Below are 115,343 nucleotides of genomic sequence, written 5' to 3'. Positions count from 1 at the left end.
TTCAATCGATGGTCAAGATAAAACTTCAAATGCAACAATTACTGATACAGAAATTAAATTAAATCTTACAACTGCTAATGAATTAACTGAAGGTGAGCATACAATAACTGTGTCTGCAAAGGATAAATTAAATAATCCTTCTACCTTTACATGGAAATTCACAGTTACAGAAAGATTTACTGGTGGAAATCATTACCGTGGAACGACACATAACCATACGAATATTTCACATGATGCAGCAGGTACTCCTGAAGAAGCATTAAAAGCTGCTGAAAAGTATCATTATGATTTCTTTGCATTCTCGGATCACTCTCACGATATCGATGCAAATCTTGTTAATAAAGATACTGTTGATCATAAAGGTTTTAAAGAGAGAACAGGTGGTACTGATTGGCAGTTAACAAAGGATTTAGCAAAACAGTATACAAAAGATGGTAAATTCGTTGTATTCCCTGCGTTTGAAATGACATCAACTACATGGGGTCACTCAAATGTATTCGGAACTGAAAATTTCATTGATCGTGTTGTAGATGGTGGCGCTTATCAAAATTTACAAAAGTATTATGGATGGGTATTAACATATGACAATATCGTTGCTCAATTTAACCATCCAAAAATGTCTGCAAATGCATTTGATAACTTCATCCCTTATAACAAAAATTTAGACAAGCTATTTACAATGCTTGAAGTAGGGAATGGATCAGGAAAATACTCTTATGCGAATGCAGAAGATAGCTACTATGGTGCGCTTGATATCGGCTGGCATGTTGCACCAACTTATGGTGAAGATAACCATGATGCAACATGGGGTCAAACGAAAAAACGTACTGTAATCGTAGCAAAAGATTTAAGTCAAGATGCTCTACTTGATGCAATGAAAAACAGACGTGTTTATATGTCAGAGGATCCAAACTTTTCGTTAGATGTATCTGCAAGTGGCTTTTATATGGGATCAACAGTGGATACTGATACGTTAGATTTTAATATTTCAGGTAAAGATCCAGTTTTAGAACAGGCTAGTGATCCTGATTATAGCTATATTAAAACTGCTTCTAACGATGCAATCGCTAAAGTAGAATTAATTACAAATCATGGAACAGTGGTAGACAAATATGTTCCAACAAACGATTCAACTTCATTTAATTGGAAGCCAAGCTTTACTGTAGTTGGAGGACAACAATGGTTCGTTGTTAAAGTTACACAAAAGGATGGCGATCAAATTTACTCTTCACCAATTTGGTCACAACAAAAAGACTTAGCAGTAAAAGTTAGTGATGTTACGACAAAAGATGGGGCGATTATTGGTGGACTTGCAGCTAATTTAACAGCGGGAATAAGTAACCAAGGATCTTTAGATGTTAAACAAGTAACTGCTCATTTCTATTATGATAGTATAGATGCTAATCATTTTATTGCAGATGCTTCAATCGATTCGCTTCCATCAAATTCATCAGCAAGTGCTAGTGTAACATGGACTGATCCAGTTCCAGGGACACATAAAATCATTGTTGTTTTATCAGCAGCTGATGGACATGATCTTGGTAATAACAAATACGAGCAATCATTTACAATTAAAGCACCATTAAACAAAGTTGTTATGATTGATGGCTCTCACAATAATGAGAACTCGAAACAAGACTCTGGCACATATAAAGATAACTTTAAATTATTTACAACGTTAATGAAGCAACAAGGCTATACTGTAGCAGAAAATTCTTCACCACTTACAGAACAAGTATTAAAGAATGTTAGTGTATTAGTAATTACACATCCAGCTACAGCATATTCTGCTAGTGAAATTTCTGATATTAATAATTTCGTGAAAAATGGCGGTTCATTATTGACGACAGAAAAGAGTAACTTTGGTGCTACAAATCAAAACATAAATAGCATTTTATCTGGTGTAGGATCAAGTATTCTAGTAAACAATGACGGTGTCTTTGATGAAACAACTGAAGGTAACTTCTGGGGTACACCATTGACAGCTAATTATGCTGTTAGATTACACCCAACACCAAATCAAAAAACGACATTAACAGATTTTGTTCCAACGATTGAGTATTATAGTGGATCAAGTCTAGCTAAAAATGATGGTTCGGGCAATAAAGTACCATTAACGGACAGTGATACTGTTACAGTTCTAGCTCAAGGTAATGAGTCTACATTCCAAGATACATCTACCATCAAATCAGATACTGTAAAATATAATGTTCAGACTTCTAATGGAAAAAATGGTCCTGCATTAGATCAAGTTACTGGTGGATCTAGTATTCCGATTATTGCTTCTGAACAAGTTGGTAATGGTCGAGTATTCGTTTCAGGTATGAATATCTTTAATGATAAACAAATGGATCAAACATATAATCCAAAAGGAAATGACCCGTTTGCAGTAAACGTTGTAAACTGGTTAGCTCATCTTGATACGAAAGTAAAGTCAATTGGTGATGCTCGTAAGCTTACAGAAGGAACGAACGCAGTTGTTGAAGGAACTGTAACAGCAATTTCATTCTTTGACGCTGCTTACATTCAAGATGATACTGGTGGAATTATGGCCTTTAATGATGTGCCAGCAGGAAGTTTACAAGTCGGCGATAAGGTACGCATATATGGTCATATAAAAATATTTGAAAATAACTTCGAATTAGAGTTTGGGAGTTTTACAGAAAGCGTTGTAAAGTTAGGCAAAGGAACTCCAGTCGAAGCAAAAGTTGTCAATACAAAGGATTCAAATAATGAAGAGAATCAAGGTCAATTAGTTAAAGTAACTGGTAAAGTCGTTTCTAAGTATGACGATAATTCCTATGTGATTGATGATGGTTCAGGATCAACATTAGTATTCACAGATGGATACGTTGTAAACCAAAGCGGACCTGTACCAAACCTAAATATTGGGGATACGTTAGAAGCAACTGGTCTAGCAGGTAAATTCTCAGAAGGAAATCGTATTCGAGTAAGAGATACGAAAGAATTAGTTGGAACTCATGCTGCTGCGCCAAAAGCTCCAGTAGTGAATGCTATTTCTGATCAAGATGAGAAAATTATCGGTACAACTGAAGCGGGAACAAAAGTAATTGCAAAAGTAAAAGGTAATGAAATTGCTAATGCAATAGCGGACAATACTGGTAACTTTGAAATGAAGATTACAAAACAAGTAGCTGGTACGAAAATTGTAGTAACAGCACTTGACTCAGCAAACAATGAAAGCGACGGAGTAGAAGTAATTGTAAGTGATCAGACTGCGCCAAAAGCTCCAGTAGTGAATGCTATTTCTGATCAAGATGAGAAAATTACTGGTACAACTGAAGCGGGAGCAAAAGTAATTGCAAAAGTAAAAGGTAATGAAATTGCTAATGCAANAATGAAGATTACAAAACAAGTAGCTGGTACGAAAATTGTAGTAACAGCACTTGACTCAGCAAACAATGAAAGCGACGGAGTAGAAGTAATTGTAAGTGATCAGACTGCGCCAAACGCACCTGTTGTAAATGCTATTTCTGATCAAGATGAGAAAATTACTGGTACAACTGAAGCGGGAGCAAAAGTAATTGCAAAAGTAAAAGGTAATGAAATTGCTAATGCAATAGCGGACAATACTGGTAACTTTGAAATGAAGATTACAAAACAAGTAGCTGGTACGAAAATTGTAGTAACAGCACTTGACTCAGCAAACAATGAAAGCGACGGAGTAGAAGTAATCGTAAGTGATAAAACGGCGCCAGATGCACCAGTTGTAAATGAGGTACACGATAATAGTACGTATGTAACAGGAAAAGCAGAGCCAGGATCAACAATCACAGTTTCAAAAGGGATTGTCATTCTAGGTCAAGCAGTAACAAATCAAGATGGTAACTTCAGCGTTTTATTATCTTCAAAACAAAGCGCAGGAACAAAATTATCTGTTGTTTCAACAGACAAAGCAGGTAACAATAGTTCAATAACTGAAGCAATTGTAGTAGATAAAACTACACCGATTGCCCCTGTTGTAAATGAAGTACACGATAATAGTACTTATGTAACAGGAAAAGCAGAGCCAGGAACAACAATCACAGTTTCAAAAGGGATTGTCATTCTAGGTCAAGCAGTAACAAATGAAGATGGTGACTTCACTGTTCTATTATCTTCAAAACAAAGTGCAGGAACAATATTATCAGTTTTTTCAACAGACAAGGCCGGTAATAATAGTTCAATAACTGAAGTAATTGTAGTAGATAAAACTGCACCGAATGCGCCTGTTGTAAATGCGGTACAAGATAATAGTACTTATGTAACAGGAAAAGCAGAGCCAGGATCAACAATCACAGTTTCAAAAGGGATTGACATACTAGGTCAAGCAGTAACAAATCAAGATGGTAATTTCAGCGTTTTATTATCTTCAAAACAAAGTGCAGGAACAAAATTATCTGTTGTTTCAACGGACAAAGCAGGTAATAAGAGTTCAGTGACGGACGTAATTGTAGTAGATAAAACAGCTCCTATCAAACCAGTTGTTAATGTTGTAAAGGATTCTGATACACATGTAACTGGAACAGCAGAAGCAGGTTCGACGATTATCGTTTCTGTAGGAAATAAAACTCTTGGTTCAGTAAAGACATATAGTAATGGAAGTTTTGACGCTGTAATTGCAAAACAATCAGCTGGAACAGTATTAACAATTGTTTCTACTGATTCGGCAGGAAATACTAGTGCAACAGCTCAAGTAACAGTAATTGATAAAACTCCTCCAATGAAACCAGTTGTCAATGCAGTAAAAGATTCAGATACGAGAGTAACTGGAACAGCTGAAGCAGGATCAACGATTAAGGTTTCAGTAGGAAAAACAATTGTTGGCCAAGGTGTTGTGGACAAACAAGGAAAATTCAGCATTCAATTAAATTCAAAGCAAAAGGCAGGAACAGTATTAACGGTTGTATCGATTGATAAAGCAGGAAATACTAGTACGACAGCTCAAGTAACCGTAATCGATAAAACACCTCCAACGAAACCAGTTGTCAATACAGTAAAAGATTCAGATACGAGAGTAACTGGTAAAGGTGAAGTTGGGTCCACAATTAAGGTTTCAGTAGGAAAAACAATTGTTGGGCAAGGTACTGTAGATAAACAAGGGAAATTCAGTATCCTATTAAAAACAAAGCAAAAGGCAGGAACAGTATTAACGGTTGTATCGATTGATAAAGCTGGAAATACTAGTGCAACAGTTCAAGTAAAAGTAATCGATAAAACACCTCCAAAAGCACCAACTGTTAAAGCTGTAACAAATAAAACAAAAGTTATTACAGGAACAGCTGAAGCAGGTTCTAAGATAGTAGTTAAGAATGGTTCTACTAAAATTGGGGAAGCAACTGCTAATAGTAGTGGTAAATTTACGATTAAACTTAAATCTTATTTAAAGACTGGAACGACTTTAAAAATTACTTCTACGGATAAGAGTGGAAATGTAAGTAATGCGACTACAATTAAAGTAAAGAAGGGTTGATCAAATCGATAAACCACCCCTTAAAAGGGATATTACATTTTCAAGGTAACATTCATTAGATAAAGGATTGGGGCTGTCTCATAAGTCGGGTTAACTGACATAAGGGGCGGCCTCCTTTTAATTTCTTGGACGTCTCAGTAGGTGGAGGGTATCCCGGCTACGATTTTCAATAGGAATTGAAAAAGTTGGCCATTTTTTTGATAATTAGCAGGTTTTTATTCGATTTAGTAAGAATTAACACAAATTTACTAGTTTTCTATTCGAAGATTTCTACTAATTTATAATGTTTAGGTTAAAATACCTTAACTGGTACGGGTAATATTTAATTTTAATTGCTATTCTGTGGAATTTAATTGCGATTCTCAAATTTTAATTGCAGTTTTGCCAATTTTAATTGCGATTTTCAGAATTTATTTGCAGGCCCTGTTTATTAGCACAAATAGACTCCTTAATTGTTATCCCCCAACTATCATCCGAACTTGCACAAATAAATAATCTACAAGGCTACTCAAGACAAACTCACCAAACGGTTTTATCACAAGAAAATGGAACATATTCCACAAAAAACTAAGTTGTTAATAGAATTTCGAAAACTTATATGATAATATTAAACTATGAATCACGCAAGCGTGATTAATACATGATAAGGAGTGTTAATAGCATATGGCAATTTCTTTACAAAAAGGTCAAAAAGTCGACCTTACAAAAGGAAGAGCGGGACTTTCCTCTTTAATTGTAGGTTTAGGTTGGGATCCAGTGAAAAAAAGTGGCGGTTTTTTCGGATTTGGTAAACAAGAAAATATTGACTGTGACGCTTCTGTTTTAATGTTAGATGAAAATGACAGGTTAAGAAGTGCAAGTGATGTAATCTATTTTGGAAACAAAAAAAGCTTATGTGGTAGCGTAGTACACTCAGGAGATAATCTAACTGGTGATGGAAACGGTGATGATGAGCAAGTATTTGTTAACTTAAATAAGGTGCCATCTTATGTACATAAACTTGTATTTGTTGTGAATATCTATGCTTGTGTTCAACGTAAGCAAGATTTCGGTATGATTAAAAACGCATTTATTCGTGTAGTAGACAAGTCAGCAAACTCTGAGTTAGTACACTACAACATTACTGATAATTATTCAGGTTTAACTGCGTTGTTCCCTGGTGAGATTTATCGCCATAATGGAGAGTGGAAGTTCTCTGCAGTAGGAGAGGGAACAAAGGATATAGCAATCGATAAAATTGTTCAACGTTTTCAATAAATAATAATCAAATAAAAAAGGAGTGTATTTAAAATGACAGTAAATTTATTAAAAGGACAAAAGGTTGATTTAACAAAAACAAATCCTGGTTTAACGAACATTGTTGTTGGATTAGGTTGGGACACTAATAAGTACTCTGGTGGAAATGACTTTGACTTAGATTCATCAGTATTTTTATTAAATGGTGCAAGTAAATGTGCATCTGAAAAAGACTTTGTATTTTATAACAATACTGTAGGTGGAAATGGGTCAGTTGAACACAATGGAGATAATAGAACTGGCGCTGGTGATGGTGACGATGAGCAAGTATCAGTTAATCTAGCAAACGTTCCTGCTTCAGTTGAAAAGATTGCATTTGCGATTACGATTCATGAAGCTGATGTACGTAACCAAAACTTCGGACAAGTAAGCAACTCTTATGTTCGAATTTTAAATGAAACGAATGGGGAAGAGTTAATCCGTTATGATTTAGGTGAAGATTTCTCAATTGAAACTTCAGTAGTTGTAGGTGAATTATATCGCCACAATGGCGAATGGAAATTTAATGCGATTGGTAGTGGATACCAAGGCGGTTTAATTTCATTAGTTAGAGATTACGGATTAGACGCTTAATTTTACCTAACAAAAAAGTAGGTTAATAGTTAAAGGGGGAAAGTGTTTATATTTCCCCTTTATTATCATTTAGTACATCTTTAGAAAGATAGTGAGGAATAAGTTTCTAAAGATGTCCTAGATGGTAATTAAGTTTAAAATGTTTTCCTAATGTAATGTTGCATTATTTGGAAGTTCGGGGTGGGATTTTGAATAAACAAAGTAATACGATAAATTTAAATGATCCAAGTTTACTTAGTTCGCGTCAAGCGTGTCATGAATGGGGGATCAATGACTCAACATTACGGAAACGAATAAATGATTTTCCAGAAGGTACGATACGTAAATTTGGTTCCTCTTGGGTAGTAACTCGTGAAGGTATGTTAGCAGTATTCGGACAACCAAAAATGAAATAATGACATCGGAAAGGAGTATCTATATGTCTGTGATCAACCCAAAAGCAATGGATATTAATCAACATGAGTGGTTGAGTATCTTGAAACAACCTTTGAAATTAAGACAATCTTATCAAGTAGAAGGTGAAACCATACAGTTTAATCAAATTGCATGGCGAATTTTAGGAACAAACATTGATGAAGACGAGTATTTTGAAAACTTATATGAACTAGTACATGACGAGTCTTTAAATGTCATTCTATTAAGCGATGATTTAAACAAGACAATTTCGAATGATATGTTGCAAGCAGTTCAAAGAATAGTAACAATAAACACTGCTGAAAATGGATTGTCAGTGAACAGACTAATTGCATTCCTTGAAGGTGAGCGATTAATTCCGAAACACGAAAATCAGAACATACATAGACATATTCGAGAGCAAATTAAATCTGTATTATCTATCTTTAAAGATTCACATAAAAATGGATTCCTTGATCCTAATTTTAGAAGGATAATAGTTGATCTCGTGAAATGGTTACATAACCATGTAAATAAATGGATTGAGAGTTTTCCTAATAGTTCTCCACTGATCTTATGGTATGGTGACACAACGTTAAGTGAATGTTATTTCCTTTACTTACTAATCCTTTTAGGTTTTGATGTTGCTATATTTCATCCTGAGGGCAAAGATTCATTATCTCATTTATTGGGTACCAAGAGCGACGGAATTAAAATATTACCATCAACGACATCTTTAGTACCTTTTCCAATAGAAAAGCCAGTTAGAAAGAGTACAGTTGCCCATAGAGCAACAAAGGAAATTGAGAAATTATTACATACTGAGGATTCATTATTATATAAACCATGGCAATTTAGAAATTATGCTCCTCGATCAATTACGTTAAAAACAACCTTTGATGAACTATTCATTTTACATAAAGAAAGAGCAATGTTACGTCCTAATTTTCAAGTAAAGGACAATAGTGTTGAAATACCAGTTTTCTTTATGAAGATTTTAGGCGTGACAAAAAATCACCGTGAATACTGGGAAAAGATTGGCCAACTAACTGAAAGCAATTTAACACTTAAAATAGATAAATTTCCATTTACCCAATTAGTTAAAGGAAACCAACAATATCATTATCAAAATGCTTTAGGGCGTGACGGGCTACTTGATCCTGATAAGATGATGGCTAGTAACTGGTGGAGATATAAGGAACTTCCAAGCGGATTACAGTTTGGTCTAGCTTCTGCTATATCCAGATATGTTGACCGAGCTAATATTAAGTCGCTACCAAATGAAACAATGGATCAGACACAACTATTTTTATTTAGCCAATCAATGAATATACCAAATGAAATATTAAGATTACTACAACAGTTTGATTATACACAGCAAGTTCCAAAATTAATTATTTATAATACAGAAAGAGATGGTGAACTAAATAGAAACGACGCAGCACTACTTCTTTTATTAAATGAGTTTGGAGTGGATCTAGTTTTACTTAATCCGACGGGTCAGAATGATATCGAATTATTCGTAGATGACAAATTATTCGATTCTCATTGGCTAGATGAAGTTACTTTTGATACTGAATTTCAAGTGTTGCGAGCATCAGGACAGTCACTAATTAAAAATCTATTTAGAAAAATAGTTAAATAAAGGGGAACTTAAAATGTCTATAAATACACTTACTAGTTTAGAAAAGCAAGATGAAATTTTACAAGCGAATGCAAATGATATGAAATTACAATTAAGAAATGAACCTGAAGTACACCGTTTAGCAAGTTCAATAGACCATAAAAATCAAATAGCTTTATTGGAGTATGGGAAAGAGCCAGCAACTGAAATTTCAACCTTCTCAGGTAAAATATTAAATACAATTAAAGCTTCTAGTATGGAAGAATCTAGCGTTCTATTGAAACAATTAGGGAAAATTATGGACCGCTTTGATGCGAAAGATTTTGCAGAAGAAAAAGGGCTTTTTTCAAAAATTTTTAATCGCGGTCAAAAGTTAATTGATAAATTATTTGATAAATATCAATCAATGGGTACTGAAATTGATAAAGTCTATGTAGAAATTACAAAGTATGAACACGAAATGAAAACATCTACAAATACATTAGAACAACTATACGAGCAAAATGTAACATATTATATGGAGTTAGAAAAATATATTGTAGCTGCAGAAATGAAAGCAGAAGAGTTAAAAACACAGCTGCCTGCTTTAACTGAAAGAGCTGGATCAGGTAATCAACTTGCTATGATGGAGTTAGATTCCTTAAAGAATGCAATCGAGTTACTTGAACAACGAACTTACGATTTAGAAATGGCAAAACAAGTTGCTTATCAATCAGCTCCGCAAATTCGCTTATTACAACGTGGTAATACTAAACTAATTGGTAAAATTAACTCAGCATTTGTAACAACAATTCCAATTTTTAAAACTGCATTAATTAATGCAATAGCAGCTAAGAGACAAAACTTAGTAGCGCAATCAATGAATGAATTAGATAAGAGAACAAACGAATTATTATTACGTAATGCCAATACAATTTCACAGCAAAGTGTTGATATTGCTAGATTATCAGGTTCTCCTAGCATTAAGATTGAAACGATGGAAGAAACTTGGAATATCATCATGAAGGGTATGCAAGAAACAAAAGCGATTGAAGAAGAAAATAAAATTCAACGTGAACAAGGTAAATTGCGTTTAGAACAGCTGCAAGAAAACTACATTAAGCTTAAACAAGGAAAGTAAAGATATTAAGGGGTATTCGATCGTTTTGAAAAGTCAGTGGCCGACAAGCTACTGACTTTTTTTGTATTGGGTTTTTACTGAACGCTTCTTAATTATTTACTTAACACTGAATTAAATAGTGTTTCTTCTTTAGATAATCGGGGAGCCTTTTTAGTAAAATTTGATTCTTTTATGTTGAAAAATGTTATTATAATATAATGAGATGGAATGAAAAGTTAAAGCAAAATACATAGGCGTTGTAAATAAATGGAAGATTAGAATGGTGGCACTTAACTAAATGATTAAAGTTGACAAGTGGATAATTCTGAAAGTTCTGTAACAATGACGAAAATATATTGACAATAAAAGTCTCTTTAGTATAATTAATGATTGAAAATGATTATCAACTTCAATGTTAATTAAGGAGAGAACGAAATGATTAGCAATATCAAAATGCCCAAATTACTTGGGATTTTTATGTCTTTATTTTTATTGATTGGTCTAGTTGGCTGTTCATCAGATTCAAGTAAAAAGTCAGATAAAAAGTCTTCAAATGAATCCGCTGTCACAGTTGATACTAAATTCGGAAAAGTGGAGATCAAAGGGCATCCAAAACGTGTTGTTGCTCTAGGTTGGGGAGATGCAGAGACGGCACTAAGTCTTGGAGTTGAACCAATTGGTGCGAGTGACTGGCTTGCTTTTGGTGGTGACGGTGTAGGACCTTGGTTAAAAGGTGCATATAAAAAATCACCAACTATTCTTGGAACAATGGAACTTGATTATGAGAAAATTGCTTCTCTTAAACCAGATTTAATTCTTGATGTAAAATCTTCAGGTGATGAAGAACGATATAAACGCCTTTCAGAGATCGCACCAACGGTTGGAGTTCCTAAGGGTGGAGATAATTATTTAACGAATACTACAGATCAGGTGCGAATGATTGCACAAGCACTTGGTAAAGTTGATAAAGGTGAACAATTACTTAAGGATGTAGATGTGGCATTTGATAAAGCGGCTAAGGCAAATCCTGAATTTGCAGGTAAAACGGTTGCAGTTGGTGCTTATGATTCTTCAGGGTTTGGTGCATACGTAAAAGGTGATTCTCGTGTTGATTTTGTAACGCGACTTGGATTCAAAAACAAGGAAGAGATTGAAAAATTAGCTAAGGGTAACTACTTTATTAAAGTTGCTGACGAAAAGTTAGATCTATTAAATGCTGATCTTACGATTGTTTTACCTATTTTTGTTGATCCAAAAGAGATAGCAAATAATAAACTTTATCAGAAGATTCCTTCTGTAGCTGACGGAAGATCAATTATTCTTGATACAAATTCATCAAACGCATTCTCAACAGGAACGGTTCCTGCATTATTATGGGCAATTGATAATTTACCACCACAGTTTAAAAAAGCATTAGAAGGCGGGGAGTAATACAGTGACAACGATGAAGCAACCAAAAAACAAAACGACTCAAGTAGTTGGGAATAATGCAAAGACAATTACTTCAATGAGGTTGCAACGATTTTTGGGCTTCATCGTAGCACTATTACTTTTAGTAGGCGTAGTGTTCATGAGTTTAATGATCGGTGCTAAATCAATTCCTTTTGGGGTAGTATGGGATGCGTTGTTTTCACCAAACAATAGCTATGACCACACGATCATTCAAAATACAAGGATACCACGAACAGTTATTGCACTAATTGTTGGTCCCGCATTTGGACTAGCTGGAGCATTAATCCAGGTACTGACTAGGAATCCTCTAGCAGACCCTGGAATTCTTGGTGTAAATGCTGGGGCAGCCTTCGCAGTTGCGATAGGGGTTGGTGTATTTTCTGTTACATCGATGTCTGCCTATATGTGGTTTGCACTTGCTGGTGCATTAATAGCGACAATTGCTGTGTATGTTATAAGTGGAGGAGCTGGTAAAAAGGCTCCTACACCTGTACAAATTACACTTGCTGGAGTAGCACTTGGTGCCACTTTGAGTGGGATTACTACATCATTAACATTAATAAATAGTAAGGCATTTGCACGAATGTTAAACTGGAGTGTTGGGACATTAGCTAGGAGAAGTCTTGATGACCTTTGGCTTGTTCTACCCATTTTAATCGTTGGTGCATTATTAGCTTTTGTCATTACTCCTGCATTAAACGCGATTGCCTTCGGAGATGATCGTGCCTCCTCTTTAGGAGTAAATGTTGGTGTAACTCGAGCAATAGGTTTGATTGCAATCACGCTATTAGCTGGCGGGGCTACTGCGATAGCTGGACCAATTGGTTTTATAGGTTTAATGGTCCCGCATTGTGTACGATGGTTTGTCGGTCCAGACCAATTCTGGATTTTTCTATACTCAATAGTGGTAGCACCGATCATACTCATCCTTTCAGATATTATTGGTAGAGTTGTATTGTTACCTTCAGAAGTTCCAGTAGGAATCATAACAGGACTAGTTGGAGCACCGATTCTACTGATTCTTGTTCGTAGACGTAAAGCGAGTGGATTATAAAATGAAAATGATTTGTGGCATAGGTTTGAATGTAAGAAGGAGTGAATATTATGCGCCCCATTAATTATGGTAGGCACTATCTACAACTGAAATGGCCTGTAAAGGCGCGAATTGATGTGAGGAGCATGATTGTTACGGCAATCCTTCTTATAGCCACGATTGCAATTGCAATGTTTGCATTAATGGTAGGTACACTGAAATTGAGTGTTCACGAAGTTTTTTCTGCTTTAATTGGCCAAGCGACAGGGATGACGAGAACTGTCGTAGTCGAATGGCGTTTACCACGGGTGGTGGCTGCGATTGTTTTTGGAGCAGGTTTAGCAATAAGTGGCATGATTTTTCAATCAATTACTCGGAACCCATTAGGGTCTCCTGATATCATTGGTTTTACCTCAGGCTCTTATACTGGAGCACTTATAGTGCTACTTGTCGCTAAGTCGACTTCCTATATTAGTATAGCCGGTGGGGCTTTGATTGGCGGATTCACAACGGCTCTCCTTATTTATTTGCTTGCTTTTCGAAAAGGAACGCAGAACTTTCGCCTAATTATCGTCGGCATAGCAGTTTCGGCGATTTTAGGAAGCATCAATTCGATGCTGCTTATTAAAAGTGATGCAGAGGTTGGGTTAACTGCAGCGGCTTGGGGAGTTGGATCATTGAATGGAATAGATTGGAAACAAGTAGTCCCTCCAGCAATTGCTGTCATTATTCTCATTATATGTGCTGGGATTATGAACAGACCATTGCGCGAAATGGAGTTCGGCATGGATGCTGCAAAATCTCATGGTGTTCCAATTGAACGATCCCAAATCTTACTGATTCTTATTGCAGTTGCATTGACGGCTGCTCCAACAGCGGTAGTAGGGCCAGTTAGTTTTGTAGCGCTTGTTGCACCACAAATAGCTAAACGTATCACCAAATCAGAAGAGAGTATTTTACCAGCAGCGATGATGGGAGCGTTTCTTTTACTAGGAGCGGATGTTCTTGCGCAAAGAGTAATTCCAGGAACAATTTTTCCGGTAGGTGTAGTAACTTTATCATTAGGTGGAATATACTTAGTTTGGCTATTATTTCGTCAAGCACGATCAGCAGCTTAAACGAAATAAAAATGTACAAGGTTTAGTAGGAACATTCTCGCAAAAGGGGTTTCATGTATTACGATATTCTGATTGAAAGAAGTTGAAAATGAATTATGAAGTTAACAGCGTCAGAAATTCAAAGCCAAAAGACGATTCAAACAGAGTCTAGGCTTTGGACAGAAAACATTACAATCAAATACGATAATCGGGTAATATCCAGAAACCTTTCAGTACAAATTCCAGACGGATCATTTACAGTAATTGTTGGTCCAAATGGATGTGGGAAATCAACCTTACTCCGAACACTTTCAAATTTGTTAAAGCCATCTGAAGGGCAAATTTTACTAGATGGAAAAGCGATTACATCTTATAAGTCAAAGGAAGTAGCTCGTAAACTAGGTTTGTTACCACAATCTTCAACTGCTCCAGACGGTATAACGGTAGCGAATTTGGTCGCACATGGCCGATACCCATATCAGAGTCTTATAAGACAATGGACTGATGAAGATGAAGCAGCAGTGATGTCTGCGATGGAGCTTACAAATACGAGTGATTTGTCACATCGATACGTTGATGAGCTTTCTGGTGGACAAAGACAAAGAGTTTGGGTCGCGATGGTACTTGCCCAACAAACACCAATGCTCCTTCTTGATGAACCAACAACTTACCTTGATATTGCTCATCAAATTGAGTTGTTAGAGTTATTTAAAGATCTTAATCAACAAGGGAATACATTAGTTGCTGTTTTACATGATTTGAATCATGCTGCGAGATATGCAGATAATATTATCGCTATGAAAGATGGCCAAGTTATTGCACAAGGAGATCCTCGGGAGATTATCACTGCAAAACTAGTCGAAGAAGTCTTCGGTTTAAAGTGCATAATAATAGAAGATCCAATAGCTAATACACCACTAGTCGTTCCTTTAGGTAAGGATAGTTAACTTGTGACTTTGGGTTAATATCACTAATAAAAAAATAAGTGAAAATAAATACATTACACTTATTTTTTTATTAGTGATTTTTTGTATAGCTAATTTTTCTAGCTAACTTATTTACAGTCATTCGTTCATCTATTTTTATAACATGATTATTATTAAAAAATTTTAATTTGAACTAATTGTATTTGTTTGAAATAATCAATAGTGGGATCAAAAAGTATTTATTACAATTATTCTAGTAAATGACAAAGCGGAGAATTCATATGAATAAAGAAATGGAAGTAGTCGATCATCTTGAGGAACTGCGTAAAAGAATAATCATTACAGCAGTTACTTTTATTGTTCTATTTATAATTGGACTCGTTTATGTTGAACCAATTTATAAATTCTTAACAAGGGATTTAACATATAAACTAGTCGTACTAAGTCCTGGGGACATATTATGGGTATATTTTTCGATATCTGCAGTTTTTGCGGCCGTTTTTACGATCCCGGTTGCAACTTGGCAAACTTGGTTATTTGTTAAACCGGGTTTACATCCTTCTGAACAAAAAGGGATAGGATTTTATATACCCGCGTTATTTTTTCTGTTTGTTTTTGGATTAGTTATTGGTTATTATTTTGTTTTTCCTAATATCCTTAGATTCCTAACTATAATGGGACAAGGTATGCTTGAACAAAACTACACAGTTGATAAGTATTTCTCTTTTCTATTTAATCTAGTCGTTCCATTTGCTGCATTTTTTGATATGCCAGTCGTAATTATGTTTTTAACAAAGATCGGCATTGTAAAGCCTAGTTACTTACAGAAAGTGAGAAAATATGCATATTTTATCTTAGTAATCGTGGCGTGTTGTATTTCACCACCAGACTTTATTTCACATATTTCAGTCTCGATTCCATTAATTTTATTATATGAACTAAGTATATTAACATCTAAATCGGTATATAGAAAAAAAGAGGTAAATGAGTAAAAGCTCATTTACCTCTTTTTGTTTAATAGCTTTTGTATAAGGTTCATTAAAAAGTCTTAACACTCATAATCTTTTTATTAGTAAATTTTTAAACTTTGAACAAGTTGACTAATCATAAATTCTACATAGGTTATAAAAAGCTAGGCAAATAACTTTTGTCGGAAAAAGATGAAGTAAGGAGCATAAACTATGCATTATTCAATTTGGATCACTGTTTTATTTCTTGCCTTTTCATCTAGTATTGATAATTTTGGAGTAGGAATAACATATGGAATTCGAGGTATAAAGGTTGGTTTATTAGCGAATTTAATTATTTCAATCATAGCGTTTATTTTTAGTGAAGCAGGTATTGTTGCAGGAAAATATTTATCAAAAGTGTTCCCAGGAACACTGTCTAATGTAATCGGTGCATTTTTTTTACTGGTGATTGGACTTAGAATTGTTCTACTTACTTTTCCGAGAAAAGATAAAAAGACTATAGTAAATGAAGATGACGAACCAGTTTCAAATATCGTTACAAATTATTTAAGTTCACCGGAAAAAGCCGATGTTGACCATTCAGGAGACATAAGTAGTTTTGAAGCAATCATACTCGGGACTGCTGTTTCAATGAATGCACTTACGAATGGCTTAGGTGTTGGTTTAATCGGACTTTCACCATTTGCAATATCTATAGCTGCTAGTATTTTTAGCTTTTTGGCCATTTGGTTAGGAGTTCTTTTAGGAAAAAAAGTTGCCAATGTAAAAATTGGTGGATGGTCACTTGGACAGTTTAGTTCCATTATTAGTGGAATAATATTAGTGTTGATTGCGATACACAATTTAATATAAAAATAAAATTCGAAAAGAGCTGATGACAAAATTTCAACATCAGCTCTTTTCTTTAATATGTTATTAAGCGATTGTAGATTGGGCGAAATCATCCTCATTTTGTACATCTTTCTTTGAAAAAGAAAGATATCCAACTAGGATAATGATGATAATCGATAATACTAGGCTTACTGGCCCACCACCGAATCCAAGTCCACCGTGCTTTTGAGATACAGAACTCCAGTCAGAAAATGACGCTCCAACAGGTCTAGTCATAATGTAAGCAAACCAAAATGAGAAAATTTCATTTAGCTTGAAGAATTTTCTACCAATTACTGGTATTGCTAATAACACTGCGAACAGTAGACCTGATGTAAAATAACCTAAATGCATTGTTGATGCCGTCATATCGCCAGCAGCAGTTCCTAAAGCGAAAGTTCCCATAACAACCGACCAATATAAAATCTCACGGCGTCGTGTGTATATACTGTGGATCGAAAGAGTTTTCTCCATCTTATACCAAATCATAAAAATAATTGCCAACGAGACGGCAAAAAACACGGTTGATATTACGTATGGAACGCCAAGACCAACGTGTACCACGTCTGCAGCTACTGTACCAAATACACTAATCATTACAACAACTAACCAATAAATACTAGGTACATATTTACGGACTTTAAATTGTAAGTACAAAGACAGAATTAGGACGATTAAAGCTACTGCAACACCTATTACTGGCGTTAAAGTTTTTACGATATAATCGGAAAAAACTTCGCCCATACCAGTCGTTACTAATTTAGTAAGCCAGAAAAAGATTGTTACTTCTGGGACTTTTTTAAATATATTTTGTATTGGTGCACTTGTTGTCTTATTTGTTTGCTTTTGTTCAATCATTTCCATTTCATAATCCTCCTTACTGGATTTAAATAAAATGTAAACAAGTTTTATGAAAATAGAATGAAAAACGGGTAGGAATTATGAAAAATCCAGGATTTAGAAATTTTGGTTGTATATCCTTTCGCATTCAATTAGAATCAATTAAAAGAAAATGGGTGATAAAATGATTAAGTATCCAGTTTTTAAAAGTGGTGCAACGATCGGAGTGACCGCACCATCATCTGGCTTAAAAGAGCAGTTCCACGAATTGTTGAAGCAGTCGATTCACCGCATGGAAGAAGACGGATTTAAAGTGGAATGTGGAGATGTTGTTTGGACACAGGACAAAGCAAAATCAGCGAATGCTAACAAACGTGCAAATGAATTAAATGTAATGATGGATGATGAGAAAATAGATTTAATTTTTCCGCCGTGGGGTGGAGAGCTTGCAATCGAGATTCTTGATCAATTAACATTTGAAAGCTATAAAGATAAATGGATTTTAGGATATTCTGATACGAGTATTATTTTATTAGCATTTACTTTAATAACAGGCATTGCTAGTGCACACGGTACGAATTTAATCGATTTAAGAGGAGAATACTCCGACGAGACAACGGCTATGTGGCAGAAGGTATTAGCAACTAAATCCGGTGGCTCCATCACTCAAACTTCATCAGAATTGTTCCAAGTAAAATGGCAGCATGAAAATCCAACTCCATATGTATTTCATTTATCCGAAAAAACAAATTGGAAAACTACTTCGAAAAAAGATGAGAAAATTCAAGGAAGATTGCTTGGTGGGTGTATTGATGTGATTAGACATCTTGTCGGAACACCTTATGGTGATGTGCGTTTATTTAGAGGTAAATATATTGGAGAAGAACCAATTATCTGGTATTTTGAGAATTGTGAAATGAATACAACAGATTTAAGAAGATCCTTAGTGCAGATGAAATTAGCCGGATGGTTTGAAAATTGCTCAGGGATATTATTTGGACGTAGTGCGTCAAATCAAACTGTCGATAACTATACAATAGAAGATGTATATAATGAGTTAAATGAAGAATTAGCAATCCCGATTATTTATGATATTGATTGCGGGCATGTACCACCTCAAATTACTTTAATTAACGGAGCATTTGCAGAAGTAGAAGTAAGTGGTGGAAAAGGTAAGATTGTTCAGTCTTTTATTTAATTCAAAACATGAAGCGTTTTTTTTTTATAAAAAGAACGCTTATTTTTTAATTAAAAAAAAGAAAACAAGAGCCATTATTGTAACAATCACCGTGAAAATACCAATCAATACTTTTGTGTAAAGAATATATCCATCAGAAAGTTCGGGTTCTTCTTTATACATCCACCGTCTACCCCATAATATACTTTCCCTTGTATCAAAAAAGGACCATAACAAAATAGCGTATACAGGAATTAATAAAATAAAGCATACAAACTTACCTACCATAGTTTCGCCTCCTTTTTAGATAAATTTTAATATTTTAGAACACATTTTCATTTGTTTACTGAAAAGTTTGAATATTAATGTTATAATGGCATTCCGTGTCTCAAAAAAGTGTTTATTAAGAGAGGATGGATATTATGGAAATTTTATTAATTCGTCATGGTCAATCTGAGGCAGATCTATTAAATGTACATGAAGGTAGAGCAGATTTTTCTTTAACTGATTTAGGGATTAAACAAGTTCAAAAAATGGCTGAAAGAGTAAAAAATGAATTTGCACCAGAATTAATCTGGTCGAGCACTCTAAAAAGAGCGATAGAAACTGCAACAATACTTTCAGAAAATACAGGATGCGAAATAAAATTTGAAGACGATTTAATGGAACATAATAATGGTGTTCTAGCAGGAGTATCATTTGAAGAAGCAAAAAAGATCCCTATGCCTGAGCATCCTCATGAAAGAGTAGAAAATGGGGAGTCTGCAATCGAATTTCGAATGAGAATGGAAATGATTTTTTCGAGAATTTTAGCAAGTTCAACTAATTTTAATCGAATTGCAATTGTAGCTCACGGTGGTGTTATACATAATTTAATCCATTCATTTTTAAAAATGCCGATTCATACAGACTTTGGATTTTTTACTGGAGATACAGGTATTCACTTATTAGAGATTAATGAAAGAGGTAGATTGATCCGTTTTCTAAATGATACGAATCATATTAAGGATCTAGTAGAGGTGGCAAAATGAAAAAGGTTAATGTAGTTTATACGCTTATTTATGATGATTTAAATAAAAGTGTTTTAATGGTACAAAATGAAAATGAAGTTTGGACCTTACCTGGCGGTGCTGTCGAAGAAAATGAAACGCTAAAACAAGCAGCAGTACGAGAGGCGTATGAGGAAACTGGATTAGAAGTGGAAGTAGGAAATATAGTCGCAATTAACGAAGCTTTTTTTCCTGAAAGAGGGCATCATGCAATTTTAATTACATTTAGTGCAAAAATAATAGGTGGAAATCTAGTCATTTCACAAGAAGAGGAAATCCTACAAATTAAATGGATGGATCTCCAAACGGCAAATCAATTAATGCCCTATCATAAGTCGGGAATCGAAAAATTATTAGAATCATCTGTTCCTTATACATTTCAAGGGTAAGTATGTTAGTTAATTTTTATAGAGATTATGGGGATTACTAAGTGCTTTAGTCTCTTAAAATCGTACTCGTCTCCTAAACCCCCGCATTTAATCCTGCCCTTTTTTGTCTTGTATAAGTGCTTAAAAGACTATAACATAGTAATATTATGGCATAATATAAGAAAGTCAAATTATTAAATAGAATCAGGAGCAATAAAATGATTATCAATAATGAACAAGAATTAGAAGCTTTAAGAAAGATCGGTCGTATCGTTGCGTTAGCGAGAGAGGAAATGAAAGCAAGAGCTGTTGTTGGAATGACAACTAAAGAATTAGATGAAATCGGTAGACAAGTTTTAGAGGAGCATGGTGCAACTTCAGCCCCACAAAAAGAGTATGATTTTCCTGGCACAACTTGTATTAGTGTTAATGAAGAAGTAGCCCATGGAATTCCAGGAGACAGAGTACTTCAAGATGGTGATTTAGTTAATGTCGACGTGTCAGCAGCATTAGATGGATACTACGCAGACACTGGAATCTCTTTCGTAGTTGGGAAAGGTGATTTATTAAAAGAGAAGCTTTGTAAAGTTGCAGAAGATGCATTTTGGGCTGCAATGAAAAAAACAAAAGCAGGTTCAAAACAAAACCAAATTGGAAGAGCAGTATATAATGAAGCAAGTAAAAATGGTTTAAATGTCATTGAAAATCTAACAGGCCACGGAATTGGAAAAAGCCTTCACGAAAGCCCACAACATATTTTAAGTTATTTCGATCCAATGGATAAAGCCTTATTAAAGGACGGTCTTGTATTAGCAGTTGAGCCGTTTATCTCTGCAAATGCAGACCACATTATCGAGTCAGGAGATGGCTGGACTTTTGTGACGCCAGATAAGAGTTTAGTTGCCCAATGTGAACATACAATTGTTGTAACAAAAGGTGAACCAATTATTTTAACTCAGATTTAAGAAATAAGAAAAGCGAAGAATTTAAGTTCTTCGCTTTTATTTTTTGGGTTACATTTACTTAGAATAATTTAACTCCCAAGTAAATCCGTTCTTATCTTTTACTACAGCAAATCTAGCATTCCAAAATGTGTCTTGAAGCTCCATATGAATTTCTCCGTCTTTTGATAACTTTTCATAAATCGACTTAATTTCACCTTCAGAACTCATGTCTAGTGTTGTCCAAACATTGTCACCTTTTGTTAATTGTCTAAATGCATCTGCAAAATAAATTACACAGTTTTCATTGATATGTAATTCTGCATGTATATATTTTCCTTCGTGCCCTTTAAACATTTCCATACCATCGCCGGTTTGTGTGTTTTTAATTTCCCCACCAAAGATTTGTTTGTAGTACTCCAGTTCTTCTTTACAGTTTTCAACGTAAATATGAGGTAAAATTTTTTTCATTTTTTTCTCCTCTTTCTTTAGGTCTAATGAATATTTATATATGAATTGCGAACAATAACTCACAGTTTTAAGTATAACCAAATAGAATAAGTATTGTGCTAAAAGTTAAAATATTTTATAATTTAAATAAATTTAAGTTCGAAAGGGAGGTGTAGAAAAGATGTTACGTTTTCAAATGGTTTGCGCACAAATGATAGAATTCTTATATTATTGTCGTGCAAAATTTGCGTTTTTAGCTGTTAACGGGATACGTCTGTCCATTTTTAACAATTTAACAACTCAAATAAAACGAAAACGTACTCTTTCCTACGACTTTAATTGATAAAATAATCGTGTGATTACACACTTCTATTTAAAATCATTATTTAAGCCATGGATGGGTTCATTAGTCTATGGCTTTTTTCTATGGATTGGTACGGAAAATAGAAGGAGAATTTATCATGATTGCATGTAGTATAGAAAAAATTTCAAAAATGTTTGGTGGAAATTCACTTTTTACAGAATTATCATTTCAAATACATCAAGGTAGCCGTGTAGGTTTAGTTGGAGCAAATGGAAGCGGTAAAACTAGTATTTTTAAACTTTTAACGGGCATAGAAGCACCTGACACTGGTTCAATTCATTTTAAAAAAGGATTAAAAACAGGTTACTTAGCTCAAATTCCTGTTTTTCCAGATGAGATGACTAGCAGGGATGTATTATTAACGGTTTTTGAAGAATTACGAAAAATAGAAAATGAAATGAAGCAATTAGAAATAAAAATGTCTAATACGGTAGATGAACGTACTTTAGAACAATTGCTAGTAAGTTATGGAACATTACAAGAGAAGTTTAGTAATAACGGTGGTTACGAGATGGAGGCTTCACTTGCGAAAATTGCTAATGGTTTAGGGATTACCGATTTACTTACTAAACAATTTGCTTCTTTAAGTGGTGGAGAAAAAACAAAAATTGGATTAGGAATCGTGCTTTTACAACAATCTGATTTACTATTACTTGATGAACCAACAAATCACCTAGATTTATCTGCTATTGAGTGGTTAGGTTCATACTTAAAGGAGTACGAAGGAACGATTATTGTCATCTCGCATGATCGTTATTTTTTAGATGAAGTTGTCAATCATATTTTAGAATTAGAAGATGGAGAAATTAACGTCTACCATACGAATTATTCACAATATGTTATTCAAAAAGAAGAAAGATTACTAAAAGAATTCCAGGCTTATGAGGAGCAGCAAAAGAAAATACAAAAAATGAAAGAAACGATTAAACGTTTAAGAGAATGGGCTAATCAAGCAAACCCACCGAATGCAGGTTTGCATAGAAGAGCTAGAAGTATGGAAAAAGCGCTAGAACGAATTGAGAGATTAAAACGCCCGATATTACAAAAAAAGAAAATGGCATTTCAATTAGAGGACTCTGGTCGCAGTGGAAAAGATGTAATTGTTGCCGAGAATCTTTCAAAATCCTTTGCAGACAAAGTTTTATTTAATCAGCTTAACTTTTCATTATATTATGGCGAAAGAGCAGTAATTGTAGGAGATAACGGGACGGGTAAATCAACTTTGTTGAAGATGATTTTAGGACAGTCATCAATCGAGGAAGGAAAAATTAAACTGGGCAGTAACATAAAGATCGGTTATTTGTCACAACATTACGAACCTGTTCATTCGGATCACACAGTACTTCAGGAATTTAGAGAGGAAGTACATGTTACAGAAGGTGAAGCACGTAATATATTGGCTGGCTTTTTATTTTACGGCTATATGGTCTATCGTAAAGTAAGTCAACTTAGTGGTGGAGAGAGAATGAGATTAAGATTAGCTCAACTTATGTATCAAGATATTAATTTATTGATCGTAGATGAGCCTACTAACCATTTAGATATTGAATCTAGAGAAGTACTAGAAGACGCTCTTGAAAAATTTAAAGGAACGATTCTTTCTGTCTCGCATGACCGTTATTTCATTAACAAGCTATTTTCAAAAATTTATTGGCTAGACAATGGAGAGCTTTTCGAATTTATTGATGAATACCAAATTGCGAAAGAAAAAATGACAATCAATCGAAATAATCGAGAAAAAGAAAAAGTAATCAAAACAAATTCGTATTCTAAACCGATAAAAATAAAAACAAAAATGCGAACGATCGAAGACATTGAAAATGAAATCTATTCTTTGGAAGAAGCAATCAGTGAAATCAATAAACAAATGTTACATGAAAATGATCTAAACATTTTACAGAATTATCATCGAGAACTTGAAGAATTAGAAATGAAATGTACCGCTTTATATAAAGAACTTGAAGAATGTATTGAATATTAAATTAAAGTATCTAATATAGGATTTATAGAAACTTATAGGCAAAAACATCAATTAAATAAATAAGTTAGTTAAATGTCTTAGTACTTGCTCGTGCCATCATCAGAATTAATATACTATAGGGATATGATTCTATTTAGGTGGTGAGTGCATGATATTTGATGAACTTTATAGCCGAGATCCTGGACCGGGTTATTCTCAACCAGGCCAAGGCCAAGGCCAAGGACAGGGACCGGGATACGGACCAGGTCAAGGGCACGGTCAAATGCCAGGACACGGTCAAATGCCAGGACACGGTCAAATGCCAGGACACGGTCAAGTGCCAGGACATGGTCAAGTGCCAGGACATGGTCAAATGCCAGGATATGGGCCAGGTCAAGGACACGGCCATGTGCCAGGATATGGACCAGGATATGGACACGGCCATGTGCCAGGATATGGACCAGGGCATGGGCACGGACCAGGATATGGGCCGGGACATGGGTTTCCTGGACCAGGAGGTTATTGGTCTGGAGGGTATTATATCCTTGGTGGTAGAAGATGGTACTTTGTGCCAGGAGTAGGATGGGTTGTTGTATATTAAAAAACAATAAAGCTGATTAATCTTTTTAATCAGCTCTTACATAAAATAGTAGTTCCAAAAACATCTATTCCTCAAATGGGTTATTTCGCCTATTTTATTGATATCCAAAGTTTACTTTTAGGATTATAAGAAGAGAATCCTAACGCTTAATTAAGCTATAAATAAAAATACCAGTATCCACCTAATCGGATAACTGGTATTTTTATTAATTTCTCTAGAAAGTATAAATTGGAAGCGCAGAAGAAAACTCGACGTTAGTTGCCAATTTTAGGAATTAAGTAAAAGTGCAACTACGCCTCTGTCTTCACCTAAGGCTCGCCAATCGGCTAGTTTTCTTTATTTTCAACTCCAAATACAATTCCGCCTTGCTTTCTTGCAGTTTCAGTTACTGTTAAAACTAGCTTGCTAAGCTCTTTTAAGTTTTCATATTCTGTTTGATTTGATTCTTTTATTATGCTAGTAATATTTTGGATTTCATATAGCATATCATTCGGGACTTGGCTAACTTCCAAAGACTCACGGTGCTTTGATTTATGGTTAATCAAAGTAATTTTTGAAATTGGAGATGGCTTATCAATAACTAAAGTTCCGATTTCACCAGTAATTTCACTTTCAATATATGATTGAGAGACTTTAGAGCATTGGATGCTACAGGTGAAGTTTTCATAATTTAACACTAATGTACCACTACCATCAATACCGGTACGCAATTTAACAGGAGTATAATTTACTGAGGCTGGTTTTCCAAATAAACCAATTACTACGTAAATTGGATAAACACCTAAATCTACTAATGCCCCACCAGAAAATTCTGGAGAGAAAACATTTGGATTCTCACCTCTAAGGAATGCATCATATTTAGAAGAATATTGTAGATAATGCAGATTAGCACTTCTAATTTGGCCGACTTTTTCTAGACCTTTTTTTAAAGCTGTAAAGTTAGGTGAGTGGAAGTTACGAATAGCTTCAAATAAATAAACTCCATTTTCTTCTGCAACTTTAAAGGCATGATCTAACTCATTAATTGTTGAGAAAATTGGTTTTTCACAAATGACATGTTTATTATTTTTTAATAATAAAATGGTTTGTTCATAGTGTAATGAGTTCGGGGATGCTATGTATACTACGTCGATATCAGGGCTTGTCGCTAACTCTTCAATATTCGTAAAATACTTAGGAGCGTTGTGCTTTGTAGCAAATGCCCTTGCAGTTTCTTCATTTCTAGAATAAATCGCTGTTAAATTAAGCAATTTACTATCCTTTGAAGCTTCGATAAAACTTTCTGTAATCCAGCTTGTTCCAATAGTACCTAAATTCATTTTTTCAACTCCTAAAAAAATTAGTTAACTTTATCTTTACAATCCTAATCGAAAGATATGTTAAAATAAAGTAAAATACATCGAAGGAAGTGACATTTTATGAAGAAAATTTGTGTTTATGCTGGTTCAAATCTTGGGAATAGAGAGTCATTTAGTCTTCAAGCAAAAAAACTAGGTGCCTTATTTGCTAGTAATAATATAGATTTAATTTATGGTGGATCAAGACTAGGAATTATGGCAGAAATTGCAAATGAATTGTTAAAACAAGGTGGAAATGTCATTGGCATTATGCCTGGTGGATTATTTCGTGGAGAGGTTGCCCATAAAGGGCTAACGCAATTCATTGAGACAGAATCAATGCATGAGCGAAAAGCTTTAATGAACGAGATGTCCGATGGGTTTATTGCACTGCCGGGCGGAATTGGTACTTTCGATGAATTATTTGAGATTATTTGTTGGGCACAAATTGGAATCCACAATAAGCCAATTGGTTTATTAAATGTTGATAACTTCTTTAGCCCTGTGTTAGATTTGCTTAAACATGCTGTAAAAGAAGGATTTATGAACGAAAATACACTTTCATTATTTGTTATTGCAGAAAATGCAGACGACCTACTAAAACTAATGCATAACTATGAACCACCTGTAATGCAAAATAAATGGAAGCAACTAGAAGGTAAATAATTGTTTTTGGTACTACCCACAAATTTGTGGGTTTTTTTATTGTGAAATTTAATTAAATTTTTGCAGAATTAGAGAGATTCCTAGATCTATTGCTTCACACAATAGATTAACAAAGTTCATAAGTTATCAACAATGTTCGATATAAGTTTGTACTTTTTAGTCTGAATTCACTAGTTATCAACAGACAAAGTCGATCTTAATTTGACTCTAATGTCTTTATGAATTAAAAATCATTACTTTATAAACATTGTTAACAACTTTATCAACAAATTTCACATTCTGTCCGCATTCTATCCACAACCAACATTTTGCATAAAAAAAAGGGCTACTTATGAGAGCATCCCTTTATTCATCAATTTTCTTGTTTTCTTCTATTTTTAAACCATTTTGCTGGGCTCAGTTTTTTACGATAGTTCGTCATAACATCTTTCCCTACAAATACTCCACCAATCCAAAACATTCCTTCTCCAAGAATAACTAATAGAGCGATCAGACCGGCTTTTAAGCTCCCAGAAACAGGTAAAAAAGGTAAAGCAAAGATTAATAAATATGGGATAAATGAGCCAAATACTAAGTAATATGGTATTCTTTTCATGATGTTCTCCTTTCAATTCCTTCCATGAGAATAGCATTAATTATTGAGAAAAGGAAGGGGAAAACTTTATAGTTAGTAAGTTATTATTGCAGAAATAGGAGGCCTCAAGATGAATCGAGATATTGTTCTTGAGCTAAAAAGTGTAAATAAGACGATTAGCAATCAAAAGATTATTAAAGATATTAGTTTCGAGTTATATAAAGGGGAAGTTTTAGGTTTACTTGGGCCAAATGGTTCAGGAAAAACGACGACAATGCGAATGATTGTTGGACTTATGAGTATCACGAGTGGTGAGATTTATATCCAAGGCAATTCGATTAAGGAAAACTTTAAAGAATCAATCAAACATATCGGAGCAATGATTGAAACTCCTGCATTTTATCCTTTTTATAGTGGGTATAAAAATTTAATGTATTTTGCTCGAATGTTAGAAGGTGTCTCGAAGGAGAGAGTTCTTGAGGTTATTGATTTACTTGGACTTTCGCATGCTATACATAAAAAGTTTTCAACGTATTCATTAGGGATGAAGCAAAGATTAGGAATTGCCCAAGCGTTATTACATAATCCTTCAATTTTAATTTTAGATGAGCCAACTAATGGATTGGACCCGGCTGGAGTAAGAGAAATCCGTGATTATTTAAAACGGATTGCTGAGGTCGAACAAACAGCAATCCTACTATCTAGTCATCTATTATCTGAAATAGAATTGATTTGTGATCGCTCAATCATTATTCAAAATGGTCAATTTGTTGAATCAATTGAGCTGAATGATAAAAGTGGTGAGAAGTTTTTTATAGAAATAGTGGTAAAAAGCACGAAAGTTTTTGAAAATAGTTTTACAAATCGAGATAACAAGTACAAATTTGACATTATTAATGATCAATCAATTATTTTTGAAATTGATGAGGAAGATATTCCTTCATTAATGAAAGAGTTGGTACTGGCAGGAATAGAGATTTATTATGTAACGCGCAAAAAAGAAAGGTTAGAAGATCTGTTCATTCAATTGACAGGAGGAAATGTCATTGAGTAATTTTATACGATTAATAGAGAACGAATTACGTAAAATATTCGTTCAAAAATCATTTATCATCACGCTAATTTTACTATTTATCCCAATTATTGTCCTTGGAAGATGGGATTATGTAGAAAAGGAAAGCGGAGCAGCAAAAGCTGAAAACTGGAGAACAGAATTAAAAATAGAAAATAAAAAGATAGAAGAAGTATTAGCAGGGCAAAACTCTTCCGACTTGCCCGCATTTGCAAAAGAGCAAAAAGAGACATATGAGATCAATAAGTATCGTCTTGCACATAATTTTTCACCAATTCAACAACACACTGTGTTGGACTTTATGAAAAAAGGTGCAGTCGTAACGAACATTATTGGAATCCTTCTGATTTATTTTGCAAGTAATATGATGTCAAAAGAACATCAGTGGAAAACAATAAATTTCTTGCTCGTTAAACCATCAACAAGACGAATGATTTATTATGCAAAATTTATCAGTTTGGTAATATTATATTTCATCTTTTCTTTTGCAATCATTATTTACTCATTCATTATAGGTAGCGCGTTAAACGGTTTAAATTTTAGTGCACAACCAGTATTACAATATGTAAACAATCATGTAGTAGAGCAAGGTATTTTACCAAGTTTACTAAACGATTATTTAATTAATCTACTACCATACTTGTTCTTTGTTGCTGTTGCTTATTTCTTATCAACAGTTTTAAGGACAAGTAGTATTTCTTTATTAATAAGTATAATCCTATTAGCAACTTCCGATGGGATAGGAACATTATTAAGAGAGAAAAGTTGGTCTAAGTTCTTACCATTTATGCACACTGATTTAACAGTTTATACAAAGGGGATCAATATAGAAAACGGCATGAGAATTGAATTTTCTATAGCAGTATTGATCATTTATATTTTAATATTTCTTGTCACTGCTGGCGAAATCTTTAAGAAGAGGGACGTTGCTGGACAATAGAAAAAAGGATAAGGTAAAGCGCCTTATCCTTTTACTCTATTCTATCTCTCCTTCAGCATTGATCCGTATGGAATGGTATTAGTACTAGATGTTTTGTAAATTGAGCAAACGTTGAATTGTGCAGATTTGTTATACTCCCATTTAAGACATGCGTTTTGGTTGTATTCTACTGAGGAATCAGTTGTGAAAAAAATAACAGCTAGACTGAAAATGGTAAATCCACCAATTAAGCCACGTTTAATTTCATCGCAATTTTCTTTAAGCCATAGAATCGTTTTGCGCATATACTCCTCCAAGAGTTTAAAATAAATATAAGTAATTCATTCTATGAACAAAAAGGGTAAGATAATACAAAACTAGGGATAAGTTTGACTAGAAGAATATTCCAAAAAGTAAAGATGCCTTTTAGGTGTTCAAATATAAAACGATCAATAGAGAAAACGGACATTAAATGAACATTTATTAATGATGAAATTTTCATTTTTTGGATGATCTAGCTATTAATGGTTTTAAATTTTATTATGTATGATCAATTTTATGATTCAAATAACACCAGTAATGGTTTTTTCAGAAGTAAAAAATATTATGAGCTAATTTTTATTGATTAGTTTATTAATTAATTCGATATCAATTGACCTACAAACTAATCAATAAACAACTGTTAGGATATTCTAAGTAAAGGCTATTTGATTAGGATTTATTGCAGAATTCTTTTTGATGAATAAGTTGATTGGAACGAAAGGGGTGCTCGACTCCTATGGGATAAGCGGGAAGGCTGAGACCCCGCATCCTGTAGTGGAAATCAACATCGCTCTACTCCTTTACGAAAATTGGTAAGTTAATTGACAAGGTTGTTTTTCAACAGCGTGAAGGCATCTTTCCCTAAGTAAAGATGCCTTTTTTTATAACTATTCTGCCGATTATTCTATTTTAGTCCTCTTGTTTCAGTAATCCATATAAGAAGATATTCATAATTTCATCTACTACTTCTTTTTGTTGGATATATTGTGAGGTTGTTTGGTCCATATTTAAAAAAGCTTGGCTCAAGACTTGGATATAGATTAATAATGTTTGGTTTTGAACCTCATTTCGAACTAAACCTAATGAACGTCCTTCATCGATTAGCGAGATCAGCATTTTGAATGATTTGTTCATTGTAAAATCTAAAACTAATTCTTGAAGTTCTGAGTCTTTTTTCATTAATGCTGTAAACATTTCAAGATTAATTATATCCAGAGCGTTTTTCTTACGAATAAATAATTCCTTAATTTTTTCATTAAAAGGAATATCACTTGAAATCATTTGTTTTGTTTCTTCGTATTGATGATCCATTAATCGAATAATTGTAGCTTTTAGTAGGGCTTCTTTACTACCATAATAATTGTAAATTGATACTTGTGATACATTCGCTAACTTTGCAATATCTGCTATTTTTATATCATTTAAAGGTAATGACAATAATTTAGTTGTACTTTTTTCAATGCTCTCCATTTTCTGCAGAGTTCGTTTTTTATATCCGTCCAATATTGATACCTCCGTCATTATCTATATAATAGTATATCATGTTTTGAAATATTTTATTAAAATTATTTCAAAACATATTCTCTTTTTTATGATTGAGGTATATACTAGTTTTGTAATAATCACAAATAAATATTTCAAAACAAAGCGGGAGGTTCATTTATGTACGCGATTGAAATTAATAATTTAACGAAGACCTATGGCAATTCTAGAGGAATTACAGATATAAGTTTCAATATAGAAGAGGGAGAAATATTCGGATTCATTGGTCCAAATGGTGCAGGTAAATCAACTACAATTCGAACATTACTTTCGCTAATTTATCCTACGACTGGTAGTGCTAAAATATTTGGAAAGGACTGTGTACAGTTTGCTCCAGAAATAAAAAAAGAAATCGGTTATTTGCCATCTGAAGTTTTTTATTATGACAATATGAAAGTAATGGATTTGTTAAAATACTCAGCTAGTTTTTATAAAAAAGATTGCACGAAAAGAATAAAAGAATTAGCTGAAGTTATGGACCTCGATTTAACGAAGAAGATTGATGATTTATCTTTAGGTAATAAAAAGAAGGTAGGGATTGTCCAAGGATTACTTCATGAACCGAAGTTAATTATATTGGATGAACCGACAAGTGGTCTTGATCCTTTAATGCAGCAAAGATTTTTTGACTTATTAGAGGAGGAAAATAAAAAAGGAGCAACGATTTTATTTTCATCACACATTTTAAGTGAAGTTCAACGTTTATGTGATCGAGTTGCAATTATTAAAGAAGGTAAGATTGTTACAGTAGAAAAAATAAGCACGTTACAAGAAAACAATTACAAACGATTTAAAATAGATATTCAAAACGAAGTAGATCCAAATTTCTTCAATATGCCAGGGGTAAATAATATTGAAATCAAAGGTAAAACGATTAGCTTTATTTTTAAAGGCAATATAAATAAAGTTTTGAAAAAAATAGCGGAAATCGAAATTGAAAATTTATGGATTGAAGAGCCTGACCTGGAGGAAATTTTCTTACATTATTATGAAAAGGAGGCCTAATAAGCAATGAATATTTTTTTACACGAATTAAAAGCTTATCGGAAATCCACCTTCATTTGGACGGCTTCTTTAATAGCAATCGTCGTTTTTTTCTTATCTTTATTCCCAGCTATTGCAAAGGACTATGCAGAGTTTTCAAAAGTGCTAGAGGGTTATCCGGCAGGAGTAAGAAAAGCACTGGGACTTGAGATTGAAAGCTTTGGTAACATATTAGGATTTTACTCGTATGTATTTATCTATATTTCTCTTTGTGGAGCGATTCAAGCGATGACTTTAGGTACTTCAATTATTTCAAAAGAAGTACGTGAAAAAACAGCCGATTTTCTTCTAACAAAACCAGTTACTAGAACAAAAGTTATGACTTCAAAGATTTTTGCAGGTATTGTTTCATTAGCGATTACAAATGTATTCTTTCTAGTAGCAACTATTATAATGGCTGAGTACGTAAAAACAGCGGATTATAGTAGTAAGTCAATTATATTACTATCTGTTTCGTTGTTTATTACGCAGATACTCTTTTTTGGAATTGGCATTTTAATTTCAGTTGTATTTCCAAAAATCAAAGCAGTGCTATCAATTTCACTTGCGATTGTTTTCGGATTTTTTGTAGTTGGAATGGTAGTGGCTACAGATGAAAGCAATGCCAAACGTTTTCTATCACCTTTTAAATATTTTGAACCGAAATATATAATTGCACATTCGAAATTTGAATCACCATTTTTAACTTTGTCGATCGGAATTATTATTGTTTCAATGATTGCAAGCTATGTGATTTATAAGAAGAGGGATGTTCATGCAGTATAAGTTAAAGGAAAGGGAGGGTGGAAATGAACATATTTTTTAGAGAAATGAAGACATATCGTAAATCGATTATTTTTTGGTGTATCGGAATTGTTTTTTTAGTAGGTAGTGGAATGGCGAAATATAAAGCAACAGCTTCGAATGGTCAAATTACTGAACTCTTCAATCAAATGCCGAAATCCCTTCAAGCGATCATGGGCTCAGGAGCGCTAGATTTATCAAAGGCAAGCGGATATTTTGGCATCTTAGTTTTATATTTATATTTAATGGCAACGATTCACGCGGCAATGCTAGGCGCTAATATAATTGCTAAAGAAGAGCGAGATAAAACAGCTGAGTTTTTATTTGTAAAACCTATTTCTAGAATTAAGATCATAACTTCTAAATTAATGAGTGCTCTAGTAAACATTCTTATTTTTAACGGTATTACATGGATATCAAGTGTACTAATAGTAGGAAAGTATAGTAAAGGTGAGAATGTAAATGGTGATATAGCAGTGGTAATGGTCGGGATGTTTATTTTACAGCTATTATTTTTAGTAATTGGTTCGGCTGTAGCTGCAGTTTGTAAAAATTCCAAAAAGGCTGCCTCTTATGCAACTGGTATTCTATTAATCACATTTATTTTATCAATTGCAATTGATTTGAATAATCGGATTGAAGGGTTAAAATATCTTACACCTTTTAAGTACTTTGAGGCGAAAGATATTATGTATGGTCGAGGATTTGATGGGATTTATACAACTATTTCAATCGGATTAATTGTAATATTAACTATTGTCACATATGTTTCGTTTAAGAAACGGGACCTACATTTGTAAGGAAAAGCAATTAAATCGAAGAATAAATTGTGTCAAAATCTAAGATAGGGATATTTTGGATTTGTTGGCACTTTTTTTATTTAATATTATATTCAGAAAATATTGACATATATTATTAATCGCAATACCTTTAATATAGTAGGTTATTTCTTGCAAGGGGGTAAAACAAGGGGATGTTTCAACCAACAAAAGAATTTGCAGAATTTCTAGATCAAAAAGATTCATTATCAAATTATCGTAGTGAGTTCTACTTACAACCCAATACAATCTATTTAGATGGAAATTCTCTAGGGCTTCTTTCAAAAAGAGCAGAACAAAGTTTACTAGATTTATTAGATTCATGGAAGACACTTGCAATTGATGGATGGATGCAGGGCGATCATCCATGGTATTATTTTGCAGAAAAATTGGGAGCATTAAGTGCACCATTAGTTGGGGCAAACGAGAATGAAGTGATTGTAACTGGTTCAACAACTACAAATCTTCATCAATTAATTGCCTCTTTCTATCATCCAACAGGTCAGAAAACGAAAATATTAGCAGATGAATTAAACTTCCCGTCTGATATTTATGCAATTCAAAGTCAATTAAGATTAAAGGGCTTTGATCCAGAAACTCATTTAATTCAAGTTAAAAGCCGTGATTGTCGAACAATTAGAGAAGAAGATATTATTGAAGCAATGACTGATGAAATTGCCTTAATTATTCTTCCGACTGTTTTATACCGAAGCGGTCAATTATTAGATATAGAAAGATTAACAAAAGCTGCACATGAGCGAGGAATAGTAATCGGCTTTGATGGATGCCATTCTGTTGGTGCAATCCCTCATCAGTTCCATGAATGGGACGTCGATTTTGCTTATTGGTGTAATTATAAATATTTAAATAGTGGACCAGGTGGAGTGGGAAGCCTATTTGTTCACGAAAAACATTTTGGGACTATGCCTGGACTAGCTGGTTGGTTCGGTTCAAATAAAGAAAAGCAGTTCGATATGAAGCATGAATTTGTTCCGTCTGATACAGTTGGTGCTTATCAAATTGGTACCCCGCATATTTTAAGCATGGCACCGCTTGTTGGCTCACTTGAAATGTATAAAGAAGCTACAATTGAAAAAATTCGAGAAAAGTCTTTACACAGTACAGCTTACCTAATGAGCTTAATCAATGAAGAATTAAGTGACTTTGGTTTTACAATTGGTAATCCACTTGATGATTCAGATCGTGGTGGACATGTTTGTCTTGAACACGATGATGCTGCAAGGATTTGTAAAGCATTAAAGTTAAATGGGATTGTTCCAGACTTTAGAGCACCAAACGTAATCAGATTAGCACCAATCGCATTTTATACTTCTTATGTGGATGTATGGAATAGTGTACAAATCTTAAAGAAAATCATGGTTGAGAAACAATATGAACAGTTTAAGAATGAACGAGAAATCATCGCTTAGGAGTTGTATGCCAATGACTTTAATTGATATATCAAGAAGACTTGAAGATGGTATGCCTGTATGGCCAGGTGATACAAATTTTTCATTCCAATTGAGTTGGACAAAAGAAGAAAGTGGCTCTGTTAATGTTGGGAGGTTAACTTTCAGTACTCACACAGGAACGCATATTGATGCACCATTTCATTTTGATGAAAATGGTAAGAGAGTCATAGATTTAGATCCTAATTTATATGTAGGGATTGCAAAAGTAATCGAGTTGATTGAAGTAGATAGCATTAAAAAGTCGGATTTAGAATCTTTTCATTTCGATGGTGTAGAACGTTTATTAATTAAAACAAATTCATGGAAAAATGATAGCGTTTTCCCAGAGAGAATTCCACATATTGAAAAGGATGCAGCAGAGTTTTTACATGAAAAAGGCGTTAAATTAGTTGGAGTAGATGTACCTTCAGTAGACCCACTTGATAGTAAGGAACTAGAAGCACATCATGCTCTTCATCATGCGGGTATTCATATTCTTGAATCGATTGATTTAAGAAATGTAACTCCTGGTGAGTATGAGCTTATTGCATTACCGCTACCATTAACAGACGCAGATGGTAGTCCAGTACGAGCAGTTTTACGTAAATTAGTTTAGGGGGATTTAGAAATGACACAAGAGCAAAAAAAACTGACAGATTACGAAAAGTATATTCGAACAGAAGAATTATTAAGTTTACAAAAACCTGACGAAGAATTATTTTGTCCGGATGAATTAACGTTTCAAACGGTTCACCAAATTGCTGAGTTACATTTTAAATTAATCATCCAATCTATTCATTTTGCAGATAAACACATGCGTGCAAAAGAGGTTACGAAAGCAACACATCACTTACAACGCATTAATAATCACCTAGTACATTTACCAGCAGTATTTGATATGGTAAAACTAGTAAGTCCAAGTGACTATCATATTATTCGTTTAGCTTTAGGAAGAGGTAGCGGTCAAGATTCTCCTGGATTTAATGAAATCTTAAAATTAGGTCCAACACTTTGGCAGCCTTTTAAAGATTTATTAGATGAAAATTTACTTACACCTGTTCAATTACATCAAGATGCAGCTAAAAACTTTGAGTTATTCCAATTAATGCAAGAATTAACTTGCTTCGATGAAAGATTCCAATCATTCCGCAGACAGCATATTCAACTTGTTCGACGCATGATTGGTATGAATACAAAGAGCTTAAAAGGAGTACCAGCAGAAGCATTAGAACGTGCTGTACGATTTGAATTTTATCCTGAATTATGGCAAACGGTTTGTGACTTAACAGATTTAACGGGATCAAGCTATAATCCAAAGCCACTTTAATAATAGAGGGATGATAAAAACAGATTCGATTATTCGGATCTGTTTTTTTTTACTTAAAATGGAAAAATTGCATTATGGGTATGATAAGCCCATATGATTTTTTAGTAGAGCGGGGTGAGTTCATGGAGAAAAATCTTCAAAAGCAATTAGACTTTGCTGCTTTTTTAAGTGTTATTTCCTACTTAGTTCTTGCGACTGTAAAAGTACTTGTTAGTTTTTATACAGATTCTAGTGCTCTTTTAGCTGATGGACTTAATAATGTAACTGATATTGGTGCGACTTTGGCTGTATTTATCGGAATAAGAATCGCACGAAAACCGAGAGATTTAGACCATCCTTATGGACATTCAAGAGCAGAGCAAATAGCTACTTTAATTGCGTCTTTTATTATGATGTCAGTTGGTTTACAGGTTATTATTGAAAATATACGATCACTTTTCGTAGGAGAATATGAAACTCCGAATAGACTAGCAGCTGTAGTGGCATTTGCTTCTGGAATTTTTATGTTTGGCATTTACTTTTATAATAATAAAGTTGCTAAGAGAACGAAGAGTAAAGGGCTTGAGGCATCAGCGAAAGATAATTTTTCCGATGCATTAGTTAGCTTCGGAACGACGATTGGTGTTTTAGGTGCTTCGATTGGTTTTCCTATTATCGATCCAATCGCAGCCATTTTAGTAGGTGTCATTATTTGCAAAACGGCATGGGAGATCTTTTATGACGCAACCCTCCTATTAACGGATGGATTCGATCCAGAAGAAATGAATCTTTTTACAGAAACAGTTGATAAAGTACCAGGTGTACATAAAGTTGTAGATCTAAGAGCAAGAATGTACGGAAATACAACAATCGCAGATGTAGTCATAGAAGTAGACGGTGGAATAGATGTGAGTAAAAGTCACGGCATCACAGACCAAATCGAAATGATATTAAGCGAACAACATGGAATTCAATATACACACATTCATGTTGAGCCATTAAGGTCAGGTAGAGCAGGAAAGGATTAAGGTATATAAAACAGGAAAAGGGGATCGGAAAAGAATTTAAACTTTTTCGATCCCCGTTTTATTTAATTCATATCTTGCTTAATAAATACAATGAATGAGATTAGTAAAGCTAATACTCCCCATATGGATAAATTCATTAAAGAGAAGTGCATGTTCAGTCCCTCAATGGAAGGGAGTTGACCGGCCAAGTAGTCAGTTAGGCCAAGGTTTACACTAAAGAAGTATTTTGCCCCTGACCATGATGTAGCTAGTCCACTTAGGACGCTTCCTGTTATTAAAGCGGCTAGCATAATGCCCATTGCAGCGGGTGTAGTTCGAACTAATACCGATACCATAAATGAAAGAGTTCCAATAATAATACAGACAAACCAAGCAAGTCCAAATGCCATTATGATGTATTGCCATTGGGGAATCAGTTGAACGGAATCAGTTAATAGCTGGTTATTTTTGATGACAAATCCTGTTAACACAGGTACTGACCAGCCTTTAAAGCTGAAAACAAATCCTGAAACGACATATGCTAATACACCGTATAGAACGAGAAGAAAAGAGATTAATAAACAAATTGATATGTATTTACTAAGTAAAACCTTCCATCTTTTGATGGGGCGGGTTAGTAGTATTTTTATCGTACCGTCGCTTCGCTCACCAGAAATAATATCGATTGTGATGACCATGACCAATAATGGTAGAAGTAGCCACCCAATACTTTGTTCAATTAATTTTCGTATAAATGTAGGAGCACCAGGCGTAGTAGGATTTATATCGTTATCCAAATAATATTGCTCTTGATCAATTTGAACCTTTAACCAACTTTTCCATTCTTCAGGTATTCCTGATGAGTTTAATCTATTTTGTTGGTCGACTATTTTTTGTTGAAGTGCTACTTTCCAATTATCAGTACCAAGTCTTTTAACTGTTTCTTCAGTTTGCTGTAGTTGAGCATAAACAAAAATAGGGATTAGCACTGCTAAAATGAAAAAGATAACAAGTATTCTTCGTTTCCTTACCATTTTTTCAATTTCGTTAAAGACGAGTCTAATTAGTTCAGCCACGAACTTCGCCTCCAGTCATTTCCATGAATAAATCTTCCAATGTTTCAGACATTGTTTTAACGCCATTCACTTGTATATTTTCTGCTACGAAATGTTGAATGACCTCATTAATTTTGAGAGGCGACATTCGGCATAGGATAAGTTCATCCTTTACTACGATATCTTGAATCGTAGAATCCTTTTTTAATAAATCTAGCGCTTTTTGTAATGGAGAAACTCTCCATTCAACTCTTTCAGCCGCTTCCTTTACTAATTCTTTAACTGTTGAAACTCTAACCATTTTGCCTTTATTTATAATTCCTACTCGATCACAAATCATTTCGATTTCACTTAATAAATGACTTGAAATAAATACACTTATATTTTGCTCTTTTACAAGCATATGAATAAATTCACGTAATTCACGAATACCGGCAGGATCTAATCCATTAGTTGGTTCATCCAAAATAAGAAGTTTTGGGCCTCCAAGTAATGCTTGAGCAATCCCCAATCTTTGTTTCATTCCGAGTGAATATGTTTTTACCTTTTCATGAATCCGCTCAGTTAACTTTACTAAATTTACAACTTCGCTTATTTTTTTATCATCTTTAATTCCTAACATTCTCGCAAATTGATTTAGATTTTCCCATCCGGTTAAATATCCGTATAATTCTGGATTCTCTACAATACATCCAATTTGTCGCATCGCTTCTTTGAAATGCGTTTTAACTGGATAACCAGCGATTTCAATCGTTCCTTTTGTTGGTTTGATTAATCCGACTAGCATTCGAATCGTTGTTGTTTTTCCAGCTCCATTTGGACCTAGAAAGCCAAACACTTCACCTTCATACACTTCAAATGAAATTTTATCGACTAGTACTTTTCCTTTAATGCTTTTTGTAACACCATCTAATTTAAGAACTTTATTCATTCGACTCACCTCGAAGCTGACTTCCTATTTTACTAGTTAAGCGATTTGCCATTTCAATATAACCGTCTTTGTTTGGATGAAAATGGTCAGTGTACAAATATTTCTTTTCTTCATTAAAAAATAAATCGAATGTAGGAATGACGTATGCATTATTAGTTTGAAGTACCGCTAATTCGAGTAGATTATCCCATCTCGATACAAAGCTTGACGATGCATCTAAACCTTGAACATTATGAAATGGATTATAATAACCAAATGCATAAATAGATGCTGTAGGATTTTTTTGACGTATTAGTTTAAAAATTGATTGTAGATTATTTTTGAACGTTTTTTCATCTGGACGATATGTCTTTAAAAATTGTTCGTTTAATTGATTAGCGCCAGGAAATAAATCATTACTTCCAATGGAAAGAACGATTATGTCCGCAGAGCCAATCGTTTCTTGGATATTTTTTTTCTTTATATCGTTAAGTAAATCTGATGTTTTTGCGCCACTAACAGCTAAATTCGTGATTGTTGTTGGTTGTTTATACTCTTTTTGAAGAATGGTTTTTATTCTTCCTACATAACCTGTTCCCTCATCATCACCAACACCACGCGTAAGTGAGTCTCCTAATGCAACAATCTTCAGTTTATTGTTTTTGTGAACACTGTCATTTTGATTATTTTTCTGTGTATTATTATTCACAATTAGTTTGCTTTTTTGAGGATTTAAAACAGTATAAGCACCTTTCACGAAGCCATATGATAATATAAGGAAACATAGTAATGAAATGAACATGATCAACCGAACAAAATTATTGTATTTCAAATTTTACACCACCAAAAAAGGAAAAATTTTCATTATAAAATCATTATTACCATAATAAAATTAGATTTGCACGAAAAAACCTGTCCTCCAAAAAAAGAGGACAGGTAAATTAGGTTTACGAAACGCGTTTTAATTCTTTTACTTCTAATTTTCGTTCATTATTTAAGAAGTAATATGCCATTCCGACACCAACTGAACCACCAATAATGTTTCCAATTGTAACTGGAATTAAATTATGCAATACATCACCAAACGTAAAGGCTACATCATGCGGCATAATATAGGATAATGTAAAGACTGCGATATTTGCGATACTGTGTTCATAACCAGAGAAGAAGAACGCAAATACTAATAAAAAAATCAGTAACATTTTTGCTAAATCATCTTTAAATCTAGTTGGTAAAAAACAAGCAAGACAGACAAGCCAGTTACATAAAACACCTTTAAAAAATAAGTGGAAAAATGAAGCGTGAATTTTATGGTCGACTACACCAGTTAGAAAATGATCGGCAGGAAAATCTTTTGCTAAACCTGTTAAAAAGTAAATAATTGCAAAAATAAATGCTCCAAGAATATTGCCTGAATAACATGCGATCCAGTTTTTTACTAAATCTAGTTTTGAAGTTTTTTTAGCTAAAGTTGAAAACGTAAAGTACATCGTATTACTAGTAAATAACTCTCCACCACCATAGATAATCATAACTAATGCTGTAGCGAAAACGAATGGATAAGCTATAGATGTAAATGGTGAACTTTGTAATCTAAATAATTCTGCTAATTTTAAACAAACAATGAGAATAAAGCTTATATAAATAGAAGCTAAAGCAGCGCGTGTTAAATATTTAACTAAGCTTTGGTCTAGTATTTTCTTTTTTTTAAGAGCTAAGTCAATACAATATTGGATACTATCTCGTTCCAAATGGTTTCACTCCCTATGCGTTCTTTGATTAACACATTCATAGTATACAAACAAAATACGATTACGAGTTTGTGAAATTATGAACAAATTATGAAATTGAATAAGTTAGATACTATTTATTAATTTTACTTTACATTTTTTAATAATCATCTTACTACTGGTTGAAGATATAATATAATTTCATAGTAAACAGGTTTAGGTAAAAAAAGGAAAGATTCAAATTAGATTTTGAAAACTTAATAATAAAATGGAGAGGTGATTTCAATTGGAAAATGAGTTTGAAGCAAAATTTGATGCGTTACTAAAAAAATATACGGAATTGTTATTAGGAGATTGGTCAGAGGAAAAACAAGCAAAAGTGGAAAAGTGGGTTATGTATACATACATATCAAAATCAATGCCGGCATTAGTAAAACATTGGAATGATACATATCCTCAAGCTAAAGAAGAAGTTGTTAATTTAATAAAAGAGATTAAAACGTTAAATGACCAGCATAGAGAAGCTATGGCTAACAAAAATAAGCAATAATCTTTATCCATAATTTTCAAAGATGACGACATATATAAATTATGATAATATAATATTAAGTAAGGGCATACATTTTTCAATAAACAAAATTCGACAAATTATTAAATAATTGTTTTAACAAATTTCAATAGATGATACATTAGTACTATATAGAGAGAAAAGTAAAGTTTAATTTCGGGGGTAGAGTAATGGAACAAGTTATGAAGAATGCTTTTTTATTTATGTCTAAAAATAAGTTTTTAACTAAAATGGCTAAAAAATATGGCCTAAGATTTGGTGCAGGACGTTTTGTTGCAGGCGAAACAATCGATTTAGCTACAAAAGTTATTCAGGACTTAAATAAAAAGAATTTAAAAGTAACAATTGATTATCTTGGGGAATTCGTTGACACGGTTGAAGAAGCAAATGAAATGGCTGATCACTGTATCGAAGCAATTGAAGCGATTGGAAAAGAAAATTTAAATTCACAATGTTCTCTAAAAATGACTTCTATGGGTCTTGATATTTCTGACGAGTTAGTTTTATCAAACATGCGTCGTATTTTAGAGGCAGCTAAAAAGAATGGTGTATTCGTTACAATTGATATGGAAGATTTCACTCGTTGTGAAAAAACAATCCGTATCTTTAAGCAATTAAGATCTGAGTACGATAATATCGGAACAGTTATCCAAGCTTATTTATACAGAACTGAAAACGATATTACAGATTTAAACAGCTTAAAACCAAATTTACGTTTAGTAAAAGGTGCTTATAAAGAGCCTGCTGAAGTAGCATTCCCAGAGAAAAAAGATGTGGATGAAAACTTCAAAAAAATCATTAAAATGCACTTATTAAACGGTAACTTTACTGCAATCGCATCACATGATGAAGCAATGATTGAGTACACAAAACAATTAGTAAAAGAACATAATATTCCAAACGATCAATTTGAGTTCCAAATGTTATACGGAATTCGTACAGAGCGTCAATTAGAGCTTGTTAAAGAAGGCTATAATATGCGAGTTTATGTTCCTTATGGTACTGACTGGTACGGATACTTTATGCGTCGTCTTGCAGAACGTCCTGCTAACGTGGCGTTCGTATTAAAAGGTATGTTCAGTAAATAATTCTAAAATTAAAGGCTAACTAAAAAGGATTGAGTGAGGATCCTTTTTAGTCAGCCTTTTTCTCTTTATACAGGATTTTTTTGTGATAAGTAAGTTATTAGTAAAACAACATTATTCATATAATTGTTTAAATCAGCAAGATCCTAGCTTTATTATTAAGTTTGAGCGAAAAAAGCTTACTGACCCATATTTTTTTTACCGTACTGCTGATTGTTACTTTGTCTACCTTTTTCTTCTCTTTGATCTCCATGACTTGCATTACCCTGAACACTTGCTGCACTAACTCCACCCTTTGATGGATTTCTTTCACGTTTCATATCTTATCACCTCCATTTCTTAGACTAACCTATTTAAATAAACTTATTAGTAAAAAATGGAGTGTGATAAAAAAAGCAGAGGTAGGAATTTAGATCATAAATAAAATTTATTAATTTGAACTTTTTGTTTATTGCGAAAAATAAGAATTTATCATATAGTGGAAGAAGAGGGCTCATTGATAATGGATTGTTTTATCCAGAAAGTGAATGAGTATTCATTCAAGATATGAGGAGGAGAAATGCATATGATCCAAAAAATTAAAAAAGCCGCTGTACTCGGCTCTGGTGTGATGGGATCTGGTATCGCTGCACACTTGGCAAACATAGGTATTCCAACATTATTACTTGATATTGTCCCAAGAGAACTATCTGAGGAAGATGCTGCAAAAGGTCTTTCTACTGACTCCAAAGAATTTCGTAATCGATTTAGTCAAACGGCTATTCAGAAATTATTGAAACAAAAGCCAGCTCCTCTTGCATCTAAGAAAAACTTAACGTTAATTCAAGCAGGTAACTTTGAAGATGATATGAGTCGTTTAAGCGAAGTTGACTGGATTATTGAAGTAGTTGTTGAAAATTTAGCAATCAAAAAACAAGTATTAGCTAGTGTTGATGCATACCGCAAACCAGGCTCAATCGTGAGCTCAAATACATCAGGTATTTCAATTGAAGCAATGTCTGAAGACTGTTCAGATGACTTCAAGAAACATTTCTTAGGCACTCACTTTTTTAACCCACCACGTTATTTAAAATTATTAGAAGTTATTCCTACTAAACATACATCTGAAGAAGTACTTACATTTATGAAAAGTTTTGGAGAAGACGTTTTAGGTAAAGGCGTTGTATTAGCAAAAGATACTCCAAACTTTATTGGAAACCGTATCGGAACATATGGATTACTTGTAACTGTACAAGAAATGCTAAAAGGCGGATACAGTGTTGGAGAAGTTGATTCAATTACTGGTCCAATGATTGGGCGCCCTTCTAGTGCTACATTCCGTACATTGGACGTAGTTGGATTAGATACATTTATCCATGTTGCAAACAATGTTTATGAGCTAGTAGAAGGTGAAGAGAAAGAAGTATTTAAAGTTCCAGAATTTATGAAGGAAATGGCTAATCGTAATTGGCTTGGAAGTAAGTCTGGGCAAGGATTCTTCTTAAAGCAAGGTAAAGAAATCTTAGAATTAGATCCAAGCACATTTGAATATGGAGAAAGAAAAAGCTTGAAAACAGCTTCAACTGAAAGCATCAAACAAGTTAAAGGCTTAGCGAATAAGTTGAAAGCGCTTGTATACGCTGATGATCGTGCAGGTAACTTCTTATGGAGCATTATTAGTCCGGTATTAGTTTATTCGGCTGAATTGTCTGGTGAAATTTCTGATAACATCGTCGGAATTGACCAAGCAATGAAGTGGGGATTTGGCTGGGATTTAGGACCATTTGAAATTTGGGATGCAATTGGTGTATCTAAATCGGTCGTACGAATGGAAAGTGAAGGCTTAACTGTACCGAATTGGGTTAAGAATATGATCGATCGTGGTAATGAAACATTTTATAAGCAAGACAATGGAGTTACAAGCTTTTATCATAATGGTCAATTTGAAGAGTTAGTAAGAAATGATAAAGAAGTAAAATTAAGTATTTTAAAAGAACAAGGTCGAATGATTAAACAAAATTCAGGTGCGAGTTTAATTGACCTTGGAGATGGAGTTGCATGTTTAGAATTCCATACAAAGAGCAATGCAATTGGTATGGATATTACGCAAATGATTAATTTCGCAGTTGATGAAGTTTCAAAAAATTTTAAAGGTTTAGTTATTGGTAACCAAGCTAAAAACTTCTGTGTTGGTGCCAATTTAGCAATGATTTTAATGGAAGCACAAGATGATAACTATTTTGAAATTGAAATGGTAGTTAAAGGATTCCAACAAGCAATGATGAAAATTAAGTACTCAGATAAACCGGTAGTTGTAGCTCCTTATGGTATGACACTAGGTGGCGGTGCTGAAATTTGTTTACCAGCTGCTAGTGTAGTTGCCTCTTCTGAAACTTATATGGGCTTAGTAGAAGTTGGAGTAGGCTTAATCCCAGGTGGGGGCGGTAGTAAAGAGCTTTACATTAAACAATTAAAACAGTTCCCAGAAGGTGTAGAGTTTGATCTACAAGGTCTTGCAAATCGAGTATTTGAAACAGTCGCAATGGCAAAAGTATCGACTTCTGCACAAGAAGCATTTGAAAATGGTTTCTTAAATCATGAAGATCGCAAAGTATTTAATGCAGATCATTTAATTTATGAAGCAAAACAACGAGTACTTGAGTTATATGAAGCAGGTTATAGCGCTCCAATTCGTGAAAAAGTACCAGTAGTTGGTGAGTCTGGTTATGCAACTTTATTAGCTGGTGCAAACTCAATGTACTATTCTGGCTATATTAGTGAACATGATTTAACAATTGCTAAGAAATTAGCTTATGTAATTGCAGGTGGAAAAGTACCATTCGGAACGTTAGTAGACGAAGAGTATTTATTAAATATTGAACGTGAAGCATTTTTAAGTTTAATTTCTGAAATGAAATCTCAAGCACGTATGCAACACATGCTTGTAAAAGGAAAACCGTTACGTAATTAATCTAAAGATGGAGGGAAGAACATGAGAGAAGCTGTTATTGTAGCGGGTGCGAGAACACCTGTAGGTAAAGCGAAAAAAGGATCACTAGCAACAGTTCGTCCAGATGATTTAGGGGCATTAGTTGTAAAAGAAACATTAAAGCGTGCAGGAAATTACGATGGTCCAATCGATGATATTATTTTTGGTTGCTCATCCCCGGAAGCTGAGCAAGGATTCAACATGGCGCGCAATATTGGGGCACTAGCTGGATTACCGCATTCAGTTCCAGGAATTACAGTGAACCGCTATTGTTCTTCAGGTTTACAAAGTATTGCTTATGCAAGTGAACGAATTATGTTAGGTCATTCTGAAGCGATTATTGCGGGCGGAGCAGAATCAATGAGTTTACTACCAATGGGAGGGCATGTTGCTCGTTTAAATAGTAGATTAGTAGAAAATGCACCTGAGTATTATATGGGTATGGGGCATACTGCTGAACAAGTTGCCAATCGTTATGGTATTTCAAGAGAAGATCAAGATGCTTTTGCGGTACGTAGTCATAGACGCGCAGCAGCAGCTATTAAAGAAGGGCGTTTTGTAGACGAAATCGTTCCAGTAGATGTAACGCTACGTTCAGTTAACGCAAACAATAAATTAGAAGAAAAGAATTTTACTTTCTCTCAAGATGAGGGTGTTCGTGAAGGTACATCTTCTGAAGTATTAGCTAAATTAAGACCAGCATTTAATGTAAGAGGTTCAGTAACGGCTGGAAACTCTTCACAAACAAGTGATGGGGCTGCAGCAGTCTTAGTAATGGATCGCGAAAAAGCGGAAGCTGAAGGACTAAGTCCATTATTAAAATTCCGTTCTTTTGCAGTCGCTGGAGTAGCTCCTGAGGTTATGGGAATTGGACCAGTTGAAGCAATTCCAAAAGCTCTTAAATTAGCGGGATTAAGCTTATCTGACATTGGAATATTTGAATTAAATGAAGCATTTGCTTCCCAATCAATTCAAATTATTCGTCACTTAGGTCTTGATGAAGAACGTGTAAATGTAAACGGTGGGGCGATTGCATTAGGGCATCCACTTGGCTGTACTGGTACTAAACTAACTTTATCTTTATTACATGAGATGAAGCGACGTGGAGAGCAGTTCGGGATTGTAACGATGTGCGTTGGTGGCGGAATGGGTGCTGCCGGAGTATTTGAATTAGTTTAATAGATGTACGAAAAATAGATTGTTAGAATCATATCTTCAAACTAGTAAATAGAAAATAGGAGGAATTATTGATGGAAAAAACAATCGGTAACTTACTAAAAGGCGGAAGCTTTTTAACAACAGAAGTGACTTTTGATAAAGTTTTTACACCAGAGGATTTTACAGATGAGCATAAATTAATTGCAAAAACAACTGAAGATTTTGTAGTGAATGAAGTTTTACCTGAATTAGAATATTTAGAGCAACACGAATTTGATCGCACTGTAAGATTATTAAAACAAGCTGGTGAGCTAGGATTATTAGCAGCAGATGTGCCAGAAGAGTATGGTGGAATCGCACTAGATAAAATTAGCTCAGCATTAATTACAGAAAAAATTTCTCGTGGTGGTGGATTCTCACTTTCTCAAGGAGCCCACGTAGGGATTGGTACACTTCCAATCGTATTGTTTGGAAATCATGATCAAAAGCAACGTTACTTACCAGGTTTAGCATCAGGTGAGAAATTTGCAGCTTATGCATTAACTGAGCCAGGTTCAGGATCAGATGCATTAGGAGCAAAAACGGTTGCTAAATTAAATGCTGAAGGAACTCACTACGTTTTAAACGGTGAAAAACAATGGATTACAAACTCTGCGTTTGCAGATGTATTTGTTGTTTATGCAAAAATTGATGGAGAGCACTTCTCAGCATTTATCGTTGAGAGAGATTATGAAGGTGTATCGACTGGTCCAGAAGAAAAGAAAATGGGTATTAAATCATCTTCAACTCGTACACTGATTTTAGAAGATGTGAAAGTTCCTGTAGAAAACCTTTTAGGTGAAATTGGAAAAGGTCATGTTATTGCATTTAATATTTTAAATATTGGTCGTTATAAATTAGCTGTAGGTACAGTTGGTGGATCAAAACGTGCTTTAGAATTATCTGCAACGTATGCTAACCAACGCCAACAATTCAAAACACCAATTGCTAAATTTAGTTTAATTCAAGAAAAATTAGCTAGTATGGCTACAAAAGTTTATGCAAGTGAAAGTTCAGCATATCGTACTGTAGGACTTTTCGAAGATCGCTTTAGTCAATTAACTGAAGAGCAAGCAAAAGATCCAAAAGCAGTAGCTGCAGCTGTAGCAGAATATGCGATTGAATGTTCTTTAAATAAATTCTTCTGTTCTGAAGTGTTAGACTATGTTGCTGATGAAGGAGTGCAAATCCACGGTGGATATGGCTTCATGGCTGAATATGAAATTGAGCGTATTTACCGTGATTCTCGTATTAACCGAATTTTTGAAGGAACAAACGAAATTAATCGTTTAATTGTACCAAGTACTTACCTTCGAAAAGCAATGAGCGGAGAGCTTCCATTACTTCAACAAGCACAACAAATACAAGAAGAGTTAATGATGTTAATGCCTGAAGAAGTGGGAGATGCTCCTTTAGAGCAAGAGAAATATTTAGTTCGTAATGCGAAGAAAATTGCGATCATGATTGCTGGTTTAGCAGTTCAAAAATTTGGTAAAGCATTAAGCAATGAACAAGAGATTCTAGTAAATATTGCAGATATCGTAAGCAATATTTACGCAATGGAATCGACAGTTCTGCGTACTGAAAAGGCAATTAACAAAGTAGGATTAGAAAAATCAAACCAAAAATTACTTTATACTCAAGTATTCTGTCAAGAAGCATTTAATGAAATCGAAGCTCATGCTAAGGAAACACTTGTTGCTGTTGAGTCTGGTGATACACTAAGAATGATGACTTCAGCACTTCGTAAGTTTACACGTCATACGCCAATTAATGTAATTGCGAAGAAACGTGAAATTGCTGCTAATGTATTAGAAGAAGAGCGTTATACGGTTTAATTTTAAAAAAAACTGCCAATCTGTTGATGGGCAGTTTTTTTTATTTAACAATTTGGGATTCGTTTTTTTAAAGACGCTGTAGCACCCTTACTCCAATCGTTTGCATTAAAGAATAAATCGTTCTAGATTCTTAAATAGATAAGGATAATTTTGCCATGACTTGTGCCATACTAGTATAAGTTGAGTAAAATTTAAGAGGTTCATCGAATGATATAGTAAATTACTTTGATATATTAAAAATATTTAAGGTTTTTGTTTAAATCGGTCGAAAAACACGAATGTTCTACTGGTTTAGTATGATGAATATTGCTATAATATTTTTGGAACTAACTTATTACAGAATTTTCGAACGGAACTATTTTAACTCGCATATTCCCTGTGATAAAATAGAATTTGGGAGGAGTTGCTAAAATGAGTATCATTTTTTATACATATCCAAAATGTGGAACTTGTCGAAAAGCCGCTTCTTGGCTTAAAGAACATAATATTCCGGTTGAAGCAATTGATATTACATTAAATCCACCTTCAAAGGAATTACTTGCTGATCTTTATAAAGCAAGTGGAATTTCTATAAATAAATTATTTAATACAAGTGGTGTTAAATATCGTGAGCTTGGATTGAAGGATGTTATTCCAACGAAAACTGAGGACGAGCTATTAGAACTACTAAGTTCGGATGGTAAATTAATTAAAAGACCTCTGCTTTTTAATGGAGATAAAGCGACAGTTGGTTTTAATGAAGAGGTATTTGAAAAGGCTTGGTTATAAAATAACTATATAATTTAAGGTAATTAATCTGAGGAGGATTTCACAATGTCAATTCCAAATGAACTACGTTATTCAGAAGAACATGAGTGGGTAAAAGTTGAAGGTAATAAATACTATATCGGTATTACTCATTTCGCTCAATCAGAGCTTGGAGATATCGTATTTGTTGAGCTACCAGAAGTAGGCGATGAACTTACTATAAATGAGCCATTCGGTAGCGTTGAGTCTGTAAAAACAGTATCTGAACTATATGCTCCAATCAGTGGTAAAGTAATTGAAGTAAACTCTGATCTAGATGAAAATCCTGAATTCGTAAACGAATCTCCATACGAAAAAGCATGGATGGTAGTTGTTGAAGCAACAAATGCTTCTCAACTTGAAGAGTTAATGACTGCTGGTCAATACGAAGAAATGATCAATCAAGATTAATTATCTAAAATTAAGCGTCCAATTTGGGCGCTTTTTTATTATTATCAAACAGAAGACTCCTTCCTCAATTACGGGAAGGGTGAGATAACACCAGTAATAGGTGGGAGATGAATGTCGCTTATGTGTGCGTGAGTCTAAAGGCTTTGCTTTCATAAGTGAAATTAGAAAGCAATAATCATGATCAAATGTGCCTTTCCACAAATTTGAAAAAAGCTATGGTAAGAAATGTTTCGGTCAAGAATTTTTTGCTTACTAACTACTGGTGGTTCTCCGATCAATATAGTTAAGAAATAGATTAAAAATCAAGGGATGAAGTGAGGTGAAAACAATGCTAGTCAATAAAGCATATAAATTTCGTATCTATCCAACCAAAAAACAGGAAACTCTAATCGCTAAAACTATTGGATGTAGTCGTTTTGTATTCAATCACTTTTTAGGACAATGGAACAACACATACAAAGAAACTGGCAAAGGATTAACATACAATTCTTGTTCTGCTGAATTAACAAAGTTGAAAAAAGAATTAGTATGGCTCAAAGAAGTTGACAGTATTGCTCTTCAATCCTCACTGAAAAACCTTGCAGATTCGTATTCACGATTCCTCAAAAAGCAGAATAACACACCACGCTTTAAATCTGAAAAGAATCGAGTTCAATCCTATACAACAAAAGAAACAAGCGGAAATATTGCTGTTGTCGGAAACAAAATGAAACTTCCTAAACTTGGTCTTGTTCGCTTTGCTAAAAGTCGCGAAGTACATGGTCGTGTTTTGAATGCAACCGTTAGACGAACTCCAAGTGGTAAATACTTTGTATCCATTCTTGTAGAAGTAGACGTACTACCACTGGTGAAAGCTGAATCATCGATTGGTATCGACTTAGGCATTACTGATTTTGCCATTTTGTCTGACGGAAGAAAAATTGACAACAATAAATTTACTGCCAAAATGGAAAAGAAACTAAAACGTGAACAGCGAAAACTTTCAAGACGTGCGTTACATGCTAAAAAGAATGGGGTTAATCTTCTTTATGCAAAAAACTATCAGAAACAAAAAAGAAAAGTCGCTAGATTACACGAAAGAGTAATGAATCAACGTGATGATTTCCTTAACAAGTTGAGTACAGAAATAATCAAAAACCACGATCTAATCTGTATCGAAAACTTGAATACGAAAGGAATGTTACGTAATCGCAAATTAGCCAAATCGATTTCTGATGTATCATGGTCTGCATTTGTATCTAAATTAGAATACAAAGCTACATGGTATGGTAAAACAATCATGAAAGTAAGTAGATGGTTTCCATCCAGCCAAATATGTTCTGATTGTGGGCACCAAGATTGCAAGAAATCTCTTGCATTCAGGGAATGGACTTGTCCTATTTGCCATCAACATCACGATCGAGATTTAAATGCCAGTAAAAATATACTAGCTGAAGGCTTACGAACATTGGCTTTGGCCTAAATAATCATAAAACCGTAGGAATCTAAGGAGATAGCTTGGTAAATATGAGAAACCTCTGCTGGCAAAGAAATAACACTAGCAAGTATGCTCAGTTCCCAAGAATCTTCCACTTCAAACAACCCGTAAGGTGGTTAAGTGGTGAGTAGTTCAATTTACGTGTATAATTAATGTAATAAAGCTTAACTTATTTACATAAAACATAATTTAAAGGGACATTTTCATTTAGGGGAAAAAAAGGAAACAACTAAGGGGAAATCGAATATACTATATACAAAAGATTTTTAGTCAAAAGTTTTTGAGTCCTATACATTAGGTGATGCCCAGTGAATATTGAAGATCAAAGAAAAGTTATCATTGTCGAAGGTACTACTGATAAGAGGAAAATACAGACAATCATAAAGGAGCCTGTAGATATTATCTGTACGAATGGTACAGTTGGTACTTCAAAGCTAGATGAGCTTGCTGAAATGTTAGATTTAAGAGAAATTTATGTGTTAGTAGATGCAGATGAGGCTGGTGAAAAGCTTAGAAGATTGTTAAAAAGAGAATTTCCACAGGCAGAGCATCTGTACATTGATAGAAGTTATCGAGAAGTGGCAACAGCTCCGAGTCAACATTTAGCTAGTGTATTATTAGGGGCAGATATTTTAGTATTTACAGATTATTTACGTACAAATTAAAGAGGAATAAAGAATATGCAGCAATGGACAAAGAATGAAATAATGCAAAGAATTCAATCAAAAGAGACTACAGTTATTTATATTTATACCGCAATGTGTGGTACATGCCAAGTAGCTTCTAAAATGCTAGAAGTTGTAAATGAGATTCTGCCAAATTTACCTATCAGTAAGGTAAATATTAATGAAATAGTGGAAGAAGCTCAAAACTGGAAGGTTGAAAGTGTACCTTGTTTACTTATTTTTGAAAATGGGGAAATGAAACAAAAAATTTACGCTTTTCAATCTGTACCTTATTTACATGAATTGTTAAAAAAATATAATTTATATATTAAACGATGAGTTGATCATCAAGTTTTTAGGATTTTGACATTACATTAAAGAGAGTGCATTCGAAATGCACTCTTTTTATTTGTCTTTTTAAGTGATCATACGAGAGCTATTTCATTTTCTAAATCCCTTATAAATGTCCCTAACCTTTGACATATTTCTCGGGAAATGAGTTGAATGTTGTAGAAATAAAATTAAAATATAGATTTTTATCAAGGTAAATGTCGAGCGAAATATAAAGAATACACCTCTTATCTATGAGAAAATAAGATTAAAGAAATCGGGAGAGGTGTTTATTATGGATATCAAGGAGTGGATAGGACAAGCAAGAAACTTATTTATAAAAAAGGAATATTTACAAATCATTTTGCCAATCGAAGAAAGGATTGTAGAATTAAACTGCCTAAATGAAAAAGTATTTATAAAGTTAAGTAAAAAGGCTCCGTTTATCGAGGTAATTGATCGTTCGATTCCGCAACTTAGAGTTAATTTTTCAAAAGATGGATGGGAATATCTAAATTCAGGTTCGCAAAGGTTAGGACTTTTATTAAAACTGAATGATGCTTCTTTTGAAGGGAACTATCGATTATTACTACTAATGGAAACGATTTTTCAATATACAAGTGTAGAAAACGAAAAAAAACTTTTAGAAAATTGTTGACAACTACTGTCTAAGTTTGTAGAATTGGACTTACGTTAAAGAAATTACGTTAAACAACTTAATAGATCGTAAGTTAACTCTTATCGAGAGAGGTGGAGGGACTGTGCCCTGTGAAACCCAGCAACCGTCAATGATTGTCATTGAAATGGTGCTAATTCCTGCAAAGCATATGCTTTGAGAGATGAGAGAAAGGAATACTTTTTGTATGTTAAACCTTTCTACTCATGTGAGTTGAAAGGTTTTTTTGTTTTATGCGACTAAAAAAGTACTTACTTACAAAAAATTGAAAGATAAGTTGTTAGAATGTTTTGAAAGGAGATCAAGTGTATGATTCAAATAAATAATGTAAGTAAAACATACAAAGGTAAAAAGGGCACAGTTACCGCAGTACAAAATGTTTCTTTAAATATTGAAACAGGTGAAATTTTTGGCATGATCGGATATAGCGGCGCAGGGAAAAGTACGTTATTACGTATGCTAAATGGACTTGAGTCCCCTACATCAGGTGAAGTGATTATTAATGGCCAATCGATCTCTAAATGCTCATCTAGTCAGTTAAGAAAAGCAAGACAAAAAATAGGAATGATTTTTCAGCATTTTAATTTATTGTGGTCAAGAACTGTATTAGAAAATATACTTTTCCCACTTGAAATTGCTAAAGTTTCAAAAAAGGAAAGCATTAATCGTGCGAAAGAATTAATTAAACTTGTAGGACTTGAAGGTAGAGAAAATGCTTATCCTTCTGAACTAAGTGGAGGTCAAAAGCAACGTGTCGGAATTGCAAGAGCACTTGCTAATAACCCAGATGTTCTTTTATGTGATGAAGCGACTTCTGCATTAGATCCTGAAACAACAGATTCAATATTGGCTTTACTGACAAATATTAATAAACAGCTTGGTATTACAATCATTCTGATTACCCATGAAATGCATGTTATTCAAAAGATTTGTCAACGAGTAGCAGTAATGGAAAACGGAAATGTAGTAGAAGAAGGCCATGTTGTTGATGTATTTACTCGTCCTAAACAAGCAATTACAAAGAAATTTGTGACGCAAATCAAAGGCAATGATGAAGGTGAAGTAATTTCTCAAGGTGATGGGAAGGATAATACTTACAAGCTAACCTTTAAAAATGGTCAAGCAGATCAGCCGCATATTTCTGAGGTAGTTAAGCACTTTGATATTGAGATTAACATTTTACAAGGAAAAATTGTTCAAACTGCTGAAGGCTCTTATGGGACAATGAAGATTCAACTTGTTGGTGACATAAAAAACATCAAAGAAGCAATCGCTTATTTAGAAGCAAAACAAGTTGAAGTGGAGGTAGCATAAGATGACACAACTTTTTCCGAATGTTGATTGGGATGCAATGCTTGTAGCTTCTCAAGAAACATTATTCATGACAGTAATAGCTGCGCTTGCAACGTTCATTTTTGGACTAATAATAGGTTTATTCTTATTTTTAACTAGTAAAGACCAGTTACTTGAAAATAAATTTTTTAATACAATCCTAGCAGCGTTTGTAAATATTTTTCGTTCAATACCGTTTATCATTTTAATCATTTTATTAATTCCATTTACGATCTTTATACTTGGCTCAATGCTTGGAGCAAAAGCAGCATTACCTGCATTAATTATTGGTGCTGCACCATTCTATGCAAGGATGGTCGAAATCGGATTACGTGAAATTGATAAAGGTGTAATCGAAGCTGCAAGAGCAATGGGAGCTAGTACCTTTACAATCATCGTAAAAGTATTAATACCAGAAGCTTTACCAGCAATTATTTCAGGTTTAACAGTTACTACAATCGCAATTGTTGGTTATACAGCAATGGCTGGTGTAGTCGGTGGAGGTGGACTTGGTAACCTAGCATTTATGGAAGGATACCAACGTTCTAATAACCAAGTAACTCTTGTTGCGACAGTCATTATTTTATTAATTGTATTTATTCTTCAGTTTATTGGAGATTTAGTAACAACGAAAATAGATAAAAGAGCTTAATCATATAAGGGAGGAACTGACAGTGAAATTTAAAAAAATCGCAAGTTTATTAGGAGCAGGTGTTTTAGCATTATCTTTAGCAGCATGTAATAAAGGTGGAGAAGATAAAAATAAAGAATTAGTGGTAGGTGCATCAAATGTACCTCACGCAGTTATTTTAGAACAAGCTAAACCAATCCTTAAAAAAGAAGGAATTAACTTAAAAATTGTTAAATTCCAAGATTATGTATTACCAAATAAAGCACTAGCTTCAAAAGAATTAGATGCAAACTATTTCCAACACATTCCATATTTAGAGTCTCAAATGAAAGAAAATGGTTATAAATTTGAAAACGCTGGTGGAATCCACATCGAGCCAATTGGAGTTTACTCTAAAAAATATAAGAGCTTAGATGAACTTCCAAATGGAGCTAAAATTATCATGAGTAGCTCAGTAGCTGACCATGGTCGTATGTTAAGCTTATTACAACACGAAGGATTAATTAAACTTAAAGCTGGAATTGATCCAACTACTGCTCAAATTAAAGACATTGTTGAGAATCCAAAACACTTAAAATTCCAAGCTGACGTAGACGCTGGTATGCTTCCAAAAGTATATCAAAACAATGAAGGCGATGCAGTTTTAATTAACACAAACTACGCAATTGATGCTGGATTAAACCCAATGAAGGATGCTATTGCTTTAGAAGGTAAAGACTCTCCATATGTAAACATTATCGCAGTTCGTAAAGGTGATAAAGATAAAAAAGAAATTAAAGAGCTTGTAAAAGTATTACACTCAAAAGAAATTCAAGATTTCATCATTAAAAAATATAAAGGTGCTGTAGTACCTGTAAGTCAATAATAAACAGAGAGGGTATCCCAAGTGAATTTTTATGGGAACCCTCTTTTTTCTATAGGGAATAAAGCTTTGAAAAACTATTAACTGCAAATAAATTCTGAAAATCGCTAATAAAATAAATAAAAAAGGGAATGGACATAAGTCAGTTAAACTAACTTATGTCCATCCCTTTTCTATATTTAGCTCTTCACAAGAATTTGATTTACAGGTGAGATTGGTGGTCGTTCAGCCATAACCTCAATAATATTTTTAGCTGCTATTTCTGACATAGCATCACGAGTTTCATATGTTGCATTACCGATATGAGGTGTTAATACAACATTTGTAAGTGATTTTAGCTCTTCTGTTATTTTTGGTTCGAATTCAAATACATCTAGAGCCGCACCCGCAATTACGCCATCCTTTAATGCGTCTACTAATTCCTGTTCGTTCGCTAAAGGACCTCTAGCTGCATTGATAAAAAATGCAGTATCTTTCATCTTATAAAACTCTTCTTTTCCAAATAAATGGTGTAGATCGGGCTTGTAAGGAGAATGAAGGGTAATATAGTCAGAAGTCTTTAAAAGTTCATCCATTGATACGTAAGTGGCATTTAATTCTTGTTCAAGTTCATTACTTAATCTTCTTGGTTGGTGATAAATAATATTCATATTAAAAGCCCTAGCTCGTTTAGCTACAGCTTGTCCGATATTACCGAAACCAAAAATACCTAAAGTTTTTCCTGATACTTCGGTTCCTCTAAAGAATAATGGAGCCCACCCTTCAAAACCTATTGTGCGGCAAAGTTCGTCCCCTTCGACTATTCTTCTGGATACAGCTAGGAGGATTCCAAAAGTTAACTCAGCAGTTGCGTCTGTAGAAACAAGTGGAGTGTTTGTAATATGAATGCCTTTACTAGTTGCATAATCTACATCGATATTATTAAATCCTGCTCCGTAATTAGCAATAATTTTTACATTTTTAGCAGCATCAATTACTCTTTTGGTGATTGGAGTGGATAGTAAACTTAAAATTGCATCTATCCCACCAACTAGTTCACACAATTCATCTTCTGTAATTAATTGCTCATTTTCATAAACAATGACATGATGATCTTTTAATAATTGCTCGGCTTTTTCTGGGATTTTTCCCGCTACTAAGATATGTGCCAAATTAGAAACCTTCTTTCAACAGTTTAATAATTGAATGTTATCGTTTTTATTATAAATGAAGTTTCAAGTTTTTGTTTAATTTAGTATTTGGTAGTTTAAAGAATTTATTTATTTTTAATGTCTGTCAGCAATGAAAAAAGTAGACACAAGTCTGCTTCACGTTGTTGAGAAAAAATCTTGTCAATTAATTATCATATTTTCGTAAAAGGAGTAGAGTGATATTGATTTCCACTAAGGGATGCTCGCTTTCCATGGGGCGAGATTCTTTAGCCTCCTCGGCGCGCCGCCTGCGGGGTCTCAGCCTTCCCGCATATCCCATAGGAGTCGAGCACCCCTTTCGTTCCAATCAACTTGTTTATCTCAAAGAAGTCTACAATAAAAACCTAATCAAATAGCCTTTACTTAGCATAAACTAACAGTTATTTATTAATCAGTTTATAGGTCAATTAATATCGAACATTTTACTAAACTATTATTTGAAATTGTTTTTCTAAAAATTAGCTCAAAATATTTTTAATTTCTCAAGAATAATTAATACTATAGTTTGTTGATATTTTAAAACAGCTAAACATATTAACATTAAAATAAATATTAGATAACAAAAAAATAGTAATAAGATTCACTTAATATCCGTTTGACTATTTTATATTTCAACACAATGAAAAAAAAGCAGACATTAGTCTGCTTTTGTCATTGATATCTATGATTTAAACTTGCAGAAGGGGGTGTATGATTTACTGAATAAAACTTATTTAAAGATTGATCTACATATACCCAGCCCTTCCAGCCTAAGTGAATTGTATCTTTTAGGAAAAACTCATCGTATTCATGTGAAGAAAAATCAGCCACTTGGAATCCAGAATCTTCAATTTGTTTTTTTACTTTTTTGTAATAAACTTCTCGACCTTCTTTAGGGAAACCAGCGTAATCATACCATGGTCCATTTACTGGAACGGAGATAAACAACGCTTTTGTGTGCTCTTTTTTTAATAATGCTAATACCATTTGAAGGTCATCATATTCTGGCGATACACCATAGTTACTATCGTGTTTATAATTTTTTAATGCTAGAAGACGGTTTTGAATGTGCTTTTTATAATATTTATTAATTATACCGAAATGGTTTGAAGTTGATTCACGTTGGCCCATTTTATCGGCAACTTGAGCTACTCGATCCCAGGATAAATCTTCATATTTTGATTTTTTTAATCGGAAGTTTTTATCTGGATCCATTATAACGGTATCAAAAAGATCTTTCTTTTCAAGTATTTTAAAATATGTGTAAGCTAACGGCTTTTCAGCCATAGCCTCGAATTTAATTTTTTTGTTATTTGAAATAAATGATTCTAGTTGAGTTACTAATAAAGAGTCTTTTTTGATAATTGACAGCGTTAAAAGTCTCTTTGCAATTTGTCTCTTTACTGAAATATCAATTGTATTATTAAAAACGAATGAATAAGTTTGAAGCGCAGAATAATTAGGTGAAAAATGAGTATCATCAATCCCATGTGGAATAAACCACTGTGGAGATAAAACAAACACAATTTTTCTATTTTTAATGCCATCACCTAAAGATGCTAAATCAAGAAAATGAACGAGACTTTGTGATCCCCCTCGACCAATTAGATAGGGAGTAAATTCATCTTTTTCTCCCATAAAAAATCTAGAAGGATGGAAGGGGTCTCTTCTAGCAAGTTCTGAAGACCCAAAAATAGGTAGAAATTTTGGGTCTTTTAACATTTTGCTTTGAAGTAAAGTCCCTTGAAATGTTTCAGGATTTAAAGATGCTGCTGTATTATTTAATCGTTCTTTTGTAATAAATAGTTCGTAAAAAGAATTTGGAAGATACAAAGCTAGTAAAAAAATTAAAATAGCTGTTATCATCCCAAAAAATTGAACTTTTTTCATTTTCTAGCCTCTAAAATCGAAATGATTTTATTTGGTGTTGCCCACTCCTCACGATCGAAGTCAGAAATCGTTACGTTGATACCAAGTTGTTCTTCGATTTCAACTAATAAGCTAACTGTACCAAATGAATCTAATAATCCTTCTTCAAAAATCAGAATATCTGGATTTTCAACCACTTCATCTGTATTACATAAATCTGCTAAAAGTTTTAAAACTTCTGCTCTTAAATTTTCCATTATACTCATTCTCCTTTAGTTAACTAGATGTCCTGAAAATATTAAAAATCCGAAACAAATAAAATGGAATGTAATAATAACCGCTAATACATGTGTTAGTTTATTATTTTTCCAAATCTTTTTTTTCTTATTGAATTGTTCAAACCAATCAAAACTACACATCAATATGGCTTGGTATACACCATAAAGTAGGTAATTTAGTTGGATCCCGTGCCATGCACCCATTAGTAAAAATAAAGTAGTGTAACTGATATATGATATATTTCTTCTATTTTTTATCACTTTTTTCTTAGTCAGTAAGAATACCATTCTCATATATACATAGTCACGAAACCAAAATGATAAGCTCATATGCCAGCGATTCCAAAAGTCCTTTATATTTCGACTAATGAATGGCATATTAAAGTTTTCAGGTGTTTTAATACCTACTAAATAACTAACGCCGATTGCAAATGCACTATAACCTGCAAAATCAAAGAATAAGTACAGACTATATGCATACATATACGTTAGATTTGAGACGAAAGTATGCCCTACAACAAGCTGTGTTTCAAGTATATGAACGTTAATTAAATAACCAATTATATATTTATAGAGAAAACCAATAAAAATTTTATGAACGCCAATTTGAAAATACTCCTGGTATTCACTAGCCGTTAGCTTTTTTTGATAATCCTGTTGAAATCTCCTGAAACGATCAATTGGTCCAGAGGAGATCGTTGGAAAAAATAATAAAAACTTCAAGAAATCAACAATGCTTATTTCTTTTATACTGTGGTCGCGAATTTCAATAATGACTTGTGTTGCTTTAAATGTTAAATACGAAATTCCTAAAAAGCCTACAAGTGTAGCACTTTCAAATATCGGTGAAACCTTTACAATTATTAAAGGTAAAATTGATAGAAAAACACTTAAGTAATAAACAGTTGAATGGTTCGCATTCTTCCGATAAACACTATAACCTTTTATTAAAATAACTACCCAAATTATATAAGCAACTAGATAGAAGGTTTGTATTTTAGAAGAGGAAAAGACTAATAATAAAAACACAAAAGAAAGAAATGTTGTGTAGTTAGTTAATCTTTTTCCTAAAAAGCCTAATATGACTGCTGGGATTAATAGAACAAACAAAATACCGAAAAACGTAAAACTACCGTAAGGAATCATTGGTAAGTTTGCTCCAATAATTTTTTACGATCAACTTTACCATTCGTTGTCATTGGTAAGCTTTGTAAGTAACTAAATTTTCTTGGAATCATATAAGTCGGCATATATTTATTTAATTCTTGTTTTAAAAAACGTGTTAAATGATATTCCTTTTCGAAATCGTGTTCTTTAACGACTGTTAAGCAATGTAAATCGATACACTTACCATCCTTCATCTCTGGTAATATAACTGCAGAATGGACTAATGGTAATCTTCTAATGTTATTTTCAATGTCCTCAATTTCAATCCGATACCCATGTAGCTTTACTTGAAAATCGATCCTACCTTTATAGAACAAAAGTCCGTGATCAAAGTAACCAGAATCACCTGTTTTATAGGCGCGCATACCATTTATTTGATAATAGGCTGCATCAGTTTTTAATTGATTATTAAGATACCCTTTACTAACACTTGGACCAGCTATAATAATTTCCCCTGTTTCTCCTTCTGGAAGTGGGTTCCCTAATTCATCCATAATGTAAATGATTGTATCATCTTTCGGAGTTCCAATCGGTAATGGGGAATATTGGTTTATGACCTTCTCAGTAATCTGGACGAATGTTACAGCAACTGTTCCTTCTGTTGGACCGTAAGTATTATAAATCTCGGCATTAGGAAATCTAGATAAAAGCTGTTTAGCACTATTATTCGATAGTACTTCACCACAGAAAAGAAAAGTCTTTAAGTTTGGTAGTAGGGATTCGCTGAAATTTGGGTTCATCATACACATCTCTATAAATGAAGGTGTAGAAGTCCAAACCTTAATATCACTTTCCATTAAATAATCGAATAATACTTTTGGTCGCTCAACCAAAGATTTTTCAACAGCAATGAGTGTGCCACCCGACAATAAAGATGGATATAAATCCATTACTGATAAATCAAAAGAGAATGGAGCTTGATTCAAAAATCGTTGTCCATTGTGTATATTAAAATCCTTCAATATCCAATCGGTAAAACTACGTAAGTTTTTTTCAGTAATTTGCACACCTTTTGGATCTCCAGTACTGCCGGAAGTATAGATAATATAAAATGTATCATCGTCTTTAACATTAAAATCAGTTAAAGAATTGACTAGATCAGTAGAATCAATAATTTCCTGTAGTTCTCCAAAATTTATGATTTTAATGGATTCAAACTTTAAAGTAATTTCTTTTGGTGTAATTAGTAAAGTTGCTCCAGAATTAGTAATCATTTTTTTGAGTCTTTCAAAAGGAATAGACTCATCAACGGGAATATATGCACAACCTGCTTTTACACTTCCTAAGAAAATGGAAATCATTTCTGTCTGCATATGCCCATACACAATAATAGGCTTATTCGTAAAATTATTTTTAATCATCCAGCTAGCAATCGCATCTGATTGTTGCTTTAAAGTTTTATATGTTAAAGAGTAATCACTATTTTGAAATGCGATCGTGTTTGGGGTGTTAATTGCCCAATAATCTATTTGTTCAATAATTGATTTCATCAGCTCACGTCCTAAAAATCGTTATATATAAAGGTCCCAGTAAATGAATCTTTAAATCCATATAGGTAAAGTAGTGCAAGTAAAATTGATAAATAAAACGCAGTATAAAATAAAAACCTTAAAGTCTTTGAACGGAAAATATGGATTTTACCCATTTGTTTCCCCTTTCTTAATTTTTAGCTAGACGTATTATAACACCGAAAAATAGATGAAAAATTAACCAAACACCTTTTAAAATTACAAACAGATAATAAATTATTAAGGTTTAAGTAAATTTTTTCTAATTAAATTTTAAAGATTAATGGACAAGATTGTTAATACAATTAGGATAAGTAATTGAAGTGAATTTTTGTTCTTCGTTCCGATTTAAAAGTTTTAGATACAGTAGCTTTAAGATAGTATGTGATTGGAACTAAGAAATTGCACAATAAAATAGGGGTAAGGTAAAAATAATGGGGAAGAGGGAATATAGGGAAATCCTCTTAACCCTGCAAAATGGGAGAGCGGTATATGATGAAAAAAATTTATTTGTTCTTTATTCCTAGTTTCTTAGCTGTTTTAATTATGTCTCCTTTTTGTAGTTTTATCTTGAATAAAAACTCTTCGAAAGTGACAGTTTCGAATCACTCTTCGATGAATAAAGTTGATTTTACTAATGATCAAAATAAGAATAATGGAGAGATTGATCGCTACTTACAGCAAATTCATTTTAACGGAGTTGTTCTTGTAAGGAAGAATGAAGAAAATATCCTTAATAAAGGATACGGTTATCGAGATATCTCAAATCAGTTACCGAACAAACCAAATACCTATTACCCAGTTGGCTCAATTTCTAAATTTTTTGTTTCAACGTCGTTAATGCAATTAAAAGAAGAAGGCAAAATATCTTTTAATGATCCGATTTCAAAATACATACCGGACTTTCCAAATGGGTCAAAATTAACATTATTTCATTTAATTTCACATACTTCAGGGATTAAGAAACAAAAAGAGCTATTTAATCCAATTTCATCATCGAATCTGATAAAGAAAATAGTTAAATCAAATGTACATTATAAACCGTTGAACAAATGGGATTACAATGACACAAATTATATTTTACTTGCTTATGTTATTGAAAAAGTAACTGGAATTCCTTATGGAGAATATATAAAGACACATATTTTCGATAAAGCGAATATGACTGAAATTGGACAAGGTAATGATTTTTATAAAACAAGGAATCATGCTCTCGGTTATTTATTAATTCAATCTAAAAATGATCCGCAGCAATTACGAATCCCAAATTTTAATTATTTATTAGGCTGTGGAGATATTTATGCAACGGTTTCAGGATTGCAAAAAATGGACGAGGCACTTATTTCAAATAAACTTATTTTGAGTAAAAGTTTTACTCAATTTATTAAGCCGTATCAAAACCATTATGCTTACGGATTTTATAATAAAGGCAAGTATTTATACAATCGTGGGGTAGTTCCAGGAATTAATTGTATGAATGTCTTCGATCCTGTTTCAAAAACATATGTAATTGTGTTTTCTAATAGTCAAAAGGTGAAACCAAACACTTATGAAATAGCAATGAACTTATTTAAACTAGTTAACAAAATGACTTGAGAACAGTCTGTTAATTGATTGTAAGTATTTAGACTCTCATAAAATATTTCATAAATAATTTAAAAGATACTCATACTATTTTTTGATAAAGAAAATAGGAGGAGTCTAGTGAAAAAGTTTCTATATTATTTCTTATTAATTATAATGACTAGCAGTATTAATTTGGGCTCTATTAAATTTGTTAATGCGGAAACTAAAGCTCGAATCAATGAAAACCCATTACCGCGTCATATTAAAATTACTGAACAAAAACTAAATGATGCACCGATTAAGTATCCACAAATAAGTGGAGCTTCTAATTCAACCGCACAACAAAAGATCAATGGTATTTTAAAACAAGGTGCTGATTTAGCGAATAGTAATCGTTTGAAGCTATTAGAAGACGAGAAAGAAGCTAAGGCAAAATGGGATGCTAGCCAAGGGCCGTGGAGACCTTATGAATATGTTTTTACTTATAAAATACTATACAATAATCTTGATAAATTAAGTGTTATTTATAATGAGTATTCATATACAGGTGGAGCACATGGGATGACAGTGGGAACTACATTTAATTTTGACGTGAAAACAGGTGAAGTAGTTCCACTATCTAAGTTAATAAACGAAAATACAAAATCCGTACAAGAATATGCTTATCAGCAATTACAAAAGAAATATAAAGGATATGTATTAATAAAATCTCCTAACGAAATTGATTTAAGTGACAAAAATAGATTATGGGCATTTGACCATGCGGGCATTAAATTAATCTTTAAAGAATATGAAGTAGCTGCATATGCTGCTGGTATGCCCGAAGTCTTTATACCTGTGCAAGTTTATCAATAAAAAATTCGTTTTTCTCATGTTTTAAAATCGCATTTGAGAATATATACGAGGGATGAATTAATGTTTTTGAAATATAGTTAAGGGAGTAAATTTATTTAATTGAACAAAGCCTTTTTTCTTTAGAGTGTTGAAATATGTAAAGGTTATTGATGTTTTGAGGAACTATTAATGATTTTAGAAGTAAATGTATTTCAATAAATTTAATATATCAACAAACTATATTAATTGTTTTTTTTGAAGTTAAAAATGTTCGATCTGACTTGAATTACAAACTGATTAATAAACCGTTATTTTACTCTAAGTAAAGGATATTAAATTAATCTTTTATCATAATCTTTTTTTGATGAACAAGATACAACTTTATTTAATTGGTCAAATTCCTTATTAGAAAGTTAAAAAGAACCTTCATTATAGTAAAAAGGTTCTTTTTTTTGATAATTTGATTAATGAAATCTAGTTTTTTCGTAAATAATGGAAGAGTCTGCATTAAAACATTTATTTGTTTTAACAATGCAAGAATAATTTGAACAACTATATAAATATTGAATAATCTAAAATTGAGTATGTACGTAAAATAAAGTGTGTGCTAAAGGTCGTTAAAAACTAAAAGAAAAGAAGTTTACTAAAACAACTTAATCTTCAATCTGTTCTTTTAATAATAAAGCATATAGATCTTCAACCCGTTCGGACATAAATCTTTGTGAGTCTTCAACTCCCTTATTGTAAAACATAGGTCCAAGTTTTTGTGAAATAAAGTCTAATAGCAACATCGAACTTAATTCACTTAATTCTTCGTCTCTTTCTTGTAAGAAATATGTTTGTAGTTGAGTAATCGCAAATTTTTGTTGATCTGGTGAAAGCTTAGTTGTTTTAGACATTAAATTCCCCTCTTTTTTAGTTGTGATATTAGATATTTTATTTCCTATATATATAGTATCTCTATTTATTCTTTTTTTGTGAAAAAAAGTTACACGTAATAAAACTTTTTTGGTAAAATAGGGCACGGCTTGAAAATACTTTTTAATTGCTTTAAGATTAGAATGAGAATAAAATGAGAATGAACTTAAAATAGCCATTTTCTATTTTATAGAATTTTTATGTAATATTATGGAGGGTGTAAAATGGGAGCTTCTACATTAAAAATAAAAGACCTTCAAGTAGCAATTGAAGGAAAGCAAATTTTAAAAGGTGTAAACCTTGAAGTAAAAGGTGGAGAAATTCACGCAATCATGGGACCAAATGGTACAGGTAAATCAACTTTATCTTCTGCTATTATGGGTCATCCTAAATATGAAGTAATCGGTGGTAGCATCGAGCTTGATGGCAACGATGTTTTAGAAATGGAAGTTGATGAGCGAGCTCAAGCTGGTCTTTTCCTAGCTATGCAATACCCAAGTGAAATTAGTGGTGTAACAAACGCAGATTTCTTACGTTCTGCAATGAATGCACGTCGCGAAGAAGGCGATGAAATTTCATTAATGAAATTTATCCGTACATTAGATAAAAACATGGAATTCTTAGAAATGGATCCAGAAATGGCTCAACGTTACTTAAATGAAGGATTCTCAGGTGGAGAGAAAAAACGTAATGAGATTCTTCAAATGATGATGATCCAACCTAAAATTGCTATTCTTGACGAAATTGACTCAGGTTTAGATATCGATGCATTAAAAGTAGTTTCTAAAGGTGTTAACGAAATGCGTGGAGAAGAGTTTGGTTGCTTAATCATCACTCACTACCAACGCTTATTAAACTACATTACTCCTGACTTCGTTCACGTAATGATGCAAGGTCGTATTGTAAAATCAGGTGGTCCTGAATTAGCTGCACGTTTAGAAGCTGAAGGATATGACTGGATTAAACAAGAATTAGGTATCGAAGACGAGACTGTTGGGCAAGAAGCTTAATCGGATAGGAGGGATTCTCATGACAACTGGTACTACAATTCCATTTAGTCAAGAAACAGTTAAGCAGCTTTCTGCACTGCTAAATGAACCTGCATATTTCACAGAGTTCCGTTTAAATGCACTAGCAAAAGCTGAATCACTTTCTCTTCCAAAGCCAGATAAAACAAATATCTCTAAATGGGATTTCTTTGGAAAAGAATTTAATGTTACAACAGGAAATGTTCCTACAAAAGATCAATTACCAGAGTCAGTAACATCTTTAATAAATGAAGACACTGATCAATCAGTTTATGTACAATATAATGGATCTGCTGTATATCACTCTCTTTCTTCTGAAGCAAAAGAAAAAGGTGTAGTATTCGTAGATTTACACACGGCGATTAAAGATCACGAAGATCTTGTGAAAAAATATTTTATGACAGAGGCTGTAAAAGTCGATGAAAATAAATTAATCGCATTACATGCAGCATTAGTAAATGGTGGAGCTTTCTTATACATTCCTAAAAATGTAGTATTAGAAAAACCAATCCAATCTATTTTTGTTGTAGATGGCGAAAACGTACCTGCATATAACCACGTACTTGTTGTTGCAGATGCAAACAGTGAAGTTACTTATGTTGAAAACTATGTTTCTACATCTGCTGATTTAGATGCGGCTGTTGTAAACGTTATTACAGAAGTAATTACATTAGATAATGCAAAAGTTCGTTATGGTGCTGTTGATACGTTAGCAAAAGGTGTAACTGCTTATGTTGTTCGTCGTGGTCATGCTGGTCGCGATAGCAAAATTGAGTGGGCACTTGGTCTAATGAACGATGGAAACTCAGTTTTCGAAAATGTTACAAACCTAATTGGAGACGGTTCTTTCGGCGACATGAAAATGGTTACTGTAGGCCGTGGTGAGCAAACTCAAAACTTTACAACAAGCATTATTCACTTTGGTAAAGGATCTGAAGGTTGGATCTTAAAACATGGTGTATCAATAGATTCTGCTACTTCAATCTTTAATGGTATTGGGAAAATTGAACACGGCGCTTCTAAGTCTAATGCACAACAAACTTCACGTGTATTAATGCTTAGTGAAAAAGCTCGTGGAGATGCGAACCCAATTCTATTAATTGATGAAAATGATGTTATGGCAGGTCACGCTGCTTCAGTTGGTAAAGTAGATCCAACTCAGCTGTACTACTTAATGAGTCGCGGTATTCCGAAGAAAGAAGCAGAGCGCTTAGTTATTCACGGATTCTTAGCACCTGTAGTTTCGGAATTACCAATTGAAGAAGTTAAAAAAATGCTTGTTGATGTAATTGAGAGGAAGGTTAAGTAATGGATGTTAAAGCAATCCGTGAAGCCTTTCCGATATTAAATCAAGAAGTAAATGGACATCCTTTAGTATATCTGGATAGTGCTGCAACTTCACAAAAACCTGTTCAAGTAATAGAAGCTGTTGCTAACTACTATAAAGAATATAATTCTAACGTTCATAGAGGTGTACACACTCTAGGAACAAAAGCTACTGATGCATACGAGGGAGCTCGTGATAAAGTTCGTAAATTTATTAATGCATCATCAATTGAAGAAATTATTTTTACTAGAGGCACAACTACTGCAATTAATACAGTTGCTGCTAGCTACGGAAGAACGAACTTAAAAGCTGGAGATGAAATTGTGATTTCTTATATGGAACATCACAGTAATATTATTCCTTGGCAACAAGTTGCAAAAGCTACTGGCGCAACATTAAAATATATACCATTAGAAGAAGATGGTTCAATCAGCGTTGAGCAAGCAAAAGCTATAATTAACTCAAATACAAAAATAGTTGCGATTATGTACGTTTCAAACGTACTTGGTTCAATTAACCCTGTTAAAGAGATTGCAGCAATTGCTCATCAAAATGGAGCAATCATGCTTGTTGATGGTGCACAAAGTACTCCACATATGAAGGTCGACGTTCAAGACTTAGATTGCGATTTTTACGCATTTTCAGGTCATAAAATGTGTGCTCCTACGGGTATTGGTGTACTTTATGGTAAAAAACATCTTCTTGAAAACATGGAACCTATTGAATTTGGTGGGGAAATGATTGATTTTGTTGACTTACAAGATTCTACTTGGAAAGAACTACCATGGAAATTTGAAGGTGGAACTCCTATCATTGCTGGTGCAGTTGGTTTAGGCGCTGCTATCGATTTCTTAACTGAAATCGGTATGGATAATATCGAAAAGCATGAACATGAGATTGCGAATTATGCACTTGAACAGTTATCTACTGTAAAAGGAGTAACAATCTATGGTCCGAAGCATCGTGCAGGGCTAGTAACGTTTAATGTGGAAGATGTGCATCCACATGATGTTGCAACTGTATTAGATGTAGAGGGAATTGCTGTTCGAGCTGGCCATCACTGTGCTCAGCCATTAATGAGATGGTTAAAGGTATCTGCTACTGCTCGTGCAAGTTTTTATCTGTATAATACAAAAGAAGATGTAGATGCTTTTGTAAGAGGATTAGTTAAAACGAAGGAGTATTTCAGCGATGTCTATTAATCGAAACATTGATCTAGATGCTTTATATCGTCGCGTGATAATGGACCATTATAAAAACCCTCGTAACAAAGGGGTAGGGGCAATATCAGAAAACGATGTAACAATAAACATGAATAACCCTACTTGTGGTGATCGCATTGAACTTCGTTTAAAGGTTGATGATGGAATAGTATCAGATGCGCGTTTTGACGGTGAAGGATGTTCAATTTCAATGGCGTCAGCTTCAATGATGACTCACGCAATTAAAGGTAAAAAAATAGAGGAAGCTCTACAGCTTGCTCAAATATTTTCAGATATGATGCTTGGAAAAGAATACGATGAATCAATTGATTTAGATGATATTGAAGCACTACAAGGTGTTTCGAAGTTTCCAGCACGAATTAAATGTGCAACACTTGCATGGAAAGCGATGGAGAAGGGCTTAAAATCAGAGGAATAATCCTCTGAGCTTAATCCTACTCTTCTATTAGAAGGGAGTATGAATAATGTCTACTAATTTGCCGGATATTAGTGATTATAAATATGGTTTTCATGACCGTGACGTATCAATCTTCCGTTCAGAGCGTGGTTTAACAAAGGAAATCGTTGAAGAAATTTCACGTATGAAAAATGAACCACAATGGATGTTAGATTTCCGTTTAAAATCTTTACAATATTTCTATGATATGCCAATGCCTCAATGGGGTGGAGACATGTCTGATTTACGCTTTGATGAAATTACTTACTATGTAAAACCATCAGAGAAAACAGAAAAGTCTTGGGATGAAGTACCTGAAGAAATCAAAAATACTTTTGATAAATTGGGTATTCCTGAAGCAGAACAAAAGTATTTAGCTGGTGTATCTGCACAGTATGAGTCTGAGGTAGTTTACCACAGCATGAAACAAGATTTAACTGATCTTGGTATCTTATTTACTGATACAGACACAGCATTACGTGAGCATGAAGAAATTTTCAAAGAGCACTTTGGAAAAGTAATTCCGCCTACTGATAACAAATTTGCTGCATTAAACTCAGCTGTTTGGTCTGGTGGATCATTCATCTACGTACCAAAAGGTGTTAAAGTTGATACGCCACTTCAAGCGTATTTCCGTATTAACTCTGAAAATATGGGTCAATTTGAACGTACATTAATCATTGCTGATGAAGGTGCACATGTTCATTACGTTGAAGGTTGTACAGCTCCTGTATATACAACAAACTCACTTCACTCTGCAGTAGTAGAAATCATCATTAAGAAGGATGCATACTGCCGCTATACAACAATTCAGAACTGGGCGAATAACGTATTCAACCTAGTTACGAAACGTGCTGTTTGTGAAGCGAATGCAACAATGGAATGGATCGATGGAAACATTGGTTCAAAATTAACAATGAAATACCCAGCAGTTATCCTTAAAGGTGAAGGTGCTCGTGGCCTTACACTTTCTATTGCAATCGCTGGTAAAGGACAACACCAAGATGCTGGTGCTAAAATGATTCACTTAGCTCCAAATACTTCATCTACAATTGTTTCGAAATCTATTTCTAAACATGGTGGTAAAGTAACGTATCGTGGTATCGTACACTTCGGTCGTAAAGCAGCTGGATCACGTTCAAATATCGAGTGTGATACGTTAATTATGGATAATGCGTCAACTTCTGATACAATTCCATACAACGAAATCTTAAACGACAATATTTCTCTTGAGCACGAAGCGAAAGTTTCGAAAGTATCTGAAGAGCAATTATTCTACTTAATGAGCCGTGGTATTTCTGAGCAAGAAGCTACAGAAATGATCGTAATGGGCTTCATTGAGCCATTTACAAAAGAATTACCAATGGAATACGCAGTTGAAATGAACCGTCTGATTAAATTCGAGATGGAAGGTTCTATTGGTTAATCCATTGAATAAAGATAAACCCTGTTGCCAATTGGTAACAGGGTTTTTTGAGGTTGAATTTTATATGAAATTTAAGAATAGGTATAGAACCATTGGATGCATTAGTTTTATTCATTGGTTCTTTTAGTCGTGTTAATTATTGAAAGAATCATGTCGAGTTCTGTTAAAAGTGATTGAAATTATAGCATATTATTAGCATTTTGACCTTAAAATAACACGACTTAACACGATTGAGTAATACATTAATAATCTATATAATTCGAATTGTATGAAAATTGAATGGAAAAAATTTCAATTAGAAACTACTAAGCTTCAAAAGAAGTTATTAGTAACCCCTATTTTCAAAATTGAGCCATTCAATTTTCCTCATCTATATTTTATTATTGAGGAGTGAATTGAAAGCATGAAAAGGAAATTAAAAAAGGTTTCAACCGTTGCACTAGGAGTAGGTTTAGCTTCTAGCAGTTTAATAGCTTCGTATTTGAGTACCTCTTCTAAAGTCCATGCAACTACGTCAACTCAACAAGTTATATTCAGTAATTTACAACAAGAAAATACGTCTAGTAGTTTGAATCAAACAGAGAAATTACTTAATAGTTTAACTTCCGAACAAAAGAAAGCCCTAGTAAACTTGCAATCAATCAATGAAACGGGTTTACACTTAGCACAAAATATTGACAAAAATAGTTCAGAAGAGATCTCCGTTATAGTTGAATTTAAACAACCTACAACTAAAGCCGCAGTATTAAAAGCAGCAACGGAAGGGAAAATTTTAGATGAAAAGGAAGCGGACAAATTAGTAGATGATTCACATGCTTCTTTTAACAATGATTTATTAAAAGTATTATCGGCAAAAGGAACTAAGAAAGCATCTGCATACAAAGTAAATCGCACGTTTAAAACAACATTTAATGGTATTTCAATGAAACTTCCTGCAAATCAAGTTGAAAATTTATTAAAATCGGAAGCTGTTAAAGCTGTTTATAGCGATGTAGAAATAAAGGCAGAACCACCAGTTCAGGCTAAAGATATTGCTCCAGAACAAATGGGGTTAGGAATGGCTGATGAGCGCTCGTATTTACAAGTGGACAAGTTACATGCTGAAGGCCATACAGGTAAAGGAATTAAAGTAGGAATTTTAGATACTGGTATGGATTATAACCATCCGGATTTAAAATCGGCCTATAAAGGTGGATACGATTTTGTAGATAATGATAATGATCCAATGGAAACTACATATGAGGATTGGAAGAAATCAGGAAAGGCAGAAAAAAACGCCAATGGTACATATTATACGGAACACGGTACGCACGTTTCTGGTACGATAGGCGGTCGAGGTGCAAATAACAGTAAATATGCTACAACAGGTATTGCCCCGGGTGCTGATTTATATGCATATCGAGTATTAGGTCCATATGGATCGGGTCCGACTAATGGAATTATTGCTGCAATAGATAAAGCTACTGAGGATGGGATGGACGTTATTAATATGTCATTGGGCTCCGCTACAAATAATCCAATGGATCCTTTAAGTATAGCGGTAAATAATGCTGTTTTAAATGGAGTAACGGTAGTTCTATCTGCTGGTAATTCTGGGGATGGAATGTATTCGTTAGGTACACCGGGTGCTTCAGCATTAGCAATTACTGTAGGTGCAAGTGATGTACCTGTTTCCATAGCAAGCTATAAAGGGATACTAGACACAGTCACTGCAGATTTACGTGCAATTGCGTTTAGCTATAAAGATGATATAAATTACCTTAAAGGAAAATCACTTCCTGTTGTATATGCTGGCATGGGTGCAGCAGCTGATTTTGCAGGAATCGATGTAAAAGGTAAAATTGCTTTAATAAGCCGTGGGAAGGGTATTCCGCTAGCTAATAAAATTACAGAAGCAAAAAATAATGGTGCAGCTGCTGTGCTTTTGTTTAATGATAATGCGGCAGAAGGTCATATTCCTGCCTATTTAGCAGAAGGCCAAAATTACATCCCAACGTTTTCATTAAGTAATGCAGACGGTCTAGCGTTAAAGTCAAAGGTAGATAATGGGCAAAATAACTTTACTTTTGGAGAGATGAAGGAATTAAAATCACAAGGTGATAATTTGGCTACTTTTAGTTCTCGAGGACCAAGTAGGACAAATTATGACATAAAACCAGAAGTAGTTGCACCAGGTGTGTCCATGATGTCAACTGTTCCTTCCGATGTAGTAAATGGTGATAAAGGGGACGACTATGAGTATGCTTATGCACGTTTATCGGGCACATCAATGGCAGCTCCTGTTGTTACTGGTATTTCTGCTCTTTTACTAGAAGAAAATCCTAATTTGCAACCGTCCGATGTTAAGAGTGTTTTAATGAATACTGCAGATTCATTAAGTAAACCATATAGTGTTTTTGAGCAAGGCGCAGGACGTGTCGATCCATATGTAGCGGTTCATTCAACTATAGAAATTACAGTAAAAGATAAAACAAATATGATTGAAAATGGAGAAACGAAGGTAATTAATGATGAAACTGGTGGCCTTAGCTTCGGGCGAGCAGTTTTAACAGGTGAAGACATTTCAGATTCACGTTCTGTCAAGATTAGTAACAACGGGGAAAAAGCTAAAACATTTGATGTGAAAGTACAATATCAAACAGATTTAAGAGGATCAAAAGACGCAGAGAAAAACGGAGTGAAGGTTCTAACCGAAAATTCTATAAAAGTAAATGGTAATAGTAGTAAAAAACAATCCGTGTTTTTATCGATTCCAAAAACAGCAGAAACAGGTATCTATGAAGGGTATGTAATCTATACTAACAGGAATAACCCATCTGAAGTGTACCAAATACCGTTTGGTGTAACGTATGAAGAAAACAAATTTGAAGCATTTGACATTTTAGGATCGCATGCAGTTGCTGCAAACGCCACTTTCGATCAAAGTATATTTTCAGTAAGCGGTTTTTTTGTAAACTTTAAATTAAAAGGACATGTTAAACGAATTGATTTCTTATATTTGGATCCAAAAACTAACAAAATCTTGGGACATTCAGGATATATTAGTGGAAATGCTTTAAATCCAAGTACAAATTATAATTCTGCAAACTTAGGCTTTAGTACACCATTTACAGGTGATCAAAGTAAGCCGTTTTCTTCTGATGCTGAATATATGTCAACTCAGTTTGATCATTTTTCAGAATTTGTTAAGCATGGAGACTATAAATTTAGGGCAATTGCAACGGACGATCAAGGGAATACATTTAGTTCTGACACTTACTTATTTGTAGATAATACGGCGCCAAAATTTAATATCACTTCTCTTCCTCATGGTGTTTACGAATATGAAGATGGACAAAAATCAGTATTAGTTTCGGGATCAATTGACGAAGAAAATATTAAAACGATGAATGAATATGGTTTTACTAGAGATCAATCTGCAAATAAAGTAGCGTTTTATTATAATAGAGATTTACTAAAACCAGACAAAACAGCAAATACTGCAAATGGTTTTGTTCCTTTAAATCCAGATGGTACGTTTAATGCGAATATGCCAATTGATGATACGGTGCCAATTCTTCCAGTTCGTTTCTTTGGTGTAGGTGTATCAAGTGCAGTTGATTATCCGAACGCACACGTAACCTATTTTGTAAAAAAAGGCACGCAATATGTAGATGCTAAGCCAGATCAGGTTAACCCAACGATGGGAGATACAGTTACTTATACACTAACAGCAAATAATGTAAAAAAAGTAAATGATCAAACATTTACTTTTGATTATTTAAATAAAAATTTTGAAATAGAAAATGTAACAATACGTCCAGAATTACTGAAAAAAGCTAACGTACAGTTAGAACATAAAGAATTAACTAGTAATGGAGAACTGAATAAACATTCGATCCATCTAGCAATAAATAACACAGATGGTATAACTGGAACAACTCCAATGGTAGACGTTAAGGTAAAAGTAAAGAATGAAGATTATTATGAAGGGATTTTACAATTGCAAAATCTTGCTTCTACTTATGTGAATACAGATAAAGCGGAAATCTCTATTCCTAGTTTATCGGTGGAATCTTATGTGAAACCATCATTCTCACAATTAACATTTTCTCCAATTGCTGAAGGGTTACATTACACGTATGATGGAATAAATTTAAACATGAGGGACTATACAAATATAGGTGCGAGTGCATATGTTACAGATGCAAACAACAAATTATACAATGGCACTATAACTTCTTATCCTATAACTTCACCAGCTTATGGGACATACCTGTGGCCTAAAGCAACAATTAAATTGCCTGTCACAAATAAAGAAATGATGTTCACTATTCATGTTCCAGGGCATTTTAAATATAGCAGACCATTTACATTATTTAAACAAGCAGGCGATCAGTATCGTGGCGAATGGAACAATATTTATGGTGAAGTGCAATTAGAAGCCGGTGATGTGAACGGTGACCAAGTCGTTGACGTTATGGACGCAATTTATATGCAAACATATTGGGGTACGAATAAGCGTGCTGCAGATATTAATTTTGATGGCAAGGTTGATCTGACAGACTTTGCACTTATTGAAAAAAATTACAAGTTAAAAAATCCGTCAATGACGAATGCTCCAAGTCCGAAATTAAAATATAAAGGTTTGACATTAGAAAAAGTCAAAGCAGAGTTGGAGAAGATGGAATAGACGTTAACTTTATCATTCTTTAGGGACTCTCCTACTTAAAAGCATGGCAATCTTGCCATGCTTTTTTCTATTAGGAACAATAAGCATGATTTTAATTTAGTTACCTTTTTTATGGTAAAATTTAACTTGAAAGGTCACGAGATGTTGTTAAAGGAATTTATATTTTAGTGTGGGAGGAGTTTTTTTATGAATTTTAACCTTAAAGAAGCGATTGAAGTCTTAGAAAGAACACCCAAATCATTAGAGTCCCTTTTGTCAGGTTTATCTGAATCTTGGCTAAGTAGCAATGAAGGTGAAGGAACATGGAATGCTTCTGAAGTAATCGACCATCTAATTGAGTGTGAAAAAACAAATTGGATTCCAAGATTGAACAGCATACTTAACAAAGAAGGAAACAACCATTTCCCGCCATTCGATCGTTTTTCGCATTTAAATGAAAAACATGAAAAATCAGTAGAAGAAAGATTACTAGAATTCAAAAATTTAAGAGCAGAAAATATTACAAAATTACAATCATTGGTTGACCCTAATTTACACCTAGAATTAGAAGGGGTTCATCCAGATCTTGGAACAGTTAAATTAAGAGAATTACTATCTACTTTTGTCGTACATGATCTAACCCATATAGCTCAAATTACAAGAGTGATGGCAAAAAGATATAAAACTGACGTAGGACCTTGGATTGCAAATTTAAGTATATTAAAACAATAGCCAGTGTTTATAAATGGTATTATTCATACTCGGGGAAATCCGAGTTTTTTTGTGTTAAACTATTATTTAAAATATAGAGAAGATAGATGTTTAGTGTATTTATAAAGGAGAGAAATTTAGGTTGGATATCATTCTACAAATTCTTATACTCATTAGTATAGGACTCGCTGCAGGAACAGTCGGATCATTGATTGGTTTAGGCGGAGGAATTATTATTGTTCCAATGCTACTTAATATTGATCACTTTTTATCCGCTTTTTCGACTGTGCCAATTCATGTTGCAGTTGGAACTTCACTGATTACAATTGTGTTTTCTTCGCTTTCATCCACCCTTTCGTATCATAAGCAAAAACGAATCGATTATAAGAGTGGCATTTTATTTTTAATAGGTAGTGTTCCTGGTAGCTTACTAGGTACTTACATCAATTCGCTTTTAAATACTGAGCGGTTTACTTTATTTTTTGGGATATTTTTAATCTGTATATCAGTCTTTCTATTTGTTTCTGCAAAATTAAATAGAAAATCAAAGGAATTACATAAGGGTATTATACGAACATTTACAAATGATGAAGGCGAGGCATATACATATAGCTATAGTCTTCCATTGGCGATTTCATTGTCTATTTGTATCGGGATCATCTCAGGTTTATTTGGAATTGGTGGAGGAATATTGTTAGTACCAATGATGGCGTTTTTATTCGGTTTTCCACCTCAGTTAGCTGTAGCGACTTCAATGTTTGTCGTTATGTTTACGACACTTGGAAGCTCAATTTCATACATCACATTAGGAGAAGTAAATTTCTATTACATTCTTTTACTTATTCCTGGCGCATGGTTTGGTGGGAAAATTGGAGCGTATATTAATCAAAAATTAAAAACTGAAACAATCGCATTAATTTTAAGGTTAGTCGTGTTATTTTATGGCATAAAATTAATTATAGAAAATATTTAAAAAAAGGATGGTGGAACAATGGAAACAAATCAATCTATAAATATTCGGTTGTTCCATACAAATGACATTCACAGCCACTTCGAAACGTGGCCAACAATTGTCGGTTTGTTGAAGTCTAAAAGAGAATTAGCCAAAGGAAAAGGGGAGGCCACACTTACTTTTGATATTGGTGATTTCGTTGATCGATTTCATCCAATCTCTGAGGCCACTTTAGGAAAGGGTAATGTGAAACTTTTAAATGATGCAAAGTTTGATGCAATTACAATAGGTAATAATGAAGGAATTACCTTATCTAAAGGTGAGTTGTTAAATCTTTACGAAGATGCAAAGTTTGATGTATTAGTTGGTAATTTAGCCATTACAGATGAAGGTACCGAGAGTATCAGCAAGCCTTTTGAAATATATGAAAAAAATGGAGTAAAGCTAGGAGTAATTGGATTAACAGTCGCTTATCCTGTGTTTTATGAAACTTTAGGATGGAGTATAAAAGATCCGTTTGACATGTTAAATAGCGTCCTTCCAATTGTCAAAGCGCAATCTGACATTGTCATAATACTTTCTCATTTAGGTATGAGAGACGATCAGAGAATTGCTGAACAATTTTCAGGAGTCGATATTATCTTAGGCGCACATACTCACCATCTATTTCCAAATGGGGAGTATGCTGGTGAAACTTTACTTTGTGGAACAGGTAAACACGGTAACTATTTAGGCGAGGTTTTAATTACTGTAAATAAAGAGACGAAAAGTATAATGAATACTGAAGCTTCAGTTACTGAAGTTCATACAGTCCCTAAAGATTATCAAGATGAAGTGACGAAACTCATGCTGGCTAATTTAATGAGATTAAGTGAAGAAATTTTAAGTGAACCAGTGACACATCTACCGAGTGACATGCATGTGAATTGGTTTAAAGATAGTCCATTGCTGAAATTATTAGCGAATGCACTTCGCCAATGGACAAAATCAGATATCAGTATATTAAATTCGGGTATTTTACTTGATGGCTTATCGCATGGACTTGTTACAAAGGGTGACATTCATCGAATATGCCCACATCCTATTAATCCTTGTGTTGTTAATTTGTCTGGTAAGGAATTACTAGATGTTTTAAATCGCTGTGAAGATAAAGAGTTGACTCATTTGAAGATGAAAGGTTTTGGATTTAGAGGTAAAGTAATTGGAAAAATGGTTTACGATGGAATCACTTTTGTTAAAAGGGATAAGAAAAGACATTTTTATCAAGAAGAATTATTTATTAATGGAGAAATGTTAGATTTAAGCCGAATGTATACGATCGGAACTTTGGATTTATTTACGTTTGGCCATTTAATTCCTACAATTCGTGATGCTAGTCATAAAAGATTTTTTATGCCTGAATTTATTCGTGACGTGTTATTTGGGGCTTTAAAAAGTGTCTAAAATTTATCAAGTTTAGACAGGTTTCACTTTTGTTTTTTTCTCATATTTTAGAATGAGAAAGGAGCGTTGAACTTGATCAATTTAAGCCCAATTAAAATAGATAATCATACATTTAATGCTGTTACGGTTTTACTTCCAAAAACTACATTATTAGTCGTTATGAATGATAAGGGATATATTATGTGCGGAGCATTAGATGTAGCTTTATTAAATGAAAAATTGCGCGACCGTCAAATTATTGCAGGCCGAGCAGTTGGTGTAAAAACAATAGAAGAATTATTAAATGCGCCTTTAGAGTCTATCACTGTTGAAGCAGAAAAATTAGGTATTCAAAAAGGAATGATTGGAAAAGACGCATTATTAAAGATGATATAAAATAAGCCACTAAATTTTTTTAGTGGCTTCATTTGTAAACGAATGCCCTAAAAAATCGATTATTACAATGTATTAACTGTAATGAAGAACCATATATTTAATTAAAAAATTGTTGAAGGAGAAAACAATGAGAGTTGTTGAAGCATCAACACTTGTTCCAGGTACGATCTTAGGAATGCCGGTTTATACTGAACATGGAAAAATGATCGTAAATGCAAATATTCCTTTAACAGAAGAGATGATTAAGCAAATACATAAATTAGCTACTCCATTTGTTTTAGTACATGCTCAATTATCAGAACGCTTAACGGAAGAGAAAGTATCAAATAAACTTCGCATTGAAATCACGAAAAAAATAGAAGATGCTTTTGTTAAATTAATTAGCGAAGATTTATATTTAAGATGTCTATCTTTAGAAAAAAACGAATCTAGGCTTAAAGAAATTATAAAGTCACTGCATAATGAATTATGGCAACAGAATGATGTTTTATTTTTATTAGCTGACTTAATACTATATGACGAGTGTATCTTTAGACATTCACTGAATGTAGCTATGTATTCTTTAGGAATTGGAACGATTTTAGATTTAAGTAAAATCCAGCTTAATTTACTTGGATTAGGTGCACTTTTACATGATATTGGGAAGATGGTCATACCAAAAAAGTTTTTAAATAAACGCGACCGTTTAACGGAAGAAGAATATTCGTACATTAAACAACATACCATTGCTGGATACGATATACTACGACAAGTACCTACTATTCATCCGGTAATTGCAGACTGTGCATTACAGCATCATGAGAGGATCAATGGGAGCGGGTATCCAAAAGGAATATTTGGTGAGGAAATGCATCTTTTTTCAAAGATTATTGGGATTGCCGACTTTTTTGATGCTGTAACTTCAAATCGAGTTTATCGACAAGCAATGCTTCCGCATGAAGGATTAACATTATTAAATAGTGGAAGTGATAAATTATTTGATGCTAGATTAGTCAGAATTTTTAATGATCTACTAACCATTTATCCAACGGGATTATACGTAAAATTAAGTGATGGTAGACGCGGAATTGTTTTCAGGCAAAATGATGTTTCTACAGATCGTCCAGTTGTACGGATATTTGAAGAAAACGGAAGAAAGGTAAGTACTCCTTATGAAGTGAATCTTTATAATGAGTTAAAATTAGAGATTATCGAGTGTGATCAAACAATAAAACAAAGCATTTATTAATAAATGACAGAAATTACTGAGGCATCTTTTTTATTGTTTTTGTACAAATCCATTAAGAATGAACAAGCAATGACATGCATACCCATTAGTAAGGGGGCATGGATACGATGAAAAGATTTAAGTACAGACGTGTTCCAAAAAATAAATTTTTTGTTTCAAAAAGAAAATCTTTTGGCGGATATAAAACTGGTTCAACTCAAATAACAGAATCAATTCGTAATATATTTCCAAATAAATATGTAGTTATTAGTATTGTTTTACTATTTTTTTCCTTTTATGCTTTTTGGCAAATTGATAAAATTTTCACCCCGACCATTTTGAAATATTCTGAGAAACAAACAAGACGAATTGCATCCCTAGTCATAAACGAAGCATATGAATCAGCCTCTAAGGAATTACAGGGTCAGGATATTATCATTCGGGATGTCGATGAAAATGGGAAAGCAGTAATTAGTACAAATACATACTTAATTAATAAAATAATTGGTTCCACTACTCAGCACGTTGAAGAAAATATACGTAGAGTTGAAAATGGAGATATATCATTTTTATCTTTATCAAAATCAGAAATGAACAAAATGAAGGCAGATCATGATGGACTTTATTTAAAAGTACCGATTGGAGTCGTTACAAATACAGTATTACTAGGAAAACTTGGACCTACTATACCAGTTCGTTTTTCTGTAGTCGGTGATGCAGTGGCAAATGTTACACAGGAAGTTAAGCCATTTGGGTTTGATAATTCTGTAGTCGAAATTATTATGAATGTAGAAGTAAATATGAATGTAATTATCCCGTTTAGTACGAAATCAACAAAGGTGAAAGTACAAGTCCCAATTGCTACTGAAATCATCGATGGAGAAGTTCCTAGTTATATTCCATTTACTCCAAATACTCAACAAACCATACCACAAACTCCATCAACAACAAACGGAAAAAAATAAATTTAAAAATAGAGCAGACTAACTTAGTACACCAGTATAAATTAGTCTGCTTTTTTATTTTACATTACTCAACTACTCCTTTGGCTTCGCCTAAAAACTCGGAAATCGACGAGTTTTTTTATTTGTTTCTATCTTGACGCTCCCAAAGACTTAATCTTGGATAAGGATCAAAAGACCACTCTGCGTAACCATTGTCTTTGTATATACCATAGTGTAAATGCGGAGGGAATTTTCCAGATGTCCCTGGAGGTCCGTAACCAGTACTTCCAACATAACCGATGAGTGTTCCTGGCTCTACTACTTGCCCTCTTTGAATGTCTTTGTTAAAGCCCCCTAGATGAGCGTAGTAATGATAATTATTATTTAAGTCTCGAATTCCGATTCTCCATCCTCCAATGCGATTCCAGCCCTTTGTTTCAATAATTCCATAGCATGTGGACCTTACAGGAGTACCATAATTTGCAAATATATCAGTACCTTCATGAACTCTTCGTCCGCCAAAGCTTCGAGGGGCACCCCATGTACTTCGATAACTATGTGTACTGTGAATTGGTAATGGGAACGCATTACCTTCTATATTTAACTTTCCGTAATACTGATATAAACGGGCATATTCATCGATAATATCAACAGTTATTGCTCTTTGGTAGTAATCCCATAGCATCATTCGGATATATTGCCTAGATGGCCCATAGAAATGTAATCGATGAATGAAAGTGTATAGAATATCCTCATCATCTTCTAGTGAAGCTTTTCCATCACTATTTCCATCTAAACCAATTCCGCTAAATAAATGGATTGTAGGGGCGTATGTGTCTTTCTTAACCGGATTTGAAAGCCCGCTCCAATCCTCTGGCTTGATATAAATTGAGAGGACACCATTTTCGCGCTTTGGTATATCGTTTCTTACACTGCGGACATTGCGTTCATAAGTATCGATCGCAGCAAAGTAATACCAAGGAATAAAGGTTAGTGTTTCACCTTTTTTATATAAGGCCATTCGTTCTTTATTAAGCTGAGCTTGATCAATTTCTTCTGCATTTGTAAATGATGGCACAATGAACATAACCACCATACTAAAGAGTACAATTATTTTTTTCAAAACCATCATCCTTTAAATTGATTTACATATATAGTTTGGTTAAAGAAGCAACTTTCATAAATGGAAATTATAGGGATAATCAAACGAAAGTTTTTCATATCCGTGAAAAATGTAGTAATATATAAACTATTGGAAGAAAAAAATGAAATATGTCGTAAACGAATAAACGTTGGAGGAATTTCAAATGGCATCAAAAAAGGAAGAATATTTAAGAAAGCCTGAGTGGCTAAAAATAAAATTAAACACAAATGAATCTTACACAGAATTAAAGAAAATGATGCGCTCAAAAAATCTTCACACTGTTTGTGAAGAAGCTCGTTGTCCAAATATCCATGAATGTTGGGCTGTAAGAAAAACAGCTACATTTATGATTTTAGGTGCGGTTTGTACTCGTGCATGTCGTTTTTGTGCAGTTAAAACTGGTTTACCAACTGAGCTTGATCTACAAGAACCAGTTCGTGTTGCAGAATCAGTAACACAAATGAACTTAAAGCACGTAGTAATTACAGCGGTTGCTCGTGATGACTTAAGAGACGGTGGAGCAGCTGTATTTGCAGAAACTGTTAGAGAAGTTAGAAAAGCAAATCCATTTACTACAATTGAAGTTTTACCGTCTGATATGGGTGGGAAATTTGAAAACCTTAAAATGCTAATGGATGCAAAACCAGATATTATGAACCATAATATTGAAACAGTAAGAGAATTAACACCACGTGTTCGTGCAAGAGCTACGTATGAAAGATCACTAGAATTTTTACGTAGAGCAAAAGAAATTAACCCTAGCATCCCTACAAAATCAAGCATCATGCTTGGTTTAGGTGAAACAAATGAGCAAATTTACGAAGCTATGGATGATTTACGTGCAGCAGGTGTAAATATCATTACATTAGGTCAATATTTACAACCAACGAAAACTCATTTATCTGTAAAAAAATACTATACTCCTGACGAGTTTGCAGCGCTAAAAGAAGTTGCATTAGGAAAAGGATTCTCACACTGTGAGGCTGGTCCTCTAGTTCGTTCATCATACCATGCTGACGAACAAGTTGAAGCTGCTAAGCAAGCATAATAAAAAAGCAAAAAGCACTAGCCCATGCTAGTGCTTTTATTTTTTATTTTGAAATCTGATCAAAATGCATGCTTTGTTTATCTACATCAAAACCTTGAGCTAAATCTTGTATTTGTTGCTCTAATTGACCATCATTAAGTTGACCATATTTATTTAGGTCCTCAATATTATTAATATTTTTTATCGAATTTGAAGTAAAGATATGATAGTAACTAGGAAGCGCTGATTGTGCTGTTTTTTCAACTTGCTTTCTAGCTAGTTTTTTATCACCATCAGATCGATAAGCAATCAATACCTCTTGGTCTGTAACTAGTGTAGCAGCATCGTCTATATCAGGAAGCTTTACAACTAAATAAGAAATGAATTTTGATACTTCTTGTTTATCAATTGTTAATGTATATTCACCATCTTTACCTAAAACATCTTGCTTTTGTAGTCTAGAAAAGCCATAATCTTTGTAAGAGTTATTTGACATTTTAGCATTTACATCGCCTAAATCCATCGGCTTTGTATTCAATTGTTTAGGTGTTGGATTTGATCGATGTTCATTTTTATATGTTACGTCCTCATAATCGAACTGTCTCGAATGACTTGGACCGAATGAACATCCTGTTAATAAAAATAAGGTTAATAAACAAACTAAATATTTACGCATATTAAATACCACCTTTTAATAATCATTGTAAAATTAGTATGCCAAAATATTGGTTACATATTTATGGGAGTAAAAGGAAGGAGAATACAAATTGGTTTGCATACAGAATATTTGCTATGAAGTAGTTGAAGATTACCGTGAAGGATTCAATGAAGAAGCCTTTAAAGCGAGATATGCAGAGATCCTTTCAAAGTATGATTACATTGTTGGGGATTGGGGCTATGAGCAACTAAGACTTAGAGGATTTTTTGATGATTCTCAAAAAAATGTTCCATATGATTCAAAAATAAGTACATTACGTGAATATATTTATGAGTACTGTAATTTTGGATGTAAATATTTTGTAGTTAAGAAAGTAAAAAATTAAATGATGGGTAACCCCATTTTTTCAGACTGCCCGCCAAACGCTTGCAATCAGTCTGAAATCAAGTTTATATAACTTTGTTTATATACCGAAATGATAGGGGAACCTATCATTTTTTTGTTTGTAAAGGGGATCACCAGAATTTTTAAGGAAAGTTGTCTGATCTTTATCATAAACAAATTTTGTGGATAAAATGTTTTTTGATTTTTTGAAACAATAAAAACCTTGTGGATAAGTTTGAATCTTTCAACAAGAATGTGAATAACTAAAGACTTAATCACACAAAAAAGTGGACAACTCTTTAGTTATCCACTATTTTTCAGATTATTTAGTAAAAATAAATTATTTATCCACAGGAACGAAAAATTAGAAAATAATTTCACTAAGGAAATCTAATAATTCAGCAGCCTTTTCTTCAGATATTCCGAAAGCAAATTCTAAGTAACCTTCTTCTTTTAAATCATCCGAACCAATAATTGCAAATCGATTACTTTGCATATCCATAATCATAACTTTGCCATAATGACGATCAGAGTATACTAAAGCAAGATCATGTCTTTGCTCTTCTCCCATAAAGCTTACAAAGCGAGTCTTTGCTTGAATAGTGTCATCATATAAGAAAAAACGTTCTGACATTTTTTTATTCCTCCATTATACTAAAATAAGATTTGGCTTGTATCCTAAATGGTGATGAGCTTTAATATGTCGCACAGTTTTTGTTTTACTTCTCATTACAATTGAATGAGTTTCGACTAAGTCTCCACCTAAGAAAGTAACACCTTCAAGTAATTCACCTGAAGTAACACCTGTAGCTGCAAAAATTGCATCGTCACCTTTTACTAAATCATTTAATGTTAATAATTGTCTTGGGTTATTAAGACCCATATCCATACAACGTAGTTCTTCTTCTTTATTCATTGGTACTAATCGAGCTTGCATGTCACCGCCAAGGGCTTTTATCGCTGCAGCGGCTATAACCCCTTCTGGTGCGCCTCCAGTACCTACAAAGAGATCGATTCCTGTTTGAGGTAATGCTGTAGCTATAACAGCACCAACATCTCCATCACCGAATAATTTAACTCGAGCACCTTTTTCACGAATTCGTTCAATGATTTCCTCATGACGAGGACGTTCTTGAATAATTACCGTTAAATCTTGTACACGTTTATTGTTTGCTTCAGCAATAATATCTATTGTTTTTTCAATCGGATCATCTAATGATATTTTACCTGCAGCACGAGGACCTACAGCTATTTTTTCCATATACATGTCAGGTGCATGTAGTAAGTTACCTTTATCAGAAATTGCGATTACTGCCATTGCATTTGCATGGCCTTTTGCAAGGATATTTGTTCCCTCAAGAGGATCGACTGCAATGTCTACCTCTGGTCCATTACCAGTTCCCAATTTCTCACCTATATAAAGCATTGGTGCCTCATCGAGTTCACCTTCACCAATTACTACAGTACCCGCCATATTCACTGAATCAAACATCGAACGCATTGCAGAAGTAGCAGCGTCATCAGCTTCATTTTTCTTACCGCGTCCCATCCAATGCGCAGAGGCAAGGGCAGCTGCTTCAGTAACTCTTACAATCTCAAGTGCTAATTCACGCTCCAAAAGTCCAACCCCCAGAAAAATATTCACCTATATAATATAACAAAAATCGTTAAGAAACGCTTTCATTTGTCGATTTTTTTCGAATTTAGCTATAAAATAAATATAAGTCCATAAAATGTAGAAGATAGAATTGAGAAGGAAGTGTACATATGTACTTTGTAAATCGTCAAAACATATTAGATCGAATTGAAATATTAAATTCAATGCTTGAATTTTATGCGTCAAACAGCCATCCAAAAAATAAGCTAGAAGAACTAGCTTTGGAAAGAATGACACATCTTTTGATAGACAGTATGTTAGATATTGGAAATACAATGATTGATGGCTTTATAATGAGGGACCCAGGAAGTTATGATGATATTGTTGATATTCTAATGGATGAAAAAGTTATAACTGCATCAATTGGGGAATCAATAAAAAAATTAATTCCAATTCGAAAACATTTATTACAGGATTACACATCTTCAATTACAGAAAAAATAGTGACGACATTAAGCGAAAATATAGAAGCATATAAGGAATTTCCGGTTTCGGTTCAAGCTTTTCTTGATAAAGAACTAGGAGTAATTAATGCTTTTAGTAGTGATGAGGAAAAATAATCTTAATTTTTCTATGAAAAAATTGATACTAATGCTGTTTTCATGTCTTACCGAGTGAGACAGCTTGACTAGTAAGGAGTGGCAATATGAAACAATATAAAGGATACTTAATCGATCTAGATGGAACTATGTATCGTGGTGAGGAGCAAATTGAGGAAGCTAGTCTTTTTATTAAGGCTCTAAAGGAAAAAAATATTCCATATCTATTTGTAACAAATAATTCTACACGTAGACCAGAACAAGTTGCTGATAAACTTAATTCCTTTAATATACCAACTACAAAAGAACAGGTCTTTACAACAAGTAATGCCACAGCAAATTACATAAAAGAACAAAAGGCAGATGCTACTGTTTATATGATAGGTGAAGAGGGCTTACAGTATGCCTTAGAAGAAGTTGGCTTAACAATTAAAGATGAAAACCCTGATTTTGTAATTAGTGGTTTAGATCGAAGTATTAATTATGAGAAATTAGCAAAGGCTTGTATAGCTGTAAGAAATGGTGCGACATTTATTTCTACTAATGGCGATATAGCGATACCGACTGAAAGAGGTTTATTACCTGGTAATGGTTCACTAACATCTGTTATAGCCGTATCTACTACAGTAAAACCAATTTTCATTGGAAAACCTGAATCAATTATTATGGAGCAAGCATTAAAAGTTCTTGGTGTTGCAAAAGAGGACACATTAATGATTGGTGATTATTATGATACAGACATCATGGCTGGGATTAATACTGGTGTTGACACATTAATTGTTCATACTGGTGTTACGACTAAAGATATGTTGTCAAATTACGAAACACAGCCAACTTATTCAGTTGACTCATTAGAAGAGTGGATTAAATATATTTAAGGAAACTATCTAGACTAGAAAAAACCCCACAAGTAATTAATTTACTTGTGGGGTATTTGTGTTATTTCAAATGAAAAAGAGGTCTCAAATGTAGATTCACTTATGAGACCACTCTTTTTTATTCATCTTCAGCTTTAATTTGATCAGCCTTTTTATGTGCGGCACGATGCGCAAGTCGGCTAGATGCAGCAGCTGCAATCGCTCCAACAATATCATCTAAAAATGTATTTACTAAGCCTGTTGATTTATCGTTTAATCGTTCTAAAATTCCAGGTTTTAATTTATCGATGTAACCGTAATTCGTGAATCCAATTGAACCATATACATTTACAATTGATAAGGCAATTATTTCATCAATTCCATAAAGGCCTTCATCTTTTTTGATAATAGCCAACAAAGGCTCCTGTAGTTTATCTTGCTCTGCCAAAATATCTAATTCAATACCAGTAATGATGGCGTTTTGTATCTCACGTTTTGTCAAGACCCTCTGTACATTGTGTTTACACTCATCCAAAGATAAATTTTCATGATATTTATTCTGTAAAAAGAAAACTAAATCCGCAATGTCATCGAGCGTAACACCTCTTTTTTCTAATAACGATAATGCAGTCTTTTCTAAATCGTGATTTAAATATTCCATTTCATCACCTTTTCCTTATCGATTGATTTAATTACTATAAAAATAACTAAAATGGAGATTTCATAAAATAAGTAAAACTTTTACTATAAATTATTTTTAAGAAATAAGAGGATTAATTATATATGATTCGATATCGAACATAATTCCCCTTTATAAAAAAAGCTAAAACATAGTAAAAAATTTATTACTTATGTCTTATTTGCTAATCTACTTGCCTTCATATTTTGAAAAGTCCAGTTCAGGAGATTAGCCCCCTGCGTAAAATGCTTGTAGAGGCTGACCAACCCGCCTCCACATTTCGTGATGCCTTGTTCCAGCGAGTAGCCCACGAGGTCAATCTTTCTTGGCCTTTGTCTTATGCTTGTCAGGGCTGACCAACCCGCCTCCACTTTTCGTGATGTCTAGTTCCGGCGGGTAGCCCCTCGAGGTGTCGGGGCTGACCAACCCGCCTCCACTTTTCGTATATACTACGTCATTCTCTCCCTTTTTGTGTATGGCCATTCGGGTTTATATATGGAAAGTGAAAAAGTAGGGTACAGGTTTTTGGATTTGTGACATATATATTAATAAGTAGTTATAAGAAGGATGTGAGTGATGATGTTTATTCGCAACCAAAACATCATTCAAGACATGTTTACTCATTATCAAATTCAACCAGCTGAATTACTTCAAGTCCAGTCATATTACATGTTTTGGCAGCGGAATAGGGTGTATTTTCTTGCTCCTATTGGAAATTTAAAAGAAGATGATTTGCAAGAAATGAAGAGTTTAAGTGATTTTATGAGCTCAACTGGAGATCAATCGGTCGCAACCTTTGTTCAAAATGTTCAAGGGTACTATGTGAGTAAGATTGATGGAAATAATTATTCTTTATTTAAGAGTAACAGACAAAATGAACGCAGTAATAATAACGGTGAAGAACTAGCAATTTTTCATTTAAGAGGGAAAAAATATTCAGATGAATTGAAAAGATTAAATAGGATTGGGAAATGGAAGAATTTATGGGAAAAACGTTTAGAGCAATTAGAAAGATTTTGGCAAAGTAAAGTGAATAGCCATCCTGAAAATTTTTTCGAACAAATATTTATTGAATCTTTTCCCTATTATCTCGGAATGACTGAAAATGCGATTCAATATGTTGTAGACACTGAATTAGATGATACTCCCCAAGTTGTTGATGCAGCAACAATTTGTCATCAAAAAATGACTGAACGAAGACAGAAAGAAATTCATTTTGCAAAAGTACCGATTGAATGGATTTATGATCATCCAAGCAGAGACCTTGCTGAATGGGTTAGGGATGAATATTTAGAGAATCATGAAAATTATCAAAAGAAAATCCTTTCATTCTTTTATGGTTATGAAAAGAAAAGTCCATTATCTACTTTTGCGTGGCGTTTGTTATTTGCAAGACTTCTTTTTCCAGTACATTACTTTGAAACAATCGAAGGATATTATTTGGCAAGGAGCGATGCGGATCGGAAAAGGTATGAACGTAAGTTAGTTAATTATCTTGAAAACACTAGTGAGTTTGAAGCTTTTTTAGGTGGGTTTTATGATTTAATCGGATTACCAACTGCTAAGTTAGGGATTAGAGAAATTAAATGGCTAAAATAAAAGAGAGGGTTTTATACCCTCTCTTTTAGTATTGAAAATATATTAGAATACTTGCTCTACCTCAATTACACCAGGTACTTCTTCTAATAAAGCTCGCTCAATACCAGCTTTTAATGTAATAGTTGAACTTGGGCAGCTACCACATGCACCTAAAAGGCGAAGTTTAACAATTCCATCCTCAATATCAACTAAATCAACGTCTCCACCATCGCGTAGTAAAAACGGTCTTAATTTATCTAAAACTTCTTGTACTTGTTCTTTCATGTCCATTCATATCGACTCCTTTCACTAATTTTATTATAATCAGTTAAGAGGAAAAAATCTATTACAGAGTACTTTGTGTGTTTGAAATTATTTTTGGACACACTCTTATTGTATGCTAGGAGGAGAAAATGAGTAATAAAATTTTAGTGGAAGTTTTTGGAGCTGAAGTAATATGTGCAAGTTGTGTAGGAATGCCATCATCAATTGAAACTTTTGAATGGCTTCAAGCTGCACTTCAAAGAAAATATCCTGACTTAGCCTTTGATTTTCAATACATTGATATATTTAATGTAGAAAATAATGAAAAAGAAGATTTCGCTGAACGAGTTAGAAATGATGAGTTTTTCTATCCGGTAGTACTAGTAAATGGAAATGTTGTTGGTGAAGGTAATCCAAAATTAAAAGATGTTTATAACGCTATTGAACTATAATGAATTAAAACCCCTTACATGAATTTAAGGGGTTTTTACGCTGTTGAAAAAAAAACCGTCAATTAAATTCCAAATTTTCGTAAAAGGAGTAGAGTGATGTTGATTTCCACTACAAGATGCTCGCTTTCCATGTGGCGAGATTCTTTAGCCTCCTCGGCAAGCCTGCGGGGTCTCAGCCTTCCCGCATATCCCATAGGAGTCGAGCACCCCTTTCGTTCTAATCAACTTATTCATCAAAAAAGTCTGCAATAAATCCTAATCAAATAGCCTTTACTTAGAGTAACTTAACTGTTGTATATTAGTCAGCTTGTAGGTCAATTAATTTCGAACATTATTTAAATAAAAAATTGAATTTGTTTTTCCAAAAATTAGCTCTTAATATTTTTAACTTTTGAAATAAATCATTACTAGTGTTATTGGAATCAAATAGCTCAAATATACTAACATTTAAAACCATTAATAGATCATCCAAAAAAAATAATTCATCATTAAATAAATGTTCATTTAATGGCCGTTTTTCCTATTGACCATTTTATATTTCAACACTCTGAAACCCCCTTACAAAAATGTAAGGGGGTTTTTATTGATTATAAATTGCTTTTTGTTGGGTGCTTATTGTAATTGATTCTTTTCCAAAAAAATTAAAATGTTTTAATAAAATTCACTATTTTATGTAAAATGCTGAAGATTTACATGATAGAATAGAAGTGTAAAACAAATAAATTGCAATTTTTGGCATATATATAGAATTGGGAGGAGGGGTGGAATGGTTGCAATTAGTTTATTTGTAATTGGAGTTTTATTAATTATCATCGAAATGTTTTCATTAACCTTTGTATTCTTATGGATTGGTATTGCGAGCATTCTAGCATCAGTTGTAAATTATTTAACAGGATCCAACACCTTTACTTTTATCGTTTTTGTTATTAGTGCACTAATTTTATGGCTTAGTACAAAGAAATTTGCAAAAAGAATCCACCAGCAAAAAACGATTGAAAATGGAGTATATGCATTAATTGGTAAAGAGCTCGTTGTAGCTTCTGTTGAATTAGAGGATGATACAGTAGGAACAGCTAAAGTTTATGGAGATGAATGGACAATCCGTTCAACAGAACCTTTATTATTAAATGAAAAGGTAATTGTAACAAAAATAGAAGGTGCAACTTTATACGTGAAAAATAACTAATTGAGGAGAAGTGTTATGTCTGATGTAAGTTCTATGGTTGGTCCAATTATTATTGGTATTATTGTTTTATTCGTTGTGTTACTTTTGTTATCAAGTATTCGTATTGTTAGACAATCTGAAGTATATCTTGTAGAACGATTAGGGAAATTCCATCGTAAATTAGAGAGTGGAATCCACGTTGTAATGCCATTTGTTGAACGTGTAGCTAGTAAAAAAACATTGCGTGAGACTGTGGTAGATTTTCCACCACAATCGATGATTACAAAAGATAATGTTAGTATCCAAGTAGACTCAGTTGTCTTTTATCAAGTAACTGATGTTGTGCGTCATGAATACGAAATTGCTAATCCCCTGTCTGCGATTTCCAATTTGACTGCTACTACATTACGTAACTTAATAGGGGAATTAGATTTAGATGAAACTTTAACAAGTCGTGATACAGTTAATAATAAACTCCGTGCAATTCTTGACCAAGCAACTGATAAATGGGGAATGAAGGTTAATCGTGTAGAGATCCGAAATATTATTCCACCTGTTGATATACAAAATGCGATGGAGCGACAAATGCAAGCAGAACGTACACGTCGTGAAAAAGTATTAAATGCACAAGGTGAAAAAGAATCAAAAATCCTGAAAGCGGAAGGAGAAAAGCAATCAAAAATTCTTGAAGCAGAAGGGGAACGTTTAAGCCAAGTTGAAAAAGCTCGAGGAGATAAAGATTCTCAAGTTTTACGCGCTGAAGGGGAAGCGGAAGCAATCATTAAACTTGCCGAAGCGAAAGCTAGAGGGGAACAAGTTGTGTTAGATGTTTGGAGAAATGCAGAGCCAACTAAAGAAATGGTTCAATTGCGTTCAATGGAAGCTTTAGAAAAAGTAGCTTATGGTCATGCATCAAAACTTGTTATTCCGACAGACGCTACAAAGCTTTTAGGAATGGTTGAAAGTGTAAAAGAAGTTATTAAATCTGACAAAACAGAATAAAAAAAGGCCCTTTAACAATTAAGTTAAGGGGCTTTTTTGCATATAAGTATAGCTAAAAAGATAATTTAATCATCAACCGTTATGGTATTTATACATCCATAAGATTCCAGACTTAATTAATCTTGGAACACGTCCGATTAGTGGGCGTTCATTGAATAGTCCAAAACCATGTTTTTTACCTAATGAGCCCATAATACCTTTTAATTTTATTTTAGGCATTTCTTCTGGAAGGTCTTCACCTTTCCATTTCTTTTGTAAAATCATAACGATTTGTTCTGCTTGAGCTTCAGCAAGCTGTGCAGAAGGTGCATATGGTAATGATGCACAATCTCCCACTACATAAACATGCTCGTCGTTTGGCATGTGATGATATTTTGTTACAACGATTCTTCCTGTATTGTCTTTTTCTACGTCTAAATTGCGGACAACTTCAACTGGTTGAATTCCCGCTGTCCAAATAACAGCGTCACAATGAATTTCATCATCATGGTTAAATAAAGTATTTTTCTCAACTTTTGTAATGTTTGAATTGCTAACAATTTTTACATCGTGCTCAATAAACCAGTTTTGTACATAATAACTAAGTTTTTCTGGAAACATTGATAAAATTCGGCTTCCACGATCAAAAAGTAAAATTTGTAAATCGCTTCTACTTTCTCTTAATTCACTAGCTACTTCTACACCACTTAAACCAGCACCTACAACACCGATTACTGAATTAGGAGGTAGACTGTTTACATTTTCATAAGCGTTTCTTGTTTTTTCAATTGTTTGAATACTATAAGTATGTTCTGGTGCACCAGGTACATTATGGTATTTATCCTCACAACCTAAACCGATAATCAAATCATCATAAGAAACTGATTTTCCATTGCTTAATTCTACTTTCTTGTTTGCCGTATCAATTGTAGTAATATCTCCATATACCACCTTTAATTTCTCATGAGTTGGTATTGGTATTCTAATATGTTGCTCTGGAACCGTACCTGCAACTAATGCATAATACTCAGTTTTAAAGCAATGAAAAGAATTTCGATCAATCAATGTGATATGAACATCCTCAGGTAAATCAGATGTTAATAGACGTGACAAAGCACGAATATTTCCATATCCGGCACCTAGTAATACGAGGTTTTTCATAGTTGATGTTCCCCTTTTGTTTTATTAGCGTTGAATGAAAAAATTTTTCTATTTTTCGACAATTATATTATATATATTTTATGTTAAAATAACAACGCCTAACTCCGTAAAATAAAGCTCATTCCATTTATTCTCAAAAGGATTGACGTTTTAAAAAAAAAAGAGTAACTTTATGAGGAGCAAGGAGTGAAAAATAGTGAGACCATTAGTCGAATTTTGTATAAAAAACCTAGCAGACGGTGCACAAAAAGCTTTAGAACAGCTTGAACGTGATCCAAATCTAGACATACTAGAATATGGCTGCCTTGGATATTGTGGAAAATGTAGTCTATCACTTTTTGCACTAGTTGAAGGGGAAGTAGTAACTGGAGAAACGGCAACCGAGCTAGTAGATAATATTTATATTTTCTTAGAAGAAAATATGTTGATATAAGAAGCACTGTTAATAATTAACAGTGCTTTTTCTATTTTTCGAGCTATTTCAACAATATTTTAGTTTTCCACATAATCCCTTTTACATCCCTCATTCATTCACTAAATTAAATATTTCACTAATAGGAAAAAATTACTATTCTTTAGATTGATTACATTAACCAATATTATTTTTATTACGTACACTATTTTTAATTATTTAGCAAAATTAATGCAAAAAAAATGAGCATTCACCTAAGTGAAGCTCTTAAAATGTTTCTATATCGAGAAACGGGGGATGTTCTTATTGTGCTCAATTCATTTAAATTTTATACTTGTAGTAATAAAAAAAGTAAGGAGTCATGAAAATGAATTCTTTTCGTTATACAAAAATGCATGGGCTAGGAAATAACTATATTTATGTCGATATGTTTGAAGAAAATTTAAGAGAAGAAGAGCTGTCTAAAATTGCAGTTGAAGTTTCAAATGTTAATACAGGAATTGGTAGTGACGGAATGATATTAATCTGTCCATCAGAAGTTGCAGATGTAAAAATGCGAGTATTTAATAATGATGGATCAGAAGCTAAAAATTGTGGTAATGGTCTAAGATGTGTAGCTAAATATGCATTTGAACATGGAATTGCAAATAATACTTCATTTAAGATTGAAACGATAAGTACAATAGTTAAAGCAACAGTACATGTTGAAAATAATATTGTTAATCAAGTAACAATAAATATGGGTAAACCAATATTCCAAAGATCACAAATCCCAATGATTGGTGATGACCAGGAATATGCTAGGGACAGATTTTTATTTGAAGAAAAAAGCTATGAATTTACAGCTGTTTCGATGGGCAATCCACATGCTGTTTTTGAAGTAAGTGATATTAAAAAAGCACCATTAACAACTTTAGGTCCAATTGTTGAAAAACATGATTTATTTCCGGAAAGCGTAAATGTTGAATTTATCGAATGTTTGCCGCATAATGAGATAAATTTCGTTGTATGGGAGCGAGGTTCAGGTGTAACTCAAGCTTGTGGAACAGGGGCATGTGCTGCAGCAGTCGCTATGATACAAGAAGGTAAATATAAACGAGATGAACCAATAACTGTTCACCTACAAGGTGGAGATTTACAAATTACTTGGTCTACTGATGGGGATGTATGGATGAAAGGCCCAGCAGTTACAATAACAGAAGGCATATACTATACTCAAAGAGGAGTGATATAAATGATTACAGTTACTGAACAAGCAGGATTAAAAATTAAAGAAATGATTGAAAACGAAGAAGACCAAAATACTTTTGTTCGCTTAGGTGTAAAAGGTGGAGGTTGTTCTGGACTTTCATATGGACTTGGTTTCGATCCACAAAAAAATGATGATGACACAGAATTAGAATATTATGGCATTAAGTTTTTAATTGATAATGAAAGTGCTCCTATTTTAAAAGGTGTTGTTATTGATTTTAAAGAGTCGTTACTAGGTGGAGGATTTACAATCGATAATCCAAATGCAATCGCATCATGTGGATGTGGTTCAAGCTTTAGAACAGCTTCAAATGCTGGTACACCTGAAGAGTGCTAATAATAAGAATTTCTAATTGAAGAAATTTTTAATCAAAAATAGGATACTTTTGTATCCTATTTTTTCAATCAAACAAACTAGGCCAAATTCTCATTTGTTAATATTTTTACAAATTTGGGGTAAATTATTGAATCTTTTTTGAATTTGTGTACTATTATATAGTGTAGATATAAATTTGAAATGATTTTTTAAGCAGTTTGTTGTGAAATGGTTCACGAATTGCGTTGTAGAATGTTCAATGTATCACAAAGTATTTTTTAAAAAGACTGCCTATAAAAAGACAGTTCTTATGATTAAAATCTATATTTTAGAACATTGAAGAACTATGTCCAGGTTGTACTTTCGCAGTTGGATCAATATATGTTTTAGCATGGTTGATTGCTGTTGGTGCCTCACCAAACCCGGAAGCAATTAGTTTAACTTTTCCATCATATATACAAATATCTCCAGCAGCATAAATACCTGGAATATTTGTTTCCATGCGTGAGTTAACAACAATGTTATTCTTTTCAATGTTTAGACCCCAGTTTTTAATTGGTCCTAGAGAAGAAACAAAACCATAGTTAACGATTACATCATCAACTTCGATTTCAATACGATCTTCAGATTTTGCATTTTGAAGAACAACTTTTTCAATACGTTCTTTACCAACGATTGCAACAGGGATCCAAGGAGTTGTTACTTCTACTTTAGAGTGCATTAAGTTTTCAACGCTATGCTCATGAGCTCTAAATTTATCACGACGGTGAACTAGTGTTACTTTTTCAGCGATGGGTTCAAGCATTAATGACCAGTCTACAGCAGAATCTCCGCCACCGAAAACAATAACTCGTTTACCAGCAAATTTATTCATGTCATCTACGAAGTAATGTAGGTTTGCTTTTTCGAATTTTTCAGAACCTGCGATTTCAAGTTTACGTGGTTGGAATGCACCATTTCCTGCAGTGATGATTATAGCTTTTGTATAATGCTCAAAACCATCATTACAAACTAAATGGAATACTCCATCTTCACCTTTAGTAATTGTTTGAACTGATTGCTCTAAACAAACGGTAGGATTAAATTTTTTCATTTGCTCTTTTAAGTTATTAATTAACTCTTGAGCGCGTACTTTTGGAAAGCCAGCAACATCATAAATATATTTTTCAGGGTAAAGTGCAGATAATTGACCGCCAAGCTGTGGTAAACTTTCAATGATTTTTACACTAGCTTGTCGCATTCCACCATAAAAAGCAGTGAATAAACCAACCGGTCCGCCACCAATAATCGTTATATCATATACTTTTTCGTCTTTCATAAACGGAATGCCCCCCTTATGTATAAATGCATGTCATCTATAATAGAATAATATCATATTTTATGCCGATAAAATAAAAAAATGGTAATTAAACTATTGTAGAAATCTTTAATAAAACAAAGGTGTGAATCTAAAAAAACTTAATTTAGTTTAATATTTTGAGAATTCTACCGATTAGATTTATGCTTGAAATCTTACACAAAAAACTTTAATATTGTTATAGGCTAATTGTTAACATTTTGTGACAATTATTACGAAATATTTAGACAAATATCCCTATATAATCGTTTGCTCACTTATGTACTAATTTATAATGATTTAGATTGCTCACTATTGAGCTTAGTTATAGATTTAGAGATATTACAGCAAATTGTAGGTACTTAATATAATTTAAAAGGATGGTATGTATATCATGAATAAGCCTAAGATTGTAATCCTTGGAGCTGGGTATGGTGGAATTATTACTGCAACTCGACTTCAAAAAACATTATCTGCAAATGAAGCGGACATTACACTAGTAAATAAAAACAGCTACCACTACCAAGCAACATGGTTACATGAAAATGCAGCAGGTACATTACACCATGACCGTACACGTCTTGATATTAAAGACGTGATTAATCAAGATAAAATTAACTTTATTCAAGATACTGTTACTCAAATCAAACCTGAAGAGAAGAAAGTATTTCTTTCTAACGGCGAATTAGACTATGATTATTTAGTAGTTGGACTTGGTTTTGAGTCAGAAACTTTCGGAATTAAAGGATTAAAAGAACATGCATTTTCAATTGCTAACATCAATGCTGCTCGTCAAATTCGTGAGCATATTGATTACAGCTTCTCTAAATACTACAACACTCCAGTTGAAAAACGCGATGAGTTATTAACAATTATCGTTGGTGGTGCTGGATTTACTGGTATTGAATTTGTTGGTGAACTTGCAAACCGTGTTCCAGAATTATGCAAAGAGTATGATATCGATCGTGATTTAGTTCGTATTATTTGCGTAGAGGCTGCACCAATGGTATTACCAGGTTTCGATCCTGAATTAGTTGACTATGCGGTTTCTCAATTAGAGAAAAAAGGCGTAGAATTCAAAATTGGTACAGCTATTAAAGAATGTACTGAAGAAGGAATCATCGTTGCTAAAGGTGATGTAGAAGAGAAAATCAACTCTGCAACAGTTGTTTGGGCTGCAGGTGTACGTGGAAATGCATTAGTAGAGCAAGCTGGTTTTGAAGCTATGCGTGGACGTGTAAAAGTTACAAAAGATATGCGTGTTCCTGGAAATGACGATGTATTTATCGTTGGTGACTCTGCTTTATTAATTGACGAAGCAAGTAACCGTCCATACCCACCAACAGCACAAATTGCAATTCAACAAGGATTTAATGTTGCACACAACTTAGCAGTACTAGTTCGTGGAAAAGGTGAATTAGAAGAATTCACACCAGACATTAAAGGTACAGTATGTTCATTAGGACATGATGATGCAATTGGCGTAGTTTACGGTAAAAAATTAACTGGTTGGAAAGCTTCATTTATGAAAAAAGTAATTGATAACCGTTATTTATTCGTACTTGGTGGACCAATGTTAGTTCTTAAAAAAGGTAAATTAAACTTTCTATAAGCATATTAGCTCGACTTAAGTCGAGCTTTTTCTTTGTACATTATTCAAAATTGAATTGGCAGCAGGGAGTTGACGTAGTTTCCAAGTTTAAGTATAAAATATAAAGGCAACTACGTCTCTGTCTTCTCCTAAAGGCTCGCCAATAGACGAGTTTTCTTTATCGTAAAGGTGGTCATAATAGATGAGTAAAAGAAGTAATGTATGGCTAGGAGTAGCAGGTTTAGTGAAAGACTCTAATGGAAGATGGTTAGTTGTAAAGAAAAAATATAGTGGCTTAAAAGGTTTATGGTCTTTACCAGCAGGTTTTGTAAAACAAGATGAAACTGTTGACCAAGCTGTATTGAGAGAGATTAAAGAGGAAACGGGCATAAACGCATCCTTAATAGGCTTAATAGGTGTTAGAACTGGTGTTATTCGTGAAGAAATTAGTGATAATATGTTAATTTTCTTATTACAGGCAAATGATACAACGATTTCGATTCAAGAAGAAGAGTTATCAGATGCACGTTTTATTTCTGAAGAAGAGCTAGTAAAAGATCCAACATCTTCATTACTAATTAAATACTTAATCGAAAATCCTCCGAATAAACCAATGGATGTGGTTAAAGGTTTAAACCCAGGAGATCAATTCCAATATACTACATATCATTTTATTAAGTAATTTTTAAATAGTTTGAATTTTTTTAAAATTGACGATAGGACAAGAAGGTTTTACACTGTATATAGAAAAAATGTGGGGTGTTTTTTATATGGTGATGAGTATTCCAGTTTTACTAATTTCAATATTGTTATTTTTCGTATTAGCTTTTGGAATCGGTTTCCTAGCAAATATGCTTTTTCGAACAACTTGGTTTATGGTAGTAATCTATCCGCTATTGATTGTTATGATTGTGGACAAGATTAGTACGGTAAAATATTTTACTAATACTACTGTAGCTTTTGAGACACTAAAAACAAACCTAATGGCAGTAGGAACCGGTGATATTGTTATTTTAACAGCTGGTCTAGTAGGAGCAATTATGTCAGGTGTAGTAATCCTTTCATTAAGAAAAAATGGATATCAAATGTTCTAACTTTCTCATGTATGAGAAAGTTTTTTTTATAATTTTTTTGTTTTAGGGAAAGATGAAAAGATGAAAAGGAGTGAAATGATTCATTGGGTATAAATAAAAAATTATTTAGACGAGTTATTTTATCTATTTTATTCATTATTGCTTTGTTTTCTTCTTTAAAAATTCTTGCAAATATTCAAGTCGCTACAATAAAAGGTTGGTTTAGTGATTCAATCGTAATAAATAAAGTATTTGCTGAAGAAAATAAAACGATCACAAATGAGAGCATAATGATTACAATGGCAAAAAACATCGAACATAATACGAATTGGGATAATTATAAAAAGATAACAGTTACAGCAACTGGATATACAGCTGGAAGGGAATCGACAGGAAAAAGTCCTAAAGACCATTCATATGGAATTACTTATTCAGGTGTGGAAGTAAAGAGAGATTTATTTTCGACCATTGCAGCTGACTTGAACGTATTTCCGATCGGAACGGTATTATTTATTCCTGGGTATGGATATGGAGTAGTAGCAGATAAAGGCGCAGCAGTAAAAGGCAATCATTTGGACTTATATTATCAAACTGTTGGAGATGTATTTGAGCATTGGGGAAAGAAGAAACTAGCTGTTTATATAATAAAACAGGGATCAGGAAGATTTACTGAATCAGATCTAAAAGAATTGAATGAACAAAACTCGTTACAAGTATTTAGGCAACAATCAAAGAATCAAATTGGAGAATAGATCATGGAAAATATAAATTATAGCTTAATCATTAATGCACCAATCGAAGCTGTTTTTGAAGTTGTTGATTCAGATGAGCATTTAAAAAAGTGGATGGAAGGTTTTATAGAGAATCAGTATGATGAAAATTATAATAGAGAAAATCCAGTTGGTCATAAGTTTAAGCAAAAGTTAGAAGAAGATGGGGAAATTCAAGAATATGATGGCGAAATCATTTCCTATAGCCCACCAAAAGAATTGGGTATTCGATTAAAGCATACTAATTATACAGCAGATGCGGTCTATCGATTTTTTTCTGTTGAATCAAATCAGACCCGGTTAGATTATGAATGTAGCTTGGAAATGTCTTCAGTAGTAGCTAAAATGACGGGCTTCATACTCAGTTGGTTCACAAAACGAAATTTAGTAAAACAAATGGATAGTTTAAAAAATTACGCAGAAAAACGGTTTGATGGCGTACTATAAAAACATGCCCCTTGCAATTGCAAGGGGTTTACAACGTTACTAGTAAATTTATTTCGAATAAAAGGATAATCTTTTCATTACCTCGAATTTAAAATATGTAAAATTTTATAATAAAATAGAATTTGTTAAACATAATCTTTTGTTCAAACAAGTATGACGAAAATAGATTTTGTTTAAAGCACGTAAGCTTTAATCGAGAGGCGGAGGAGTAATGGAAGAGAAAATGACCTTAATGCATGCTTTAGGCATGACGATAGAGTCTGTTGAAGAAGGCAAAGTAGTGATGAAAATGGAGGTAACGGAAAAAGTACATCAACCGTTTGGTTATTTACACGGTGGTGCTTCAGTTGCTTTAGCTGAAACAGTTGCGAGTGTAGGGACGTTTTCGATGATTGATCAAGAGAATCAACTCGCTTTTGGCCTTGAAATAAACGCAAATCATATACGTTCTGTTCGTGACGGTGTCGTAACAGCGATCGGAACTGCAGTACATACAGGTAAAACGACAATGGTTTGGGATATAAAAATTTATTCCGAGGATGAGCAGTTAGTTTGTATCTCAAGATGTACAGTTGCGATTAAAGATAAAAGAAATTAACATAAAAAACTGCTAAATTACAATTATAATTTAGCAGTTTTTTTATGGACGTGGATATCAAACGAATGACACTTGGTTAAAGGATGAGTCGAGTTTCTTAAATATTAAATGTAATTTAAAATGATTATTTCTAAAAAGAAAAAGTAGAAACTCATCAATTTTATCTTAAACTTATGGTAAAATAATTAAGTTGTGTATATAAAAATTCGAAGATAAGTGAGACATCCTCTATTTAAGGATTTTTGAATGAATTTGAAATTTCTTGAGATAGAGAAGAAAGGAGACATTCGATGAAAAATATATATTACACAGGCTTTAATGCACTTTTATCAATTATTATGTTTACGGTCGCCATTACATTAAACTTCTTTCAAATGACTATAAACTTTTTATCAGTATCTGGTATTCTACAACCACTTACAGATCTACTTCCAGAGAAGGAAATTAGAATCCTTACATTTCTAGGTATAGCATTTCTTTTCTATTTAGTTTTGAGTGGATTCAAATTAATTTCTGATATGATCTGGCAATTTGCTCTACTTCTATTTTCAAAGGATAATGAAGGAGTAGACTTATTAGCAACTAAGAAATATTCTTTTGTCTTCTTAATAGGTGGATTAATCGCTATCTTTTTAAATAAATCTTTAGTGTATATTGCTATTGTTTTACTAGTATCAGTAATTGCATTTTATATTTTATTTTTAATTAAGCAAAAATCTAACTATACAATTGTAGGGGTCATTGGATTTATAATGATCCAATTAATCATTTGGGGATTAGTAGGTAGCGGAGTAGTATATGGTGCATTTACGGTTTTAGCTAAATTAAAAACTTCAATGCCATTTTAAAAAAAGTAGCACTTTTGATAATCAAAAGTGCTACTTTTTTGTTTATAGATTAATATAAATGGCCATTCACAACGATGTTTTGCCAAATTCGTTGTGTAGGTGGATAAGAATAGTTTTTTGGAATTGGAATTCTTTGTTTATCATTACCAATCCATGTACCAATTGTATAATTTGAAGTTAATCCCATGAACCATAGATTCGTATTATCGTTAGTTGTACCTGTTTTACCACCTATATAGTTTAACGGCATATAAATATGTTTAGCAGTACCATCTTTTACTACAGAGTTTAACATGCTTCTCATTGTTTCGTTCGTTGATGGATTGTATACTCGAACTGCTTTTGGTTCATTATCGTATAAAACAGTACCATCTCTTAACGTGATTTTTTTAATCGCGGTATTTTCATAGAATACCCCATTGTTTCCGAATGTAGAATATGCATCTGTCATTTCTAATGGTGACATACCGACATTGAAGCCACCAAGTGCACGACCAAGCTCTATACGGTCTTCATTTGTAATCGTTCTAAAACCATACTTATCTAAGTATGAATAACCTATACGTGGTGTAAGTTGCTCATATAATCGAACTGCGGCCGTATTGAATGAGTTCTGCATAGCAGTACGTAAAGTTACATCACCGTATTCTTTCTTACTATCATTTTTAGGGCAATATGTGCCCTTACAGTAGTTATCTGCGTTTACTTTTGTATCAGGAGTAGCACCAAAGGTTTCAATATATGGCGCATAAACTAGTAATGGTTTAATTGTTGAACCTGGCTGTCTATACGATTGGAACGCTCGATTTAGATTGTGAGGTTCATAGTTTCTTCCCCCAGAAATTGCAATAATTTCATGTGTATCATTTTTTACTACAACTGCAGCGCCCTGCGTATTTGTTGAAAGTGTTCCTCGATTAACTGCGCTGACAGTCACTTGTTGTACCGATGGATTTAAGCTTGTATAGACTTTTAAGCCTTGATTTTGTAAATATAATGCTCTTTCTTGAACAGTTTTTAATTTTTTTAATTCAGTTTGTTGTGCTGCTGATAGTTTGCTAGTATTAAATTTTCCTTTTTTACCAGCTAAAATGCTCTTCAGTTCAGAATCAACGTAAGAATAGTAATCAGGATATTCCTGTGTTTTACTATCTTTCTTTAGCGTGATTTTTTCTTTCATAGCAGCAGTATACTGTTGCTCAGTGATTTTACCCTGATCTCTAAGAATACCTAAAATTCTTTCTTGACGCTTTTTAGCGTTATTAAAGTTTTTCAAAGGATCATATAAAGTTGGGTTATTTGGAATTGTACATACGAAAGCGGTTTGAGCGATACTCAAATCCTTTGCCGATTTGCTAAAATATGCTTTACTTGCAGCTTCAATTCCATAGTTTCGGTTTGCAAAATATATTGTATTAATGTACATTTCTAAAATTTGATCTTTAGAATATTGCTTTTCAAGTTGTAAAGAGATTTGAATCTCTTTTATTTTGCGTTCGACTGTACGCGCTTGAGTTAAATATAAATTTCTTGCAAGTTGCTGTGTAATTGTACTAGCTCCCTGTTCTATTCCACTATTCGAAACATTCACCATAAATGCCCTAGCAACTCCAAATAAATCAATACCCTTATGTGAATAAAAATATCGATCTTCGGTAGAAATAAAGATATCCTTTACTAGTTGCGGAATATCACCGCTTTTTAAATTAATTCTATTATCACCAGAAGCAGGAATGTAAAAAGGATTATTATTTCTGTCATAAAAAACACTGTTCTGTGATAAAGAAACAACAGGTAGTTCTTCTACCTTCTTTTTGGGAATATGTTTTGAGGTCTCATACGCCATCATAGCTTGCTGAGATGTGAAATAAAAGACAAGAAAGCTTATTATAATAATAATAAATCCAATAATTTTTTTCATAATAGCCCTCTATATACTTTCTATTTATTAATTCGTTTAAAGAAAAAATTAAACGAACGATATTATTTTAACACGATTTTTCATCTTGATGGGTATCTTATGTTATTTTTTACACAAATTGGTTGTATTAATAAAATAAGGAATAAAGTTGAAAATAGGAAATTTGTCTTACTTGAATATTCGTTAATCATATAAGACAATAAGTAAAAATCAGAAAATTTATTTTTCTGGAGGTGAGGAAATGAAAGAGCAGTTACTGTTTATTGATTTTGAATTTACAATGCCAGATGGAAAATCAAAAGGAATTAAATTTTTTCCGGAAATCATTGAAGTTGGTTTTGTAAGTGTCATTAATGATGAGATTAATCAAACATATTCTTCATTTGTTAAACCGCTACAGTTTCCAACGTTATCCTCAAGATGCAAAAGGTTTCTAAATATTTCTCAAGAGAATGTTGATCATGGTATACAGTTAAAAGAACTTGGAGAAATATTAAATGAAGCGACAAATAACTATCGAACTACGGTAATTACTTGGGGCAATATGGATATGAGAGTACTAAAACATAATTGTGAGGCTGCAAATATTTCATTCCCAATTAATGGAGAAGTAAGGGATTTATGTCTTGAGTATAAAACCTTCTTCGGTAACCAAAATCAAACTGGCCTTTGGAACGCAATGAAAGAGTATGGAAAAGATGGAACTGGAAATCACCACAAAGCACTAGATGATGCATTAACGACATATCATATTTATAAATTAGTAGAAAAAGATAAGCAATATATGAAAAAACCTGCTCCAGCAACTTTAGGAGACTTAATTGATTTTTCATTATTAAAGAAAAGAATATCTTCATACTAAAAACCAATTGATTTTAAATCAGTTGGTTTTTTATTTTGTAGAAAGAGGAATTTGTTAATTAAATTGTTGGATGTATCATTGATAAGTAAGTTGTGCCTATTGATTTCCACTACAGGGTGCTCGCTTTCCATGGAAAGCGAGCATCCCGAAGTGGAAATCAACAACACAATACTTAATTATCAGTGGAAAATCTTTTAACCTATACCTCATTTTACTTTGATTATTTTAGAATACTTTGTATAATTGGCAGTGGGAGTGATGGGACAATGATGGAGTTTTTATATTTTCCTGAAGATAAAACAGAGTATATACCTGCCGTTATTTCATTAATTATTTTTATGATTGGCGCATTTATTACTTTTTACTTAATTAAAAAGGCATCGCTGAAAGAAGAAAAGCGTATAACAGAATTAATGGAATCAAAAGAAAAAAAATCAATACGTGAATAAAATAATTCATAATGGGGACTTACTAAGGAAGGTCTCTTTTTTTTGGAGTTACATCACATTTTCATCACATTTTTGTGATAGATTGTTTTTGTGAATTTATTAGCTACATTAGACTAATCCAGATCTGTTTAACAAAGCGCATTTAAAACATAATCTTATCGATCTAAAATATAAGATCTGTTTACTTTAGCAGAATCTTAGGAGGTAATACATATGAAAAAGTTTTTAAGTCTATTAATTGTAAGCATTATGATTACTGCAGGATGTTCTAATGAGAAGAAGAAGGAACCTGTAGTTGAAAAACCTGTTGATGTAAATATACTTCTGCCGACATCCGATATTAGTTTAAATAAAGAAATTACAATTGGTGCTGAAGTTAGTCAAAATAATAAAGCGGTTTCTGACGCAGATGAAGTTCAATTTGAAATTGGTAAAAATGGTGAGGATAGTATTGCCATGCTTGATGCAAAAAATGGTGCAGATGGTATTTATTCGGCTACATATAAATTTACTGATCCGGGAGATTATTATGTTATTGCCCATGTTACTGCTAGGGATCAACATTCAATGCCGAAAAAGGATTTTAAAGTTCAAGCTACTACCTCAACTAGTAATAGTAATACTGGAAAGAGTGAACATGAAACACACAGTGGAGATAATCATCATGGCGATGTAATGATTCATTTAATGGGCACTGAAAAGATTGTTGCAAATAAAGAAAATCTCTTTACGATTCATCTTATGACAAATGATGGTAAACCACTTGAAAAAGCGAACGTGCGAATTGAAACATGGAAAGATGAGCAAGGAAAGCATGACTATACTGATGCAAAAGAAGTTGCACCTGGCGAATATGAAGTTAAGTATACATTTAAAGAAAAAGGAACAAATACAGTAAAGGTTCATGTTGAAAAAGAGGATTTACATGACCATACTGAAAAAGAGGTTAGCGTAAATTAAATAATAACGAAGGCTATCCTATCTTTGATGAATAGAAGGATAGCCTCTTTTATATAAAAGCTAGAAGTCAAGATTGGCAGACTGATATTGCTTTTATGGGGGGGAATATTTTGAGAAAGATTTCGATCTTCAGCACGATTTTACTTTTCTTATTTTGTGCTGGCTGTGTATCAAATAATATGTCACATATTAAGGATTCGGAAAATGTCCTTATTTCAGTAAATAAAAAAGTGGGAAGTTTAACGTTCCTAAATTTAGATGACTTACATAAAGTAACAGATTGGAATTTAAATAGAGATGTAAGTGGAGCAGAATTATTACAAAATGGAGAAGATATTGCGGTATATGATCCAACAAATCCAAAAATAGATATTTATCATCTTTCCACAGGGGACCATGTTGATAGTTGGAATGCTGGTACTGGTATCACTAATATAATTTCTTTAAAAAGTAATCGGATGATTGCTGTAACGAATGGAAAAAAGAATAACATTACATTTTTTAATCATAATGGTAAGGTTCTTAAAAAAATTAAAATAGGTAGAAATCCTATTTCTATGGTTGAAGATACGATTCATCATAAATTATATGTTAGCTTGTTTAACGAAAGAAAAGTGATTGGTATTAACTTAAGTAGTTTTAAAATTGAACAAACAATTGAAGTGCCGAACACATCGGTAGGCTTAATTTTAAACAAAGATTCATCTGAACTATTTGTAGGGGGACATGGAAATGGTGAAGAGGAAAATGAGTACGTAAAAGTATATTCAACTACTACTGGAAAGCAAAATAAGTCCCTTCATACGCCTTTAATGCCTATTTCGTTTTTTCAAAATGAAGATGGATTGTTTACGATTGCCCATGGTACAAATCAAATTTATAAGTTAAATCCGAATGTAGTTAATCAAACTAAGTTTATAGAAGTTGGATCGAATCCTTATACGGCTATTGGCTTTAAACATACTGCTTATGCAGCTAGTTATGATTTAAACAAGTTGTACCAAATAAATACGACAACGATGAAAATTGAAAAAGAAGTTGCAGTAGGAAGAGGACCTTTTCAATTATTGTTAAGAGAGGGCATTCGTCATGATTGAAAGAAAGATATTGATTGTTGATGATGAACAAGAAATTTGCCAATTGGTTGGAATGTATTTAGAAAATAGTGGATATAGTTGGGACGAAGCAAACAATGGTGAAATCGCATTATCAAAAATAAGTCAATCAAACTATGATTTATTAATTTTAGATATAATGATGCCCATTATGGATGGATGGACCCTTTGTAAAAAGATTAGAGAAACATCAAATGTACCTGTAATTTTCTTAACAGCAAAAGGTGAAGAGTGGGATAAGGTAAATGGATTGAAAATGGGAGCGGACGATTATATCGTAAAGCCCTTCAGTCCAGGTGAATTAATTGCAAGAGTAGATGCGGTTTTAAGAAGAACGAAAAATACGGATGCCTCAGTTTTACAGATTGGCCAAATTAAAATAAATGAAAAGTCTAGGAATGCTTTTGTATCGGACAAACCTTTATCGCTTACTTTAAAAGAATATGATTTGCTTCTTTTCTTTTGTAAGAACCAAGACCACGTTTTTAGCCGTGAGCAAATTTTAGAAAAAGTTTGGGGTTTTGATTATTTCGGTACAGCTAGAACAGTCGATACACATATAAAAACTTTAAGAATTAAATTAGGACAGGATGCAGATTATATATCTACCGTTTGGGGTGTAGGGTATAAATTTGGGATAAACGGATGAGGAAATTGCTCTATTCGTTATCGTTTTTACAAAAGCTTTGGTTAACGATTTGTTTAATCGTAATCTGTACAACGATCTTTTTCTTTTTAATGTTTCAGTTTGCATATAAGCAATTATATGTTTCATACGTTCGTTCCACGTTAATCCAAGAAGGTAAAGGTTTAGTAAATCATTATCATAATACGAATAATGTAAATGACTTTTCAGAATTTGTTTCAAAATTTGATGCTGTTTCAAATGCTAATGTTTTATTTATTAGTAATCCAAGAGATTTAAGTGCATGTATCCCCTATAATGTAAGCCACGAATCTTTCATTACTGAAGATGATCGTGAAACTTTATTAAAAGGAAAAGTGATTACGAAGACAGGATTTGAAAAAAGATTTAAGCATCAAATAATCGGTGTCGTTGTTCCGGTTGTAAAAAAAGAAAAACTTGAAGGGATTATTTATTTACACTTACCTTTAAGGAGTGTTACTGAATTAATCCAACAATCAAAATGGATTTTTATGATCAGTACATTGTTATTTGCTTTCATTATTCTTTTAATTGGCAGAAGTATAATAAAACAAATGATTAAGCCATTATCAAGAATGGAGCAAATATCTTATAAAATGGCAAATGGTGATTACACTGAACGTATACATTACATTAGTGGTGATGAAATCGGAAAACTAGCTACTGCGTTTAACTCAATGTCTGATTCTTTACAAAAAGAAGATGAAAATAGAAAAGAGTTTTTAGCAAATGTTTCTCATGAATTAAGAACTCCATTGAGTTATGTTAAAGGATATAGTGAAGCAATTTTAGATGGTGTTATAAAACAAGAACAACAACTAAAATATGTTGGTATCATTCAAAAAGAGGCTAGTCGGATGCAAAGATTAGTTAGAGATTTACTTGACTTGGCCACATTAGATGGTCAGCAATTTCCACTTAATCAAGAACCTAATGTAATTGCCCAGTTAATTGAAGATACAATCGAGACATATTCCCAGATACTAATTGAACGTAATATTAAAATTCAAAAAAATTTAGATGAGACGATTATCGCAAATGTTGACCCAGATCGATTTCAACAGGTAATCCACAATTTACTTGATAACTCAATCCGTTACACGCCTTCAGGTAAAACAATTTATATTTCACTATTTCAAGATAAACAAGTCACATTGGAAATATTAGACGAAGGAAAGGGGATCCCGTCTGAAGAGATTCCGCATTTAGGAGAAAGATTTTATCGAGTCGATAAAGCAAGATCTAGAAACGAAGGTGGGACCGGACTAGGACTTGCCATCGTAAAGCATATTATTGACCAACACAATGGTAAGTTAAAATTTATGAATATTGATGGTAAAGGCTTGAAGGTTATAATTACTTTACCGATATTTGAAATATAAAAAATGTGAAAAAGAGTCCCGATTCGAGACTCTTTTTCTTATACAAAATTTGATATCCGTTCATAAATATGTTCAGGGATTTCTTCAGGAATTAAGTGCCCTGCTTCTGGATAAGTATATAAAGTTGAGTACCTTAAATCACGATGCAATCTTTCGCCTACTTCTAGTGGAACTACTTTATCTTTTTCTCCCCAAATTAAAAGAGTAGGTACAGATATATTCTGTAGATCTGAAGGACTTAAATCACCTTCTCGATCACGAATCATCTTTGTTAATGCTCTAAAAATTTCATCTTGCAAAAAAGGTTCCTTGTATCCGTTTATCATCTCATCATCGATTAACTTCTGATCATGAACAACAGAAATTAGGGATTTCATAATACCTTGTTTAGCTAAGTGCCTTTTTATATATAGATAGAAAAAAGGAAAATAAGATGAAATAATTAAATGTGGATTTGCCCTTCCTAAATAACCTGAACTACATAATAAAATGACTTTTTTAACAAGTTCCGGTTCTTTTTTCGTTACATATAAAGCAATTTGCCCACCCATAGAATGTCCGACTAAATAAATTTTTTGCAAATTTAAATGATTTACAAGAGAGATAACAACATTCGCAAAGTTATCATACGAATATTTAAAATTTAACTGTTTTCCACTTTTACCAAACGGGGGTAGGTCAATTACGACAACTACATGATCTTTTGAGATAAAAGGGATTAGTCTTCGGAAACTGAAGCAAGATGATAAAAAACCGTGAATTAATACAAATACTTTTGAATCTTGCTTATTGCTATTATGGTATCCGTAAAGTTCATAATAAACATCAAGTCCAGAAACCTTATATGTCGACTGCATTGTTCCAGAATGATTCATCATCCAAACTCTCCTTTAAGTTTTTGGATTATTATGTCCAAACGGAAGGAATACATTCTTTATTTCAGTAATACTCTGTATGTCACCATATGATATGCAATTGGCTAAAATACTTTTAAATTATAAGTTTTTCGTCAATTCTAATAGAGACAGGTATTTATTTAAAATAATTGAAATAGCCCAACCTTTAAAGTGACTATAATAAGTAAAGGGATTTTAGAAAAGAAGTGCCATTTATGAGTAGTAAGCAAACTTTAAAAGTTGGTCTGTGTGTGCTAAAATTTAGTTAGTGGAATTGAACGAAAATTAGGAGTGTTTTGAATGGCACAAAACTACAATATTGGAAAAGTTTACACTGGTAAAGTAACAGGGATTCAAACGTATGGTGCCTTTATTTCACTTGATCACCAAACACAAGGACTAGTACATATTTCCGAAATTATTAATGGATATGTTCGAGATATTCGAGACTATATTTCTGTTGGGCAATTAGTAAATGTACGTGTACTGTCTATTGATGAGATGACAGGAAAAATAAGTTTGTCTTTAAAAGGAGCAAGTATCGATCAAGGATTTAATGGTGACGAGAACTTAAAACATGCAGCTAGACTATTAAGAGAGCTTAAACCAGATGGATTTAGCACCCTGCATAAAAAATTAAATGAATGGCTTCGCGTTGAGATGAAGAAAGAAAATATGACGAATTAAAAAGGAAGGGAATTTCCCCTTCCTTTTTAATGTTGGAAAAGTACAGATACAAAAGAGACTAATTTCGTCTGCTAGTTATCTTACTTCATTTGTTTCAGGATGTGTTCCCAGCTCTTCTGAAGGTTTGAATAATAAGCCAAGGTTAATTAATCCTGAAATACCAACGATACCATAAATAATTCGAGCAAAAGCAGAATCTGCACCACCAAAAATTGCTGCAACTAAATCAAATTGAAAAAACCCAATTAAACCCCAGTTAATAGCTCCAATAATTGTAAAAATAAGTGCAATACGTTGTAATGTACTCATATAGGTTAACCTCCTTTTTTATGACCTTCTATCATATCTTTCCTCATTTGTTTTTGTTTATGTACTAAAAATAATTATAAGGAGAATTGTCTTTTTAATTTTTGTTAAAAATTTCACAAAAATATAATTCCATTTACTTGCTTTCAATTATTTAATTAGGTACATTGTAAAGGTATTACAACTATTTAAGGAGGTTTGATGTATGACTTCTCATATTAAATTTGACTATTCAAAAGCAAAAATGTTTTTTCAAGATCATGAAATATCTTATTTAAGGGATGCAGTGAAATTATTTCACCATACAATTCATGAAAAAACAGGTGCAGGTAGCGATTATCTAGGATGGGTAGAGTTACCTAATGACTATGACAAAGAAGAATTTTCTCGAATTCAAAAAGCAGCAGAGAAAATTAAATCAGATTCAGACGTTCTTTTAGTAATTGGTATCGGTGGATCTTATTTAGGTGCACGTGCTGCAATTGAAATGTTACAACACTCATTTTTTAATATTGCTTCTAAAGAAGAAAGAAAAGCACCTCAAGTTTTCTTCGTAGGAAATAATATTAGTTCTACATATATGCACGATTTAATTCAAGTTTTAAAGGATAAGGATTTTTCAATTAATGTTATCTCAAAATCTGGGACAACTACTGAACCAGCGATTGCATTCCGTATTTTTAGAAAGCTATTAGAAGAAAAATATGGTGCTGAAGAAGTTAAACATCGTATTTATGCTACAACTGATAAAGCACGTGGAGCATTAAAAACCGTTGCCGATGAAAAGGGATATGAAACATTTGTTATTCCTGACGATGTAGGTGGACGCTATTCAGTATTAACTGCAGTAGGTTTATTACCGATTGCTGCAGCGGGTATTGATATTGAACAAATGATGAAGGGTGCACAAGATGCATATAAAGAATACAACTCTTCAGAATTAGAAGATAATCAAGCATATCAATACGCAGTTGTTCGAAATGTTTTATACAACAAAGGTAAAACAATAGAGATGCTTGTTAACTACGAACCATCATTACAATATTTTGGAGAATGGTGGAAGCAATTATTTGGAGAAAGTGAAGGGAAAGACCAAAAAGGGATCTATCCATCTTCAGCAAACTTCTCAACGGATTTACATTCTCTTGGACAATATGTACAAGAAGGTCGACGTGATTTATTTGAAACAGTTTTATCTGTTGAAAATCCTCGCCATGAATTAACAATTGAACTTGAGGATAACGACTCTGACGGATTAAATTATCTTGCTGGTAAAACTGTAGATTTCGTTAATAAAAAAGCTTTTGAAGGTACGATCTTAGCTCATGCTGACGGTGGAGTACCGAATCTAATTGTTTCATTACCAAAATTAGATGAGTATACTTTCGGTTACACGGTATACTTCTTTGAACTAGCTTGTGCGATGAGCGGATATTTACTTGGAGTAAATCCTTTTGATCAACCAGGTGTAGAAGCTTACAAGAAAAACATGTTTGCATTATTAGGAAAACCAGGATTTGAAGAACTAAAAATGCAATTAGAAGAACGTTTAAAATAATATTAGATAAAAGGACCGTTGTTAAATTGACTTTAACAACGGTTTTTTTATTGAAATTAAAATTAATATTCATGTTTTTACTTAATAAGAAAATACTATTGAAAAAGGAGGAGGAAAGCATGTATCCTTTAAAATCAAAATTAGAAAATGCAATATATCCGCTTAATGACATTGAGGGGAAATTAAAAAATCATGGATTTGTAATTGGAGCAAACTGGGAATATGATCATGGCAGTTTTGATTTATTAATGCAGGATGATGACGGGTATCAATATTTAAGATTACCTTTTAATGTTACTTCAGGTTCGTTAGATATGGATGGAGCAGTTATACAATTCGATACTCCCTTTTTATTAACGCATATTTATAATGAGGGGCTAGATGATAATGTTGGTTTAGAGGGGAATTTAACTGGATCATTAAACCAGTTCCAAGAACCAATTGAAAAAGATGGAAAAGTTCCTAGAAAATATCAAATAAAAGGGTTTGAAATTCTAAAGAGAATTGAAGATGAACTTTTATAAAAAAAGAGTCAAGTTTTAGAACTTTGTCGATCAAAAAAGAGCCATATCATTTAGATTGGCTCTTTTTTAATCGTAACAATTATTAAGTAAGTAAGATAAGGAAATCATCTTTTGCAATCTTAATACTTTTATCGGGTCTGATGATTGTTTGTTTATCACGAATTATTCCAATAATCATTTTATCGTTGTTTAATTCTTCAACTACAATATCGAAATAAAATTTTCCAACCATTTTTTGTTCAACTTCCATTATTTTTACTGTAAAGGTTTCTAATTGGTTTGTTAACTTAAGCACAACATCTGAATATCCTCTATGCATAATCGAACCTGACATAACAAAAGAAGTCAACAAATGCGCTTCGATTATTTCGTTGGCTCCAGCTCGATTAGCGTTAATTACTTGATTTTTCGTTAAGATTTCTGCGATACAGTTAATCGATTCGTTAAGACCTTTTGTTGCGATGATTGTTAAAATTGTTTGCATATCAGCATCTTGCTCATTTTTATTTTGATCAGCTGTAATTAAGATTGTATTGGCAAATTTTATATTTGCTTTTTCTAAAACTGAGTCATTAGCGGCAGAGCCTTTTACAAAATGCACCTTCTCTAAATCAGGAGGTAATAACTCTAAACTTTCATCAATTAATACGATATAGACTTGGTTTGAAGATGCACGTAGTTGTTTAATAACATTTTTAACTCGTTCATTCCAACCTACTATTATAATATGGTTCTTTTTTGTAAACGTAAGTGTACCCCTAAAATCCGCGTCTTGGTTTCTAAATGTTTGTGCCGTGAATGAAATCATATAAAAAGAACCAATTCCAGTACCAAGTAAAATTAAAATAACTGCAAAAAAACGTCCAACTGGAGAGAGAGGTACATAATCACCGTAACCTACTGTAAATGTAGTTACGATTGACCACCACATACCGTCCCAAACAGTCGGAAAAGTAAATGGTTCTGCGAAATGGATGATTGTTCCGAATATAGCAATCAACGATAATAATAGTACAGTAATTTTTAATAGTGTATAGGATTTAAAATAGATAGGTTGGTTACGAAATACTTTCAAGCTTATACCCCCATCGCAATTTCGTAACACTTATTTTTACCAATAAGCAATAACTTATCACTACTATATACTTTCTATTTCAATTCCACGGATGTTTTCTATTTGTTCAATATCATAATAAATTTCTGTCGTTCTTCGTTTATTAAATACTAATAATTTCATTTGGACATAATGTTCATCATTATTTAATCCTTTTATTTTAATGTTTTTAACTGTAATATCCTGAGCGGTTATTTGATCAATGACAATATTTATATTTTCGCTTCCTATTACTGTAAGCTTCAAACTTATATCTCTTTCTTTTAATCTTTTAGGACCAAGCTTGTTTATTAAGTAGGGAATTAATTCTACACTTATTATTAATAAGCCTACGCCTGCAAAAGCTTCGACATAAAAGCCAGCCCCAACAATTATTCCGATACCCGATGCACCCCAAATCATAGCAGCTGTTGTTAACCCAGCAATTGTATCGTTACCTCTTCTGAGAATTACACCAGCCCCAACGAAACCGATTCCTGATACTATTTGTGCCGGTAAACGTAATGGGTCCATTGTTATATTTAAATAATCACTTCCATGAAATGAAAATGCTGAACTAATAGAAACAATTGTTAATAGGCAACTCATTATTGAAATAACAAGGCATGTCTTTAATCCAAGAGGTTTTCGTTTTAACTCTCTTTCTAACCCGATAACGGAACCTAACATTGCTGATATTAGTAATTTTATGAGGATATCTGGTTGTAGATCCATTTTCTAAACCCCTTTTCTATATAGTTTATGGCTAATTCGACATAGCGTATTACACTTCCTCCGTACTATATATAATTTTTTTATCTTTTTTTTAAAAAAATGAAAAAAGGGGCTTGTCATAATCTAAATGGGGTGTTATATTTATATACGTCGCCAAGATGGTTCGACAAAAAACGAAACAAAGTAATAAAAAATAAAAAAAATGTTGACTCACTGATAAAGAGATGTTAATATGAAAAAGTCGCAAATGACGCGATGAAGTGAACTTTGAAAACTAAACAAAACATGAAGTAAACGTCAATTATTAGTTTTTTGAGCAATACAAGATT

General features: G+C 33.2%; 116 protein-coding genes, 2 pseudogenes and 1 riboswitch (1 of these 119 running past the window's edge). Of the genes and pseudogenes, 86 read left to right on the top strand and 32 right to left on the bottom strand.

Going from position 1 to position 115,343, the window contains the following annotated elements:
- The 13 genes and pseudogenes from AN960_RS25305 to ytaF all read left to right on the top strand — a co-directional run.
- Positions 1–3,356: pseudogene (locus AN960_RS25305) on the top strand (Ig-like domain-containing protein) (its annotated part extends 3,089 nt beyond the left edge of the window); the annotation flags it as partial.
- A 1-nt stretch (position 3,357) separates the two neighbouring features.
- The coding region (locus AN960_RS25300; protein ID WP_353611576.1) for an Ig-like domain-containing protein at positions 3,358–5,473 on the top strand (2,116 nt) is incomplete at its 5' end.
- A 663-nt stretch (positions 5,474–6,136) separates the two neighbouring features.
- A complete protein-coding gene (locus AN960_RS07185; protein WP_056468898.1) occupies positions 6,137–6,730 on the top strand; it encodes a TerD family protein in 594 nt (197 codons plus the stop codon).
- A 33-nt stretch (positions 6,731–6,763) separates the two neighbouring features.
- Positions 6,764–7,342: a TerD family protein gene (locus AN960_RS07180; protein WP_056468894.1), complete on the top strand. Its 579-nt coding sequence runs from the start codon at positions 6,764–6,766 to the stop codon at positions 7,340–7,342.
- A 188-nt stretch (positions 7,343–7,530) separates the two neighbouring features.
- The gene (locus AN960_RS07175; RefSeq protein WP_286131629.1) at positions 7,531–7,737 is read left to right on the top strand and encodes a helix-turn-helix domain-containing protein; all 207 of its coding nucleotides are present in this window, start codon (positions 7,531–7,533) and stop codon (positions 7,735–7,737) included.
- 23 nt (positions 7,738–7,760) lie between these two features.
- Entirely contained in the window at positions 7,761–9,380 is a 1,620-nt protein-coding gene (locus tag AN960_RS07170) for a YceG family protein (RefSeq protein WP_056468888.1), read from the top strand.
- 13 nt (positions 9,381–9,393) lie between these two features.
- Positions 9,394–10,479 carry a toxic anion resistance protein gene (locus tag AN960_RS07165; RefSeq protein WP_056468885.1) on the top strand — a complete coding sequence of 362 codons (1,086 nt, stop codon included), beginning with the start codon at positions 9,394–9,396 and terminating at the stop codon, positions 10,477–10,479.
- 414 nt (positions 10,480–10,893) lie between these two features.
- Entirely contained in the window at positions 10,894–11,889 is a 996-nt protein-coding gene (locus tag AN960_RS07160) for an iron-siderophore ABC transporter substrate-binding protein (protein ID WP_056468882.1), read from the top strand.
- 13 nt (positions 11,890–11,902) lie between these two features.
- The gene (locus AN960_RS07155; protein WP_056469051.1) at positions 11,903–12,964 is read left to right on the top strand and encodes a FecCD family ABC transporter permease; all 1,062 of its coding nucleotides are present in this window, start codon (positions 11,903–11,905) and stop codon (positions 12,962–12,964) included.
- A 50-nt stretch (positions 12,965–13,014) separates the two neighbouring features.
- Positions 13,015–14,061 (top strand): FecCD family ABC transporter permease, encoded by a 1,047-nt coding sequence (locus tag AN960_RS07150; RefSeq protein ID WP_056468879.1) that lies wholly within the window; start codon positions 13,015–13,017, stop codon positions 14,059–14,061.
- A gap of 95 nt (positions 14,062–14,156) precedes the next feature.
- On the top strand, positions 14,157–14,987 hold the full coding sequence (locus AN960_RS07145; protein WP_056468877.1) for an ABC transporter ATP-binding protein: 831 nt from the start codon (positions 14,157–14,159) through the stop codon (positions 14,985–14,987).
- Positions 14,988–15,247: 260 nt separating this feature from the next.
- Positions 15,248–15,958, top strand: coding sequence for a twin-arginine translocase subunit TatC (gene tatC, locus AN960_RS07140; RefSeq protein ID WP_286131628.1), 711 nt, complete (start codon positions 15,248–15,250; stop codon positions 15,956–15,958).
- A gap of 189 nt (positions 15,959–16,147) precedes the next feature.
- Entirely contained in the window at positions 16,148–16,789 is a 642-nt protein-coding gene (ytaF, locus tag AN960_RS07135) for a sporulation membrane protein YtaF (protein ID WP_056468870.1), read from the top strand.
- Between the two features lie 63 nt (positions 16,790–16,852).
- Here ytaF and AN960_RS07130 read toward each other — a convergent pair whose 3' ends face one another.
- Positions 16,853–17,671 carry a COG4705 family protein gene (locus tag AN960_RS07130; RefSeq protein ID WP_286131627.1) on the bottom strand — a complete coding sequence of 273 codons (819 nt, stop codon included), beginning with the start codon at positions 17,669–17,671 and terminating at the stop codon, positions 16,853–16,855.
- A gap of 160 nt (positions 17,672–17,831) precedes the next feature.
- On the opposite strand from AN960_RS07130, the gene AN960_RS07125 reads away from it, so the two are divergent.
- Positions 17,832–18,845, top strand: coding sequence for a S66 family peptidase (locus AN960_RS07125; RefSeq protein WP_056468866.1), 1,014 nt, complete (start codon positions 17,832–17,834; stop codon positions 18,843–18,845).
- Positions 18,846–18,884: 39 nt separating this feature from the next.
- Here AN960_RS07125 and AN960_RS07120 read toward each other — a convergent pair whose 3' ends face one another.
- Positions 18,885–19,112 carry a DUF6199 family natural product biosynthesis protein gene (locus tag AN960_RS07120; protein ID WP_056468863.1) on the bottom strand — a complete coding sequence of 76 codons (228 nt, stop codon included), beginning with the start codon at positions 19,110–19,112 and terminating at the stop codon, positions 18,885–18,887.
- Positions 19,113–19,246: 134 nt separating this feature from the next.
- On the opposite strand from AN960_RS07120, the gene AN960_RS07115 reads away from it, so the two are divergent.
- From AN960_RS07115 to map, 3 genes are all read left to right on the top strand, one after another.
- On the top strand, positions 19,247–19,855 hold the full coding sequence (locus AN960_RS07115; RefSeq protein WP_056468859.1) for a histidine phosphatase family protein: 609 nt from the start codon (positions 19,247–19,249) through the stop codon (positions 19,853–19,855).
- A complete protein-coding gene (locus tag AN960_RS07110; protein ID WP_056468857.1) occupies positions 19,852–20,262 on the top strand; it encodes an NUDIX hydrolase in 411 nt (136 codons plus the stop codon). The genes AN960_RS07115 and AN960_RS07110 overlap by 4 nt, the downstream gene beginning before the upstream one ends.
- Before the next feature lie 197 nt (positions 20,263–20,459).
- Complete coding sequence (map, locus tag AN960_RS07105) at positions 20,460–21,206, top strand: type I methionyl aminopeptidase (RefSeq protein WP_056468854.1); 747 nt, start codon at positions 20,460–20,462, stop codon at positions 21,204–21,206.
- Between the two features lie 54 nt (positions 21,207–21,260).
- Here the strand turns inward: map and AN960_RS07100 are convergent, their stop codons facing one another.
- A complete protein-coding gene (locus tag AN960_RS07100; RefSeq protein WP_056468851.1) occupies positions 21,261–21,653 on the bottom strand; it encodes a VOC family protein in 393 nt (130 codons plus the stop codon).
- A gap of 160 nt (positions 21,654–21,813) precedes the next feature.
- On the opposite strand from AN960_RS07100, the gene AN960_RS25020 reads away from it, so the two are divergent.
- The 3 genes from AN960_RS25020 to AN960_RS07090 all read left to right on the top strand — a co-directional run bounded on the left by AN960_RS25020 (position 21,814) and on the right by AN960_RS07090 (position 24,557).
- Positions 21,814–21,975, top strand: a complete 162-nt coding sequence (locus AN960_RS25020; protein WP_335410186.1) for an RAxF-45 family protein — start codon at positions 21,814–21,816, stop codon at positions 21,973–21,975.
- Between the two features lie 118 nt (positions 21,976–22,093).
- Positions 22,094–23,977 (top strand): ribosomal protection-like ABC-F family protein, encoded by a 1,884-nt coding sequence (gene abc-f / locus AN960_RS07095; RefSeq protein ID WP_056468849.1) that lies wholly within the window; start codon positions 22,094–22,096, stop codon positions 23,975–23,977.
- Between the two features lie 148 nt (positions 23,978–24,125).
- A complete protein-coding gene (locus tag AN960_RS07090; RefSeq protein ID WP_056468846.1) occupies positions 24,126–24,557 on the top strand; it encodes a hypothetical protein in 432 nt (143 codons plus the stop codon).
- 326 nt (positions 24,558–24,883) lie between these two features.
- Here the strand turns inward: AN960_RS07090 and AN960_RS07085 are convergent, their stop codons facing one another.
- The gene (locus AN960_RS07085) at positions 24,884–25,876 is read right to left on the bottom strand and encodes a Gfo/Idh/MocA family protein (protein ID WP_056468844.1); all 993 of its coding nucleotides are present in this window, start codon (positions 25,874–25,876) and stop codon (positions 24,884–24,886) included.
- 99 nt (positions 25,877–25,975) lie between these two features.
- Here AN960_RS07085 and AN960_RS07080 point away from each other — a divergent pair, with 99 nt between their 5' ends.
- Entirely contained in the window at positions 25,976–26,560 is a 585-nt protein-coding gene (locus AN960_RS07080; protein ID WP_056468841.1) for an LOG family protein, read from the top strand.
- A gap of 352 nt (positions 26,561–26,912) precedes the next feature.
- Here AN960_RS07080 and AN960_RS07075 read toward each other — a convergent pair whose 3' ends face one another.
- Complete coding sequence (locus AN960_RS07075; protein WP_056468839.1) at positions 26,913–27,155, bottom strand: transporter suffix domain-containing protein; 243 nt, start codon at positions 27,153–27,155, stop codon at positions 26,913–26,915.
- Positions 27,156–27,264: 109 nt separating this feature from the next.
- Here AN960_RS07075 and AN960_RS07070 point away from each other — a divergent pair, with 109 nt between their 5' ends.
- Positions 27,265–28,188 (top strand): ABC transporter ATP-binding protein, encoded by a 924-nt coding sequence (locus AN960_RS07070; RefSeq protein ID WP_056468835.1) that lies wholly within the window; start codon positions 27,265–27,267, stop codon positions 28,186–28,188.
- Positions 28,181–29,146 carry an ABC transporter permease gene (locus AN960_RS07065; RefSeq protein WP_056468832.1) on the top strand — a complete coding sequence of 322 codons (966 nt, stop codon included), beginning with the start codon at positions 28,181–28,183 and terminating at the stop codon, positions 29,144–29,146. The genes AN960_RS07070 and AN960_RS07065 overlap by 8 nt, the downstream gene beginning before the upstream one ends.
- A 41-nt stretch (positions 29,147–29,187) precedes the next feature.
- On the opposite strand, the gene AN960_RS07060 is transcribed toward AN960_RS07065, so the two are convergent.
- Positions 29,188–29,430, bottom strand: coding sequence for a hypothetical protein (locus AN960_RS07060; protein WP_056468829.1), 243 nt, complete (start codon positions 29,428–29,430; stop codon positions 29,188–29,190).
- Positions 29,431–30,076: 646 nt separating this feature from the next.
- On the bottom strand, positions 30,077–30,670 hold the full coding sequence (locus AN960_RS07055) for a TetR/AcrR family transcriptional regulator (RefSeq protein ID WP_056468826.1): 594 nt from the start codon (positions 30,668–30,670) through the stop codon (positions 30,077–30,079).
- Positions 30,671–30,829: 159 nt separating this feature from the next.
- Between AN960_RS07055 and AN960_RS07050 the strand changes: the two genes are divergently transcribed.
- The 7 genes from AN960_RS07050 (at position 30,830) to AN960_RS07020 (ending at position 37,139) form a co-directional block, all read left to right on the top strand.
- Positions 30,830–31,714: an ABC transporter ATP-binding protein gene (locus AN960_RS07050; RefSeq protein ID WP_056468823.1), complete on the top strand. Its 885-nt coding sequence runs from the start codon at positions 30,830–30,832 to the stop codon at positions 31,712–31,714.
- A gap of 6 nt (positions 31,715–31,720) precedes the next feature.
- Positions 31,721–32,518, top strand: a complete 798-nt coding sequence (locus AN960_RS07045) for an ABC transporter permease subunit (protein ID WP_056468821.1) — start codon at positions 31,721–31,723, stop codon at positions 32,516–32,518.
- Positions 32,519–32,541: 23 nt separating this feature from the next.
- A complete protein-coding gene (locus AN960_RS07040; RefSeq protein WP_056468818.1) occupies positions 32,542–33,336 on the top strand; it encodes a DUF2705 family protein in 795 nt (264 codons plus the stop codon).
- Positions 33,337–33,509: 173 nt separating this feature from the next.
- Positions 33,510–34,784 (top strand): kynureninase, encoded by a 1,275-nt coding sequence (gene kynU / locus AN960_RS07035; RefSeq protein ID WP_056468815.1) that lies wholly within the window; start codon positions 33,510–33,512, stop codon positions 34,782–34,784.
- Positions 34,785–34,791: 7 nt separating this feature from the next.
- A complete protein-coding gene (kynB, locus tag AN960_RS07030) occupies positions 34,792–35,421 on the top strand; it encodes an arylformamidase (RefSeq protein WP_056468812.1) in 630 nt (209 codons plus the stop codon).
- Between the two features lie 12 nt (positions 35,422–35,433).
- On the top strand, positions 35,434–36,132 hold the full coding sequence (locus AN960_RS07025) for a tryptophan 2,3-dioxygenase family protein (protein WP_025672328.1): 699 nt from the start codon (positions 35,434–35,436) through the stop codon (positions 36,130–36,132).
- Positions 36,133–36,254: 122 nt separating this feature from the next.
- Entirely contained in the window at positions 36,255–37,139 is an 885-nt protein-coding gene (locus AN960_RS07020; protein WP_056469044.1) for a cation diffusion facilitator family transporter, read from the top strand.
- A gap of 62 nt (positions 37,140–37,201) precedes the next feature.
- Here the strand turns inward: AN960_RS07020 and AN960_RS07015 are convergent, their stop codons facing one another.
- The 4 genes from AN960_RS07015 to AN960_RS07000 all read right to left on the bottom strand — a co-directional run bounded on the left by AN960_RS07015 (position 37,202) and on the right by AN960_RS07000 (position 40,834).
- On the bottom strand, positions 37,202–38,161 hold the full coding sequence (locus tag AN960_RS07015) for an ABC transporter permease (RefSeq protein WP_286131635.1): 960 nt from the start codon (positions 38,159–38,161) through the stop codon (positions 37,202–37,204).
- A 25-nt stretch (positions 38,162–38,186) separates the two neighbouring features.
- Positions 38,187–39,104: an ABC transporter ATP-binding protein gene (locus AN960_RS07010; RefSeq protein ID WP_056468809.1), complete on the bottom strand. Its 918-nt coding sequence runs from the start codon at positions 39,102–39,104 to the stop codon at positions 38,187–38,189.
- On the bottom strand, positions 39,097–39,915 hold the full coding sequence (locus AN960_RS07005; protein ID WP_056468805.1) for a GDSL-type esterase/lipase family protein: 819 nt from the start codon (positions 39,913–39,915) through the stop codon (positions 39,097–39,099). Before AN960_RS07005 ends, AN960_RS07010 begins: the two co-directional genes overlap by 8 nt.
- Before the next feature lie 115 nt (positions 39,916–40,030).
- A complete protein-coding gene (locus AN960_RS07000; RefSeq protein WP_056468803.1) occupies positions 40,031–40,834 on the bottom strand; it encodes a formate/nitrite transporter family protein in 804 nt (267 codons plus the stop codon).
- 265 nt (positions 40,835–41,099) lie between these two features.
- Here AN960_RS07000 and AN960_RS06995 point away from each other — a divergent pair, with 265 nt between their 5' ends.
- Complete coding sequence (locus AN960_RS06995) at positions 41,100–41,363, top strand: DUF2573 family protein (protein WP_056468800.1); 264 nt, start codon at positions 41,100–41,102, stop codon at positions 41,361–41,363.
- Between the two features lie 188 nt (positions 41,364–41,551).
- The gene (locus AN960_RS06990) at positions 41,552–42,469 is read left to right on the top strand and encodes a proline dehydrogenase family protein (RefSeq protein WP_056468798.1); all 918 of its coding nucleotides are present in this window, start codon (positions 41,552–41,554) and stop codon (positions 42,467–42,469) included.
- 176 nt (positions 42,470–42,645) lie between these two features.
- Here AN960_RS06990 and AN960_RS24390 read toward each other — a convergent pair whose 3' ends face one another.
- Complete coding sequence (locus tag AN960_RS24390) at positions 42,646–42,786, bottom strand: YuzL family protein (protein ID WP_098232476.1); 141 nt, start codon at positions 42,784–42,786, stop codon at positions 42,646–42,648.
- Between the two features lie 248 nt (positions 42,787–43,034).
- Between AN960_RS24390 and AN960_RS06985 the strand changes: the two genes are divergently transcribed.
- The 13 genes and pseudogenes from AN960_RS06985 to metQ all read left to right on the top strand — a co-directional run bounded on the left by AN960_RS06985 (position 43,035) and on the right by metQ (position 55,642).
- Positions 43,035–45,416, top strand: a complete 2,382-nt coding sequence (locus AN960_RS06985; RefSeq protein ID WP_172795399.1) for a 3-hydroxyacyl-CoA dehydrogenase/enoyl-CoA hydratase family protein — start codon at positions 43,035–43,037, stop codon at positions 45,414–45,416.
- A 21-nt stretch (positions 45,417–45,437) separates the two neighbouring features.
- Positions 45,438–46,613, top strand: coding sequence for an acetyl-CoA C-acetyltransferase (locus AN960_RS06980; RefSeq protein WP_056468795.1), 1,176 nt, complete (start codon positions 45,438–45,440; stop codon positions 46,611–46,613).
- Between the two features lie 71 nt (positions 46,614–46,684).
- Complete coding sequence (locus AN960_RS06975) at positions 46,685–48,469, top strand: acyl-CoA dehydrogenase FadE (protein WP_056468794.1); 1,785 nt, start codon at positions 46,685–46,687, stop codon at positions 48,467–48,469.
- A 411-nt stretch (positions 48,470–48,880) separates the two neighbouring features.
- Positions 48,881–49,237: an arsenate reductase family protein gene (locus AN960_RS06970; RefSeq protein WP_056468793.1), complete on the top strand. Its 357-nt coding sequence runs from the start codon at positions 48,881–48,883 to the stop codon at positions 49,235–49,237.
- A gap of 45 nt (positions 49,238–49,282) precedes the next feature.
- A complete protein-coding gene (gene gcvH / locus AN960_RS06965; protein WP_056468792.1) occupies positions 49,283–49,666 on the top strand; it encodes a glycine cleavage system protein GcvH in 384 nt (127 codons plus the stop codon).
- Between the two features lie 177 nt (positions 49,667–49,843).
- A pseudogene (locus AN960_RS25015) lies at positions 49,844–49,960 on the top strand (IS200/IS605 family transposase); the annotation flags it as partial.
- Positions 49,961–49,994: 34 nt separating this feature from the next.
- Positions 49,995–51,128 (top strand): IS200/IS605 family element RNA-guided endonuclease TnpB, encoded by a 1,134-nt coding sequence (tnpB, locus tag AN960_RS06960; RefSeq protein WP_056468791.1) that lies wholly within the window; start codon positions 49,995–49,997, stop codon positions 51,126–51,128.
- 329 nt (positions 51,129–51,457) lie between these two features.
- Positions 51,458–51,808 carry a ribonuclease M5 gene (locus AN960_RS06955; protein ID WP_088014517.1) on the top strand — a complete coding sequence of 117 codons (351 nt, stop codon included), beginning with the start codon at positions 51,458–51,460 and terminating at the stop codon, positions 51,806–51,808.
- Between the two features lie 15 nt (positions 51,809–51,823).
- Positions 51,824–52,147, top strand: coding sequence for a thioredoxin family protein (locus AN960_RS06950; protein WP_056468789.1), 324 nt, complete (start codon positions 51,824–51,826; stop codon positions 52,145–52,147).
- 286 nt (positions 52,148–52,433) lie between these two features.
- Positions 52,434–52,796: a hypothetical protein gene (locus AN960_RS06945; RefSeq protein WP_056468787.1), complete on the top strand. Its 363-nt coding sequence runs from the start codon at positions 52,434–52,436 to the stop codon at positions 52,794–52,796.
- 77 nt (positions 52,797–52,873) lie between these two features.
- Positions 52,874–52,984: riboswitch (SAM riboswitch) on the top strand.
- A 139-nt stretch (positions 52,985–53,123) separates the two neighbouring features.
- Complete coding sequence (locus AN960_RS06940) at positions 53,124–54,128, top strand: methionine ABC transporter ATP-binding protein (RefSeq protein WP_056468784.1); 1,005 nt, start codon at positions 53,124–53,126, stop codon at positions 54,126–54,128.
- 1 nt (position 54,129) lies between these two features.
- Entirely contained in the window at positions 54,130–54,798 is a 669-nt protein-coding gene (locus tag AN960_RS06935; protein WP_056468782.1) for a methionine ABC transporter permease, read from the top strand.
- 22 nt (positions 54,799–54,820) lie between these two features.
- Positions 54,821–55,642 carry a methionine ABC transporter substrate-binding lipoprotein MetQ gene (gene metQ / locus AN960_RS06930; protein WP_082459406.1) on the top strand — a complete coding sequence of 274 codons (822 nt, stop codon included), beginning with the start codon at positions 54,821–54,823 and terminating at the stop codon, positions 55,640–55,642.
- Between the two features lie 176 nt (positions 55,643–55,818).
- Here the strand turns inward: metQ and AN960_RS06925 are convergent, their stop codons facing one another.
- From AN960_RS06925 to dltX, 6 genes are all read right to left on the bottom strand, one after another.
- Entirely contained in the window at positions 55,819–56,790 is a 972-nt protein-coding gene (locus tag AN960_RS06925; protein WP_056468779.1) for a 2-hydroxyacid dehydrogenase family protein, read from the bottom strand.
- A 690-nt stretch (positions 56,791–57,480) separates the two neighbouring features.
- Entirely contained in the window at positions 57,481–58,698 is a 1,218-nt protein-coding gene (gene dltD, locus AN960_RS06920) for a D-alanyl-lipoteichoic acid biosynthesis protein DltD (RefSeq protein WP_286131625.1), read from the bottom strand.
- Positions 58,695–58,934 carry a D-alanine--poly(phosphoribitol) ligase subunit 2 gene (gene dltC, locus AN960_RS06915; protein WP_056468776.1) on the bottom strand — a complete coding sequence of 80 codons (240 nt, stop codon included), beginning with the start codon at positions 58,932–58,934 and terminating at the stop codon, positions 58,695–58,697. The genes dltD and dltC overlap by 4 nt, the downstream gene beginning before the upstream one ends.
- A 15-nt stretch (positions 58,935–58,949) precedes the next feature.
- The gene (dltB, locus tag AN960_RS06910; protein WP_056468773.1) at positions 58,950–60,101 is read right to left on the bottom strand and encodes a D-alanyl-lipoteichoic acid biosynthesis protein DltB; all 1,152 of its coding nucleotides are present in this window, start codon (positions 60,099–60,101) and stop codon (positions 58,950–58,952) included.
- Positions 60,098–61,612 (bottom strand): D-alanine--poly(phosphoribitol) ligase subunit DltA, encoded by a 1,515-nt coding sequence (dltA, locus tag AN960_RS06905; RefSeq protein ID WP_056468770.1) that lies wholly within the window; start codon positions 61,610–61,612, stop codon positions 60,098–60,100. The genes dltB and dltA overlap by 4 nt, the downstream gene beginning before the upstream one ends.
- A gap of 11 nt (positions 61,613–61,623) precedes the next feature.
- Positions 61,624–61,767, bottom strand: a complete 144-nt coding sequence (gene dltX / locus AN960_RS23940; protein ID WP_082459405.1) for a teichoic acid D-Ala incorporation-associated protein DltX — start codon at positions 61,765–61,767, stop codon at positions 61,624–61,626.
- A 355-nt stretch (positions 61,768–62,122) separates the two neighbouring features.
- Between dltX and AN960_RS06900 the strand changes: the two genes are divergently transcribed.
- Both AN960_RS06900 and AN960_RS06895 read left to right on the top strand, forming a co-directional pair.
- Positions 62,123–63,226, top strand: a complete 1,104-nt coding sequence (locus tag AN960_RS06900; RefSeq protein WP_056468768.1) for a serine hydrolase domain-containing protein — start codon at positions 62,123–62,125, stop codon at positions 63,224–63,226.
- A 108-nt stretch (positions 63,227–63,334) separates the two neighbouring features.
- Positions 63,335–64,051 carry a DUF3298 and DUF4163 domain-containing protein gene (locus tag AN960_RS06895; RefSeq protein WP_056468765.1) on the top strand — a complete coding sequence of 239 codons (717 nt, stop codon included), beginning with the start codon at positions 63,335–63,337 and terminating at the stop codon, positions 64,049–64,051.
- A gap of 632 nt (positions 64,052–64,683) precedes the next feature.
- Here AN960_RS06895 and AN960_RS06890 read toward each other — a convergent pair.
- Positions 64,684–64,929 (bottom strand): DUF2164 family protein, encoded by a 246-nt coding sequence (locus AN960_RS06890; RefSeq protein WP_056468762.1) that lies wholly within the window; start codon positions 64,927–64,929, stop codon positions 64,684–64,686.
- 243 nt (positions 64,930–65,172) lie between these two features.
- Between AN960_RS06890 and sufC the strand changes: the two genes are divergently transcribed.
- The 12 genes from sufC (at position 65,173) to yunB (ending at position 80,692) form a co-directional block, all read left to right on the top strand.
- Positions 65,173–65,958, top strand: a complete 786-nt coding sequence (gene sufC / locus AN960_RS06885; protein WP_056468759.1) for a Fe-S cluster assembly ATPase SufC — start codon at positions 65,173–65,175, stop codon at positions 65,956–65,958.
- A gap of 19 nt (positions 65,959–65,977) precedes the next feature.
- Positions 65,978–67,285, top strand: a complete 1,308-nt coding sequence (sufD, locus tag AN960_RS06880; RefSeq protein ID WP_056468756.1) for a Fe-S cluster assembly protein SufD — start codon at positions 65,978–65,980, stop codon at positions 67,283–67,285.
- A complete protein-coding gene (locus AN960_RS06875) occupies positions 67,285–68,505 on the top strand; it encodes a cysteine desulfurase (protein WP_056468753.1) in 1,221 nt (406 codons plus the stop codon). Before sufD ends, AN960_RS06875 begins: the two co-directional genes overlap by 1 nt.
- Positions 68,495–68,944, top strand: coding sequence for a Fe-S cluster assembly sulfur transfer protein SufU (sufU, locus tag AN960_RS06870; RefSeq protein WP_025671513.1), 450 nt, complete (start codon positions 68,495–68,497; stop codon positions 68,942–68,944). The genes AN960_RS06875 and sufU overlap by 11 nt, the downstream gene beginning before the upstream one ends.
- 46 nt (positions 68,945–68,990) lie before the next feature.
- Positions 68,991–70,388: a Fe-S cluster assembly protein SufB gene (sufB, locus tag AN960_RS06865; protein ID WP_056468751.1), complete on the top strand. Its 1,398-nt coding sequence runs from the start codon at positions 68,991–68,993 to the stop codon at positions 70,386–70,388.
- Between the two features lie 403 nt (positions 70,389–70,791).
- Positions 70,792–75,060 carry a S8 family serine peptidase gene (locus AN960_RS06860; protein ID WP_056468747.1) on the top strand — a complete coding sequence of 1,423 codons (4,269 nt, stop codon included), beginning with the start codon at positions 70,792–70,794 and terminating at the stop codon, positions 75,058–75,060.
- 186 nt (positions 75,061–75,246) lie between these two features.
- The gene (locus tag AN960_RS06855; RefSeq protein ID WP_056468744.1) at positions 75,247–75,771 is read left to right on the top strand and encodes a DinB family protein; all 525 of its coding nucleotides are present in this window, start codon (positions 75,247–75,249) and stop codon (positions 75,769–75,771) included.
- A gap of 130 nt (positions 75,772–75,901) precedes the next feature.
- The gene (locus AN960_RS06850; protein ID WP_056469030.1) at positions 75,902–76,723 is read left to right on the top strand and encodes a sulfite exporter TauE/SafE family protein; all 822 of its coding nucleotides are present in this window, start codon (positions 75,902–75,904) and stop codon (positions 76,721–76,723) included.
- A gap of 18 nt (positions 76,724–76,741) precedes the next feature.
- On the top strand, positions 76,742–78,145 hold the full coding sequence (locus AN960_RS06845; RefSeq protein WP_056468741.1) for a bifunctional metallophosphatase/5'-nucleotidase: 1,404 nt from the start codon (positions 76,742–76,744) through the stop codon (positions 78,143–78,145).
- Positions 78,146–78,217: 72 nt separating this feature from the next.
- Entirely contained in the window at positions 78,218–78,520 is a 303-nt protein-coding gene (locus AN960_RS06840) for a YunC family protein (RefSeq protein ID WP_056468738.1), read from the top strand.
- Positions 78,521–78,647: 127 nt separating this feature from the next.
- Positions 78,648–79,748 carry an HD-GYP domain-containing protein gene (locus AN960_RS06835; protein ID WP_056468735.1) on the top strand — a complete coding sequence of 367 codons (1,101 nt, stop codon included), beginning with the start codon at positions 78,648–78,650 and terminating at the stop codon, positions 79,746–79,748.
- Positions 79,749–79,855: 107 nt separating this feature from the next.
- Positions 79,856–80,692 (top strand): sporulation protein YunB, encoded by an 837-nt coding sequence (gene yunB / locus AN960_RS06830; protein ID WP_056468732.1) that lies wholly within the window; start codon positions 79,856–79,858, stop codon positions 80,690–80,692.
- A gap of 118 nt (positions 80,693–80,810) precedes the next feature.
- On the opposite strand, the gene AN960_RS06825 is transcribed toward yunB, so the two are convergent.
- Complete coding sequence (locus AN960_RS06825; protein ID WP_056468729.1) at positions 80,811–81,800, bottom strand: M23 family metallopeptidase; 990 nt, start codon at positions 81,798–81,800, stop codon at positions 80,811–80,813.
- Between the two features lie 178 nt (positions 81,801–81,978).
- On the opposite strand from AN960_RS06825, the gene lipA reads away from it, so the two are divergent.
- Positions 81,979–82,863, top strand: coding sequence for a lipoyl synthase (lipA, locus tag AN960_RS06820; protein ID WP_056468726.1), 885 nt, complete (start codon positions 81,979–81,981; stop codon positions 82,861–82,863).
- 43 nt (positions 82,864–82,906) lie between these two features.
- Here lipA and AN960_RS06815 read toward each other — a convergent pair whose 3' ends face one another.
- Positions 82,907–83,518: a YhcN/YlaJ family sporulation lipoprotein gene (locus AN960_RS06815; RefSeq protein WP_056468723.1), complete on the bottom strand. Its 612-nt coding sequence runs from the start codon at positions 83,516–83,518 to the stop codon at positions 82,907–82,909.
- A 91-nt stretch (positions 83,519–83,609) separates the two neighbouring features.
- Between AN960_RS06815 and AN960_RS06810 the strand changes: the two genes are divergently transcribed.
- A complete protein-coding gene (locus AN960_RS06810) occupies positions 83,610–83,885 on the top strand; it encodes a YutD family protein (RefSeq protein ID WP_056468720.1) in 276 nt (91 codons plus the stop codon).
- Between the two features lie 363 nt (positions 83,886–84,248).
- On the opposite strand, the gene AN960_RS06805 is transcribed toward AN960_RS06810, so the two are convergent.
- Both AN960_RS06805 and glpX read right to left on the bottom strand, forming a co-directional pair.
- Positions 84,249–84,518 (bottom strand): DUF3055 domain-containing protein, encoded by a 270-nt coding sequence (locus AN960_RS06805; protein WP_025672291.1) that lies wholly within the window; start codon positions 84,516–84,518, stop codon positions 84,249–84,251.
- Between the two features lie 15 nt (positions 84,519–84,533).
- Positions 84,534–85,502: a class II fructose-bisphosphatase gene (gene glpX / locus AN960_RS06800; protein WP_056468716.1), complete on the bottom strand. Its 969-nt coding sequence runs from the start codon at positions 85,500–85,502 to the stop codon at positions 84,534–84,536.
- 149 nt (positions 85,503–85,651) lie between these two features.
- Between glpX and AN960_RS06795 the strand changes: the two genes are divergently transcribed.
- Together AN960_RS06795 and nucF are read left to right on the top strand one after the other, a co-directional pair.
- Positions 85,652–86,101, top strand: a complete 450-nt coding sequence (locus tag AN960_RS06795) for a DUF86 domain-containing protein (protein ID WP_056468712.1) — start codon at positions 85,652–85,654, stop codon at positions 86,099–86,101.
- Between the two features lie 86 nt (positions 86,102–86,187).
- On the top strand, positions 86,188–86,958 hold the full coding sequence (gene nucF / locus AN960_RS06790) for a 5' nucleotidase NucF (protein WP_056468709.1): 771 nt from the start codon (positions 86,188–86,190) through the stop codon (positions 86,956–86,958).
- 118 nt (positions 86,959–87,076) lie between these two features.
- On the opposite strand, the gene AN960_RS06785 is transcribed toward nucF, so the two are convergent.
- On the bottom strand, positions 87,077–87,598 hold the full coding sequence (locus tag AN960_RS06785) for a phosphatidylglycerophosphatase A family protein (RefSeq protein ID WP_056468706.1): 522 nt from the start codon (positions 87,596–87,598) through the stop codon (positions 87,077–87,079).
- Between the two features lie 618 nt (positions 87,599–88,216).
- On the opposite strand from AN960_RS06785, the gene yutH reads away from it, so the two are divergent.
- The gene (yutH, locus tag AN960_RS06780) at positions 88,217–89,215 is read left to right on the top strand and encodes a spore coat putative kinase YutH (RefSeq protein WP_056469027.1); all 999 of its coding nucleotides are present in this window, start codon (positions 88,217–88,219) and stop codon (positions 89,213–89,215) included.
- A 42-nt stretch (positions 89,216–89,257) separates the two neighbouring features.
- Here the strand turns inward: yutH and AN960_RS06775 are convergent, their stop codons facing one another.
- Positions 89,258–89,485 (bottom strand): NifU family protein, encoded by a 228-nt coding sequence (locus AN960_RS06775; protein ID WP_025671774.1) that lies wholly within the window; start codon positions 89,483–89,485, stop codon positions 89,258–89,260.
- A gap of 122 nt (positions 89,486–89,607) precedes the next feature.
- Here AN960_RS06775 and AN960_RS06770 point away from each other — a divergent pair, with 122 nt between their 5' ends.
- From AN960_RS06770 to AN960_RS06760, 3 genes are all read left to right on the top strand, one after another.
- Positions 89,608–89,910 (top strand): DUF1462 family protein, encoded by a 303-nt coding sequence (locus AN960_RS06770; RefSeq protein WP_049819759.1) that lies wholly within the window; start codon positions 89,608–89,610, stop codon positions 89,908–89,910.
- 766 nt (positions 89,911–90,676) lie between these two features.
- Complete coding sequence (locus AN960_RS06765; protein ID WP_056468704.1) at positions 90,677–91,096, top strand: NfeD family protein; 420 nt, start codon at positions 90,677–90,679, stop codon at positions 91,094–91,096.
- Positions 91,097–91,111: 15 nt separating this feature from the next.
- Positions 91,112–92,077 (top strand): SPFH domain-containing protein, encoded by a 966-nt coding sequence (locus AN960_RS06760; RefSeq protein ID WP_216600069.1) that lies wholly within the window; start codon positions 91,112–91,114, stop codon positions 92,075–92,077.
- 72 nt (positions 92,078–92,149) lie between these two features.
- On the opposite strand, the gene AN960_RS06755 is transcribed toward AN960_RS06760, so the two are convergent.
- The gene (locus AN960_RS06755; RefSeq protein WP_056468701.1) at positions 92,150–93,217 is read right to left on the bottom strand and encodes an NAD(P)/FAD-dependent oxidoreductase; all 1,068 of its coding nucleotides are present in this window, start codon (positions 93,215–93,217) and stop codon (positions 92,150–92,152) included.
- Between the two features lie 196 nt (positions 93,218–93,413).
- Between AN960_RS06755 and AN960_RS06750 the strand changes: the two genes are divergently transcribed.
- The 3 genes from AN960_RS06750 (at position 93,414) to AN960_RS24855 (ending at position 95,217) form a co-directional block, all read left to right on the top strand.
- The gene (locus AN960_RS06750; RefSeq protein WP_056468696.1) at positions 93,414–93,650 is read left to right on the top strand and encodes a YuzB family protein; all 237 of its coding nucleotides are present in this window, start codon (positions 93,414–93,416) and stop codon (positions 93,648–93,650) included.
- A gap of 346 nt (positions 93,651–93,996) precedes the next feature.
- Positions 93,997–94,863 (top strand): diaminopimelate epimerase, encoded by an 867-nt coding sequence (gene dapF, locus AN960_RS06745; RefSeq protein WP_056468694.1) that lies wholly within the window; start codon positions 93,997–93,999, stop codon positions 94,861–94,863.
- A complete protein-coding gene (locus tag AN960_RS24855; RefSeq protein WP_056468693.1) occupies positions 94,864–95,217 on the top strand; it encodes a HesB/IscA family protein in 354 nt (117 codons plus the stop codon).
- Between the two features lie 307 nt (positions 95,218–95,524).
- Here AN960_RS24855 and AN960_RS06735 read toward each other — a convergent pair whose 3' ends face one another.
- The gene (locus AN960_RS06735) at positions 95,525–96,514 is read right to left on the bottom strand and encodes an NAD(P)/FAD-dependent oxidoreductase (RefSeq protein ID WP_056468688.1); all 990 of its coding nucleotides are present in this window, start codon (positions 96,512–96,514) and stop codon (positions 95,525–95,527) included.
- 412 nt (positions 96,515–96,926) lie between these two features.
- Between AN960_RS06735 and AN960_RS06730 the strand changes: the two genes are divergently transcribed.
- From AN960_RS06730 to AN960_RS06700, 7 genes are all read left to right on the top strand, one after another.
- The gene (locus AN960_RS06730) at positions 96,927–98,144 is read left to right on the top strand and encodes an NAD(P)/FAD-dependent oxidoreductase (RefSeq protein WP_056468680.1); all 1,218 of its coding nucleotides are present in this window, start codon (positions 96,927–96,929) and stop codon (positions 98,142–98,144) included.
- A 181-nt stretch (positions 98,145–98,325) separates the two neighbouring features.
- Positions 98,326–98,805, top strand: coding sequence for an NUDIX hydrolase (locus tag AN960_RS06725; RefSeq protein ID WP_056468677.1), 480 nt, complete (start codon positions 98,326–98,328; stop codon positions 98,803–98,805).
- A gap of 94 nt (positions 98,806–98,899) precedes the next feature.
- Positions 98,900–99,217, top strand: coding sequence for a YuiB family protein (locus tag AN960_RS06720; protein ID WP_056469021.1), 318 nt, complete (start codon positions 98,900–98,902; stop codon positions 99,215–99,217).
- Between the two features lie 83 nt (positions 99,218–99,300).
- Positions 99,301–99,948 (top strand): 3D domain-containing protein, encoded by a 648-nt coding sequence (locus AN960_RS06715; RefSeq protein ID WP_056468674.1) that lies wholly within the window; start codon positions 99,301–99,303, stop codon positions 99,946–99,948.
- Between the two features lie 3 nt (positions 99,949–99,951).
- A complete protein-coding gene (locus AN960_RS06710) occupies positions 99,952–100,413 on the top strand; it encodes an SRPBCC family protein (RefSeq protein ID WP_056468671.1) in 462 nt (153 codons plus the stop codon).
- A gap of 211 nt (positions 100,414–100,624) precedes the next feature.
- The gene (locus AN960_RS06705) at positions 100,625–101,011 is read left to right on the top strand and encodes a PaaI family thioesterase (protein WP_286131624.1); all 387 of its coding nucleotides are present in this window, start codon (positions 100,625–100,627) and stop codon (positions 101,009–101,011) included.
- A gap of 290 nt (positions 101,012–101,301) precedes the next feature.
- Positions 101,302–101,859 carry a DUF5366 family protein gene (locus AN960_RS06700; protein ID WP_056468668.1) on the top strand — a complete coding sequence of 186 codons (558 nt, stop codon included), beginning with the start codon at positions 101,302–101,304 and terminating at the stop codon, positions 101,857–101,859.
- Between the two features lie 49 nt (positions 101,860–101,908).
- Here AN960_RS06700 and AN960_RS06695 read toward each other — a convergent pair whose 3' ends face one another.
- Positions 101,909–103,780, bottom strand: a complete 1,872-nt coding sequence (locus AN960_RS06695) for a transglycosylase domain-containing protein (RefSeq protein WP_056468665.1) — start codon at positions 103,778–103,780, stop codon at positions 101,909–101,911.
- 241 nt (positions 103,781–104,021) lie between these two features.
- Between AN960_RS06695 and kapD the strand changes: the two genes are divergently transcribed.
- The 6 genes from kapD to AN960_RS06665 all read left to right on the top strand — a co-directional run bounded on the left by kapD (position 104,022) and on the right by AN960_RS06665 (position 109,215).
- Entirely contained in the window at positions 104,022–104,642 is a 621-nt protein-coding gene (kapD, locus tag AN960_RS06690) for a 3'-5' exonuclease KapD (protein ID WP_056468662.1), read from the top strand.
- A gap of 266 nt (positions 104,643–104,908) precedes the next feature.
- Positions 104,909–105,091, top strand: a complete 183-nt coding sequence (locus tag AN960_RS06685; protein WP_056468660.1) for a hypothetical protein — start codon at positions 104,909–104,911, stop codon at positions 105,089–105,091.
- 213 nt (positions 105,092–105,304) lie between these two features.
- Complete coding sequence (locus AN960_RS06680) at positions 105,305–106,051, top strand: FixH family protein (protein WP_056468657.1); 747 nt, start codon at positions 105,305–105,307, stop codon at positions 106,049–106,051.
- A 110-nt stretch (positions 106,052–106,161) separates the two neighbouring features.
- Positions 106,162–107,148 carry a YncE family protein gene (locus AN960_RS06675; protein ID WP_056468656.1) on the top strand — a complete coding sequence of 329 codons (987 nt, stop codon included), beginning with the start codon at positions 106,162–106,164 and terminating at the stop codon, positions 107,146–107,148.
- Positions 107,141–107,815, top strand: a complete 675-nt coding sequence (locus AN960_RS06670) for a response regulator transcription factor (protein WP_056468652.1) — start codon at positions 107,141–107,143, stop codon at positions 107,813–107,815. Before AN960_RS06675 ends, AN960_RS06670 begins: the two co-directional genes overlap by 8 nt.
- On the top strand, positions 107,812–109,215 hold the full coding sequence (locus AN960_RS06665) for a sensor histidine kinase (protein ID WP_056468649.1): 1,404 nt from the start codon (positions 107,812–107,814) through the stop codon (positions 109,213–109,215). Before AN960_RS06670 ends, AN960_RS06665 begins: the two co-directional genes overlap by 4 nt.
- 38 nt (positions 109,216–109,253) lie before the next feature.
- Here AN960_RS06665 and AN960_RS06660 read toward each other — a convergent pair whose 3' ends face one another.
- On the bottom strand, positions 109,254–110,090 hold the full coding sequence (locus AN960_RS06660; protein WP_056469016.1) for an alpha/beta fold hydrolase: 837 nt from the start codon (positions 110,088–110,090) through the stop codon (positions 109,254–109,256).
- 321 nt (positions 110,091–110,411) lie between these two features.
- On the opposite strand from AN960_RS06660, the gene AN960_RS06655 reads away from it, so the two are divergent.
- On the top strand, positions 110,412–110,798 hold the full coding sequence (locus AN960_RS06655) for a CvfD/Ygs/GSP13 family RNA-binding post-transcriptional regulator (protein WP_056468646.1): 387 nt from the start codon (positions 110,412–110,414) through the stop codon (positions 110,796–110,798).
- A 75-nt stretch (positions 110,799–110,873) separates the two neighbouring features.
- Here AN960_RS06655 and AN960_RS06650 read toward each other — a convergent pair whose 3' ends face one another.
- Complete coding sequence (locus tag AN960_RS06650) at positions 110,874–111,107, bottom strand: DUF378 domain-containing protein (protein ID WP_056468643.1); 234 nt, start codon at positions 111,105–111,107, stop codon at positions 110,874–110,876.
- Between the two features lie 202 nt (positions 111,108–111,309).
- Here AN960_RS06650 and AN960_RS06645 point away from each other — a divergent pair, with 202 nt between their 5' ends.
- Both AN960_RS06645 and AN960_RS06640 read left to right on the top strand, forming a co-directional pair.
- Positions 111,310–112,662, top strand: a complete 1,353-nt coding sequence (locus tag AN960_RS06645) for a glucose-6-phosphate isomerase (protein WP_056468639.1) — start codon at positions 111,310–111,312, stop codon at positions 112,660–112,662.
- Positions 112,663–112,781: 119 nt separating this feature from the next.
- Entirely contained in the window at positions 112,782–113,186 is a 405-nt protein-coding gene (locus AN960_RS06640) for a YugN family protein (protein WP_056468636.1), read from the top strand.
- An 82-nt stretch (positions 113,187–113,268) separates the two neighbouring features.
- On the opposite strand, the gene AN960_RS06635 is transcribed toward AN960_RS06640, so the two are convergent.
- Positions 113,269–114,261, bottom strand: coding sequence for a potassium channel family protein (locus tag AN960_RS06635; protein ID WP_056468633.1), 993 nt, complete (start codon positions 114,259–114,261; stop codon positions 113,269–113,271).
- 63 nt (positions 114,262–114,324) lie between these two features.
- A complete protein-coding gene (locus AN960_RS06630; protein ID WP_056468630.1) occupies positions 114,325–115,014 on the bottom strand; it encodes an MgtC/SapB family protein in 690 nt (229 codons plus the stop codon).
- Positions 115,015–115,343: the final 329 nt, after the last annotated feature.

It is taken from the genome of Bacillus sp. FJAT-25509, from assembly GCF_001420605.1.
In the GTDB taxonomy this organism is placed as follows: Bacteria; Bacillota; Bacilli; order Bacillales; family Bacillaceae_G; genus Gottfriedia.
Note: the sequence above shows the minus strand (reverse complement) of the source record. Positions and strands in the feature narration are given on the sequence as shown.

Excerpts from the sequence above, each read along its gene's own strand:
- AN960_RS07185 (WP_056468898.1), top strand. The coding sequence starts at position 6,137 with ATGGCAATTTCTTTACAAAAAGGTCAAAAAGTCGACCTTACAAAAGGA.
- AN960_RS07180 (WP_056468894.1), top strand. The coding sequence starts at position 6,764 with ATGACAGTAAATTTATTAAAAGGACAAAAGGTTGATTTAACAAAAACA.
- AN960_RS07170 (WP_056468888.1), top strand. The coding sequence starts at position 7,761 with ATGTCTGTGATCAACCCAAAAGCAATGGATATTAATCAACATGAGTGG.
- AN960_RS07165 (WP_056468885.1), top strand. The coding sequence starts at position 9,394 with ATGTCTATAAATACACTTACTAGTTTAGAAAAGCAAGATGAAATTTTA.
- AN960_RS07160 (WP_056468882.1), top strand. The coding sequence starts at position 10,894 with ATGATTAGCAATATCAAAATGCCCAAATTACTTGGGATTTTTATGTCT.
- AN960_RS07155 (WP_056469051.1), top strand. The coding sequence starts at position 11,903 with ATGAAGCAACCAAAAAACAAAACGACTCAAGTAGTTGGGAATAATGCA.
- AN960_RS07150 (WP_056468879.1), top strand. The coding sequence starts at position 13,015 with ATGCGCCCCATTAATTATGGTAGGCACTATCTACAACTGAAATGGCCT.
- AN960_RS07145 (WP_056468877.1), top strand. The coding sequence starts at position 14,157 with ATGAAGTTAACAGCGTCAGAAATTCAAAGCCAAAAGACGATTCAAACA.
- tatC (WP_286131628.1), top strand. The coding sequence starts at position 15,248 with ATGAATAAAGAAATGGAAGTAGTCGATCATCTTGAGGAACTGCGTAAA.
- ytaF (WP_056468870.1), top strand. The coding sequence starts at position 16,148 with ATGCATTATTCAATTTGGATCACTGTTTTATTTCTTGCCTTTTCATCT.
- AN960_RS07130 (WP_286131627.1), bottom strand. The coding sequence starts at position 17,671 with ATGGAAATGATTGAACAAAAGCAAACAAATAAGACAACAAGTGCACCA.
- AN960_RS07125 (WP_056468866.1), top strand. The coding sequence starts at position 17,832 with ATGATTAAGTATCCAGTTTTTAAAAGTGGTGCAACGATCGGAGTGACC.
- AN960_RS07120 (WP_056468863.1), bottom strand. The coding sequence starts at position 19,112 with ATGGTAGGTAAGTTTGTATGCTTTATTTTATTAATTCCTGTATACGCT.
- AN960_RS07115 (WP_056468859.1), top strand. The coding sequence starts at position 19,247 with ATGGAAATTTTATTAATTCGTCATGGTCAATCTGAGGCAGATCTATTA.
- AN960_RS07110 (WP_056468857.1), top strand. The coding sequence starts at position 19,852 with ATGAAAAAGGTTAATGTAGTTTATACGCTTATTTATGATGATTTAAAT.
- map (WP_056468854.1), top strand. The coding sequence starts at position 20,460 with ATGATTATCAATAATGAACAAGAATTAGAAGCTTTAAGAAAGATCGGT.
- AN960_RS07100 (WP_056468851.1), bottom strand. The coding sequence starts at position 21,653 with ATGAAAAAAATTTTACCTCATATTTACGTTGAAAACTGTAAAGAAGAA.
- AN960_RS25020 (WP_335410186.1), top strand. The coding sequence starts at position 21,814 with ATGTTACGTTTTCAAATGGTTTGCGCACAAATGATAGAATTCTTATAT.
- abc-f (WP_056468849.1), top strand. The coding sequence starts at position 22,094 with ATGATTGCATGTAGTATAGAAAAAATTTCAAAAATGTTTGGTGGAAAT.
- AN960_RS07090 (WP_056468846.1), top strand. The coding sequence starts at position 24,126 with ATGATATTTGATGAACTTTATAGCCGAGATCCTGGACCGGGTTATTCT.
- AN960_RS07085 (WP_056468844.1), bottom strand. The coding sequence starts at position 25,876 with ATGAATTTAGGTACTATTGGAACAAGCTGGATTACAGAAAGTTTTATC.
- AN960_RS07080 (WP_056468841.1), top strand. The coding sequence starts at position 25,976 with ATGAAGAAAATTTGTGTTTATGCTGGTTCAAATCTTGGGAATAGAGAG.
- AN960_RS07075 (WP_056468839.1), bottom strand. The coding sequence starts at position 27,155 with ATGAAAAGAATACCATATTACTTAGTATTTGGCTCATTTATCCCATAT.
- AN960_RS07070 (WP_056468835.1), top strand. The coding sequence starts at position 27,265 with ATGAATCGAGATATTGTTCTTGAGCTAAAAAGTGTAAATAAGACGATT.
- AN960_RS07060 (WP_056468829.1), bottom strand. The coding sequence starts at position 29,430 with ATGCGCAAAACGATTCTATGGCTTAAAGAAAATTGCGATGAAATTAAA.
- AN960_RS07050 (WP_056468823.1), top strand. The coding sequence starts at position 30,830 with ATGTACGCGATTGAAATTAATAATTTAACGAAGACCTATGGCAATTCT.
- AN960_RS07045 (WP_056468821.1), top strand. The coding sequence starts at position 31,721 with ATGAATATTTTTTTACACGAATTAAAAGCTTATCGGAAATCCACCTTC.
- AN960_RS07040 (WP_056468818.1), top strand. The coding sequence starts at position 32,542 with ATGAACATATTTTTTAGAGAAATGAAGACATATCGTAAATCGATTATT.
- kynU (WP_056468815.1), top strand. The coding sequence starts at position 33,510 with ATGTTTCAACCAACAAAAGAATTTGCAGAATTTCTAGATCAAAAAGAT.
- kynB (WP_056468812.1), top strand. The coding sequence starts at position 34,792 with ATGCCAATGACTTTAATTGATATATCAAGAAGACTTGAAGATGGTATG.
- AN960_RS07025 (WP_025672328.1), top strand. The coding sequence starts at position 35,434 with ATGACACAAGAGCAAAAAAAACTGACAGATTACGAAAAGTATATTCGA.
- AN960_RS07020 (WP_056469044.1), top strand. The coding sequence starts at position 36,255 with ATGGAGAAAAATCTTCAAAAGCAATTAGACTTTGCTGCTTTTTTAAGT.
- AN960_RS07010 (WP_056468809.1), bottom strand. The coding sequence starts at position 39,104 with ATGAATAAAGTTCTTAAATTAGATGGTGTTACAAAAAGCATTAAAGGA.
- AN960_RS06990 (WP_056468798.1), top strand. The coding sequence starts at position 41,552 with ATGGAACAAGTTATGAAGAATGCTTTTTTATTTATGTCTAAAAATAAG.
- AN960_RS24390 (WP_098232476.1), bottom strand. The coding sequence starts at position 42,786 with ATGAAACGTGAAAGAAATCCATCAAAGGGTGGAGTTAGTGCAGCAAGT.
- AN960_RS06980 (WP_056468795.1), top strand. The coding sequence starts at position 45,438 with ATGAGAGAAGCTGTTATTGTAGCGGGTGCGAGAACACCTGTAGGTAAA.
- AN960_RS06975 (WP_056468794.1), top strand. The coding sequence starts at position 46,685 with ATGGAAAAAACAATCGGTAACTTACTAAAAGGCGGAAGCTTTTTAACA.
- AN960_RS06970 (WP_056468793.1), top strand. The coding sequence starts at position 48,881 with ATGAGTATCATTTTTTATACATATCCAAAATGTGGAACTTGTCGAAAA.
- gcvH (WP_056468792.1), top strand. The coding sequence starts at position 49,283 with ATGTCAATTCCAAATGAACTACGTTATTCAGAAGAACATGAGTGGGTA.
- tnpB (WP_056468791.1), top strand. The coding sequence starts at position 49,995 with ATGCTAGTCAATAAAGCATATAAATTTCGTATCTATCCAACCAAAAAA.
- AN960_RS06950 (WP_056468789.1), top strand. The coding sequence starts at position 51,824 with ATGCAGCAATGGACAAAGAATGAAATAATGCAAAGAATTCAATCAAAA.
- AN960_RS06945 (WP_056468787.1), top strand. The coding sequence starts at position 52,434 with ATGGATATCAAGGAGTGGATAGGACAAGCAAGAAACTTATTTATAAAA.
- AN960_RS06940 (WP_056468784.1), top strand. The coding sequence starts at position 53,124 with ATGATTCAAATAAATAATGTAAGTAAAACATACAAAGGTAAAAAGGGC.
- AN960_RS06935 (WP_056468782.1), top strand. The coding sequence starts at position 54,130 with ATGACACAACTTTTTCCGAATGTTGATTGGGATGCAATGCTTGTAGCT.
- dltD (WP_286131625.1), bottom strand. The coding sequence starts at position 58,698 with ATGAAAAAAGTTCAATTTTTTGGGATGATAACAGCTATTTTAATTTTT.
- dltC (WP_056468776.1), bottom strand. The coding sequence starts at position 58,934 with ATGGAAAATTTAAGAGCAGAAGTTTTAAAACTTTTAGCAGATTTATGT.
- dltB (WP_056468773.1), bottom strand. The coding sequence starts at position 60,101 with ATGATTCCTTACGGTAGTTTTACGTTTTTCGGTATTTTGTTTGTTCTA.
- dltA (WP_056468770.1), bottom strand. The coding sequence starts at position 61,612 with ATGAAATCAATTATTGAACAAATAGATTATTGGGCAATTAACACCCCA.
- dltX (WP_082459405.1), bottom strand. The coding sequence starts at position 61,767 with ATGGGTAAAATCCATATTTTCCGTTCAAAGACTTTAAGGTTTTTATTT.
- AN960_RS06900 (WP_056468768.1), top strand. The coding sequence starts at position 62,123 with ATGATGAAAAAAATTTATTTGTTCTTTATTCCTAGTTTCTTAGCTGTT.
- AN960_RS06890 (WP_056468762.1), bottom strand. The coding sequence starts at position 64,929 with ATGTCTAAAACAACTAAGCTTTCACCAGATCAACAAAAATTTGCGATT.
- sufC (WP_056468759.1), top strand. The coding sequence starts at position 65,173 with ATGGGAGCTTCTACATTAAAAATAAAAGACCTTCAAGTAGCAATTGAA.
- sufD (WP_056468756.1), top strand. The coding sequence starts at position 65,978 with ATGACAACTGGTACTACAATTCCATTTAGTCAAGAAACAGTTAAGCAG.
- AN960_RS06875 (WP_056468753.1), top strand. The coding sequence starts at position 67,285 with ATGGATGTTAAAGCAATCCGTGAAGCCTTTCCGATATTAAATCAAGAA.
- sufU (WP_025671513.1), top strand. The coding sequence starts at position 68,495 with ATGTCTATTAATCGAAACATTGATCTAGATGCTTTATATCGTCGCGTG.
- sufB (WP_056468751.1), top strand. The coding sequence starts at position 68,991 with ATGTCTACTAATTTGCCGGATATTAGTGATTATAAATATGGTTTTCAT.
- AN960_RS06860 (WP_056468747.1), top strand. The coding sequence starts at position 70,792 with ATGAAAAGGAAATTAAAAAAGGTTTCAACCGTTGCACTAGGAGTAGGT.
- AN960_RS06855 (WP_056468744.1), top strand. The coding sequence starts at position 75,247 with ATGAATTTTAACCTTAAAGAAGCGATTGAAGTCTTAGAAAGAACACCC.
- AN960_RS06845 (WP_056468741.1), top strand. The coding sequence starts at position 76,742 with ATGGAAACAAATCAATCTATAAATATTCGGTTGTTCCATACAAATGAC.
- AN960_RS06835 (WP_056468735.1), top strand. The coding sequence starts at position 78,648 with ATGAGAGTTGTTGAAGCATCAACACTTGTTCCAGGTACGATCTTAGGA.
- yunB (WP_056468732.1), top strand. The coding sequence starts at position 79,856 with ATGAAAAGATTTAAGTACAGACGTGTTCCAAAAAATAAATTTTTTGTT.
- AN960_RS06825 (WP_056468729.1), bottom strand. The coding sequence starts at position 81,800 with ATGGTTTTGAAAAAAATAATTGTACTCTTTAGTATGGTGGTTATGTTC.
- lipA (WP_056468726.1), top strand. The coding sequence starts at position 81,979 with ATGGCATCAAAAAAGGAAGAATATTTAAGAAAGCCTGAGTGGCTAAAA.
- AN960_RS06815 (WP_056468723.1), bottom strand. The coding sequence starts at position 83,518 with ATGCGTAAATATTTAGTTTGTTTATTAACCTTATTTTTATTAACAGGA.
- AN960_RS06805 (WP_025672291.1), bottom strand. The coding sequence starts at position 84,518 with ATGTCAGAACGTTTTTTCTTATATGATGACACTATTCAAGCAAAGACT.
- AN960_RS06795 (WP_056468712.1), top strand. The coding sequence starts at position 85,652 with ATGTACTTTGTAAATCGTCAAAACATATTAGATCGAATTGAAATATTA.
- nucF (WP_056468709.1), top strand. The coding sequence starts at position 86,188 with ATGAAACAATATAAAGGATACTTAATCGATCTAGATGGAACTATGTAT.
- AN960_RS06785 (WP_056468706.1), bottom strand. The coding sequence starts at position 87,598 with ATGGAATATTTAAATCACGATTTAGAAAAGACTGCATTATCGTTATTA.
- AN960_RS06775 (WP_025671774.1), bottom strand. The coding sequence starts at position 89,485 with ATGGACATGAAAGAACAAGTACAAGAAGTTTTAGATAAATTAAGACCG.
- AN960_RS06770 (WP_049819759.1), top strand. The coding sequence starts at position 89,608 with ATGAGTAATAAAATTTTAGTGGAAGTTTTTGGAGCTGAAGTAATATGT.
- AN960_RS06765 (WP_056468704.1), top strand. The coding sequence starts at position 90,677 with ATGGTTGCAATTAGTTTATTTGTAATTGGAGTTTTATTAATTATCATC.
- AN960_RS06760 (WP_216600069.1), top strand. The coding sequence starts at position 91,112 with ATGTCTGATGTAAGTTCTATGGTTGGTCCAATTATTATTGGTATTATT.
- AN960_RS06755 (WP_056468701.1), bottom strand. The coding sequence starts at position 93,217 with ATGAAAAACCTCGTATTACTAGGTGCCGGATATGGAAATATTCGTGCT.
- dapF (WP_056468694.1), top strand. The coding sequence starts at position 93,997 with ATGAATTCTTTTCGTTATACAAAAATGCATGGGCTAGGAAATAACTAT.
- AN960_RS24855 (WP_056468693.1), top strand. The coding sequence starts at position 94,864 with ATGATTACAGTTACTGAACAAGCAGGATTAAAAATTAAAGAAATGATT.
- AN960_RS06735 (WP_056468688.1), bottom strand. The coding sequence starts at position 96,514 with ATGAAAGACGAAAAAGTATATGATATAACGATTATTGGTGGCGGACCG.
- AN960_RS06730 (WP_056468680.1), top strand. The coding sequence starts at position 96,927 with ATGAATAAGCCTAAGATTGTAATCCTTGGAGCTGGGTATGGTGGAATT.
- AN960_RS06725 (WP_056468677.1), top strand. The coding sequence starts at position 98,326 with ATGAGTAAAAGAAGTAATGTATGGCTAGGAGTAGCAGGTTTAGTGAAA.
- AN960_RS06720 (WP_056469021.1), top strand. The coding sequence starts at position 98,900 with ATGAGTATTCCAGTTTTACTAATTTCAATATTGTTATTTTTCGTATTA.
- AN960_RS06710 (WP_056468671.1), top strand. The coding sequence starts at position 99,952 with ATGGAAAATATAAATTATAGCTTAATCATTAATGCACCAATCGAAGCT.
- AN960_RS06705 (WP_286131624.1), top strand. The coding sequence starts at position 100,625 with ATGGAAGAGAAAATGACCTTAATGCATGCTTTAGGCATGACGATAGAG.
- AN960_RS06700 (WP_056468668.1), top strand. The coding sequence starts at position 101,302 with ATGAAAAATATATATTACACAGGCTTTAATGCACTTTTATCAATTATT.
- AN960_RS06695 (WP_056468665.1), bottom strand. The coding sequence starts at position 103,780 with ATGAAAAAAATTATTGGATTTATTATTATTATAATAAGCTTTCTTGTC.
- kapD (WP_056468662.1), top strand. The coding sequence starts at position 104,022 with ATGAAAGAGCAGTTACTGTTTATTGATTTTGAATTTACAATGCCAGAT.
- AN960_RS06685 (WP_056468660.1), top strand. The coding sequence starts at position 104,909 with ATGATGGAGTTTTTATATTTTCCTGAAGATAAAACAGAGTATATACCT.
- AN960_RS06680 (WP_056468657.1), top strand. The coding sequence starts at position 105,305 with ATGAAAAAGTTTTTAAGTCTATTAATTGTAAGCATTATGATTACTGCA.
- AN960_RS06670 (WP_056468652.1), top strand. The coding sequence starts at position 107,141 with ATGATTGAAAGAAAGATATTGATTGTTGATGATGAACAAGAAATTTGC.
- AN960_RS06665 (WP_056468649.1), top strand. The coding sequence starts at position 107,812 with ATGAGGAAATTGCTCTATTCGTTATCGTTTTTACAAAAGCTTTGGTTA.
- AN960_RS06660 (WP_056469016.1), bottom strand. The coding sequence starts at position 110,090 with ATGAATCATTCTGGAACAATGCAGTCGACATATAAGGTTTCTGGACTT.
- AN960_RS06655 (WP_056468646.1), top strand. The coding sequence starts at position 110,412 with ATGGCACAAAACTACAATATTGGAAAAGTTTACACTGGTAAAGTAACA.
- AN960_RS06650 (WP_056468643.1), bottom strand. The coding sequence starts at position 111,107 with ATGAGTACATTACAACGTATTGCACTTATTTTTACAATTATTGGAGCT.
- AN960_RS06645 (WP_056468639.1), top strand. The coding sequence starts at position 111,310 with ATGACTTCTCATATTAAATTTGACTATTCAAAAGCAAAAATGTTTTTT.
- AN960_RS06640 (WP_056468636.1), top strand. The coding sequence starts at position 112,782 with ATGTATCCTTTAAAATCAAAATTAGAAAATGCAATATATCCGCTTAAT.
- AN960_RS06630 (WP_056468630.1), bottom strand. The coding sequence starts at position 115,014 with ATGGATCTACAACCAGATATCCTCATAAAATTACTAATATCAGCAATG.